Origin of the sequence: Deinococcus sp. LM3, assembly GCF_002017875.1 — a bacterium.
In the GTDB taxonomy this organism is placed as follows: Bacteria; Deinococcota; Deinococci; order Deinococcales; family Deinococcaceae; genus Deinococcus.
The window spans coordinates 173,014-288,356 of the sequence record NZ_MUFV01000002.1 but is presented as its reverse complement, the minus strand read 5'-3'; the positions used below and the strand labels follow the sequence as shown (position 1 = coordinate 288,356).

Annotated in this window: 86 protein-coding genes (2 of these 86 only partly in view); 49 read left to right on the top strand and 37 right to left on the bottom strand. The window is 71.4% G+C overall.

What is annotated here, in order from left to right:
* Window positions 1-181, top strand: partial view of a helicase-associated domain-containing protein gene (locus BXU09_RS15430; protein ID WP_078305231.1) — the 3' end only. It extends 2,237 nt beyond the left edge of the window; the window shows 181 of its 2,418 coding nt (coding positions 2,238-2,418); the start codon falls outside the window, past its left edge; the stop codon is at window positions 179-181.
* A 187-nt stretch (window positions 182-368) separates the two neighbouring features.
* On the opposite strand, the gene BXU09_RS15425 is transcribed toward BXU09_RS15430, so the two are convergent.
* A complete protein-coding gene (locus BXU09_RS15425) occupies window positions 369-1,778 on the bottom strand; it encodes a phosphohexose mutase (RefSeq protein WP_078305230.1) in 1,410 nt (469 codons plus the stop codon).
* A 122-nt stretch (window positions 1,779-1,900) separates the two neighbouring features.
* On the opposite strand from BXU09_RS15425, the gene BXU09_RS15420 reads away from it, so the two are divergent.
* Window positions 1,901-2,965, top strand: a complete 1,065-nt coding sequence (locus BXU09_RS15420; RefSeq protein WP_078305229.1) for a mannose-1-phosphate guanylyltransferase — start codon at window positions 1,901-1,903, stop codon at window positions 2,963-2,965.
* A gap of 6 nt (window positions 2,966-2,971) precedes the next feature.
* Here BXU09_RS15420 and BXU09_RS15415 read toward each other — a convergent pair whose 3' ends face one another.
* A complete protein-coding gene (locus BXU09_RS15415) occupies window positions 2,972-4,387 on the bottom strand; it encodes a PAS domain-containing protein (protein WP_276205850.1) in 1,416 nt (471 codons plus the stop codon).
* A gap of 695 nt (window positions 4,388-5,082) precedes the next feature.
* Here BXU09_RS15415 and BXU09_RS15410 point away from each other — a divergent pair.
* From BXU09_RS15410 to BXU09_RS15400, 3 genes are read left to right on the top strand one after another with little or no spacing between them, the layout of a single operon-like run.
* Window positions 5,083-7,398: a glycosyltransferase family 4 protein gene (locus BXU09_RS15410; protein WP_078305227.1), complete on the top strand. Its 2,316-nt coding sequence runs from the start codon at window positions 5,083-5,085 to the stop codon at window positions 7,396-7,398.
* Window positions 7,395-8,516 (top strand): glycosyltransferase family 4 protein, encoded by a 1,122-nt coding sequence (locus BXU09_RS15405; RefSeq protein ID WP_205684167.1) that lies wholly within the window; start codon window positions 7,395-7,397, stop codon window positions 8,514-8,516. The genes BXU09_RS15410 and BXU09_RS15405 overlap by 4 nt, the downstream gene beginning before the upstream one ends.
* A complete protein-coding gene (locus tag BXU09_RS15400) occupies window positions 8,513-9,493 on the top strand; it encodes a glycosidase (protein WP_078305226.1) in 981 nt (326 codons plus the stop codon). Before BXU09_RS15405 ends, BXU09_RS15400 begins: the two co-directional genes overlap by 4 nt.
* A gap of 16 nt (window positions 9,494-9,509) precedes the next feature.
* Here the strand turns inward: BXU09_RS15400 and BXU09_RS15395 are convergent, their stop codons facing one another.
* From BXU09_RS15395 to pucL, 5 genes are all read right to left on the bottom strand, one after another.
* Window positions 9,510-12,623, bottom strand: a complete 3,114-nt coding sequence (locus BXU09_RS15395) for a GAF domain-containing protein (protein ID WP_078305225.1) — start codon at window positions 12,621-12,623, stop codon at window positions 9,510-9,512.
* Window positions 12,624-12,775: 152 nt separating this feature from the next.
* On the bottom strand, window positions 12,776-13,087 hold the full coding sequence (locus BXU09_RS15390; RefSeq protein ID WP_240501439.1) for a metalloregulator ArsR/SmtB family transcription factor: 312 nt from the start codon (window positions 13,085-13,087) through the stop codon (window positions 12,776-12,778).
* A 92-nt stretch (window positions 13,088-13,179) separates the two neighbouring features.
* On the bottom strand, window positions 13,180-15,417 hold the full coding sequence (locus BXU09_RS15385; protein WP_078305223.1) for a heavy metal translocating P-type ATPase: 2,238 nt from the start codon (window positions 15,415-15,417) through the stop codon (window positions 13,180-13,182).
* Window positions 15,418-15,660: 243 nt separating this feature from the next.
* Window positions 15,661-16,026, bottom strand: coding sequence for a hydroxyisourate hydrolase (uraH, locus tag BXU09_RS15380; protein WP_078305222.1), 366 nt, complete (start codon window positions 16,024-16,026; stop codon window positions 15,661-15,663).
* Window positions 16,027-16,159: 133 nt separating this feature from the next.
* Window positions 16,160-17,599, bottom strand: a complete 1,440-nt coding sequence (gene pucL / locus BXU09_RS15375) for a factor-independent urate hydroxylase (protein WP_240501392.1) — start codon at window positions 17,597-17,599, stop codon at window positions 16,160-16,162.
* 576 nt (window positions 17,600-18,175) lie between these two features.
* Here pucL and BXU09_RS15370 point away from each other — a divergent pair.
* The gene (locus tag BXU09_RS15370; protein ID WP_168174633.1) at window positions 18,176-19,204 is read left to right on the top strand and encodes a sensor domain-containing diguanylate cyclase; all 1,029 of its coding nucleotides are present in this window, start codon (window positions 18,176-18,178) and stop codon (window positions 19,202-19,204) included.
* A gap of 124 nt (window positions 19,205-19,328) precedes the next feature.
* Entirely contained in the window at window positions 19,329-19,760 is a 432-nt protein-coding gene (locus BXU09_RS15365) for a response regulator (protein WP_055362612.1), read from the top strand.
* A 260-nt stretch (window positions 19,761-20,020) separates the two neighbouring features.
* Here the strand turns inward: BXU09_RS15365 and BXU09_RS15360 are convergent, their stop codons facing one another.
* The 3 genes from BXU09_RS15360 to BXU09_RS21615 all read right to left on the bottom strand — a co-directional run bounded on the left by BXU09_RS15360 (window position 20,021) and on the right by BXU09_RS21615 (window position 24,497).
* The gene (locus tag BXU09_RS15360; protein WP_078305219.1) at window positions 20,021-20,878 is read right to left on the bottom strand and encodes a DNA repair protein; all 858 of its coding nucleotides are present in this window, start codon (window positions 20,876-20,878) and stop codon (window positions 20,021-20,023) included.
* Window positions 20,879-21,043: 165 nt separating this feature from the next.
* Window positions 21,044-23,938, bottom strand: a complete 2,895-nt coding sequence (locus BXU09_RS15355) for an EAL domain-containing protein (RefSeq protein WP_078305218.1) — start codon at window positions 23,936-23,938, stop codon at window positions 21,044-21,046.
* 49 nt (window positions 23,939-23,987) lie between these two features.
* Window positions 23,988-24,497: an aldehyde dehydrogenase family protein gene (locus tag BXU09_RS21615; protein WP_078305217.1), complete on the bottom strand. Its 510-nt coding sequence runs from the start codon at window positions 24,495-24,497 to the stop codon at window positions 23,988-23,990.
* Here BXU09_RS21615 and BXU09_RS21610 point away from each other — a divergent pair.
* Both BXU09_RS21610 and BXU09_RS15345 read left to right on the top strand, forming a co-directional pair.
* Window positions 24,411-24,665 carry a hypothetical protein gene (locus BXU09_RS21610; protein ID WP_240501437.1) on the top strand — a complete coding sequence of 85 codons (255 nt, stop codon included), beginning with the start codon at window positions 24,411-24,413 and terminating at the stop codon, window positions 24,663-24,665. The genes BXU09_RS21615 and BXU09_RS21610 overlap by 87 nt on opposite strands.
* Before the next feature lie 23 nt (window positions 24,666-24,688).
* On the top strand, window positions 24,689-27,655 hold the full coding sequence (locus BXU09_RS15345) for a bifunctional diguanylate cyclase/phosphodiesterase (RefSeq protein WP_078305216.1): 2,967 nt from the start codon (window positions 24,689-24,691) through the stop codon (window positions 27,653-27,655).
* A gap of 25 nt (window positions 27,656-27,680) precedes the next feature.
* On the opposite strand, the gene BXU09_RS15340 is transcribed toward BXU09_RS15345, so the two are convergent.
* The gene (locus BXU09_RS15340; protein WP_078305215.1) at window positions 27,681-28,532 is read right to left on the bottom strand and encodes a MurR/RpiR family transcriptional regulator; all 852 of its coding nucleotides are present in this window, start codon (window positions 28,530-28,532) and stop codon (window positions 27,681-27,683) included.
* A 469-nt stretch (window positions 28,533-29,001) separates the two neighbouring features.
* On the opposite strand from BXU09_RS15340, the gene ptsG reads away from it, so the two are divergent.
* The 6 genes from ptsG to BXU09_RS15310 all read left to right on the top strand — a co-directional run bounded on the left by ptsG (window position 29,002) and on the right by BXU09_RS15310 (window position 37,259).
* Window positions 29,002-31,134, top strand: coding sequence for a glucose-specific PTS transporter subunit IIBC (gene ptsG, locus BXU09_RS15335; protein ID WP_078305214.1), 2,133 nt, complete (start codon window positions 29,002-29,004; stop codon window positions 31,132-31,134).
* 79 nt (window positions 31,135-31,213) lie between these two features.
* Window positions 31,214-31,483, top strand: a complete 270-nt coding sequence (locus BXU09_RS15330; RefSeq protein WP_078305338.1) for an HPr family phosphocarrier protein — start codon at window positions 31,214-31,216, stop codon at window positions 31,481-31,483.
* Window positions 31,484-31,502: 19 nt separating this feature from the next.
* Window positions 31,503-33,275 carry a phosphoenolpyruvate--protein phosphotransferase gene (gene ptsP / locus BXU09_RS15325; RefSeq protein WP_078305213.1) on the top strand — a complete coding sequence of 591 codons (1,773 nt, stop codon included), beginning with the start codon at window positions 31,503-31,505 and terminating at the stop codon, window positions 33,273-33,275.
* 4 nt (window positions 33,276-33,279) lie between these two features.
* Window positions 33,280-34,458 carry an N-acetylglucosamine-6-phosphate deacetylase gene (nagA, locus tag BXU09_RS15320; protein WP_240501390.1) on the top strand — a complete coding sequence of 393 codons (1,179 nt, stop codon included), beginning with the start codon at window positions 33,280-33,282 and terminating at the stop codon, window positions 34,456-34,458.
* The gene (locus BXU09_RS15315; RefSeq protein ID WP_078305211.1) at window positions 34,455-35,480 is read left to right on the top strand and encodes an SIS domain-containing protein; all 1,026 of its coding nucleotides are present in this window, start codon (window positions 34,455-34,457) and stop codon (window positions 35,478-35,480) included. Before nagA ends, BXU09_RS15315 begins: the two co-directional genes overlap by 4 nt.
* A 153-nt stretch (window positions 35,481-35,633) precedes the next feature.
* Window positions 35,634-37,259 (top strand): GGDEF domain-containing protein, encoded by a 1,626-nt coding sequence (locus BXU09_RS15310; RefSeq protein WP_078305210.1) that lies wholly within the window; start codon window positions 35,634-35,636, stop codon window positions 37,257-37,259.
* A 323-nt stretch (window positions 37,260-37,582) separates the two neighbouring features.
* Here BXU09_RS15310 and BXU09_RS15305 read toward each other — a convergent pair whose 3' ends face one another.
* The 4 genes from BXU09_RS15305 to BXU09_RS15290 all read right to left on the bottom strand — a co-directional run bounded on the left by BXU09_RS15305 (window position 37,583) and on the right by BXU09_RS15290 (window position 41,042).
* Complete coding sequence (locus BXU09_RS15305; protein ID WP_055362848.1) at window positions 37,583-38,041, bottom strand: response regulator; 459 nt, start codon at window positions 38,039-38,041, stop codon at window positions 37,583-37,585.
* A 73-nt stretch (window positions 38,042-38,114) separates the two neighbouring features.
* On the bottom strand, window positions 38,115-38,540 hold the full coding sequence (locus BXU09_RS15300; protein ID WP_055362841.1) for a response regulator: 426 nt from the start codon (window positions 38,538-38,540) through the stop codon (window positions 38,115-38,117).
* 74 nt (window positions 38,541-38,614) lie between these two features.
* Window positions 38,615-39,046, bottom strand: coding sequence for a response regulator (locus BXU09_RS15295; protein ID WP_158235772.1), 432 nt, complete (start codon window positions 39,044-39,046; stop codon window positions 38,615-38,617).
* A 103-nt stretch (window positions 39,047-39,149) separates the two neighbouring features.
* On the bottom strand, window positions 39,150-41,042 hold the full coding sequence (locus BXU09_RS15290; protein WP_168174632.1) for an ATP-binding protein: 1,893 nt from the start codon (window positions 41,040-41,042) through the stop codon (window positions 39,150-39,152).
* 103 nt (window positions 41,043-41,145) lie between these two features.
* On the opposite strand from BXU09_RS15290, the gene BXU09_RS15285 reads away from it, so the two are divergent.
* The gene (locus tag BXU09_RS15285) at window positions 41,146-43,992 is read left to right on the top strand and encodes a bifunctional diguanylate cyclase/phosphodiesterase (RefSeq protein WP_144012276.1); all 2,847 of its coding nucleotides are present in this window, start codon (window positions 41,146-41,148) and stop codon (window positions 43,990-43,992) included.
* A gap of 50 nt (window positions 43,993-44,042) precedes the next feature.
* Here the strand turns inward: BXU09_RS15285 and BXU09_RS15280 are convergent, their stop codons facing one another.
* A complete protein-coding gene (locus BXU09_RS15280; protein ID WP_078305207.1) occupies window positions 44,043-44,705 on the bottom strand; it encodes a response regulator transcription factor in 663 nt (220 codons plus the stop codon).
* A complete protein-coding gene (locus tag BXU09_RS15275) occupies window positions 44,698-46,251 on the bottom strand; it encodes a HAMP domain-containing sensor histidine kinase (protein WP_078305206.1) in 1,554 nt (517 codons plus the stop codon). The genes BXU09_RS15280 and BXU09_RS15275 overlap by 8 nt, the downstream gene beginning before the upstream one ends.
* Window positions 46,252-46,498: 247 nt before the next feature.
* Between BXU09_RS15275 and kdpB the strand changes: the two genes are divergently transcribed.
* The 4 genes from kdpB to BXU09_RS15250 all read left to right on the top strand — a co-directional run bounded on the left by kdpB (window position 46,499) and on the right by BXU09_RS15250 (window position 52,215).
* Window positions 46,499-48,505 (top strand): potassium-transporting ATPase subunit KdpB, encoded by a 2,007-nt coding sequence (gene kdpB, locus BXU09_RS15270; protein WP_144012290.1) that lies wholly within the window; start codon window positions 46,499-46,501, stop codon window positions 48,503-48,505.
* A 197-nt stretch (window positions 48,506-48,702) separates the two neighbouring features.
* On the top strand, window positions 48,703-50,427 hold the full coding sequence (gene kdpA, locus BXU09_RS15260) for a potassium-transporting ATPase subunit KdpA (RefSeq protein ID WP_078305203.1): 1,725 nt from the start codon (window positions 48,703-48,705) through the stop codon (window positions 50,425-50,427).
* Complete coding sequence (gene kdpC / locus BXU09_RS15255) at window positions 50,424-51,119, top strand: potassium-transporting ATPase subunit KdpC (RefSeq protein ID WP_240501388.1); 696 nt, start codon at window positions 50,424-50,426, stop codon at window positions 51,117-51,119. Before kdpA ends, kdpC begins: the two co-directional genes overlap by 4 nt.
* Before the next feature lie 4 nt (window positions 51,120-51,123).
* A complete protein-coding gene (locus BXU09_RS15250) occupies window positions 51,124-52,215 on the top strand; it encodes a universal stress protein (RefSeq protein WP_078305201.1) in 1,092 nt (363 codons plus the stop codon).
* Between the two features lie 37 nt (window positions 52,216-52,252).
* Here the strand turns inward: BXU09_RS15250 and BXU09_RS15245 are convergent, their stop codons facing one another.
* Both BXU09_RS15245 and BXU09_RS15240 read right to left on the bottom strand, forming a co-directional pair.
* Entirely contained in the window at window positions 52,253-52,738 is a 486-nt protein-coding gene (locus tag BXU09_RS15245) for a winged helix-turn-helix domain-containing protein (RefSeq protein ID WP_078305200.1), read from the bottom strand.
* 26 nt (window positions 52,739-52,764) lie between these two features.
* Entirely contained in the window at window positions 52,765-53,484 is a 720-nt protein-coding gene (locus BXU09_RS15240; protein ID WP_078305199.1) for a hypothetical protein, read from the bottom strand.
* Window positions 53,485-53,636: 152 nt separating this feature from the next.
* On the opposite strand from BXU09_RS15240, the gene BXU09_RS21000 reads away from it, so the two are divergent.
* Both BXU09_RS21000 and BXU09_RS15235 read left to right on the top strand, forming a co-directional pair.
* Window positions 53,637-53,798: a hypothetical protein gene (locus BXU09_RS21000; protein WP_168174631.1), complete on the top strand. Its 162-nt coding sequence runs from the start codon at window positions 53,637-53,639 to the stop codon at window positions 53,796-53,798.
* A 310-nt stretch (window positions 53,799-54,108) separates the two neighbouring features.
* Window positions 54,109-55,041 (top strand): hypothetical protein, encoded by a 933-nt coding sequence (locus tag BXU09_RS15235; RefSeq protein WP_078305198.1) that lies wholly within the window; start codon window positions 54,109-54,111, stop codon window positions 55,039-55,041.
* 237 nt (window positions 55,042-55,278) lie between these two features.
* On the opposite strand, the gene BXU09_RS15230 is transcribed toward BXU09_RS15235, so the two are convergent.
* On the bottom strand, window positions 55,279-56,850 hold the full coding sequence (locus BXU09_RS15230; protein WP_078305197.1) for a choice-of-anchor I family protein: 1,572 nt from the start codon (window positions 56,848-56,850) through the stop codon (window positions 55,279-55,281).
* Between the two features lie 35 nt (window positions 56,851-56,885).
* Window positions 56,886-57,953 carry a GGDEF domain-containing protein gene (locus tag BXU09_RS15225; RefSeq protein WP_078305196.1) on the bottom strand — a complete coding sequence of 356 codons (1,068 nt, stop codon included), beginning with the start codon at window positions 57,951-57,953 and terminating at the stop codon, window positions 56,886-56,888.
* Window positions 57,954-58,240: 287 nt separating this feature from the next.
* On the opposite strand from BXU09_RS15225, the gene BXU09_RS21605 reads away from it, so the two are divergent.
* From BXU09_RS21605 to BXU09_RS15210, 3 genes are read left to right on the top strand one after another with little or no spacing between them, the layout of a single operon-like run.
* On the top strand, window positions 58,241-58,645 hold the full coding sequence (locus BXU09_RS21605; protein ID WP_240501387.1) for a hypothetical protein: 405 nt from the start codon (window positions 58,241-58,243) through the stop codon (window positions 58,643-58,645).
* Window positions 58,642-63,612, top strand: a complete 4,971-nt coding sequence (locus BXU09_RS20995; RefSeq protein ID WP_078305195.1) for a DUF4132 domain-containing protein — start codon at window positions 58,642-58,644, stop codon at window positions 63,610-63,612. The genes BXU09_RS21605 and BXU09_RS20995 overlap by 4 nt, the downstream gene beginning before the upstream one ends.
* Before the next feature lie 49 nt (window positions 63,613-63,661).
* A complete protein-coding gene (locus BXU09_RS15210; protein ID WP_055364377.1) occupies window positions 63,662-64,189 on the top strand; it encodes a hypothetical protein in 528 nt (175 codons plus the stop codon).
* A gap of 14 nt (window positions 64,190-64,203) precedes the next feature.
* Here the strand turns inward: BXU09_RS15210 and BXU09_RS15205 are convergent, their stop codons facing one another.
* The gene (locus BXU09_RS15205; RefSeq protein ID WP_240501385.1) at window positions 64,204-65,175 is read right to left on the bottom strand and encodes an ABC transporter substrate-binding protein; all 972 of its coding nucleotides are present in this window, start codon (window positions 65,173-65,175) and stop codon (window positions 64,204-64,206) included.
* Window positions 65,176-65,280: 105 nt separating this feature from the next.
* Between BXU09_RS15205 and BXU09_RS15200 the strand changes: the two genes are divergently transcribed.
* Complete coding sequence (locus BXU09_RS15200) at window positions 65,281-65,748, top strand: MgtC/SapB family protein (RefSeq protein WP_078305194.1); 468 nt, start codon at window positions 65,281-65,283, stop codon at window positions 65,746-65,748.
* A gap of 175 nt (window positions 65,749-65,923) precedes the next feature.
* Entirely contained in the window at window positions 65,924-66,907 is a 984-nt protein-coding gene (locus tag BXU09_RS15195) for a GGDEF domain-containing protein (protein WP_078305193.1), read from the top strand.
* Between the two features lie 34 nt (window positions 66,908-66,941).
* Here the strand turns inward: BXU09_RS15195 and BXU09_RS15190 are convergent, their stop codons facing one another.
* Both BXU09_RS15190 and BXU09_RS15185 read right to left on the bottom strand, forming a co-directional pair.
* Window positions 66,942-69,011 carry a S8 family serine peptidase gene (locus BXU09_RS15190; RefSeq protein ID WP_078305192.1) on the bottom strand — a complete coding sequence of 690 codons (2,070 nt, stop codon included), beginning with the start codon at window positions 69,009-69,011 and terminating at the stop codon, window positions 66,942-66,944.
* Window positions 69,012-69,078: 67 nt separating this feature from the next.
* A complete protein-coding gene (locus BXU09_RS15185) occupies window positions 69,079-71,097 on the bottom strand; it encodes an Ig-like domain-containing protein (RefSeq protein ID WP_078305191.1) in 2,019 nt (672 codons plus the stop codon).
* A 548-nt stretch (window positions 71,098-71,645) separates the two neighbouring features.
* On the opposite strand from BXU09_RS15185, the gene BXU09_RS15180 reads away from it, so the two are divergent.
* The gene (locus tag BXU09_RS15180) at window positions 71,646-73,778 is read left to right on the top strand and encodes a molybdopterin-dependent oxidoreductase (protein ID WP_078305190.1); all 2,133 of its coding nucleotides are present in this window, start codon (window positions 71,646-71,648) and stop codon (window positions 73,776-73,778) included.
* Between the two features lie 143 nt (window positions 73,779-73,921).
* Here BXU09_RS15180 and BXU09_RS15175 read toward each other — a convergent pair whose 3' ends face one another.
* The 3 genes from BXU09_RS15175 to BXU09_RS15165 all read right to left on the bottom strand — a co-directional run bounded on the left by BXU09_RS15175 (window position 73,922) and on the right by BXU09_RS15165 (window position 77,751).
* A complete protein-coding gene (locus BXU09_RS15175) occupies window positions 73,922-74,908 on the bottom strand; it encodes a type I phosphomannose isomerase catalytic subunit (RefSeq protein ID WP_078305189.1) in 987 nt (328 codons plus the stop codon).
* A gap of 68 nt (window positions 74,909-74,976) precedes the next feature.
* Window positions 74,977-75,981, bottom strand: a complete 1,005-nt coding sequence (locus tag BXU09_RS15170; RefSeq protein WP_078305188.1) for an aldo/keto reductase — start codon at window positions 75,979-75,981, stop codon at window positions 74,977-74,979.
* 120 nt (window positions 75,982-76,101) lie between these two features.
* Window positions 76,102-77,751, bottom strand: a complete 1,650-nt coding sequence (locus BXU09_RS15165) for a long-chain-fatty-acid--CoA ligase (RefSeq protein WP_078305187.1) — start codon at window positions 77,749-77,751, stop codon at window positions 76,102-76,104.
* Window positions 77,752-78,063: 312 nt separating this feature from the next.
* On the opposite strand from BXU09_RS15165, the gene BXU09_RS15160 reads away from it, so the two are divergent.
* Window positions 78,064-78,438 (top strand): HU family DNA-binding protein, encoded by a 375-nt coding sequence (locus tag BXU09_RS15160; protein ID WP_078305186.1) that lies wholly within the window; start codon window positions 78,064-78,066, stop codon window positions 78,436-78,438.
* Window positions 78,439-78,658: 220 nt separating this feature from the next.
* On the opposite strand, the gene BXU09_RS15155 is transcribed toward BXU09_RS15160, so the two are convergent.
* Window positions 78,659-80,317 carry an FAD-binding dehydrogenase gene (locus BXU09_RS15155; protein WP_078305185.1) on the bottom strand — a complete coding sequence of 553 codons (1,659 nt, stop codon included), beginning with the start codon at window positions 80,315-80,317 and terminating at the stop codon, window positions 78,659-78,661.
* A 351-nt stretch (window positions 80,318-80,668) separates the two neighbouring features.
* On the opposite strand from BXU09_RS15155, the gene BXU09_RS15150 reads away from it, so the two are divergent.
* The 4 genes from BXU09_RS15150 to guaD are packed head-to-tail and all read left to right on the top strand — an operon-like array spanning window position 80,669 to window position 86,636.
* On the top strand, window positions 80,669-82,105 hold the full coding sequence (locus BXU09_RS15150) for an FAD binding domain-containing protein (protein WP_078305184.1): 1,437 nt from the start codon (window positions 80,669-80,671) through the stop codon (window positions 82,103-82,105).
* Complete coding sequence (gene xdhB / locus BXU09_RS15145; RefSeq protein ID WP_078305183.1) at window positions 82,102-84,453, top strand: xanthine dehydrogenase molybdopterin binding subunit; 2,352 nt, start codon at window positions 82,102-82,104, stop codon at window positions 84,451-84,453. The genes BXU09_RS15150 and xdhB overlap by 4 nt, the downstream gene beginning before the upstream one ends.
* Before the next feature lie 24 nt (window positions 84,454-84,477).
* Window positions 84,478-85,332 (top strand): xanthine dehydrogenase accessory protein XdhC, encoded by an 855-nt coding sequence (gene xdhC, locus BXU09_RS15140; protein WP_078305182.1) that lies wholly within the window; start codon window positions 84,478-84,480, stop codon window positions 85,330-85,332.
* The gene (gene guaD / locus BXU09_RS15135; RefSeq protein WP_078305181.1) at window positions 85,329-86,636 is read left to right on the top strand and encodes a guanine deaminase; all 1,308 of its coding nucleotides are present in this window, start codon (window positions 85,329-85,331) and stop codon (window positions 86,634-86,636) included. The genes xdhC and guaD overlap by 4 nt, the downstream gene beginning before the upstream one ends.
* 61 nt (window positions 86,637-86,697) lie before the next feature.
* Here guaD and BXU09_RS15130 read toward each other — a convergent pair whose 3' ends face one another.
* From BXU09_RS15130 to BXU09_RS15120, 3 genes are read right to left on the bottom strand one after another with little or no spacing between them, the layout of a single operon-like run.
* Window positions 86,698-87,573, bottom strand: coding sequence for a metal ABC transporter permease (locus BXU09_RS15130; RefSeq protein ID WP_078305180.1), 876 nt, complete (start codon window positions 87,571-87,573; stop codon window positions 86,698-86,700).
* A complete protein-coding gene (locus tag BXU09_RS15125; RefSeq protein WP_078305179.1) occupies window positions 87,573-88,349 on the bottom strand; it encodes a metal ABC transporter ATP-binding protein in 777 nt (258 codons plus the stop codon). Before BXU09_RS15125 ends, BXU09_RS15130 begins: the two co-directional genes overlap by 1 nt.
* Window positions 88,346-89,287: a metal ABC transporter substrate-binding protein gene (locus BXU09_RS15120; RefSeq protein ID WP_276205848.1), complete on the bottom strand. Its 942-nt coding sequence runs from the start codon at window positions 89,285-89,287 to the stop codon at window positions 88,346-88,348. The genes BXU09_RS15125 and BXU09_RS15120 overlap by 4 nt, the downstream gene beginning before the upstream one ends.
* Window positions 89,288-89,386: 99 nt before the next feature.
* Between BXU09_RS15120 and BXU09_RS15115 the strand changes: the two genes are divergently transcribed.
* Genes BXU09_RS15115 through BXU09_RS15090 form a run of 6 tightly spaced genes read left to right on the top strand, consistent with a single transcriptional unit; the run spans window position 89,387 to window position 95,158 of the window.
* Window positions 89,387-90,337 (top strand): iron-siderophore ABC transporter substrate-binding protein, encoded by a 951-nt coding sequence (locus BXU09_RS15115; RefSeq protein ID WP_078305335.1) that lies wholly within the window; start codon window positions 89,387-89,389, stop codon window positions 90,335-90,337.
* Between the two features lies 1 nt (window position 90,338).
* The gene (locus BXU09_RS15110) at window positions 90,339-91,310 is read left to right on the top strand and encodes a sucrase ferredoxin (RefSeq protein WP_078305177.1); all 972 of its coding nucleotides are present in this window, start codon (window positions 90,339-90,341) and stop codon (window positions 91,308-91,310) included.
* The gene (locus BXU09_RS15105; RefSeq protein WP_078305176.1) at window positions 91,307-92,293 is read left to right on the top strand and encodes an iron ABC transporter permease; all 987 of its coding nucleotides are present in this window, start codon (window positions 91,307-91,309) and stop codon (window positions 92,291-92,293) included. Before BXU09_RS15110 ends, BXU09_RS15105 begins: the two co-directional genes overlap by 4 nt.
* A 56-nt stretch (window positions 92,294-92,349) precedes the next feature.
* Window positions 92,350-93,306 carry an ABC transporter substrate-binding protein gene (locus BXU09_RS15100; protein ID WP_205684166.1) on the top strand — a complete coding sequence of 319 codons (957 nt, stop codon included), beginning with the start codon at window positions 92,350-92,352 and terminating at the stop codon, window positions 93,304-93,306.
* Entirely contained in the window at window positions 93,303-94,319 is a 1,017-nt protein-coding gene (locus BXU09_RS15095; protein WP_144012272.1) for an iron ABC transporter permease, read from the top strand. The genes BXU09_RS15100 and BXU09_RS15095 overlap by 4 nt, the downstream gene beginning before the upstream one ends.
* A complete protein-coding gene (locus tag BXU09_RS15090; protein WP_078305175.1) occupies window positions 94,316-95,158 on the top strand; it encodes an ABC transporter ATP-binding protein in 843 nt (280 codons plus the stop codon). Before BXU09_RS15095 ends, BXU09_RS15090 begins: the two co-directional genes overlap by 4 nt.
* Before the next feature lie 92 nt (window positions 95,159-95,250).
* Here BXU09_RS15090 and BXU09_RS15085 read toward each other — a convergent pair whose 3' ends face one another.
* On the bottom strand, window positions 95,251-96,198 hold the full coding sequence (locus tag BXU09_RS15085) for an iron-siderophore ABC transporter substrate-binding protein (protein ID WP_078305174.1): 948 nt from the start codon (window positions 96,196-96,198) through the stop codon (window positions 95,251-95,253).
* Window positions 96,199-96,462: 264 nt separating this feature from the next.
* On the opposite strand from BXU09_RS15085, the gene BXU09_RS15080 reads away from it, so the two are divergent.
* Window positions 96,463-96,861 (top strand): PAS domain S-box protein, encoded by a 399-nt coding sequence (locus tag BXU09_RS15080; RefSeq protein ID WP_168174630.1) that lies wholly within the window; start codon window positions 96,463-96,465, stop codon window positions 96,859-96,861.
* A 243-nt stretch (window positions 96,862-97,104) separates the two neighbouring features.
* On the opposite strand, the gene BXU09_RS15075 is transcribed toward BXU09_RS15080, so the two are convergent.
* The 3 genes from BXU09_RS15075 to nirB form a co-directional block, all read right to left on the bottom strand.
* Window positions 97,105-97,938 carry a uroporphyrinogen-III synthase gene (locus tag BXU09_RS15075; RefSeq protein WP_078305172.1) on the bottom strand — a complete coding sequence of 278 codons (834 nt, stop codon included), beginning with the start codon at window positions 97,936-97,938 and terminating at the stop codon, window positions 97,105-97,107.
* On the bottom strand, window positions 97,917-98,285 hold the full coding sequence (gene nirD, locus BXU09_RS15070; protein WP_078305171.1) for a nitrite reductase small subunit NirD: 369 nt from the start codon (window positions 98,283-98,285) through the stop codon (window positions 97,917-97,919). The genes BXU09_RS15075 and nirD overlap by 22 nt, the downstream gene beginning before the upstream one ends.
* Window positions 98,286-98,391: 106 nt before the next feature.
* Window positions 98,392-100,941 (bottom strand): nitrite reductase large subunit NirB, encoded by a 2,550-nt coding sequence (nirB, locus tag BXU09_RS15065; RefSeq protein ID WP_144012271.1) that lies wholly within the window; start codon window positions 100,939-100,941, stop codon window positions 98,392-98,394.
* A 229-nt stretch (window positions 100,942-101,170) separates the two neighbouring features.
* Here nirB and BXU09_RS15060 point away from each other — a divergent pair, with 229 nt between their 5' ends.
* The 4 genes from BXU09_RS15060 (at window position 101,171) to BXU09_RS15045 (ending at window position 106,355) form a co-directional block, all read left to right on the top strand.
* Window positions 101,171-103,288 (top strand): molybdopterin oxidoreductase family protein, encoded by a 2,118-nt coding sequence (locus BXU09_RS15060; protein ID WP_078305170.1) that lies wholly within the window; start codon window positions 101,171-101,173, stop codon window positions 103,286-103,288.
* 75 nt (window positions 103,289-103,363) lie between these two features.
* Complete coding sequence (locus BXU09_RS15055) at window positions 103,364-104,590, top strand: CmpA/NrtA family ABC transporter substrate-binding protein (protein WP_078305169.1); 1,227 nt, start codon at window positions 103,364-103,366, stop codon at window positions 104,588-104,590.
* Between the two features lie 117 nt (window positions 104,591-104,707).
* Window positions 104,708-105,526: a nitrate ABC transporter permease gene (gene ntrB, locus BXU09_RS15050; protein ID WP_230284386.1), complete on the top strand. Its 819-nt coding sequence runs from the start codon at window positions 104,708-104,710 to the stop codon at window positions 105,524-105,526.
* The gene (locus BXU09_RS15045; RefSeq protein WP_078305167.1) at window positions 105,519-106,355 is read left to right on the top strand and encodes an ABC transporter ATP-binding protein; all 837 of its coding nucleotides are present in this window, start codon (window positions 105,519-105,521) and stop codon (window positions 106,353-106,355) included. The genes ntrB and BXU09_RS15045 overlap by 8 nt, the downstream gene beginning before the upstream one ends.
* A 23-nt stretch (window positions 106,356-106,378) precedes the next feature.
* Here the strand turns inward: BXU09_RS15045 and BXU09_RS15040 are convergent, their stop codons facing one another.
* Window positions 106,379-106,681: a hypothetical protein gene (locus BXU09_RS15040; protein WP_078305166.1), complete on the bottom strand. Its 303-nt coding sequence runs from the start codon at window positions 106,679-106,681 to the stop codon at window positions 106,379-106,381.
* A 14-nt stretch (window positions 106,682-106,695) separates the two neighbouring features.
* A complete protein-coding gene (locus BXU09_RS15035; protein ID WP_078305165.1) occupies window positions 106,696-107,565 on the bottom strand; it encodes a hypothetical protein in 870 nt (289 codons plus the stop codon).
* A 392-nt stretch (window positions 107,566-107,957) separates the two neighbouring features.
* Here BXU09_RS15035 and BXU09_RS15030 point away from each other — a divergent pair, with 392 nt between their 5' ends.
* The 5 genes from BXU09_RS15030 to BXU09_RS15010 form a co-directional block, all read left to right on the top strand.
* Window positions 107,958-109,463: a DEAD/DEAH box helicase gene (locus BXU09_RS15030; RefSeq protein ID WP_078305164.1), complete on the top strand. Its 1,506-nt coding sequence runs from the start codon at window positions 107,958-107,960 to the stop codon at window positions 109,461-109,463.
* A gap of 434 nt (window positions 109,464-109,897) precedes the next feature.
* Entirely contained in the window at window positions 109,898-111,880 is a 1,983-nt protein-coding gene (locus BXU09_RS15025; protein WP_078305163.1) for an HD domain-containing phosphohydrolase, read from the top strand.
* Window positions 111,873-113,465, top strand: coding sequence for a GGDEF domain-containing protein (locus BXU09_RS21975; protein WP_078305162.1), 1,593 nt, complete (start codon window positions 111,873-111,875; stop codon window positions 113,463-113,465). Before BXU09_RS15025 ends, BXU09_RS21975 begins: the two co-directional genes overlap by 8 nt.
* Window positions 113,466-113,520: 55 nt before the next feature.
* Entirely contained in the window at window positions 113,521-114,735 is a 1,215-nt protein-coding gene (locus BXU09_RS15015; protein ID WP_168174629.1) for an ATP-binding protein, read from the top strand.
* 191 nt (window positions 114,736-114,926) lie between these two features.
* On the top strand, window positions 114,927-115,343 hold the beginning of the coding sequence (locus tag BXU09_RS15010) for a transposase (protein ID WP_078305160.1). It continues 630 nt past the right edge of the window; 417 of the gene's 1,047 nt are visible here — the first part of the coding sequence; it begins with the start codon at window positions 114,927-114,929; its stop codon lies off the right edge, out of view.

The window sequence follows — 115,343 nt, the reverse complement described above, 5'->3', positions numbered from 1 at the left end:
GCCCAGCGCCGGGCGCAGCGTCCTGGAGGAACTCGAACCCCTCAGCATCGAGCGCGGCAGCGGGAACACACCGTACCTGAACGCCCGTCTGGTCGGCGAGCCCGGCAAGGGCCGGGGCGCGCAGACCTCCAGGGAGCGGCACATCCGCATCCAGTACGTGACCGGCATGGCGCTGCGCTGAGACGGACTCCGATTGAATGGGTTGCAAAACCCGTTCAATCCGAGCGGAGCGAGTAGGAGCAAAACGGGTTCCGGGCGTGGAGCTGGCGACCCGGCGATGTTCCGGGTTGTCGGCGAAACAAACGGAATCCGCATGATACGCGCTTCTGATGGCCGGGACGGTTCCTGCTGTCCCGGCCCGCGCCGTTTCAGCCCGGCAGGTGCCGCAGCGTGCGCTCGCGCAGTTCAGTCAGGATGCCCTGCACCTCGGCGTCGCTGGGGGCTTCCACGTACAGGCGCACGACCGGCTCGGTCCCGGACGCCCGGACCATGCCGTACCCGCCGCTGAACACCAGTTTCACGCCGTCCATCGTGACGACCTCCTGCACGGCGTGACCGCCCAGCGCGCCCAGGCCCGCCACGTCGTCCATCAGGGCCGCCCGGTCGATGGGGCGCGGCAGGTGCAGGTCCACCCGGTCGTAGTGGTGCCGGAAGTCCACCAGCGCCTCGATCTGCGCGAACTGCTCGTCCAGGCCCAGCCCGGTCGCCGCGACCGCTTCCTGAAGCAGCAGGCCGTTCAGCAGCCCGTCGCGCTCGGGCACATGCCCCTGCACGCCGATCCCGCCGGACTCCTCACCGCCGATCAGCACGGCGTCCTCCGGGTGCGCCTCGCCATGCAGGAACGCCTCGGTGATGTACTTGAAGCCCACCGGCGTCTGCAGGACCCGCAGCCTGTGATGCTGCGCGAGCCGCTCGATGATGCCGCTGGTCGACACGGTCCGCACCACGATTCCCCTTTTGCCCTGCGACGCGAGGTGATGCAGCAGCACCGCGAAGATCTGGTGACTGTTGAAGAACCGCCCGCCCGACAGCACCGCCCCGATGCGGTCGGCGTCGCCGTCCGTGACCATCGCGAACGCCGGGCCGCTGACGTCCCGCATGGCCTGCATGGTGGCCTGCAGGTTCTGCGTGATCGGCTCCGGGTTCACGCCCCCGAACAGCGGGTCCGGCGTGGCCCGCATTCCGTGGAACGGCACGCCCAGGTACTCGCGCGTGAACGCCTCGATCCAGCCTCCGGCCGCGCCGTGCATGGCGTCGTGGTACACCGGCAGGCCCGCCCGGCGGATCACGCCGGTGTCCACCAGTGTTGCCAGTGCGCCCAGGTACTCGCTGCGCACGTCCGCCTCGTTCAGCCCTCCGGCGGCGCGGGGCGTGGCCGGGCCGTCCAGCCGAGCCTCGACCTCGGCGACCAGTGCGGGCGTGGCACTCCCGCCGTACGAACCCTTGAGTTTGTACCCCTGGTACTGCCCGGGGTTGTGGCTGGCCGTGATCATCACGCCGCCCGCGTGCCCCCCGGCCCGCACCGCGTACGACAGCGCGGGCGTGGGCGTGGCGCCCTTCAGGACCGTCACGTCCAGGCCCGCCGCCTGCAAGGTCTCACCGGCCGAGCGGGCGAACGCGCCCCCCAGGAAGCGGGTGTCGTGCGCCACGACCGCCGAACGGCCCCCGGCGTCCAGCAGCGCCTGCGCGTGCGCGCGGGCCACGCGCCCCACGTTGGCGAAGGTGAACTCGTCGGCGATCACGCCGCGCCAGCCGTCAGTGCCGAAAGTGAGCTTCATGAGGCACAGCCTACTCTGACACGCCACGCCCTGCGTTCATTTTTCATGTCCCGGCGCTCCCCCTGCGTGTGGAGGCACACAGTAGGGGCGTGGCGCGCACACGCCGGGGATAAGATGCGGGCATGACTTTCTACCCGGTGATCCTGGCAGGTGGGAGCGGTGAGCGCTTCTGGCCGCTGTCTCGCAAGAGCAAGCCCAAGCAGTTCCTGACCCTGGAATCCAGCGGCCGCAGCCTGCTGCAGACCACCGCCGAGCGCCTCACGGCCGGACTGCCCGGCGGCCTGGAACGCCTGATGGTCGTCACCGCCAACGAGCACCGCTCGCACGTGCTCGAGCACCTGCCCGAGTTGCCGCTGGAGAACCTGCTGGTCGAGCCCGTGCCGCGCGACACGGCCGCCGCGATCCTGTACGGCGCGCTCACCGTGCACCGCGACGACCCGGACGCCGTGATGGGTGTGTTCCCCGCCGATCACCGCGTGGACGACCCGGCCGCCTTCGCCGCGACCCTGGAACGCGCCGTGGCGTACGCGCAGGCCAACGACGTGCTCGTCACGCTGGGCATGCAGCCCCAGTACCCCGCCACCGGCTACGGGTACATCGAGAAGGGTGAACAGGACGCGCAGACCGGCGTGTACCGCGTGCAGCGCTTTGCGGAGAAACCCGACGCGCCGACCGCGCAGGCCTTCCTGGACACCGGCAACTACCTGTGGAACTCCGGGATGTTCATCTGGAAGGTCAGCACCATCCTCGCCGCCTTCGAGGAACTCGTGCCGGACCTGTATGGCCCCATGGCCGAGGCCGCGAAGGTGCGCGGCGGGCTGCGGCAGGTGTACCCGGACCTGCCCAAGATCAGCGTGGACTACGCCATCCTGGAACGCGCCCGGAACGTCGCCGTGATTCCCGCCAGTTTCGGCTGGGATGACCTGGGTGACTGGAACGCCCTGGAACGGCTGCTCAAGGGGGACGGCTCGAACGTCGCCGTGGGCCGCCACGTCAGCCTCGATACCGGCGGCGCGATCATGTACACCACCGGCGGGGACGACCTGATCGCCACCATCGGCCTCGAGGACGTGGTCGTCGTGCGCGCCGGGGACGTGACCCTGGTCGTCCGCAAGGACCGCACGCAGGACATCAAGAAGGTCGTGCAGCAACTCAAGGCCAACCCGGACCTCGCGCGCTTCGCCTGAAGTGGTTCAGTCGGTGTCCGCCTCGTTCCGGCCGGCGGGTGGGGGCACCGCGTTCCAGTTTTCGCGCAGGTGGGTGGCCAGGACACTGGCCTGCCGTTTCTCGATGGGGGACAGGACGCGTTCGAGGGCCACGGCGACGCGCGTGTGGGTTTCCAGGTGCGTGCGGATCTGACGGGTGATGGCGGCGTCCAGGTGGTTGGTGGCCAGCAGGGACTCGCACAGGATGGAGATGGCCCAGCTCGCGACCCGGCGCACACTCAGGTCATGCACGTAATTGTGGTCGGTCAGGGCCAGCAGGTGCTCACGGCTGGAGAACGACCGGATGACCTGCAGGTCCCCGCGTCCCTGCATGACCGCGCTGACCTTGGAGACGGCGACCTTGCTGACGTTCAGGACGCTGGCCGCCTCGCCCAGGGAGACGGGCTGGGCACGCAGCAGTAGCAGCGCGATCAGGCGGCCCTCCAGCGACGGGAAGCCCAGCTGCCCGTGCAGTTCGCCCATCAGGATCAGGAACCGTCCCGGTGTGACCGGTTCGCCGTGCAGCGTCACGGCTTCCTGGGCGCGCCGCAGGTCGCTGCTCAGCGGCCCGTCCGCACCGGCGCCGGGCGCGACGACCTCTTCGAGGGTCATGACGGCGGCGCTGGCCGGTCCTTGCGCGCCAGGAACCGGCGAAGCCCGCAGGCGCAGCTGCGCGCGGCTGCCGTCCGGGCGTTGCAGGTCCAGTTCCTCGGGGCCGGCGTGCTGCCCGCCCAGGGCGCGGCGAAGCGGCAGGCGGTCCACGCTGAGCGGGCTTCCCCCGGCCCCGACTCGGACGTCCGACAGGCCTGCCAGGGTCATGCCGGGGGCCAGGATCACGCCCAGCAGCCGCTGCGCCTGCGGATTCACGAACATGACCCGGTGGGTCTGGGCATCGACGATCAGTGCGCCGACGGGCAGGTGCGTCAGCGCGTCACGGAGTCCCTGCAGGTTCAGGGCCAGCCGCTCCAGCGTCGCTTCCCGACTGGCGGCCTCCCGCCGGGCCGGTGCGTCCGGGACGGGCTCGCCGGTGCACACCCGGCCGGTGCACAGCCAGCCGGTGACGGCGCCCCCTTCCCGCAGCGGCTCATGGTGCCACTGGACTGTCAGGTCAGCGGCGGGCAGGGCGTAGGTGGCGCTGAACGGCTGACCGTCCTGCCGCGCCCGCTGCCAGGCGTGTGCGGCGCGCGGGCCGTCTTCCGGAGCCTGAATGGCCAGCCAGCCGGGGCCGGTGGCATCGGCGCGCTGCTGACCGCTGAGGGTCAGCCAGCGCCCGTTGACCTGCCGCGCGCGGCCCAGCCGGTCCGTGAGAATGACAGGCTGCGGCATGGCCTCGATTAGCGTGGACGCCAGGAGAGGCCCTGCTCTGCGGTCCGGTCTTCGCCGGCGTGCGGGGTTGTTGGTCATGCTGCTCCCGGTGGTGACTGGTGCGGACGGCCGCCCTGCCCCGGAGCCGCAATCCACAGGCGTCCGGACCTTCTGGAAGCCCAGACCTTCTGGCAGGACAGACCTGCTGGAAGGACAGCCACGGCCGGTGCAGGTGAGCGGTGTCCGCGTGGTGGGGGGAATGGCCGGTCCACCCATGGTACGGCAGGCCGGCCCCGCGAACAGGTCGCGCCAACCGCGAGGTTGGTTTCACGGCCCCTCCTTCATGAGGGAGGCCGTGGCCGGAGCGCCGGGCGGGGCGCCCCTGTTGCTGCTGAAGGCCGTGCCAGACGGGCTGCGCGGGCAGCGCGAGCGGCGTGGGTGTCGGGTGCAGGGCACGGCAACGCCGGGGTTGGTCATGTGGCCGCCTGCCCGCGCGGGCGCCTAGCATCGAAGCGAGACTCTTTGCGACTGAAGCCTGCGTGACGACTGCCCGCCGGGCTTCGCTGACCACGGCGCCGGGTTCGTTCACTCCTGGCCGCCGTGGCGGACGACTCATCCGGAGTCCGTCCGTCTCCACCTTCACCCGGCACGGCACCGGGCCGCTCAACCCGCGCCCGGAGGGTCGCCGACCCTGTTCCCGCCGCGCCGCTTCCCGAATCGTCCTGACCGTGAAAGCACCCTGCTCCCTGGATCTGTTTCCCGGAGCGGGGGCGGCCGGTCAGGCAGGAGTCCCCATGAATAAACCTTCCGAACGACAGCCCCCCGCGCCGCGCGCATCAGTCGCGCGGTCCGCCCCTGCGGCCCTGGACGGGCATCTGGTCATGATCGGCAACTACGCGCCCCGGCAGTGCGGGATCGCCACGTTCACGCAGGACCTCGTGCAGGCGGTCGGGAACTGGCAGGTCAGCGTGGTCGCCATGAACGACGCTCAGGCCTACGACTACCCGCCCGAGGTGGTCCTGGGGATCGAGCAGGACGACCTGAACGCCTACGTGACGGCGGCCGCCGCGATCAACGACCTGAAACCGGACGTGGTGTGCGTGCAGCACGAGTACGGCATCTACGGCGGCCCGGTCGGCGCGTACCTGCTGACCCTGCTGCGCGCCCTGGACGCGCCCCTGGTCACGACGCTGCACACCGTTCTCGAAGCCCCGGACGACGCGCAGCGGGCGGCGCTGGAGGAACTGTGCGCGCTGTCGCGCACGGTGGTGGTCATGAGTGAACGGGCCGTGAGTATCCTGCGCGCCCAGGGCGTGCCGGCCGGAAAACTGCAACTCATTCCGCACGGGATTCCCAGTTTCGACCTCGACAGTGCCGAGCAGAAGCGTCTGCTGGGGCTGGGGGCGGGGCCGCTGCTGCTGACCTTCGGGCTGCTGGGTCCCGGCAAGGGCCTGGAAAGTGCGATCCGTGCCCTGCCGGACCTGCTGGCGCGGCAGCCGGACGTGACGTACCTGATTCTGGGCGCCACGCACCCGCACGTGCGGCGCGGCCAGGGAGAACAGTACCGCGAGTCGCTGTGGGCACTGGCGCGTGAACTGGGCGTGCAGGACGCTGTGCGGATGGAGAACCGCTTCGTGTCCCTGCCCGAGCTGATGCAGTACCTCGCGGCGGCGGACGTGTACCTCTCGCCGTACCAGAATCCGGCGCAGATCACCTCGGGGACGCTGGCATACGCGCTCGGGAACGGGAAGGCCGTGATCAGCACGCCGTACTGGTACGCCGAGGAACTCCTGGCGAACGGGCGGGGCGTCCTCACGCCCTTCGCCGATCCGGCCGCCATGGCCCGCGCCGCCGCCGACCTGCTGGCCGATCCGGCGCGCCGCGCCGCGATGGGTCACCGGGCCGCGCAGTACGGTCAGGACATGAAGTGGCCGGCGGTGGGCGCCGCGTACCAGTGGCTGTTCGCGGTGTGCAGCCGCCAGCCCGCCTGGACGGCCGGGTGGCGCGCCGAGGAAGCGCCCGGCCCGGTCAGCCTGGAGCACCTGGAGGTCATGACCGACTCCACGGGCCTGTTCCAGCACGCGACGGGCGTCACGCCCAACCCGCACGAGGGCTACACCACCGACGACAACGCCCGCCTGCTGGGCCTGCTGTGCCGCCTGCCGCCCCGGGAGCCGGCCCTGAGGCTCGCCCGCCGCGCCCTGGCTTTCCTGCATTACGCCCTGGAACCCGGGCGGGGCGTGTTCCGGAACTTCCTGGGGTACGACCGGCAGTGGCTGGAACAGGTCGGCAGCGAGAACGCGCAGGCGCGGGCCGTCCGGGCGCTGGTGGCCGCCGCGACCGGACCTCACGCCGGTCTGGCCGCCTCCGCGACCGAACTGCTGGACCGCGCGCCGGAAGCGGCCGCGCACCTGCGGTCCCCGCGTCCGCAGGCGGTGGCGCTGCTCGCGGCCGCGCAGGTGCAGGGACACCCGGCCCTGCACGGCCCCGGGCGCGCGCTGCTTCAGGCGGCGGCCGGGTACGCCGCGAACCTCACGGCGCTGCACGCCGCGTCCGCCCGGCCCGGCTGGGACTGGTTCGAGGAGTACCTCAGTTACGCCAACGCGGAACTCAGTCACGGCCTGATCGCCTGGGGCGAGGCGACCGGCGACCTGGCCTGCACGGAACTGGGCGTCCGGACCCTGGAGTGGCTGAGCGGGCAGCAGCAAGGCCCGCCCCGGCCCGGCGGCGCGGCGTTCTGGCCGGTCGGATGCGAGCGGGTGTACTGGCGCGGCGAGGCCCGGCCCCTGTGGGACGGCCAGCCGATCGAGGCGGCCGTGTCCGCCGCGGCGTACGTGGCCGCGTGGCACGCGACCGGCGACCCGGTCTGGACCGTGCGGGCCGAACGGGCGCTGGGCTGGCTGCTGGGCGACAACCTGCGCGGCGAGGCGCTGCTGGACGCCGCCGGCGGCTGCCGCGACGGCCTGCACCGCCAGGGCGTCAGCCTGAACCAGGGCGCGGAATCCACGGTCCTGGCCCTGGAAGCCACGCTGGACGTGACGCTGATGCAGCGCGCCCTGATTCCCCCGCTGCCGGCGGAGCGCACGCCCGTCACGGCAGGCCGCGCGTGACCCTGCCCGGCCGTCCGCTGCGGGTGGCGATGCTCGCCCCGATCGCGTGGCGCGTGCCGCCCCGGCACTACGGTCCCTGGGAGCGGGTGGTGAGCCTGCTGACCGAGGAACTCGTGCGGCAGGGAGCGCAGGTCACGCTGTTCGCCACGGCCGACTCGCTCACGGCCGCCGCCCTGAGCGCCACCGCCCCCCACGGGTACGAGGAACGCCCGGACGCCGGCGGCGCAGGCCCGGACGGCGCGGCGCTGGACGTGAAGGTCGAGGAGGCCCTGCACCTGGGCAGCCTGTTCCGGCAGGCCGGGCAGTTCGACGTGATTCACAACCACGCCGACTTCCTGCCGCTCAGTTACGCCGCCCTGGTGGGCACGCCCATGCTGACCACCATTCACGGGTTCTCCGGGCCGGGCATCCTGCCGGCGTACCGCGCCGCCGGGGGCGGGACCTTCGTGTCCATCAGCGACTCGGACCGCCACCCGGACCTCACGTACGCCGCGACCATCCATCACGGCCTGGACCTGAGCGAACTGACCTTCAACCCGCGCGGCGGCCCGGACCTGATCTTCTTCGGGCGGATGCACCCGGACAAGGGCGCCGCCGACGCCATCCGCATCGCGCGGGGGGCCGGACGCCGCCTGCTGCTGGCCGGCATCGTTCAGGACCACGCGTACTTCGAGCGGGAAGTCCGGCCGCACCTGGGCGCGGGCGTGCAGTACCTCGGGTCGGTCGGCCCGGCCGAACGCGACCGGCTGCTGGGCGGCGCGCTGGCCCTGCTGCATCCCATTCACTTCGACGAGCCGTTCGGCCTGAGCATGGCCGAGGCCATGGCCTGCGGCACGCCCGTCATCGCGTACCGGCGCGGCAGTGTTCCCGAGGTGGTCGGCGTGGACGGCGGGTACGTGATCCCCGAGGGGGACGAGGCGGCGGCCGTGCGGGCCGTGCACGCCGCCGTGACCTTCGACCGCCGCGCGGCGCGCGCGCGGGTCGAGCGGCTGTTCACGGCGCCGCGCATGGCCCGGCAGTACCTGCGCGAATACCACCGCCTGCTGGAACGCCCCCCGGCCGTCCCGGAGTCGGGCCGCGCGGCGCGCCCGTTCACGCCCCTTGCGGTGCCCTCATGACCCGCCTGCCCACCCGGCGTTCCACGTTGTTCACGCGCAGCGACCTCAACCCGTTGCTGTCCGCTGCCGACTGGCCGTACCCGGCTAACTCGGTGTTCAATGCCGGGGCGACCCTGCTGCGCGACGGCACCACGCTGCTGCTGTGCCGCGTCGAGGATTTCCGGGGCCTGTCGCACCTGACCGCCGCCCGCAGCGCCGACGGCCTCACCGACTGGCAGATCGACCCGGCCCCCACCCTGCAGCCCAGCCCCGACCACCCGGACGAGGTCTGGGGCATCGAGGATCCCCGCATCACGTACCTGCCGGAAGAGGACCAGTACGCCGTGCTGTACACCGCGTACAGTCCTGCTGGACCCGGCGTGGCCCTGGCCCTGACCCGCGACTTCGTGACCTTCGAGCGCCGGGGCCTGATCTTCCCGCCCGAGGACAAGGACGCCGCGATCTTCCCCACCCGGTTCGGGGAGAACTGGGCGGCCCTGCACCGCCCCGTCACGAGTTCCAGCGCGAACATCCACCTGAGTTTCAGCGAGAACCTCCGGCACTTCGGGGACAGCCGCTCGGTCCTCGAAGCCCGGCGCGGCCCCTGGTGGGACGCCCGCAAGGTCGGCCTGTCGGCGCCGCCCATCCGTACCGACGAGGGCTGGCTGGTCATCTACCACGGCGTGAAGGTCACGGGCGGCGGCGTCCTGTACCGCAACGGGCTGGCCCTGCTGGACCTGCACAATCCCAGCGTGTGCCTGCGCCGCAGCGACCCCTGGATCCTCGGGCCGCACGACCTGTCCGAACGGGTCGGAGACGTGGCGAACGTCGTGTTTCCCTGCGGGACCGTGTTGCAGCCGGACGGCGACACCCTGCGCGTGTACTACGGGCAGGCGGATACCAGCATCGGGCTGGCCACCGCCAGCCTCAGCGAACTGCTGCGCTGGCTGCGGGACAGCAGCAGCGTGCCCGGCAGTACGGACACCGGGCTCGACTGATACGGTGGGCGGGCCGTCAGGCGGGCTGGGCGGGCAGCGTGAAGGTGAACGCGCTGCCCTGTCCGGGTGTGGACTCGGCCCAGATGCGCCCGCCGTGGTGTTCGGTGATCTTGCGGACGATGGCGAGGCCCATGCCGGTGCCCTCGTACTGATCACGCAGGTGCAGGCGCTGGAACAGCTGGAAGACCCGCTCGGCGTACTGCGCCTCGAAGCCGATGCCGTTGTCCTGCACGCGCACCTCCCACTGCCCGCCGCGCCGCGTGGCGCTGACGTGCACGCGCGGCGCGGCGTCCGGACGGCGGAACTTCACGGCGTTCCCGATCAGGTTCTGCAGCAGCTGCGTCAACTCGCCGGGGATGCCCATCACGTCCGGCAGGGCGTCCCAGGTGACCTGCGCGCCGGCGTCGTCCACGGCGGCCTGCAACTGCGACAGGGCGTCCTGTAACGGCCCGCTCAGGTTCAGGGGTTGCAGCGGTTCGCGCACGGCGTTCAGGCGGGAGAAGACCAGCAGGTCGTCGATCAGGCCTTTCATGCGCCGCGCGCCCTGCGTCACGATGCCCAGGTAGCGCTGACCCTGCGGGTCGAGGTGCGGGCCGTACCGCCGGTCGATCAGTTCCGTGAAACTGGTGATGGTGCGCAGGGGTTCTTGCAGGTCGTGACTGGCCGCGAAGGCGAAGCGTTCCAGTTCGCCGTTGCTGCGTTCGAGTTCCTGCGTGCGTTCCTGCAGCGCGCGGGCCTTCTGCGCGCCTTCCAGCGTCAGGCTGAGGCTGCGGGTGACGGTGTCGAGCAGCGCGCGGTCCGTGTCGTTCCAGCGCCGCTGTCCGAACAGGCCCACCACGATCACGCCCTGCACGGTGCCGTCCACCTGCACCGGCAGTGAGGCGGTGGTGCTGATGTGCTCGACGATGCCCTGCAGGCCGTCGTGCCCGCGGTCGTACTCGTCCTGGTACAGCGGCTCCCCGGACTCGAAGGGCCGCCGGACCGTCAGGGTCGTCCGGTAGGGCAGTCCGGCGTCCAGCTGGCGTTGCAGGTCGTCGCTTCCGACCTGCCCGACCTGCGTGCGGACGTGCAGGTGCTCGCCCTCGCGCTCCCAGTACAGGGCGTACCCGTCGGGCAGCAGCGAGAGGATGATCTCCTGTGCGCGGCGGATCAGGGCGTGCGGGTCGGCTTCCAGCGTCAGGTCACGCGTGAGTTCCGCGAAGGCCTCGAGCGCCTGCGTGCGGGCCTGCAGGGTGTCGCGCTGCGTCTGAAGCTGCGAGGCGACCTCCGCGCGTTCCAGTGACAGGTTCATGCTGCGCCCGGCCGCGCGGACCACCGCCCGGTCGCGTTCGGTCCACACGCGCGTATCGAGCAGGCCCACGGCCAGCATCCCGACGATCTCGCCCGCCACCAGCATGGGGTACAGCGCGACCGTGCCGTAATCCTCGGTCGCGGCCACCTGCTGCTCCCCGGCCTCCCAGCCGTCCACGAACACCGGGGCGTGCGTGCGCGCCGCTTCCAGGAAGGCCGGCGCGTCGGCGGGCACGCCGGCCGTGATGCTCTGCACGACGTGCGGGGCGATGTCCTCGGTCCAGACCTGCGCGTACCAGTGGTCGCCGCTGCGTTCGTAGTACGCCGCGCTGCACTGCGCGAAGAAGCGGCGGAACACGGTCAGTGCCTGCCGCGCCAGGGTACGGACGTCGGTGCTGGTCCCGGCCGCCTCGGTGAAGCGGGCGAAGGCTTCGAGCGCGACCGTCTGCTCGGCCAGTTCGCGGGTGCGGGCGTCCACCCGCGTTTCGAGCAGCGCGTGGCTGTCCTGAAGCTGCTGGTACAGGCGGGCGTTGTCCAGCGCGGCGGCCGTCTGCGACGCCAGCCCCACCGCCAGCTGCTCGGAGCGGTCCGTGAACACGTCCGGGTCGGGATGCCCGAACAGCAGCGCGCCCAGCACCTCGCCGGAACGGGACGTGACCGGCACCGCGAGGTAACTGCGGACCGGCAGGTGACCGGGCGGCATCCCGCCGAGCTGCCCGTACCGGCCGTCGCGGGTGATGTCACCGGCCCGGACGACCCCCCGCCCCGCGAAGGTCGGGCCGAACACGCCGGTCATGCGCGGCATGGGGAACTCCGCGAAGGCCTCGTGCGGCGCGCCGGACAGCACGTGCAGGCGGTACCCGTCCGGGTCGCGGTCAGTCAGGTTGTAGAAGAACGCCCCGAACTGCGCGCCGGTGAGGGTCACGCCGGCGTCCGTGACGCCCTGCACCAGCTTGCGCAGGTCCAGTTCGGCCGCCAGGGTCTGCCCGACGCGGTTGAGGGTGGTGAGGTTCTCGGCCTGCTCTTCCAGGTGACGGCGCGCCTCGAGTTGCGTCAGTGCCTGCGTGCACTGCTGCGTCAGGGTCAGCAGGAACTGACGCTCGGCCGGCGGGAACGGCCGGGCCGCGCCGAACGTCAGCAGCAGCGCTCCCCAGGGGCGTCCGTCCACGTTCAGCGGCAGGGCCGCCACGCGCCCGTGCGGTCCGTCCGGCGCGAAGATCGCCTGCCCGGCGCGCACCGCCTCGCAGGCCGGATGATCCTGCCCGAGCGGCAACGGGTCCGGAACCTGACCGGCCGGCAGGCGGACCGGACTGTCCGCGCAGGGCGGCGTGGCGCAGGTCAGGGCGTCGCCGCCCGGCGTGAGCCGCAGCGCCACGCCGCCGGTCGCGGCCGTGACCGGCACCGCGCCGGTCAGGGCGGCCGTCAGGACCGCCGGAACGCTGCTGGCCCTGACGAGGTCGGCGGTGATCTGCTGCAACGCCGCCTTGCGTTTCATGGAGGACACGTCGCGCAGGTGAACGGCGAGCGAGCCCACGTGTGGGGTCAGGCTGACCCGCACCCAGCCGCCCACGGCCGGACTGAACGCGTCGTAGGCTCCCGCGCGCCCCGTGGCCCGCACGTGGCGGCTCTCGGTGTACCACTGCTCGCTCAGCAGGTGCGGGAAGTCGCGTTCCAGGGGCCGCCCGAGCGCCTCGTGCGCCTCGAGGTGCAGCAGGGCGGCGGCCGCGCCGTTGAGGTACTCGAACTCGCCGTCGCCGTTCAGGACGAACATCACGTCCTCGCTGGCCAGCAGCAGGGACACCAGGGCCGGGGGAAGGGGCAGGGGATCGAGGCGCGTCATGCGGTCGGGAAGGTCGTCACAGCAGGGGAGCCTCGGGCATCAGGGCGAAGGGCGTCAGGGTATCGGGTCGGACAGGGAGGGGCGTGCCGCCAGGGGCGGACGTGACGCGGGTCGGGCCTGATCGTAGCGCACCCGGCGCCGTGCCGGGCCGTTCACCCGGATTCGGAGGCGTGCTCCAGGGCGCTGCCGATCAGGACGGTCAGGTGCGCGTCGAGCAGGCGGTAGTACACCACGCGGCCCGCGCGGCGCGCCTGGACGGCCCGCACCTGCCGCAGCAGCCGCAGCTGATGACTGACGGCGCTCTCGCTCAGGCCGATCACGGCTGCCAGGTCGCACACGCACAGCTCCCCGCCGGGACCGGCAGCGTTCAGGGCGCTCAGCAGCCGCAGCCGGGTGGGATCCGCCACGACCTTGAGCAGCGCGGCCGCCCGCTCGACCTGCTCCGGGGTCGGCTGGGCCGCCAGGGCCTGCGCGACGGCCTGCGGGTGAAGTTCGTGGGCGCTGCAGGCGTCCGTGGCGGCCGTGCGGGCGGGCGTGGCGGCGGTGCGGGCGGGAGTCACGGGCGCTCCGGGGTCCAGCGCAGCAGACGCAGGGCGTTCGCGGTGACCAGCGCGGTCGCGCCGGTATCGGCCAGGACGGCCATCCACAGGGTGGTCGCGCCGGTCAGGGTGGTGATCAGGAACAGCCCCTTGAGGCCCAGCGCCAGCGCGATGTTCCAGTGGATGTTGCGCATGGTGGCCCGCGCCAGCTGCACCATGTCCGGCACGCCCCGCAGCGACGACCCCAGCAGCGCGGCGTCGGCCGTGTCGAGCGCGACGTCGGTGCCGCCGCCCATGGCGATTCCCACGTCCGCGCGGGCCAGGGCGGGCGCGTCGTTGATGCCGTCCCCGACCATCACGACCGGGCCGGGCAGCGCCTCCAGGTGCCGGAGTTTCTCCCCGGGCCGCAGCGAGGCGTGCACGTCGATGGTGGGCAGGTCACGGGCGGCCGCCTGCGCGGCGCGTTCGTGATCCCCGGTGAGCATCACGGCGCCCACGCCCAGGCGGCGCAGGTCCGCCAGGGCCGGCGCGGCGTCCGGGCGCAGGTCGTCCTGGAAGGCCAGCAGCGCCAGCGGGGCGTGATCGTCGTGCAGCACGCTGACCGACAGGCCACGCGCCTCCAGCGCCTCCAGCTTCCCGAGTTCGGCGGTCATGGCGCCGCCCAGCCGCCCGGCGGCGCTGGGAGCGGAACTCAGGTGCAGCGCGCGGCCGTTCAGGGTGGCGCTGGCGCCCTCGCCGGGCCGCGCGTGGGCGTCCGTGACGGCCGGGACGCTCAGGCCGCGCGCGCGCGCCGCGTCGGTCACGGCGCGGGAGAGCGGGTGGCTGCTCGCGCCGGCCACGGCGGCCGCCAGCCCCAGCGTCACGCGGTCCGGGTCGGCGTGGCCGCCATCCGGGTTGGTGGGGCCGCAGTCCGGCCCGGCCGGCAGGCACTCGCTCAGGCGGGGGTGCCCGGCGGTCAGGGTGCCGGTCTTGTCGAACGCGACGGTCCGGACGCGGGCCAGCGTCTCCAGGGCCGCGCCGCCCTTGATGAGCAGGCCGCGGCGCGCGCCGGCGCTCAGGCCGCTGGTGACGGCCGCCGGGACGCTCAGGACCAGCGCGCAGGGGCAGCCGATCAGCAGCAGGCTCAGGCCCTTGTACAGCCACGGCGAGAGCGGCTCGCCCAGCAGCGGAGGCCCGAACGCCACGAGCGCCGACACGAGCACCACGCCCGGCGTGTACACCCGGCTGAAACGGTCGATGAAGCGCGCGGTGGGCGCGCGGCTCTCCTCGGCCTGCTCGATCAGGTGCAGGATGCGCGCCAGGGTCGTGTCGTTCGCCTCGCGGGTCACGCGGACCGTCAGGGTGCCGTCGGTGCTGACGCTGCCGCCGAACACCTCGTCACCGGCCGCGCGGCGCACCGGGACGCTCTCGCCGGTCACGGCGCTGTCGTCCAGGCCCGAGACACCCTCCTCGATCACGCCGTCCGCCGGGACGCGCGTGCCGGGCGTGACCAGCACCCGCTGCCCGGGCCGCAGCGACGCCGCCGGCACCTCCTGCACACCCTGCGGGGTCAGCAGCTGCGCGGTGGACGGCGTGAGGGCCGCGAGCGCCTGCACGCCCGAGCGGGCGCGGCCGGCCGCGACGCCCTCAAGCAGCTCCCCGACCGCGAACAGGAACACCACGGCCGCTCCCTCGGCGGCCTCACCGATCAGCAGGGCGCCCAGCGCGGCCAGCGTGACCAGCAGGTTGATGGAGAACACCTCACCCAGGCGGGCGCTGATCACCGCCCGGCGGGCCAGGGGCGCGCCGGCCAGCAGCGTGACGGCCACGAAGCCCAGCTCGGCGGCCTGCGGCGCGGCGAGCGACAGCAGCCACGCGGCGGCCAGCAGCGTGCCGGACAGCAGCACGAGCCGGCCCTGCGCGCTGCGGTACCAAGCGGTCGCGCCGGCTGCGTGCCGGGCCGTACCCGCCTGTGGTTCGTGGGGCGGCGTGTCCAGCGGGGTCGCCGGCGGCTTCGCTGCGCCCGGCCCGGATTGCAGCGCCGGGACGTACCCCAGGGCGCGCAGGTGCCGTTCGAGGGTCTGGCGGGGCGTGAGGGCCTCGTCCAGTTCCAGGCGCAGCGTCTGCCGCGTGAAGCTGGTGCTGACGGCGGCCGTGCCGGGCAGGGTGCCCACCAGCCGCTCGACCTTCTGCACGCAGTGGGCGCAGTCCATGCCCTCGACGCGGTAGGTCAGGACCGGCGCCGCGGGAAGTTCGGGGAGGGGCCGGGTGGTCATGCCCCAGTATACCTGAGTGATTGCTCAGATGTTCAGGTGATACGGACTCCGATTGAACGGTTTGCAGAGCCGTTTAATCCGAGCGGAGCGAGCAGGAGAGAAACGGGTTCCGGACGTGGAGTTGATAGATCGGTGGTGTTCCGATCTGTTAACGAAACAAACGGAACCCGTATGAGGTGAGCAGGGCCGCAGCGGGACGGTCGCCACGGACTGACGGCCCCACTCAGCAGCCCTGTCCGGCGTTCAGCTGCCCCGGTAAGTGCTGTACGACCACGGACTCACCAGCAGCGGCACGTGGTAGTGCGCGGCGGCGTCCGCCACCGTGAACCGCAGCGTGATCTCGTCCAGGAACGGCGCCGCTCCCTCCACGCCGGCCATGTCCGCGAAGTACGCCGCGACGTGAAAGGTCAGCTCGAAGGTGCCGGGCCGCAACTCGCCGCGCGCGATCAGCGGCGCGTCGGTCCGGCCGTCCGCGTTCGTGACCGCCCCGGCCAGCAGCGTGCGCGTCTGCCCCTGCACGGCGCGTAGCTCGACGCGGATCCCGGCGGCCGGGCGGCCACGCGCCGTGTCCAGCACGTGTGTACTCAGGCCCGCTCCGTGGGTGCTCATACGGACTCCGATTGAATGGGTTGCAAAACCCGTTCAATCCGAGCGGATGCGAGTGGGAGAAAAACGGGTTCCGGACGTGGAGCTGGCAACCCGGCGATGTTCCGGGTTGTCGGCGAAACAAACGGAACCCGTATCATTCCCGCTCCACCCAGCCCTCGATCACGCCGTACGGCTCGGCGTCCGCGTGGAAGATCACGCCCGGATTCTCCAGCCCGAAGCGGCCCAGGTCGTACGGAATGTGATGCCGGTTCGGGAACGAGAAGTGAATCCGCTCGATCTCCGGGCAGCGGGTCAGGACCGCCTCGCCCAGCCGGTACAGCGTGTGCTGCATGGAATGCGAGTAGTGATCCGGGAAGACCTCCAGCAGCGTGCCGTACACCCGCGCCCACACGGCGTCGTAGTCGGGTGCGTCCTCGCGGTACGTCCAGCGGGCCGTGACGGTCGTCGCCAGGATCCGGTCGGTCGTTTCGGGCAGCGTCGTGAACCGGTCACGGTGAAAGCCGGCCCAGCCGCTCTGCGTGGTCTTCAGGATGAACAGCTCGTCGATGCCGCTCTCGACCGTGAAGGTCTGCCCGTCCCCCTCCACGCGGGCGGTGCGTTTGGGCATCTGCCGCGCGAAGGCGTGATCGTGCCCGCCGTCCTGACCGGGCACCGGCAGGCGGTCCCACAGGTGCTGCGTGAACGTCGCGTACGCCCCGCCCACGCGCGGCCCGGCCTGCACGAAATGCCGCACGAGGTCCTTGCCGAACTCTTCCACGCTGCCGGTCAGGTGATCGCGGGCCAGCGCGTAGATGGTGTTGCGGACCGTGTCAGTCGCCACGAGGTCCGTGTTGTCCCCGACCTCGTGCGCTGCGTCGAACTCACCGCGCATGCCCACGCGCACCCACACGTCCCGGATCTCGTGACGGGGCGAGTCGCGGAACACCTTGAACAGCCGCACGTCGGCCTTGCCGTAATTGTTGTCGCCCAGTCGCACACGGACGGGCGTCGCGGCGGGGGCGCCAGGGGCGGAGACGGACGGGTCGGGTACGGTCATGGTGGCTCCGGTAGGGGAAGAGGCTTCGGTCAGGTCCAGCACCCGCAGGCGCGCGATGCGGCCGATCTCGTGCAGCGCCGCCCGGCGCTCCTGCTCGGGCGTGTGCGACAGGCGCTCGCGGGCCGCCGCGAAGATGCTGGCCTTGTCATGCTCGCGCACGCACACCACGAACGGCAGGCCGAACCGGTCGTGGTACGCGGCGTTCAGCCGGTGAAACTCCTCGTACTCGGCGGCGCTCAGGCGGTCCAGACCCGCGCTGGCCTGCTCGCGCGCACTCTCGGGCGTCAGGTCGCCGGCCAGCGCGGCCTTCCCGGCCAGGTCCGGGTGCGCGCGGATCAGCGCGAGCTGCTCGGCCTCGCTGCCGCCCTGCGCGGCCTGCGCGAAGGCCTGCGCCAGCGCCCCGGCGTCCCGGTAGGGCCGGCCGGCCGCGACCTGCGCGGCGTACTGCGGCGAGTGCTCCAGCACGCCCGCGAAGTACGCCGTGAACGCCCCGTCGCTCAGGGTATTCAGCTCCTCCAGCGTCAGGCGCGGCGTCACGCGGCCAGCCGGGAGGTGATACGGACTCCGATTGAATGGCTTATAAAGCCATTCAATCCGAGCGGAGCGAGTAGGAGCAGCGCGGGTTCCGGACGTGGAGTTAGCAACTCGGTGCCCTTCTGAGTTGTTAACGAAACAGACGGAACCCGTATGAGAGAACGGCTGGCACAGGACACCGGGAATAGAGTGGCCGGAAAACGGGACAAGGGAAAACCTCCGGATCAGGAATGAGGCGCTCTGACATGTGGGCGCGGGCGGCGTGCGGAACTCATCCGGACCGTTCACCGCGCCCGGCATGGGCGGGTAGGGAAGACTGCGGGCATGCTAGGCGGGCGGCCCATCAGTGTCAAACCACCCGTACAGACCGCCGCGCCGCTCCTGACCGGCCTTCAAGCAAGTGATGGCAGCCACCTGATAGAATGGGTCCGCCCACAGCCGAGCCGACCTTCCCCCCTGCGGGAGTCACGGCGCTTACCTCACTACGTCACCTCCGCTGCGTCCAGTGCCTGTCCGGATCAGCTGCTCGTCGCGATCCGATCAGGGCCACCGGGAGGTGGAATGCCAGTGTCTGAACCCATGCCCACCCTGCCTGATGCCGCGTCACCCGCGCCGGACTCGCCCGCTGCCGGGCTGGAGCGCCTGAGCGCCCTGCATTCCCTGGGCATTCTCGACACGCCCCCCGAACCGCAGTTCGACCGGATCATGGCGCTCGTCTCGCGGTACTTCCGGGTGCCGTTCGGGTCTGTGACCTTCGTGGACGACCACCGGCAGTGGTTCAAGGCCAGCGTGGGCTTCACGCACCGCGCCGACCCGCGCGGGCAGTCCATCTGCGCGCTGACCGTGGACGCCGGATGTCCACTGGTCATCCCGGATCTGCGCGCCGACCCGCGCACGGCCCCTCTGGACGCCGTGCAGGGCGGCCACCAGCTCCGCTTCTACGCGGGTATTCCGTTGCGCGCCGATGGGCACGCCGTGGGCACCCTGTGCGTCCTGGACACCTGTCCGCGTGACTTCAGCGCCGAGGATCTCGAGGTCCTCGCGCAGTTCGCGGAACTCGCGCAGTCCGAACTGCGGCTGCGGCTGGCGTTGCGGGACCTCGAGGCACTCGCGCTGACCGACCCGCTGACCGAACTGCCCAACCGCCGCGCGTTCCAGCGGGAACTGGCCTCGGCGTGCGGCGCTGCCCGGTCTGGGCAGACGCGGGTGGTTGGCCTGCTGGACCTCGACCGCTTCAAGCCCATCAACGACACGCTGGGTCACGCGGTCGGCGACGCCGTGCTGCGCTTCGTCGCGCAGCGGCTCCTGGCCCTGCTGCGTCCCGGTGAGATTCTCGCCCGTTACGGCGGGGACGAGTTTACGCTGCTGCTGACTGGCCCGGACGCCGACGCCCGCGCCCGCGAGATCGCCCTGGAACTCCCGCACCGGCTGCACATGCCCTCGGGCCTGCGGGTCGGCGTGAGCCTCGGCCTGGTCAGCGTCTCCGGGCCTGCCGACCCGAAGGCGCTACTGGAACTGGCCGACCAGACCATGTACCGCGCCAAGGCCGCCGGGACGATCGCCGCGCACAGCCGCTTCCCGGACGACCTGAACCCGGCCCGCCCGTGACGCTCGCCGCGCGCCCCGGTGCTGCCCGGCGGGTCATCCGATATGATGTGTGTATGTCACGTTCTGTCCCTGCCCTCCGTCGCTGCGGCGCCCCCACCGCGCCCACCGGTCCCAGGGGAGACTGTTGACGCGCCCCTTCCAGGTTCTGCTCGTCGATGACAACCCGGCCGATCTGCTGCTCGCGCAGGAGGTCTTTCACGAGCACGGCGACGCCCTGAACGTGACCACCTGCTCCAGCGGGAAGGAAGCCCTGGAGTACCTGCGCGCGCCCGGCACCCGCCCGGACGTCGTGATCCTCGACGTGAACATGCCGGTCATGAGCGGATTCGAGGTGCTTGAGGCCATCAAGGACGACCCGGCGCTGGTGTGGATTCCGGTCGTGATGCTCTCCACGTCCTCGCATCCGGGCGACGTGGCGCGCGCGTACACCCTGCACGCCAGCTCGTACATGGTCAAGAGCGATTCCTTCCAGGCGTTCATGGATCAGGTGGACGCCTTCGTGGCCTTCTGGCGCGAGAGTCGTACCCCCAGCTGGCCGGAACGCGCCGTCCACTGATACGGACTGCCGTCTGTTTCGCCCTCAACCCGGAAGGGCGCCGGGTTGCCAACTCCACGCCCGGTACCCGTGTGGCTCCGACTCGCTTCGCTCGGATTGAATGGCTTGCAAAAACCATTCAATCCGAGCCCGTATGACCCTGCGGCTGAGGGTTCAGGGCGAGCCGATTGACGGTTGACCGGTGGAGGTCGGTGGCGGCGGGATCGCCGCCTGTATCCGCCTTCACCGGTTTTCAGGTTCGCCCCGGTGCCGGTTGGCCGTCAGTTGTTCTTCAGGCCGTGTCGCAGCACCTCGGCGAGTTGCCGGGTGGTGTGGGACTGCAGTTCGTCGAGTTCGGCGCTCGCGGCGCGCAGCAGCGCGCGGTGCGTGTCGGCGTTGCGGGCGTCGGGGCCGGTGACGGTGTGCACGGCGGCCTGCACGGTGAAGTGCGCGTCGGGCAGCAGCGACAGGTTGCTGCGCGCGCCGGCGTGACGGGCGCCGAGCAGCGCGCCCAGCATGCCGACCTCCTCGCTGCGGCGCATCAGTTCGCGCTGGAACACGCGGTCCTTGATGCTGGTGATGACGTCCCAGGCGGCGTCGGACAGGGCGGCCTCGGCGCTGGCGGGGCGGGCGACCTCGGCGTGCAGGGTCTCGCCGCTGCGCCAGGTGCGGTAGAACTGCTCGCCGCGCCCGGAGGTCCAGTGGGTTTCGAAGTCGCGGGCGTCCTCGATCAGGACTTTCAGGCGCGCGGCGGGGGCGTCGCCGGGCACGCGGTGGCCCTCGCCGAGTGCGCCCCAGAGGCTCAGGCCGCGTTCGTCGGTGGCGCGCATATCCTCGTAGGCGCGCGCGAGTGCCTCGACGCCCTGTGACAGCGTGGCGGTGGGGCGCTCGTCGGTCAGGAAGACGATGTCGTCGCCGTCCATGCGGGCGGCGTGTTTCAGGTGGTGCAGGCCCAGGCCCCAGCGGCGCTGCGCGGCCTGGGTGGCCTCGGTCAGGGCGGCGTCCAGGGTCAGGGTGTCGGCTCCGCTGTCCGCGAGGGCCTGGATCTGGCTGTCCACGGCGGCGGTGGCCATCAGCGCGTCGAAGGCGGTGAAGGGGGAGGCGGTGGTGGGTTCGGTTTTCGTTTTAGCTCGTGCCATAGTTCCTTTATTCTGCCCTGAACAGAGCGGAAGATGTGTTCGCCGGACACGTTATCACGCGTGCGTCCAGTTCGGGCCGATCGTGAGAGCGCCAGGTCACACCACTCCCGCTGATCCGAGTTCGCGCAGCACGTAACGCTGCCGGGGGCGGGACGGTGCGGGCGTTCAGGCCCGGACGGTCAGGAACTGCTCGCGGAAGTTCCGGGCGTCCAGGCCCGGCGCGATCAGATAGCCCTGCATGACCGGGCAGCCCAGGTCGGCCAGCAGGTCGGCCTGCTCCGGCGTTTCCACGCCCTCGGCGACCACCTGTAGCCCCAGCGCCTGCGCGAGCCCCAGGGTCGCCTGCACGATCGCGCGGTTCTGCCGACCCTCGCGGCCCGGCGTGCACAGGTCGCGTACGAAGGCCCGGTCGATCTTCAGTTCGTGCGCCAGCAGGTCGCGCAGGGTCATCAGCGTGGAGTACCCGGTGCCGAAGTCGTCCACCGCGACTTTCACCTGCAGGGACCGCAGTTGCCTCACGGCGCCCGTCACGGCGCTCAGGTCGTTGATGAACGCCGTTTCCGTCACTTCCAGCGTCAGCCGCGTCGGGTCGAAGGCGACCTCGTCCAGCAGCGCCGCGAGCCGCGCCGTGAACTGCGGGTGACGCAGTTGCACCGGCGACACGTTCACGCTCAGGCGCAGCGGCGCGGGCCACGTGACCGCCTCGCGCAGCGCCTCCCGCAGCACGAACGCGCCGATCCCGTCGATCAGGCCGGTCGCCTCGGCGAGCGGAATGAACTCGGCCGGCGAGATCACGCCCAGTTCCGGGTGGGTCCAGCGGATCAGGACCTCCGCGCCGATCAGTTCACGGGTCTTGACCTGCACCTGCGGCTGGAACACCAGCGTGAACTGACCGGCGCGCAGCGCCTCGTACAGCGCCGTTTCCAGCGTCAGGTGCGCGATACGCGGCTGCGCGGCCGGCCTGAACACCTGAAAACCCAGCCCGGCGCGCTTGGCGAGGTACATGGCCGTGTCCGCCTGCCGCAGCAGCCCCGCCGTATCCGGCGCGGTGTCCGGGTAGACGCTCCAGCCGACCGCGATCCCGACCCGCAGGGGCCGGCCCGCCACGTCGAACGGCTGCGCCATGGCCACCCGGATCGCCTCGCTGACCGGCTCGATCAGCGCCGGATCGTCCAGCAGCAGCGCGAACTCGTCGCCACCCATGCGGGCCAGCGTGGACACCGGCCACGCGCGCAGCACCTCCTCCAGCCGGGCGCTGATGGCGCGCAGCAACTCGTCGCCCACGTCATGCCCGAGCGTGTCGTTCACGATCTTGAAGCGGTTGAGGTCCATCAGCGCCAGCGCCAGCGGCGCCCCGCCCGACAGCTGCTGGGCCGCGCGGCGCGCGAACCCGCCCCGGTTGGTCAGGCCGGTCAGCGCGTCCGTGAACGCCAGCCGCTCGAGCTGCTCCAGGGTGCGCTGCCGGTCGATGAACAGCGCGATGTGCCCGGCCATGTTTTCCGCGAGCCGGAGCAGGTCCGCACCCACCTCCAGCCGCTTGGGGTGGGTCAGGGCCAGCACGCCCAGCAGTTCGCGGTTGCGGTCGTACATGGGCACCTCCACGCTGGTCCGCACGGCCGGCACCCACTCGCCCCGCACGGCCTGCCCGACCGGATGCCGTTCCCACTGCTCGTGGATCACGACGGCCCGGCTGAGCTTGTGCGGGTCGCGGCGGCCCCACAGGGCGCGGGCGTACTCGCTGGGATAGGTGACGAGCGCCTGCCGCAGCGGGGCGGACACCTGACCCAGCAGCTGGATCAGCTCATGGTCCAGGGTGACCACGCCGGCACTCCAGCTGCCCAGCACCTCGCGCAGCCCACCGAACAGGACACCCAGCACCTGTTCCAGCGGGGCGTCCATCAAAGAGGCCACGTTCGCGTCCGCCAGGCTGCGCAGGAACAGGTCCGCGCGGCGCTGTTCGCCCACGTCCCGCAGGAACAGTGCCCAGTGACTGCCGCTGCCGGCCAGGTCCTGCCCGACGCGCGTGGCGGTCACCTCCCACCACTCGTTCCGGGCGGGCAGGTTCACGTCCCGCGTGAACGAGGCGGCGCCGGTCGCGTTCAGTTCCGTCAGCAGCGCCCGGATCACCTGCCGGTCCGCCGGCGCCCACGGCCACTCCAGCGGGTGCGTGCCCAGCGCGACCGGCAGCGGCGAGAGCAGCGTCTGGAACGCCGCGTTCGTGTACGCCACCCGCCCGTGCTGATGGTTACGGCGGGCGTCCAGGACGCACATGGGCACCACGGCCGCCTGCATGCTGCCTTCCAGCAGCGTGAGCCGCTCGGACTGCCGCAGCCGCTCGGGCAGGTCCGTGGCGTAGGTCAGCATCAGGTTCAGGCTGCCGCGTTCGTTCAGGATCGGCACCAGCGTCCGCTCCTGCAACTGCCCCGCCTGCATTTCCGTCCAGCGCAGCCGCGCCGGGTCACGCTGCGCGCGGGTCACGGCCGCCTCCCGCGCCGGCAGGTCCGAGTCGGGCAGGTTCAGCAGGGCCGCCGCTTCCCGCGCGGTCAGGCCGGTCAGGGCCGTGCGGACCGCCGGGTCGGGCGCCGCCGCCGGGTTCACGTACAGGTACCGGCCGTCCGGGTCCAGCACCGAGAGTTCCAGCGGCAGTTCCTCCAGGATCTGCCGGTAGAACAGCGCGGCGGGCAGCAGTTCCGTCGCGGGGCGGATCGCCAGCAGGCCCACGCGCCGCCCCCCGGCGAGCGTGAACCGCAGCCCGCGCACCTGCGCCGGCAGCGGCTGCCCGTTCGCCCCCTGGAACATGAAGTCCCGCCGCGCGGACGGCATGTCCCCGTCCAGGAACACCTGCAGGCTCAGGCGGAACCCCTCGCGGTCCTGCGATGCCAGCAGCGCCCCCGTCTCTGAGTCCCGTAACTGCTCACGCGGGTACCCGCTCCACTGCGCGAACGCCTCCGACACCATCAGCACCCGGCCCGACGCGCTGTCCACGACCAGCAGCGGGTCGACCGTGTCGGTCAGGGCCGACAGGACCGCCAGGTCGGTGGGAGTCAGGTCGGGTTCCATCCCCCGCAGTATGACCCGTTGGTCTGTCACGCAGGTCTTAACGCCGGGTTCAGCGCCGGGGCCGGTCCTGCCCGCGCAGTCGGTCGCCGAGGCGGCGGGCCGCCCAGAGCGCCTGCACGCCGGGCCGCGCGTAGGGCGGGCGGAACAGGTCGGCGGGACTCCAGCTCCGCTGTGTCAGGACCGCCCGCTCGTGTGAGAGGGTCCGGAAGCCCGCCTCGCCGTGGTACTGGCCGCGGCCGCTCCCGCCGACCCCGCCGAACGGCAGGCCCGGATGAATCATGTTCAGGAACCCGTGATTCACGACCGTGTTCCCGGCGCTGGTCTGCGCGATCACGTCGCGGGCCGCCGCGCCGGAGCGGCTGAACACGTACAGCGCGAGCGGTTTGGGCCGCGCGCGGATCCAGTCGAGCGCCTCGCCGGGCTGCACCTCGGCGGCACCCAAACCCCCGCCAGCCTCGCCCGCACCGCTCCGCTGCTCGAAACCGCGCTGCCGGACCTGCCGCCCGGCGGCGGCGCGCGCCTGCTCACCTACACCCAGGCGCTGATCGCCGGCCTGCAACCCATGAGCGACCCCAGCCCCGCCGTGCGCGCCGCCCTGGACGGCACCGACCTCGCCGCGCTGCACCTGCGCCTCGACGAGGTCCTGCCCGACGCCCTGCACGCCCTGATCACCGGCCTGACCGTCCCGACTGGCCGGAACGTGCAGAACGAATCAAGACGCAGGTAAGAACCATTAGTGGATACTGAGTTATGCAGGATGGTGGTCAATCGGAACAGTCAGGTGCGGTCACGCCAGGAAGCACCACACCATACAGCCCCGCGCTGGGCCGGGCCACGCTGGACCTCCTGAACCACAGCGCCGCCCCACTGCTGATCGCGGCTCCGGACGGACGGATCCTGGGCGTCACGCCCGCCCTGCTGACCCTGCTGGAGCGCACCGCGCCGACCGTGACCGGGCAGCGGGCCGCCGCGCTCGTCACGCCCACCCATCACGCCCAGCTGGCCGCGCTCCTGAACGGCCCGCTCCTGCCGGAACCCGCGCCACTGGAACTGCTGCGCGGCGACGGTCAGCCGCTGAGCGTGCGGGTACGGGCCCTGCCGCTGCCCGCCCCCCACCACGCGACCCTGCTGGTGGTCACGTCCGCGGCCACGCCACTGCACCTGCCCGGCGAGCAGCTGTACCGCGAACTGCTCGATCACCTGCCGATCGACGTGGCGCTGTTCGACCCGCAGGGCCGCTACCTGTACTGCAATCCGGCCGCGATCCGCGATCCGGGGATCCGCGCGGCCGTGATCGGCCTGACCAACCCGGAATACGCCGCGTGGCGCGGGCATCCACCGGAACTGGCCTCCGGGCGGGTGGAGCGTTTCCGGGAAGCGGCTGCCCGCCGCCGCGCCGTGCAGTGGGAGGAGACCATGCAGGCCGGCGGCGAGGCGCGCGTGTACCGGCGGGCGTACTGGCCGGTGTTTCAGGCGGACGGCTCGCTACAGTTCATGATCGGACACGGCGCGGACGTCACCAGCAGCGTCGAGCAGGGTCAGCGCATGACGCTGCTCGAGACCATGGTCGCCACGTCCGTGGACCCGCTGCTGCTGCTCGACGCGCGGCCCGGCCCGACGTACCTGACCGTCGTGTACGGGAACCCGGCCCTGCACGAACTGCTGCGCGACCAGGGACTGGACGACCTGCCGGCCGCGCCGCTGCCCGAGTGGCCGCTGGGCAGCGGCAACCGCGTGACCATCACCGCCATGATCGGGCAGCTGCACCCGAGCGAACCGCGCCGCGAGGTGCTGTATCTGCCGGACGCGCACCAGTGGCTGGAACTGCACGCCAGTCCCATCCTCGCGCCGGACGGGCAGTGCACCCACTGGGCAGTGAACCTGCGCGACGTGAGCGACGCGCAGCGCGCCACGCAGGTCCAGACGCACGTCGCGGCCGCCAACCGGCTGGCGCTGGGCGGGGCGCCCCTCCAGGACAGCGTGGACGCCCTGCTGGGCGGCATCGAGTCGCTGAACCCCGGCTGGAAGGCCGCGCTGGTCCTGGCGGACCCGGACGGGACGCTGCAGGTGGTCGGGGAGATCAACCGCACCTTCCAGCAGGCCGTGAACGGCACGCCGTCCCGGCACCTGCAGGACATGTGGGGCCAAGTGGACCCGGACCGCACCGGCCTGAGCATGGACATCCCGGACCTGCTGGATTTCGATTCGCCGCTGCTGGCCGCGCGGGAGATCGCGCCCAGGCTGGGCGTGCGGACGCTCACGCAGTTGCCGCTGTACGGCCGTGACGGGCAGCTGCTGGGCGTGCTGGCCGCCGCGCACGGTCAGGCGCACCAGTGGGCGGCGCCCCTGACCGACACCCTGCGGCGGCGTGTGCCGGCCGCGTCCATGCTGGTCGAGCAGCACCTGCAGCAGCGGCGACTGTCCGCCCTGGCCTTCACGGACGCCCTGACCGGCCTGATGAACCGCGTGACCCTCGGCGAGCGGCTCGATCAGCTGCTGATCGACGCGCAGATCGGCGGTGAACGCCTCGCGTTCGGCCTGATGGACCTCGACCGGTTCAAGTTCCTGAACGACGGGTACGGGCACGTCGCCGGCGACCGACTGCTGCAGCAGCTCGCCCGCCGCCTCGAGCAGGTCTGCGCTGCGTACGCCGTGCCGGCCCTGGCCCGCATGGGCGGCGACGAGTTCGCGGTGATCGTCCCGGCCGGACGCCTGCCGGAAGTGACGGCCGGCCTGAACGCTGTGTTCGATCAGCCGTTCGAGACGGGCAGCGGCGCGGTCCTGATGCAGGCGTCGCTGGGCTGGAGCGTGTACCCGGACACCGCCCGCGACGCCAGCGAACTGCACCAGCAGGCCGACGCCGCCATGTACGCTGCCAAACGCCGCCAGCTGTTCTCGCAGGTGTTCGAGGCGACCACCCGCACGGGCCGGCAGACCCTGACCCTGGAAACGGCGCTGCGCGAGAGCCTGCGCGACGGGGACTTCCACCTGGTGTTCCAGCCGCAGATCGGCGTGCGCCGGGGCAGCCTGGTCGGCGCGGAGGCGCTGCTGCGCTGGACCCACCCGGTCCTGGGTTCCGTGCCGCCGGACCAGTTCATTCCGGTCGCCGAGATGGGCGGCCTGATGGGGCAGCTGGGGGACTGGGTGCTGCGGGTCGCGTGCCAGGAAGCCACCCGCTGGACCGGCGTGTGCCTGAGCGTGAACGTGTCCAGCGTCCAGCTGAACGCCCCGGACTTCGCCGATCAGGTCCGCGCGGCCCTGGCCGGCAGCGGCCTGAGCGCCCGGCGGCTGGTGCTGGAAGTCACGGAAACCGGCCTGCTCGACAATCCGGCCCGTACCCGCCAGACCCTCCAGGCGCTGCGGGACGAGGGCGTGCGGATCAGCATCGACGATTTCGGCACCGGGTACTCGTCGCTGGTCAGCGTGCGGACTCTGCCGGTCGACGAGTTGAAGATCGACCGGTCCTTCGTGAACGACCTCGGTCAGGATTCCCAGGAGGGCCGCGAGAGCCGCGCGATCATCGGGGCCAGCGTCCTGATGGCGCACGCCATGGGCATCGACGTGGTCGCCGAGGGCGTCGAGACGCCCGAACAGGCCGCGCAACTTGCGGAACTCGGCTGCGACCTGATGCAGGGCTGGCTGTACGCGCCGGGCCTGAGCGCCGAGCAGTTCCTGGACTGGCAGGCGCGGTGGCGTCAGGAGAAGACCACGCCCTGAGCGCCTCAGGGCACCCGCTCCGCGCTCAGGCTTTCTTCTCGCCGACGCTGTTGGCGGTGACGCGCAGCATGGCGTCCGCCTCGGGGCGGCGGGTCAGCAGGGCGGCGTACAGTGCCTCGAGCAGCAGCAGCTGGCTGGTCAGGGTGTCCAGCACGCCGTCGGTCAGGGGGTCTTCCTGGCTGGCGGTGAACAGCACGGCGCTGGCGTGGCGGGTGATGGGACTGGCGGCGCGGTGCGTGACGGCGACCGTGTACAGCCCGCACTGCTGCGCGAGTTTCAGGTGCCCGATGGTGTCGAGGGTGCTGCCGGTGCCGCTCAGGCCGATGACGACGCTGCCGCGCGGCAGCGTCGAGATGCTGACGGCCGCGAGGTGCGGGTCGGGGTACGTGGCGGCGGGCACGCCGATGCGCAGCAGGCGGTGCGCGAAGAACTGCGCGGTGAGGCTGCTGTTGCCCTGCCCGGTCAGGTCCACGCGCGGGGCGCGGGCGAGGCGGTCGGCGACGTCCTCGGTGACCTGCGGGTCGAGCATGCGGGCGGTGCCTTCGAGGCTGCGGACGGCCTGCTGCGTCAGGCGCTGCATCTGGCTGGGGGCGTCCCCGGCTTCGTCCGGGCGGGGGCGGCGGCCGCCGAGGTCGCTGGCGAGCGCGATCTTGAAGGCGTGAAACCCGGCGTAGTTCAGTTTGTGGCACAGCCGCGTGATGGTGGCCTCGCTGACGCCGACGCTGGCGGCGACCTCGGTGATGGTCTGGTGGACGGTGGTGTCGGCGTGCGCGACGACGTGATCCGCGACGCGGCGCAGGCTGGGGGAGAGCGAGTCGGCGTGCAGGCGGATGCGCCCGATGGCGCCGCCCGCGCCCGGTGTGACGGCGGTGGTCATGCGGCGGTCCTCCTGCGGAACCTGACTGGGATGGAGACTGGGACGGGTGTGGTCGCGTGAGCTGATAGGGGTACGGTAGCGCCTGAAAAGAATTTTTGTCAACGCACCTGACCGCTGACAGCGGTTTTCAGGGACGTGGTGGCGCGGGTGAGGCGCGCGGTTGGCCCGCCGCGCGGCAGGCGGGGCGGTTCCCAGGACGCCGGCCTGCGCCGCCTCAGGGCACATTGTCTGAAAATTAATTTTGGGATCAGTAAATTGACAAGAATAATTTTCACTTCTAGAGTGAAGCGAGCCGCGTTCCGACTTCCCCCGCCTGCCAGACCGTGGAGGCCCCAGCGCATCACCGATCCCCGGCCCGTGACTGCCCCGCGCAGCCCACGCGCCCCGGCCGATGCGCCCTCCCGTCCACTGACAGGGCCGCTCCTGCCTGAACGCGAACATCCATCCTCTCCCAGGAGTTCACTGTCTGATGACCACACCCACCTCCACCGCCCCTGGCTCCGTGCCGGGCAAGCCGCCCCGCAAGACCGTCTTCGCCGCCCTCCAGGAGATCGGCAAGGCCCTGATGCTCCCGGTCGCGGTGCTGCCCGCCGCCGGACTGCTGCTGGGCTTCGGCTCGGCCTTCAACGACCCCAGTTACTCCTGGCACGCCAGCATTCCCGAGTGGCTGCAGTTCACCGGCCGCATGATGGTCGGCGCGTCCGACGTGATCTTCGGGAACCTCCCGGTCATCTTCGCGCTGGGCGTGGCCATCGGCCTCGCGTCCGGCGCGGGTGTCGCGGCGCTCGCCGCGCTGGTCGGTTTCCTGGTCATGCACGCCACCATCAGCGCCTACCTGGGCCTCGGTGACGCCGCGAAATTCGACGCGCTGAGCGCCGCCAGCAAGGGCGCGTACGCCAAGGTGCTGGGTATCAACTCGCTGCAGACCGGCGTGTTCGGCGGCATCCTGATGGGCCTGCTCTCCGCGTTCCTGTACAACCGCTACAAGGACATCCGCCTGCCCGCCTTCCTGGGCTTCTTCGCGGGACGGCGCTTCGTGCCGATCGTCACGGCCGCCTCGGCCATCGTGGTCGGCATCCTGCTGACCTACCTGTGGCCGCCGGTGCAGCAGGGCCTGAACGCCTTCTCGAACGTCGCCACCGAGGGCGCGCCCGTCGCGGCCAGCGGCATCTTCGGCTTCGTGAACCGCCTGCTGATCCCGTTCGGGCTGCACCACATCTGGTACCAGCCGTTCTGGTTCATCGCCGGGGAGTACACCACGCCCGCCGGTGAGGTCGTGCGCGGCGACCTGACCCGCTACATCGCCGGGGACCGCAGCGCCGGGATCTTCATGACCGGCTTCTTCCCGATCATGCTGTTCGCCCTGCCCGCCGCCGCGCTGGCGATCGTGCACGAAGCCCGCCCGGAGCGCCGCAAGGTCATCGCCGGGATCATGGGCAGCGCCGCCCTGACCTCCTTCCTGACCGGCATCACCGAACCCATCGAGTTCGCGTTCATGTTCGTCGCGCCGCTGCTGTACGTGTTCCACGCCGCCATGACCGGCCTGAGCTTCATGGTCATGAACGTCCTCGGGTCGCGCAGCGGCTTCACCTTCAGCGGCGGGGCCATCGACTACTTCCTGCTGATGCCCAAGAGCACCCGCGCGTGGCTGGTGCCGGTCGTGGGCCTCGTGTTCGCCGCCGTGTACTATGTGGTGTTCCGCGCCGTCATCCGCCGCTTCAACATCATGACCCCCGGCCGTGAGGAGGTCAGCAGCGAGGACACCGCCGCCGCCACCGTCCGCGCCGCCGGCGGGGACCGCGAACTGGCCGTGGACATCCTGCGCGCCCTGGGCGGCCCCAGCAACATCAGCAACCTCGACGCCTGCATCACCCGCCTGCGCGTCAGCGTGAACGACAAGAGCCGCGTCAGCAAGAGCCAGCTCCAGATGCTCGGCGCCGCCGGCGTGCTGGAAGTCGGCAACAGCGTGCAGGCCGTGTACGGCACCCGCAGCGACCAGCTGAAAGAGGAGATGCGCCGCGTGATCGAGGAAGGCGCGTACACCGAGGCCAACCCCGCCGCGACCCGCCCCGCCGACGCCGCGCCCGCCCAGGTTCACGTCGGCCCGGCCGCGCCCGCCATCACCACCCAGCCCAACCCCATCCCGCAGACCGCCGGCGGCGCGCCCGCCCTGCCTGCCGACTTCACGCTGCCCATGCCGGGGCGCGTGCTGCCCATCACGGACGTGCCCGACCCCGTCTTCAGCGGCCGGGTCATGGGTGACGGCTTCGCCATCGAACCCACCGGCGGCCGCGTCGTCGCCCCCGTCAGCGGCGAGGTCGTCACGCTGTTCCCCACCGGTCACGCCATCGGCCTGCGCGCCGACAGCGGCCTGGAAGTCCTCGTGCACGTCGGCATCGACACGGTCAGCCTGAACGGCGAGGGCTTCACCGCCCGCGTCGCGCAGGGCGACCGCGTGACCGCCGGGCAGACCCTGGTGGACGTGGACCTGGACGCCGTGCGCCCCCGCGTGCCCAGCCTGATCACGCCCGTGATCTTCACGAACCTCGCCCCGGACCAGAGCGTGCAGATCGACGGTCAGACCGTCACGCTGAAGTCCTGATCCCCTGCGCCTGACCCTCAAGCCCGCGCGGGCGGCCATGACGTTCGCCCGCGCCCCCATTCCTCAAGGAGACATCATCATGGAACAGAACTTCACCGTCACCGCCGAACACGGCCTGCACGCCCGCCCCGCCGCCCAGCTCGTGCAGGTGGCCGCGCCGTTCGCCAGCGCCATCGAACTCGTCACCGCCGACAAGGCCGTGAACCTCAAGAGCATGATGTCCGTCATGGGCGTCGGTCTCGCCAGCGGCGCCAGCTTCAGCGTCCGCGCGACCGGTGACGACGCGCAGGCCGCCGTCGAGGCCATCGCCGCCCGCCTGGAAGAACAGGGCCTCGCCCGCCGTGCCTGACCCGACCACTGTCCCCGCCGTGCCTGACCCGGCCCTCACGCCCGCCGCTGGTCCGGTCACGCTGAGCGGCGTGGCCGCCTCCCCCGGCACCGGCATCGGCCCGGCCTTCGTCCTGATCCCCCCGAACCTGAGCTTCGAGACCCTGACCGGACAGGACCCGGCCGCCGAGCGCGCCCGCCTGGACGCCGCGCTCTCGGAGAGCCGCACGGACCTGCACGGGGTGCGCGAGGGCGCCCGCGCTCGCCTGGGTGACGACGCCGCCGCGATCTTCGACGCGCACCTGCTGCTGCTCGATGACCCGGAACTCGGCGCGGCCATCCAGGAAACCCTGACCGGGGGCGCGAATGCCGAGGCGGCCGTGCACGGCGCGTTCGGGGCGTTCATCGGGATGTTCGAGAGCCTGGACGACCCGTACCTGCGCGAGCGGGCCGCCGACCTGCGCGACCTGCGCGCCCGCGTGCTCTCTCACCTGCTGGGCCGACCCCTGGCCAGCCTGGGTGAACTGCGCGAACCGGCCATCGTGGTCGCGCACGACCTGACGCCCAGCGACACCGCCGGACTGGACCCCGCCCTGGTGCGGGGCGTCGTCACGGCCGTGGGTGGGCGCACCAGCCACAGCGCGATCATGGCGCGCGGCCTGGGCCTGCCCGCCGTGGTCGGCGTGGGCGAGGCCGCCCTGGCGGGCCTGACGCGCGGCACGCCGCTGATCGTGAATGGCGACGCGGGCACCGTGACCGTCCACCCGGACGCGGCCGCCCTGAGCGCCGCGCAGGCCGCGCAGGCCGCCGCGCAGGCCGAACGGGACCGCCTGGACGCCCTGAAGGACCGCGAGGGCCGCACCGCCGACGGCCTGCGCGTGGAACTCGCCGCGAACATCGGCGCGCCCGCCGAGGTGCCGGGTGCCCTGAGCGCCGGAGCCGAGGGCGTGGGCCTGTACCGCACCGAGTTCCTGTTCCTGGGCCGAGGCGACCTGCCCGGCGAGGACGAACAGTACCGCGCCTACCGCGCCGTCCTCGAAGGCATGGGGGGCCGCCCCGTGATCATCCGCACGCTGGACATCGGCGGAGACAAGGCCCTGCCCGCCCTGGGCCTCCCGCACGAGGAGAACCCCTTCCTGGGCTTCCGCGCCATCCGCCTGTGCCTCGCGCGGCCGGACCTGTTCCGCGTGCAACTGCGCGCCCTGCTGCGCGCCAGCGTGCACGGCCAGCTGCGCGTGATGTTCCCCATGATCGCCACCGTGCAGGAATTCCTGGAAGCCCGCGCCCACCTCGACGCCGCGCGCGCCGAACTGACCGCCGAGGGCGTGCCGGTCGCCACCGACATTCCAGTCGGGATGATGGTCGAGATTCCGGCCGCCGCCGCCCTGAGCGAGCAGTTCGCGCGGCACGCGGACTTCTTCAGCGTGGGCAGCAACGACCTGATCGGGTACGCCATGGCTGCCGACCGCATGAACGAACGCGTGGCGAACCTGTACCAGCCGCTGAATCCGGCCGTGCTGACCCTGATCGCCCTGACCTGCCAGGGCGCCGCCCGCCACGGGAAATGGGTGGGCGTGTGCGGCGAGATGGCCGGTGATCCCCTGGCGCTGCCGCTGCTGGTCGGACTGGGCGTCACGGAACTCTCCATGAGCGCGCCCGCGCTGCTGCCGCGCCGCGAGCAGGTGCTGAACCTGAACGCCGCGCAGGCCCGCGAACTGGCCGCGCACGCCCTGACCCTCAGCCACGCCGCCGAGGTCGAGGCCGCCGTGCGCGCCGCCTACCCCGACCTGACCCCGACTCCCACGGATGGCTGAGCCGATGCCTGACGGAGCGGGCGTGACGGTCCTGCGCGGCCTGCTGCTGATGCCCGGCCCGCAGGGGCAGCTCGCGCCGGGCCGCCTGACCCTTCAGGGCGGCCTGATCCGCGCCGTAGAACCTGACCCGCACGCCCCGCGTGACCGGGTGATCCTGCCCGGCTTCGTGGACACCCACGTTCATGGCGGCGGCGGCGGGGACACCATGGACGGCCCGGACGGCGTTCGCACCCTGGCCCGCCTGCACGCCCGGCACGGCACGACCACGCTGCTGCCCACCACCATCACCCACCCCTGGGAGGCGGTGCTGGAGGCGCTGCGCGGCGTGGCGGAAGTGATGCGCGCGGGTGTGCCCGGCGGCGCCGCCATCGCGGGCGCGCATCTGGAAGGGCCGTTCATCAGCCCCGGCCGGCTGGGTGCGCAACCGCCCTGCGCGGTGGACCCCGCCGAGGCGCTGGTGACCCAGGTCATTGCCACGGGCGTCCTGCGGGCCGTGACCCTGGCCCCGGAACTGCCGGGCGCGCGGGAAGCGGCCCTGGCCTTTGCCCGCGCGGGCGTGCGCGTCGGCATCGGACACAGCCGCGCCGACGCCGATACCGTGACCGGCCTGCTCGCCCTGCTGAGTGCGGCGGGCGCGCAGACCTGCGCCACGCACCTGTTCAACGCCATGGGCGGCGTCGAGGGCCGCAACCCCGGCGTGCCCGGCGCGCTGATGGCCGACCCGCACGCCACGCTGGAAGTCATTCTGGACGGCATTCACCTGCACGACACGGCCGTGCGCCTCGCGCGGGCCGCCGCGCCGGAACGCGTGATCCTGATCACGGACGCCATGCGCGCCGCCGGACTGGGTGACGGCCCCAGCGAACTCGGCGGGCAGCCCGTCACGGTACGCGGCGGGAAGGCTACCCTCCCGGACGGCACCATCGCCGGGAGCGTCCTGACCATGGACGCCGCCCTGCGCCGCGCCGTCGCCGCGGGCATTCCCCTGCCGGAAGCGGCCCGCATGGCCAGCCTGACCCCCGCCCGCTCGATTGGCCTGCACGACCGGGGCAAACTCAGGCCCGGCCTGCGCGCCGACCTCGTCACCCTCGACCCGGACCTGACCGTGCAGGCCGTGCATGTCGCCGGAGTGCCCATCGCCGGCACACCCGTCGCCGGAACCCCCACCCTGGAGAACCCATGACCGATCCCCTGATGTTGCAGGAAGCCCGGCAGTCCCCGGACGTCACCCGCCGCCAGCTCGCTGAAAACGCCGACGTCAGCCGCGCCCTGGCCGCCGCCATCCGCGCGCTGAAACCCGCGTACGCCGTCACCATCGCGCGCGGCAGCAGCGACCACGCCTGCACGGTCCTCAAGTACGCCCTGGAAACGCAGCTGGGCCTGCCGGTCGCCAGCCTCGGCCCCAGCGTTCACACCCTGTACGGCGCGCGCTTGGACCTGCGCGGCGCCCTGGTGATCGCCGTGTCCCAGAGCGGCGCCAGTCCCGACGTGGTCGAGAACGTCCGCGCGGCCCGCGAGTGCGGCGCGCTGACCGTCGCGCTCGTGAACGTGGAGGACAGCGACCTCGCGCGCGCCGCCGAGTTCGTCCTGCCGCTGCGCGGCGGTGAGGAACGCGCTGTGGCCGCCACCAAGAGCTACCTCGCCAGCCTGACCGCGCTGCTGCCCGTCATCGCTGACCTCAGCGGCGACGACGCCCTGCTGCGCGGCCTGCACGCCCTGCCCGCCGCGCTGGAAGCCACCCTGGCCCTCGAAGGTCAGGCCCGCGATCTGGCCGACCGCTACCGTTTCGCGGAGAACCTGATCGTCCTCACGCGCGGCCTGCACTACGGCGTGGCGCAGGAAGCCGCCCTGAAACTCAAGGAAACCAGCGGCATCCACGCCGAGGCGTACTCCGCCGCCGAGTTCAGCCACGGCCCCAAACGCCTGCTCGCCGAGGGCCTCCCGGTCCTGGCCTTCACGCCCGCCGATCAGGCCGGGGCCGCCACCCGCGCCGCGCTGGACGCCCTGCAGGGGGACGGCGCGGACCTTCGCACCATCGGCCCCGCCAGCGGCAGCACCCTCACCACGCCCGGCACCGGGCACGGCCTGACCGACACGGTCCCCAGCGCCCTGGCGTTCTACCTGTTCGCCGCGCACCTCTCACTGGCGCGTGGGCTGAACCCCGACCAGCCGCCGCTGCTCAGCAAGGTCACGAAAACCCGCTGAAGCCGGACGCCGCCCCAGCGGATACGGGCTCCGGGCGAATGGCTGTGCAGGCCATCTGCCCGGAGTCTGTATGAGAAACCGCCCGGCGCTGCATGAAGACCGTGACGCTCCATATTTGTTACGAATGAGGAACTGATGTGACACGCTGGGAGTGTGCCGCGCCATGCGTTTCACCGGGCCGACCCCGCCTTCAGCCTGGGGGCCGGTCTGCTGGCCGCCGTGGTCGTCGCGGCCCTGCCGCCCGTCGCCCAGAACCTGAATCTGACCATGTTCAGCGCCGGTCTGGTCCGGGCCGCGTGCCTGATCATGGTCCTGAACGCCGCCGTCTGCGTGCCGCGCCCGCGTGCGTCGGCGTTCCGCTGGTTGCTGGCCGCCCTGACCGCGTACTGCGCCGGGGAGATCCTGTTCTTTCATGTCGAAGCCCCCGGTCCCCGCGCCGGATGGGTGCCGCGCGCCTCGGACCTGTGTTTCCTGCTGCTGTACCCGCTGACGCTGCGCGCCCTGCTGGATCTCAGCGGTGCGCGCGCCTCACCACCCGCCCTTCAGATCGATGTGGCCGCCGTGACCCTGACCCTCACGCTGCCGCTGCTGCTGCCGCTCTCACGCGCCGGGCACGCTACCGCCTGGATTCAGGCGATCTTCCCGGTGCTGGACCTGTGGCTGCTGCTGATCACCGGCTGGCTCCTGCTGGCCCGCACCCGGCAGCTGCGCCTCCATCAGCTGCTGCTGGCCACCGCCGTGCTGCTGATCGGCCTGGGTGACCTGTGGTACGTCGGGCGGGTCGCCGCCGGGGACTACCTGAACCTGCGGCCGGTCCTGCACCTGTGGAACGCCACCTTCGCCCTGATCGCCCTGTCGGCCCTGCTGGCCCTGGACCCGGACGACCGCGTGCTGCTGCGCGCCCGGCCCCTCCCGCCCGGCCTGCGGTCCCTGCTGAGCTTCTGGCCGTTCCTCGCGCTCCTCGGAGCCTTCGTGAGCGGCTGGACGCTGCGCGGCACGTCACAGGGCGGCGCGGTCCACATGACCGTCACGCTGCTGATCGCCGGACTGCTCACGGCGCGTTACCGGCTGCTCGTCACGCGGCAGCTGCGCCTGCTCGAACGCCTGCGGGAAACCTCCCGCGCGCTGGGCCGCAGCCGCGCGGACCTGCACCGGCAACTGCACACCGACGACCTGACCGGCCTGCCCAACCGGCGCGCCCTGATGGACACCCTGGCCCGCTGGGCCGACCCGGCCCCCGCAGGAGCCCGTAACGGCGCGGCCCGTGAGCCAGGCGCGGCGACTGGCGGCGCGGCAGACAGGGGGGCGGCGGACAGGGGCGCAGCAGATGAGGGCGTCGGCGTGATCTTCCTCGACCTGAACGGATTCAAGGCCGTGAACGACCACCACGGTCACGCGGCGGGCGATCTGGTGCTGCGCGAGGTCGCCCGCCGCCTGCGCGGCGCCCTGCTCCGCCCGGACGACCTCGCGGCCCGCCTGAGTGGTGACGAGTTCGCCGTCGCCTTCCGCGGCCCCCCCGACCACGGCGAGGCGCTGCTGCGGGCCGTCGGCGCCGCCATCACCCATACCCCCGTCAGCGGCCCGGGCCTCCCGCCGGACCTGCGGGTGGGCGTGTCGGCCGGACTGGCGCACTCCATCACCGGACCGCGCACTCTCTCACCGCTGCTCTCGAGCGCCGACCACCGCATGTACCTCGCCAAGCGGGGCGGCTCGGGCCTGTTCCGCAGCTGGCCCACGACCGACGAACCGCCCCTGCCCGGCTCCGACTCCGGCCGGTAGAAAGCCGTTCGGCGCGGACCGCGCAGGCCGGCGCTGCTCCGGTGGGACGGCGCCGCGTCTCTGGACGACCGGCTGGCGTGGTGAGCGGCTGCTAAAGCCCAGTTCATGATGGGCCCTAACTTCCGGCAGTGGGCGACTGTTGACCCGTTCCCCATACTCTTCTGCTGCGGATTCCGTCTGTTTCGTTGACAACCCGGAAGGGCGCCGGGTTCCCAACTCCACGTCAGGAGGGGCGTTCTGCTCCTACTCGTTCTGCGGCGCAGCTCTACGAGTCCGCTTGGACCCAGCGGCTTTGCAGGCCATTCAATCGGAGGCTGTCTGCTTCAGGAGGGCAGCGGCGCGTCGGCCGGGAACACGCAGGTCGTCCAGAAGCTCACGAAACCCCGCACCTGTTCCTCGAAGGCGGCGAAGTCACGCTGCTTGACCATGTAGGAACTGGCCAGCAGGTCGTAGGCGCGCGTGACGTCGCGCGCCTCGCCGGACGTACTGAGAATCACGACCGGCAGGTGCCGCAGCCCTTCGTCCCGGCGGATGCTGTCGAGCACCTCGAAGCCGTTCATCTGCGGCATGTTCAGGTCCAGCACGATCACGTGCGGCAGGGACGGCGCGGCGCGCAGGTGGGCGAGGGCTTCGGCGCCGCCCGCGCAGGTGTGGACGTCGAGTTGATGCTCACCGAAGACGATGGCAGCCAGTTCGAGATCCGTGGAGTCGTCGTCCACCAGCAGGACCGAGAGGGGAAGGTCGGGCCGGCTGGTCGGGACGACGGATTCGGCGGCGTACATGCCCGTCACGATAGCCGACGCTGCGGCGGGTAACTGTGGTGTCCGTCCAGGGACTGTGCGGCGGGTGCGGCGTTCAGGCGCGGCGGGGCCGTTTGAACTGGCAGCCGGTCCAGAATTTCACGAACTGGTCGATCTGCCCGACGAACTCGGTGAAGCTGGCGTTCTTGAGCATGTACGAACTGGCGATCAGGTCGTAAGCCTGTCCGATGTCGGCCTCGCTGCCGGAGGTGCTGAGCATCACGACCGGCAGGTGCCGGAGTTCCTCGTCGTCACGGATGATGCGCAGCACGTCGAAGCCGCTCATGACCGGCATGTTCACGTCGAGGACGATCACGTCCGGCAGGGCGCGGCTGCTGTCCTTGAGGAGGCCGATGGCCCTGGCGCCGTCGTTGCAGGTGATCAGGGTGACGTGGTCGCTGTGGTCCTCGAACGCCTCCTGCGCCAGCGTCAGGTCCGCCGGGTTGTCGTCGATGAGCAGGACGGTGATGACTTGAGGCATACGGCCCTTAACCTATCTTCATTTTCAGCATGCAACGAGAAAAAATGCCCATTGTTTGCCCAGAACGCCCTGAATTAAGACTCGGTGAACTCCAGCCCACCGGAACTGGCGGTCCGGGCTCCGTCACGCCACGACTGCACCTCACCGATCAGCCCCTCCACCGACGCCATCAGCCCCTCCAGCGACGCCTGCTTGATCAGGCACGCCGCCGTGCCCGGCACCTCCAGCGGGTGCCCCGAGAGCACCATCACCGGCAGCGACTGCAGGTGCGGCTCGGCACGCAGGGACTCCAGCACCTCCTGACCATTCATGGCCGGCATGGACCAGTCCAGCAGCAGCACGTCCGGCAGCTGACAGGAAGGGTCACGCAGGTAACTGAGTACGTCTGGGCCACTGCGGAACGTCACGAGGTCCACCGCTTCGGCGTGATCCCCGAACACCTCCTCCAGCAGCAGGATGTCCGCCAGATTGTCATCTACTACCAGTACAGTCAAACGGTCGGACATCAGCAGTGGCATGATGTCAGATCATTCAGCCTCAGGCAATGCCCCCGGCCATCACCGACACTTCATGAGGCGCGCCGGGCCGCTCCACACGCCCCGCCCCCCCCTACGGCGCTGCCGGCAGGGTCAGGTGGAACGTGCTGCCACTGACCCCGTCCGACGACACCCACAGCTGCCCGCCGTGACGTTCCACGATCCGCCGCGCGATCGTCAGGCCCACACCCGTCCCGCCGTACTGATCGCGCGCATGCAACCGCTGAAACACCGTGAAGATCCGCTCGTGGTACTCGGGGGCAATGCCAAGGCCGTTGTCGTGCACGTCGATCTGCACCCACGGTCCACGCTGCTCGCCGGTCACGGTCACCACCGGGGCGCGGTCGGCGTGACGGTACTTCACGGCGTTCCCGATCAGGTTCTGCATCAGCTGACGCAACTGCGTGCTGTCCGCCACCACCGGCGGCAGGTCGAACACCGTCACCGCCGCGCCAGCCGCGTTCAGGGACGCCCGCAGGTCCTGCACGGCGGCGGCCGTCACCGCGTTCGTGTCCTGCCGCGTGGCGGGCCGCGTCTCGGCGGTCACGCGGGCGTAGTTCAGCAGCTCCTGAATCAGCTCCTGCATGCGCTGGGTGCCGCCCTGAATATGCTTCAGGTACTGCTCGGCGCGCGGGTCGTCCTGATGCGCCCCGAACCGTTTCACGAGCAGCTGTGCGAAACTGGTCACGCTGCGCAGCGGCTCCTGCAGGTCATGACCGGCCACGAACGCGAAGCGCTCCAGTTCCGCGTTGCTGCGCTCCAGCGCCAGCGTCCGCCGCTGCAACTCCCCGGACTGCTCAGCCCGCTCCAGCGCCAGCTGCAGGTTGAACACCACCGTCTCCAGCAGCGTTTGCTCCGCTGTCGTCCAGGCCCGCTGGTCATGTCGCCCCACGACCAGCACACCGCGCGGCTGCGCGCCGGTCCGCACCGGGAACGAAGCGGACGTCCGGATGACCGAGATGCTGCTCCCCGCACTCTGCACGGTCGCCGGATCGAAGGCGTCCTGGTAGTACGGCGTGAGCGTCTCGAACGGCCGGTCGACGTTCAGGGTCTCGCCGCGCGGCAACCCCAGCCGCAACCGCGCCAGCAGTTCCGGACGGCGGAACTCTCCCCGGTGCGACCGCAACGACCACAGCCGCCCCTGCGGCTCGTAGTACGTACATACGCTGCCCGGCATGAGCGACACCGCGATCTCCTGCGCCCGCCCCACCAGCACCAGCGGATCACGCTCCAGCGCCAGATCCCGCGACAGCTCCGCGAAGCGTTCCAGCGCCTCGCTGCGGGCCGTCAGCTCGGCGTTCAGGCGTTCGAGTTCCTCACCGCGCGCCCGTAACTCCAGCGCGTGCCCCAGCGCCGCCGCCCGCTCCGGCCGCAGGTCCCGCACGTACGCCACACCCACCGCCTCCGACCCCTCCCAGTGCGGCAGCAACGTCACCTCCTGCGCGATCCGCTCGCCTGAGCGGTGCCGCATCTCCTTCTCGTACCGCACCGCCCGCCCTTCCCCGATGGCGCGGCGCAGCGCGTCCCGGTCGACCTCCGCGAACTCCGGCGGTGTCAGGACCACCCAGTTCACCGCTCCCGCCTGGAATTCCTCCCGCGTGAACCCCAGCAGATGCAGGTACGCGTCGTTCGCGCGGACCAGCGTGCCGTTCCGCCGGCCCGCCGCGATTCCGACCGGCGCGGCATTGAACAGCGCGTCGAACCGCTCCTGGAGACGCGCGGCGTTCTCCCGCAGCGGTTCCAGCTGCAAGCGCACCTCCCGTGCCTCCTGCTGCGCCTCGATCCGCGCCAGGGCCGCACCCACCAGCGCCGCCGCGACCTCCAGCGCCTCCCGCTGCCCCGCAGGGGCGTCCGGGAGGGACAGACCGTCCGGGAAGGCCGCGTCGAGGGCAGACTGAACCTGCTCGCCGCTCGCCGCTTCCGCCAGGGCCGCCGCCAGGGTCGACAGGGAAGAGGGGGAACTCACGGGGCACAGCATAGCGGGCAGGGTATGCCCACACCGCGCCCGCCCCCCTGCCCCCGGTGGGCCTGTGGCGTGCAGATTGGTGTGCGCCTGCTACGCTGTGCGCATGCTTCAACCTGGGCTCACGTTCGTGAGTGCTTTTGCGCAGTTCAGTGACGGTGTGGCCCTGATTGACCTGGACCTGCGGTTCCGGGATGCAAACCGGGCGCTGTGGCGCTGGCTGTCGCACGTGAGTGTTCCGGAAGCGGGAGCGGGCACGCTGCCGGACCTGCTGCACCCGGAGGACCTGCCGGGGCAGTTGCGGGCGGTGTCGGACGTGCTGGGCGGCGCGCGGCAGGAGGCGGCGTTCGTGGCCCGGCTGCATCCGGGGCAGGGGAGCGGGTGGGTGTCGGTGACGGTCTCGGCGGTGCCGGGCGCGCCGGGTGTGGCGTTGATCGTGGTGCGGCGGGATGCGCAGCGTCAGGCGCTGCTGGACGTGCAGGCGGAACTCGCGGCCGTCACGGCCGAGGCGGAACGCCTGCGGCTGGCCCTGAACGGCAGTCATGACGGCGTGTGGGACTGGTACCCGCAGCGGGAAACGATCTACGTGTCGCCCGGCTGGAAACGCATCCTGGGGTACCACCGCAGCGCGCTGGACGTGACGGTGGACGTGTGGCTGAACCTGATTCACCCGGACGACCGGCCGGGGCTGATGCCGCGGTACCAGCAGCACGTGGCGCTGGAAACGGCGTCGTACGAGTTCGAGCACCGCATGCGTCACCGCAACGGGCAGTGGGTGTGGGTGCTGCTGCGCGGGCAGGTGAGCGTCTGGAATGCCGACGGCACGCCGGAACGCGTGACCGGCACGCTGCGGGACGTGACCGAGCAGGTGGGCGCCCGTCACGAACTGCAGCGCACGCAGGCGCACCTTCAGGCGATCATGAACGCCGTGCCGGGACTGATCGGGTACAAGGACCGGGAATTACGTCACCAGTACGGGAACGTCGCGTACCAGGAGTGGTACGGGCGGCCGCACTCGGAACTGCGGGGCCTGCACGTCCGTGAGGTGATCGGCGAGGAGATGTACCGCCTGAACGAACCGTTCATGCGCGCCGCCCTGGCCGGGGCCGAGCAGCACTTCGAGCGGTCCCTGACCGACGCGCACGGACAGGAGCGGCACGTGATGGTGTCGTACGTGCCGGACCTGCACGGCGGCGAGGTGCATGGCCTGTTCGTGCTGGCCGTGGACATCACCAGCCGCTACCGCGCCGAGCAGGCGCTCATGGAGGAGCGCGAGTGGGCCAGGACCACCCTGCAGTCCATCGGGGACGGCGTGATCACCACCGACCCCCAGGGGCGCGTGACGTTCATGAACCCGGTCGCGGAGAAGCTGACCGGCTGGAGCGCCGCCGAGGGCAGCGGCCAGCCCATCGAGGGGATCATGCACCTGAGCACCGAACGCGACGAGCAGCGCGTCCACAATCCCCTGCTCGTGGCCTTGCAGGAGCAGCGGGTGGTGGGCATGGCGTTCGACACGACCCTGCGCAGCCGGGCGGGTACGGCGCGGACCATCGCGGATTCCGCCGCGCCGATCCGTCGGCCCGACGGCACGACGCTGGGCGGCGTGATCGTCTTCCATGACGTCAGCGAGACGCGGGCCATGGCGGTCCGCATGAGTCACCTCGCGCAGCACGACGCCCTGACGGACCTTCCGAACCGCGTGCTGCTACAGGACCGCATCCAGCAGGCCCTGGCCCGCCACCGCCGGGGCGGGCGGCCCTTCGCGCTGGTGTTCATGGACCTCGACCACTTCAAGTACGTGAACGACTCGCTCGGGCATCAGGTGGGCGACGAACTGCTGCGCGCCGTGTCGCGCCGCCTGGGCGAACTGGTGCGCGAAACCGACACCGTGAGCCGGCAGGGTGGGGACGAGTTCGTGCTGCTGCTCACGGAACTGCGGACCGTGATGGACGTCCGGGCCTTCGCGGACCGCCTCGAGGAGTACCTGCGGCAGCCGTACGAGGTCGGCGAACACGTGCTGAACATCTCGTTCAGTCTGGGCATCGCCCTGTGCCCCACCGACGGCGAGGACGTCGGCACGCTCCTGCGGCACGCGGACGTCGCCATGTACCAGGCCAAGGCCGCCGGTCGGGGCCGGACGCAGTTCTTCTCGCGGGACCTGCTGGCGTCCGTCGAGCAACGCCACCGCCTGATCACGCAGCTGCGCGGCGCCGTGACCGACGGCGCGTTCACCCTGCACTACCAGCCGAAGGTGAACGCCGTGACCGGAGCCGTGACGGGCGTGGAGGCGCTGCTGCGCTGGACACTGCCGGACGGCACGCCCGTCTCCCCGGCCGACTTCATTCCCGCCGCCGAGGAGAGCGGCCTGATCCTCCCGCTCGGCCGCTGGGTGCTGGAGCAGGCGTGCGCGCAGGCCCGCCAGTGGGAACGGACGCTGCCCGAACCGCTGCCTGTCGCGGTGAACATCTCCGCGTTGCAGTTCTCGCAACCGGACTTCGTCGAGCAGGTGCGCGGCACCCTGCACGCCAGCGGCCTCACGCCGGGCCTGCTGGAACTGGAAATCACCGAGAGTCTCCTCGCGCCGGACCCCGAGGAGGCCCGCGAGCGGCTGGTGGTGCTACGGGACCTCGGCGTGCGCCTGTCCATCGACGATTTCGGCACGGGATTCTCCAGCCTCAGTTACCTGAAACTGTTCCCGGTCCACACCCTGAAGATCGACCGGGCGTTCGTGCGGGACGTCGCGACCGACCGCAACGACGTGGCCATCGTGGAAGCCGTCATCGGCATCGGGCAGGCCATGAACCTCGACGTGCTGGCCGAAGGCGTCGAAACGCCCCGCCAGGTCGAGGTACTCGCCCGCCTGGGCTGCGCGGCCATGCAGGGCTACCACTTCGCGCGCCCCATGCCCGCCGCCGAGATGACCGCCTGGATCGGCGCGCGCCGCAACCCCTGACCCGGACGGCCCCGGACCTGACCACAGGCCTGACGGTTCCTGGGCAGCGTTCACAGCAGGCCGGCGCGCAGGGCCTTGACGGCCGCCTGCGTGCGGTCGGAGGCCTGCAGTTTGCGCAGGATCTCCTGCACGTGCAGTTTCACGGTGCTGACCGACAGGGTCAGGGCGGCGGCGATCTCGCGGTTGCCGTTCCCGTCGGCCATCAGGCGCAGCACCTCGGTTTCGCGGGGCGTGAGCGGGGAGTGGGTGCCGGGCGCGCGGACCGCGCCGAGCACGTGCCGCGCCACCTGCGGGTCCAGGTACGCGCTGCCGGCGGCGGCGGCGCGGATGGCGAGCAGCAGCAGTTCCGGCTGCGCGCTCTTGAGGCAGTAGGCGTCCGCGCCGCTGGCGAGCGCCGCGAACACCTCGGCCTGCAGGTCGTGCGCGGTGAGCATCACGATCCGCACGGGCGGCCAGCGGCGGCGGATCTCGGCGGCCGTCTGGATGCCGTCCATGCCGGGCAGGCCGATGTCGATCACGGCCACGTCCACTGGCGGGTCCTGTCCGGCGGCGTGCAGGCGTTCCAGGGCTTCCTCGCCGCTGCGGGCCTCGGCGGTGACGCGCAGGTCCGGTTCGAGGTTCAGGGTGGCGCGCAGGCCGTCGCGGGTGAAGGCGTGGTCTTCCACCAGCAGCAGGCGACGCGGGATGGCGGGCGTGGGGTCGGGGTCAGGCACGGGGTCCTCCGGGCGCGGCGGGCAGGGTCAGGGTGAACACGCTGCGGCCCGCGCCGGTGCGGGCGTACGTGACGTTCCCGCCGTGCGCCTGCGCGACGCGCCGCGTCAGGTACAGGCCCAGGCCGGTGCCGCCGCCCGCCCCGCCGCCCCGGAAGCGCTGGAACAGCCGCGCCGCCCGCGCGGGTGGCACGCCCGGCCCCTCGTCCTGCACGGTCAGGCGCACCTCTCCGTCGGCGGCGCTGAGGGTGACGTGCACCTCGCCGCCGGGCGGGCTGAACTTCACGGCGTTCTCGACGAGGTTCTGCGCGGCGCGGCGCAGGTCGTGCCGCTGACCGAGGACCCGCGCGCCTTCCAGGTGCGGTTCGAGCGTGACGTGGCGTTCGGCGGCGCGGCCTCCCAGGTCCCGCAGGACGCCCAGCAGCACCTCGCGCAGCGGGACGACCTGAGGTTCGGCGTCCGGTTCGTCCGCCTCGTACTTGGCGAGCAGCAGCAGCTGATCGGCGAGGTCCAGCAGGGCCTCGTTCGCCTGCAGGCCATTTTCCAGGGTGGCGAGGTACTCGGCGGGCAGCGGGCCGAAGCCGCCGCGCAGCGCGGCGCGCAGGTTCATGGCGTTCGCCAGCAGCGGCGTGCGCAGGTCGTGCGAGAAGGCGTACACGAGGTCGCGCAGCACCTCGCCCCGTTCGGCCAGCTGCGCGCCCTGCACGCGCAGGTCGTCGAGCAGCGCCGTGCGGTCCAGGATGGGTTGCAGGGCGCGGACCGCCTCGGCCGTCAGGTTCGGGGGCGTCTGCGGGCCGCCGATCACGATCAGCAGGTCGGCCTCCTCGGTGCTGCTGCCGGGGCCAGTGCCAGTGCCGCTGCGGCGCAGCCGCGCGAGTTGCACGCGTCCGCCGTCCACGGCCCACACGTCGGACGCGCCGACCGGGTGGGTCAGCAGGTCCAGCGGCAGCCGGGTGTCCAGCCGGCCGGGCGCGGTGCCGGCCAGGGCGTGGGGGGCGCGCAGGTAGGCCCGCTCGACCGCGCCGATCTCGACGTGGTCCGCGCCGGTCAGGGTGCGCAGGGCGTGCGCGGCGCGGTCCACGAATTCCGCCTGCCCGAGCGGGCCGCCCATCGCCTCGGCCAGGGCGCGCAGCGCGCGTTCCCGCTCGAGTTGCCGCGCGTCCTCCTCGATGCGGGCGGCGCGGGCCCTGGCCTCGCGGGCGCGCAGGCTCAGGAACCCGACCAGCAGCACTGCCAGGATGCTCACGGCCCGGTTGGCGAGGGCGGTGGCGTCCAGGCCGTCACGGTCGGCATTCAGCGCGCCGGCCAGCAGGTTCGCGCCGACGCACAGGCCCGTCAGGATCAGCGTGATTCGCCGGGACGCGCCGAGCGCCGCGAACGCCACGCACGCGCACAGCAGCGTCCCCACGGCCAGTGAGGCGGGCGTGAGCAGGTCCAGCAGCAGCACACCCAGCAGCAGCGGCAGCGACAGGCCCCACAGCAGGCTGTCCCGGATGGGCGCGGTGTGGGAAGCGGCGGTGTGGGGAGCGGCGGGGGGGAGGGTCGTCATGATCGCTCTCCCGACACTAGCGTCCGCCTGGGCGGGTCGCCCACTGGCCACCTGACCAGGGGCGCGCGTCAGGCGGCCAGTGGGCGGCCCGTGACCGGCGGCGCAGCATGCCCGGCATGAGAACCAGACCCAGCGTCATCCCCGGTCCGGCCGGGAGTGCCCCGTGAGTGCCGGCGTCCGCTCCGTCCCCCTTCCGCCCGCTTCGCGGCCGCCCGAACCGCCCGCCAGCGGCGACCGGAAGCCCGGCATCTTCGCCGTGCCGCTGCTGCGCGCCGCCCTGAGAGCCAGCGTCCGGAAGCTCTCCCCGCGCGCCCAGGCCCGCAATCCCGTGATGTTCGTCGTGTACGTCGGAACGGTCGTCACGCTGATCCTGACGGTGCAGGCCGCCGTGCAGGGCCGCCCGTGGGCGTACGAGCTGACGGTCACGGCGCTGCTGGCGCTGACGGTGCTGCTCGCGAACCTCGCCGAGGGGCTGGCCGAGGCGCGCGGGAAGGCGCAGGCGGCGTCGCTGCGCTCGGCGCGGGAGGACGTGACCGCCCGCCGCCTCACGGACGGACGCGAGGAGACCGTGCCGGGCGGCCTGCTGCGGCGCGGGGACCTGATCGTCGCCGAGAGCGGCGACCTGATTCCCGCCGACGGCGAGATCGTCGAGGGACTGGCCAGCGTGGACGAGAGCGCCATCACCGGCGAGAGCGCCCCCGTCATCCGCGAGGCCGGCACCGATCACAGTGGCGTGACGGGCGGCACCCGCGTCCTGAGCGACCGGATCGTGGTGCGCGTCACCAGCGGCCCCGGCGAGAGTTTCCTGGACCGCATGATCGCCCTGGTCGAGGGCGCCAGCCGCCAGAAAACCCCGAACGAGATCGCGCTGGGCATCCTGCTCAGCGGGCTGACGCTGGTGTTCCTGCTGGCCACCGTGACGCTCTACCCGTTCACGGTGTACGCCGGGGCGCCCGCCGCGCCGGTCACGCTGGTCGCGCTGCTCGTGTGCCTGATCCCCACGACCATCGGGGGTCTGCTGCCGGCCATCGGGATCGCGGGCATGGACCGCGCCCTGCAGGCGAACGTGATCGCGGGCAGCGGCAAGGCCGTCGAGGTGGCCGGGGACGTGGACGTGCTGCTGCTCGACAAGACCGGCACGATCACGGTCGGGAACCGCCTCGCCACCGACTTCCGCGCGCTGCCCGGCGTGGACCCGGCCGACCTGATGCGCGCCGCGCTGCTGTGCAGCCTGCAGGACCCCACGCCGGAGGGCCGCAGCATCGTCGCCCTGGCCCGCGAGCGGGGCGTGAACCTGCCCGAACCGGCCGGCGCCGAATTAGTGGAGTTCAGCGCGCAGACCCGCATGAGTGGCGTGGATTTCCCCGCTCCGGGCGGGCCGGTCAGCATCCGCAAGGGCGCGGGCAGCCGCGTGGCGGACCTCGCGCGGGAACGCGGCGCGGCCGTCCCGCCGGAACTGACCGGCATCACCGACGCGATCGCGCGCAGCGGCGCGACCCCGCTGGTCGTGATCGAGAACAGCCGCCTGCTCGGCGCGGTGGCCCTGTCGGACATCATCAAGCCGGGCATCCGTGACCGTTTCGCGCAGCTGCGCCGCATGGGCCTGCGGACCGTCATGATCACCGGCGACAACCCCCTGACCGCCGCCGCCATCGCCCGCGAGGCCGGCGTGGACTCCTTCCTGGCGGAGGCGACCCCCGAGGACAAGCTCGCCATGATCCGCGAGGAGCAGCGCGGCGGGCGGCTCGTCGCGATGATGGGCGACGGCACGAACGACGCCCCGGCGCTCGCGCAGGCGGACGTGGGGCTCGCCATGAATTCCGGCACGCAGGCGGCGCGGGAGGCGGGGAACATGGTCGACCTGGACAGCGACCCCACCAAACTGCTCGAGATCATCGAGATCGGCAAGGGCCTGCTGATCACGCGCGGCGCGCTGACGACCTTCTCGGTTGCGAACGACGTCGCCAAGTACTTCGCGATCCTGCCGGCGCTGTTCGTCACGGCTTACCCGGAACTGGGCGTCCTGAACGTCATGCAGCTGCACAGTCCGGCGAGCGCCGTGCTGAGCGCCGTGATCTTCAACGCGCTGATCATCCCGGCGCTCGTGCCGCTCGCCCTGCGCGGCGTGCCGTACCGCCCGATGAGCGCGTCGTCGCTGCTGAGCCGCAACCTGCTGGTGTACGGCCTGGGCGGGCTGCTGCTGCCGTTCGTGGCGATCAAGGTCACGGACCTGCTGATCACGCCGCTGTTCTGACCGTCATTCCCCCTCTGCTCTGTGCTCAAGGAGTCACTCCATGGACCTGCTGATCGTTCTTCTGACCCTGGCCTGCTTCGGCCTGATCGCGCTCGCCCTGCGCGCCCTGGAGCGCCTGTGATCCTCTTCCTGGCGGTCGTGGCCGCCCTCGTCGCCGCGTACCTCGTGTACGCCCTGCTGCGCCCGGAGGACTTCTGATGGACTTCCTGACCCTGCCCGGCCTGGGTGCCGGCGCGCAACTCCTCGCCGTGCTGGCCGTGGGCGGCCTGCTGATCGTGCCGGTCGGCCGACTGCTGCACGGCGTCTTCACCGGGGCGCGGCACACCGCCCCCGAACGCCTCACGTACCGCCTGCTGCGCGTGAATCCCGCCGAGCGTATGGACTGGCGCCGCTACGGCCTGACGCTGGTGCTGTGTAACCTCGTCATGCTGCTCGTGTCGTACGCGCTGATCCGCCTGCAGCCCTGGCTGCCGTGGAACCCGGCGGGTCTCGCGGCGCAGGCGCCGGAACTCGCGTGGAACACGGCCGTGTCGTTCATGACGAACACCAACTGGCAGGCGTACAGCGGCGAGCAGAGCTTGTCGTACTTCTCGCAGATGGCGGTCCTGACGACGTTCATGTTCACGTCCGCCGCGACCGGCTTCGCGGCGGCCGCCGCGTTCATGCGCGGCCTCGCCGGGACGACCGGAGCGCAGCTGGGCAACTTCTGGGTGGACCTGACCCGCATCATCTACCGGGTGTTCCTGCCGCTGAGCTTCGCGGTGGCCCTGATCCTGATCTGGCAGGGCGTCCCGCAGACCCTGAACGCGACCGTCACCGCGCAGACCCTGCAGGGCGACACGCAACGCATCGCGCTGGGACCCGTGGCGAGCCTGGAAAGCATCAAGCACCTCGGCACGAACGGCGGCGGGTTCTTCGGCATGAACGCCGCGCATCCCTTCGAGAACCCCACGCCCCTCACGAACGCGCTGCACGTGCTGTGCATGCTGCTGCTCCCGACCTCGCTGACGTACGCGTTCGGGCGGCTCCTCGCCAACCGCCGGCAGGGCTGGGTGATCTTCGGGGGCATGTTCACGCTGTTCGCGGTGTTCCTGGGCGTGCTGCTGCTGTCCGAGCAGCGCGGCAACCCGATCCTGACGGCCGCCGGTGCCGATCAGACCGTCACGGCCACGCAGGCGGGCGGAAACATGGAAGGCAAGGAAGTCCGCTTCGGCATCACCCAGACGGCGCTGTTCGCCGCGACGACCACCGCCGCCACGACCGGCAGCGTGAACGCCATGCACGACTCGCTGACGCCGCTGGGCGGCCTCGTGACCACCCTGCAGATGATGCTCAACAGCGTGTTCGGCGGCAAGGGCGTCGGCCTGATCAACTTCACGCAGTACCTGATTCTCAGCGTGTTCCTGGCGGGCCTGATGGTGGGCCGCACGCCGCAGTTCCTGGGCAAGAAGATCGAGGCGCGCGAGGTGAAACTCGTCATGCTGGCCGTCCTGGCCCACCCGCTGAGCATCCTGGGCTTCACGGCGCTGGCCGTGACGCTTCCCGCCGCGCTGGGCAGCCTGAACAACCCCGGCGCGCACGGCTTCACCGAGGTGCTGTACGCGTACACGTCCGCCACCGCCAACAACGGCTCGGCCTTCGCGGGCCTGAACGCCAACACGCCGTTCTACAACCTGACGACCGGACTGGCCATGCTGACCGGCCGGTACCTGACGCTGCTGCCCATGCTGGCCGTCGCGGGCCTGCTCGCCGCGAAGATGCGCGTCCCGGCCGGGAGCGGCACGCTGCGCACCGACACCGCCCTGTTCGGCGGCCTGACCGTCACCGTCCTGCTGATCGTCGGCGCCCTGACCTTCCTGCCGGCCCTGACCCTCGGGCCGGTCACCGATCACCTGCAGATGATGAAAGGAGCCGTGCAATGACCCTCCCGACCAACCCTGAACCTGCCGTCCCCGAGCCTGTCATGCCCGGACCTGTCACGCCTGAACCGCTCATGCCTGCCGCGCCCCTGACGCACCTGCTGCGCTCCGCCGCGCTCGCCGCGCTGCTGTTCACCGCCGTGTGCGGCCTCGCGTACCCGCTCCTGACCACCCTCGCCGGGAACGCCCTGTTCCCCGCGCAGGCGACCGGCAGCCTGCTCTCCCGCGACGGTCAGGTCATCGGGTCCGCGCTGATCGGGCAGGACTTCACCGCTCCCGGCTACCTGCGCGGCCGCCCCAGTCAGACCAACCGCACCGACGGCAGCGGCCCGCAACCCTACAACGCCGAGAACAGCGGCGCCAGCAACTGGGGCCCCACCAACGCCAGACTCCGGGACGCCGCGCAGGACCGCGCCGAGAGCTTCCGCGCCGCGAACGGCCTGGGCGCCTCGGCGCCCGTGCCGGTGGACATGGTCACCGCGTCCGGCAGCGGCCTCGACCCGGACGTCAGCGTGGCCGCCGCCCTCGCCCAGGCCGGCCGGATCGCCCGTGAACGCGCCGTTGCGCCCGCGCAGGTGCAGGCCGTCATCCGCGCGAACGTCACGCCGCGCAGCCTCGGCGTGCTCGGCGAGGAACGCGTGAACGTCCTGCGCGTCAACCTCGCCCTGGACGACCTGACGGCCGGCCGGCGCTGACCCCGTGCCGAACCCTGTGCGCCTGACCCGCCCCGCGCCGGACCTCCCCGCCCGGCGCGGTCGGCACCGGGTGTTCCTGGGCATGGCCGCCGGGGTCGGCAAGACCGTCCGCGCCCTGAACGACCTGCGCGACCGTCACGCCCTCGGCGAGGACGTCGTGATCGGCGTGCTCGAAACGCACGGCCGCGCCGGCACGGTCGCCGCCGCCGCGGGCCTGCCGGTGTTCCCGCCGCTGGAACTGCCGCGCGGCGCGGCCCTGCTGCGCGAACCGGACATCGCCGGCCTGATCGCCCGGCAGCCGGACGCGGTCCTGATCGACGAACTCGCCCACACGAACGCGCCCGGCAGCGCCCGCGCCCGCCGCTGGGAGGACGCCGAGGCCCTGCTCGCGGCGGGCATCGACGTGTACAGCACCCTGAACGTGCAGCACCTGGAATCCCTGAACGACGTGGTCGCCCGCCTGACCGGCGTCCGCGTCCGCGAGCGCGTCCCGGATCACGTCCTGGCCGACGCCGACGAGGTCGTCCTGATCGACCTGCCACCCGAGGACCTCCGCCGCCGCCTGCGGGGCGGGCAGGTGTACGCCCCGCAGAAGGTCGAGCAGGCCCTGACGCACTTCTTCACCACGCCGAACCTGACTGCGCTGCGGGAACTGGCGCTGCGGCACGTGACGCAGACCGTCGAGGCCGACGCGCCCCCCGGTCCGCCGGGCGCGCACGAGGTCGTGGTGGTCGCCGTCGCCGCCGAGAGCACCGCCCTGCGCCTGATCCGCCGGGGCGGGCAGATCGCGGGCCGGCTGCACGCGCCGCTGCACGTGATCACCGTCAGCGGCCCGCGCCTGAGCGCGGATCAGGCCCGGCTGCTCGAAACCGCCCGCGAGATCACGCACGCCCTCGGCGGCACCTTCGCCGTGCTGCCCGCGCAGGGCCGCGTGGCCGACACGCTCGTCCGGCACGCCACCGAAGTGAACGCCACGCAGATCGTGCTGGGTGAGACGAGCCGCTCCCGCTGGCTGGAATTCCTGCGCGGCGACATCATCCGCCACGTGCTGCGCGCCACCCGTGACGTGGACGTGCACGTGATCAGCCGCGACTGATACGGATGCGCGGCGTCCGGGTGAACTGCGCGGCCGTTCAGTCGGTGTGGCCCGGCGCGGGCGTGGCCGGGTCGGCGGCGTCCGGCCGGGTACGCGCGCCGCGTGGCGTGAGTCCGGCGTCACGCAGGAACTCGTACGTGCGGCCGAGATGCACGGTCAGACCGTACTGCTCCCGGAGCCACGTCTGCACGTCCCGGCCCGACCACAGGACGCCGCGCCCGGCGTCGGCCTGGAGGCGGTCGTGCAGCGCCCGCCGCTGCCCGTCGTTCAGGAGGCGGGGAGCGCCCCGGTTGTCCTGCCGTCCGTCGCGCAGCGCCCCGAGTCCCCGTTCCCGGTAACGCCGGATCAGCGCGTACGCGGTGACGCGGCTGTAGCCGGTCGTCTGAAGAACCTCGCCCATGGGGCGGCCCTCGGCGAGCAGGGCGAAGAACTGCGCGCGGCGACGCTCCACCGGGTCGGCCGTGGCATGGAACTGCTGCCAGAAGGTCGCGGCGCTGTGCTCCAGCGGAGTGGTCAGGTTCATGGGCCCACGGTACTGCCTTTAAGGCTTCAACCGGATTCCGGGCGGGCCGCTTGACAGCAAGGAACCGGTCCGGCCGCCTGCGGGTGGAGGCCCTGAAAGACGTCCCGCAGCGTCAGGGAGCGCGTGCAGACCTGTGCATGCGGATCCAGGGTGCGCAGGGCCGCCGCAACGCCCGCGTGCGCGTCGGCCGTCACGTGCAGCTCATGGCCGAGGCGGCGGACGGACCGCACACCCGGAACGGCCAGCACCTGCGCGCACCGCAGCGTGTCGCTGCGCGCCGTGACGCGCTGCGCATTCAACCTCGCCTGCAGTTCCGCCCGGCTGGCGCGCGCCAGTACCCGGCCGCCGCGCACCACCAGCGTCCGCTGCGCGGGAGCGTCCGCCGGGGCGAGGGTGCGCGCGACCACGACCACCGGCAGCCCCGCCTGCGCCGCCGCCGTCACGTCCGACCAGAACGCGTTCCGCACGGCCAGGCCGGACCCGGCCGGCGGTTCGTGCCGGAACACGCCCGGCCAGCCGGACCCGGTCAGCCCGCCGCGCCCGGTCAGGAAGCCCTGCGGCGGTCGCGGGCAGGTCGCCCCGGCGGTGGCAGGCGCCGGGGCGCCGCCCAGGTCCAGCAGCGTCAGGATGGTCCCCGCCCGGACCGTCCACACCAGGGCCGGTCGGCGGTTCCGAACCTGGGTGCGCGGCAGGGCGGGCCACGGAGGGCCGGTGAGCAGCGGCATGATGGGAAGGTCGGGCGTCATCCGGGTCTCCTGCCGGGGCAGACGCACGGAACGTCCGCTCCCTGACCGGCAGTGTCCGCGGCAACCGGAGACACGGTGGGGACACCGCCAGAGACACGGGGCGGGTGGCGCGTGTCCCTCCCATGTCCCTCCCATCAGCGCAGACTGCCGCCATGACCCTCACCCGCATCCTGCGCACCCTGCTCCGCACCGTGTTCACCGCCGCCGCCCTGACCGGACTGGCCGCCGCTCACACCCTCCCGACCGGCGACCCGAGCGTGGGACCGGTCCAGCTGGGCGATCCGAGCGTGGGACCGGTGCAGCTTGGAAAATGACACCAGTTGCCAGTTCTATCCAGGGTGCAGGAGCACATCCCAGAGCGACCGATACGGACTGCCGTCTGTTTCGCCTTCCACCTGCCCACGCCCTGGTAGCCGACTCCAGGTCCGGAGGGAGGTTTCGCTTCCGCTCTGCCGGGCAGCTCTGCGCGTCGCATCCGCTCGGACTGATTGGTCTGCAACAACCGTTTAGGCGGGCCTGAGGGGATCCTCGCCGGAGTCGGCTTCTTGGCAGACGCTTCATCGCGCCTTCCACCAGTCTTGTGGAACGGCCTTGTGGTTCTCACCTTCTCCTACCATGCCGCTCATGACATTGAACGCAGACCGTCTCTCCCACCGCCTCTCCTGGCGCGGTGTCTTCGCCGGCATGGTGATGGGCCTCGTCACGACCTTCACCATCATCGCGCTGGGCACCGTCATCACGGCCCTGACCGGCCTGACCCTCTCCGGCGTGGGCATCGCCGCCGCCATCTGGTCCGGCATCGCCGCGCTGGTCGGCGCGTACGTCGCCGGCCTGACGGCCGTGCGCGCCGCCGCCCCCGCCACCCGCAACGATGACGGCATCGCCGCCATGACGCATGACGACGCCACCCTGACCGGGCTGGTCACGGCCGGCATGATCATCCTGCTGAGCACCATCTTCGCCTTCAACAGCGCCAGCCGCGTGCTCGGCACGGCCACCACCGCCGCCGGGAACGTTCTGGGCGCCGGTACGGCCGCCACGGCTGCCGCCGGAACGGCCACCGCGCAGAACGGCGGCGTGCAGGACTTCGTGAGTGGTATCAGCGAGGACGACATCGTGGACCTGATCGCCGGGAACAGCGAGGAGCTGAACGAGCAGCAGGTGCAGGCCACCAGCAACGTCGTGAGCGGCATCTTCCGCCGCGCGCAGTACGACCTGGGCCAGCAGGACCTGAGCAACGTCACCGACTTCGCCGGGGCGCGCGTGACGGCGATCCGCAACGCCCTGACCGGCGAGCAGTTCGTCACGCGTCTGGAGCGGCAGGGACTGAGTACCGCGCAGGCCGAGGAAGTCCGCACCGTCGTCACGACCGAAGTGGACCGCCTGGAGAAGCAGGCGCAGCAGGTGGCCGAAGCGACGGAACGTACCGCCCGCACGGCAGCCAGCACGACCGGCTGGGCCTGGCTGCTCGCCGCCGGCCTGACCATCGCCGCCAGCGTGTTCGGTGCCCGCAGCGCCGCCACCAGCCGCACCGTCAGTCCCGCTGCTCGCCGCTGAACTCAGCTTCTGAGCGGAACCGGACGCGAGGGCGTCCGGTTCTTTGGTTTCGCACGGTCACGCGAATTCAGTCGGACTGCGGTTGAACGGCTGGCAAAGCCGCTGGGTTCGAGCGGACGCGACGCGTAGAGCTGATCTGCAGACGAAGAGCAGAACGGACTTCGGGAGTGGAGTTGGCAACCCGGTGCATGGGCGGCTTGTCAACGAAACGGACGGAGTCCGTATCAGGAGTGCGTGTTACTTCGCGGCGAGCGCCTTGCTGACCGAGATGATGCTGACGCTGCCGGCCGGGTCGGTGCTGTAGTCGGCGCTGGGTTCGCCTTCGTTGGCGACCACGACGAACTGCCCGTCGGGCGTGAAGGTCAGCATGTCCGGGAGCGCTCCGACAGTCACGGGGGGGGCGCGCAGGGTGCCGTCGGCGTTCAGGAACACGACCCGGCCGGGGTCGGTCTTGACGGTCGCCTCGACGGCCACGGCGATCACGCCGCCGCGCGCGGTGACGGAGTTCGCGGCGCGTCCGTGGGTGCTCAGGTCCACGCGGCCGCTCAGGGTGGGCTGGGTGGGCTGGGAGAGGTCGAGGATGTCGAGGCCGCCGGTCTGGCCGTTCACGACGAACAGGCGTCGGCTGGCGGGGTCGTAGGCGCTGATCTCGGCGACGCCCTTGTCGTACGCGAACGGGGTCGCCTGGTAGCGGCCGGTGAGGGTGAGGCGGCCGCTGTCCTCGACGGCGTACAGGGTGACGCTGCCGCTGACCTCGTGGCTGACGACGACGAGGGGTTTGCCGGCGGGGCTGTCGGCGGCGGGGATGAACAGCACGCCTTCGGGGGCGAGGTCGCCGGCGTCACCGCTGTCAGGACGGGCGGCGGGCGTGTTCAGGTGCGCGTAGTCGACGAAGGTGGGGGTTGCCGGTGTGGTCACGTCGAGGACCATGACGCCGCCCATGCGTTCGAGGCCGACGAAGGCGAAGGTGCGGCCGGCGACGACGCCGGTGGTGACACCCTCGGGTTCCGGGCCTTTGTTGTCGCTGCGGGTGTCGAAGGTGCTGGTGGTGCCCTCGCTGTTGAAGGTGGTGGGGCGCAGGGTGGCCATCTGGCGTTCGATGAGGTCGCCAGTGTCGGCAACGAGGTTCAGGTCGGCGTCCCAGATGCTGACGCTGCGCGCGCCGAACGCGACGAGCCGGTCGGCGTCCCCGTCTCTGTCGGTGTCGGCGTCGGCGGTGCTGACGGTCAGGCGGCCGAGGGCGCTGTCCGCCTGGAGGGCCGCGGCGTCCGGGAAGGCGGTGGGGTCGAGTTTGAGGGTTTTCACGCGCGCCTCGTCCTGGTACGCGGCGCCGTAGTCGCGGCTGTCACCCTCGTTGGCGGTGATGAGGTACGTGCGGCCCTGCGCGGTGAAGGTGGCGGCGGCGTCGGGCATGAACGCTCCCAGGACCGGCCAGGACTGCAGGTTGATGCGGCCGTCGCGGTCACTGGCGTCCAGGGTGTTGCCGGCGGCGCGGTGGTCTTTCAGGCCGAGGCTGCGCACGGCCGTGACGGTGGCGGTGTTCAGGTCGATGGTGGCGACGGCGTTGCTTTCCTGCAGGGTGACGTACGCGCGGCGGCTGTCCGCGCTGACGGCCACGTACTCGGGCTCGGCGTCCAGGGACAGGACGCCGCTGCGGCCGGGGCGGAGTTTGAGGGTGCCCTGCTGCGCGTCGAAGGCCCTGAGGTCGAGGGTGGTGACGAGCGGCAGGTTCGCGCCGGGCGCCGTGGATTGCGGGCAGGCGGTCAGGAGCGCGCTGAGGATCAGGGCGGCCGGCAGGAGGGGGCGCATGCATGGCAGTGTGCGGGGGGTTGTTCAGGTGAACGTCACGTGAGCGGCGCCGGGCTGGGGGCCGGGTGGCTGTCCAGGTGAATCCGGTTCTTGCCGGCAGCCTTGGCGGCGTACAGGGCGCGGTCGGCGCGGGCGAGGGCGTCCTGCCAGGGCTGTCCGGGCGCGACGTGGACCGCGCCGACGCTGAGGGTGACGGGGCGGGTCAGGGCGGGGCCGCCCTGGGTGCGCAGGCGTTCGTGGGTGTGGCGGATCAGGTCCCGCAGTTCAGTCTCGGCGGCGGGGCCGGTCTGTTCAGTGATGATCAGGAATTCCTCGCCGCCCCAGCGTACCGCGGTGTCGGCCCGCTGGAGGCCGCCGGCGAGGAGGCGCAGGACGTGGTCGCCGGCGGCGTGTCCGTGCCCGTCGTTCAGGCGTTTGAAGTCGTCCACGTCGGCGACGGCCAGCAGGTAGGGGCGCTGTTCGGCGGTCAGGGCGTTCAGGGCGCGTTCCCCGCCCCGGCGGTTGAGCAGGCCGGTCAGTGGGTCGGTGACGGCCAGGGTGTGCAGGGCGTCGCGGTCGTGGCTGGCCTGCACGTACCCGATGCGGAAATGGAACAGCGCGGCGAGCAGCGTCAGGAGGGTGCCCAGGGCGAGTTGCGTGCCGAGTGTGGTCATCCAGGGGCCGCCGCTGCGCAGTTCGTGCTGGACGATCAGAGTGGCGTGCAGGGCGTACAGGACCATGACGAAGGTGGTGGCGCTGCGCAGGCCCATGGTGAGGAAGCCGAGCACGGCGGACATCAGCAGGCCGATGATCATCTGCGCTTCCGCGCCGGGGGCGGGCCGTCCGAGCAGGATCAGGTCGAAAGGCAGGCGGCTCGTGGTGGCGAAGGTGACGACGATCAGGGCGAGGCGTTCGAGCCGGACGAGGTGCCCGGCGCGCAGGAAGACCGTGAGGAGTGCCCCGGCACAGAACAGCGCGATGAGCGGCTGCGTGACCAGGAAGTACAGGCGTTCCGGGTCGCGGCTGGTGGCGGCCTGCACCGTCAGGACGGTGGTGGTCAGCAGTCCGGCAGCGCAGGCCCACAGGTAGTAGATGCGCCGGGTGTCGTCTGCCGTTCCCTCCATGGTGTTCATGATGCCGTTTGCTGCCATACACGGCTGTCACGGGGCGGATGGGTCCGGGGCCAGTCAGGTTTGGGGGGCGGTGGTGGCGCGGTGGGTGGCCTTCTGGTAGGGGAGAGGCTGCGTGGGGCGCGTCACAGCCGCGTGTGGGTGGGTTCCGGTAGTGGAAATCGGCATGGGCCGGGCACCGAATCGGCCTTCATATTACGCTATTTACATAGCGTGACGTTTCGGTTAGGCTGAAACGTGAACAGCGTTCCATTCCACCCTTCCCCCACCTGAGGTTCCCCATGATCGTCGAAACGAAACTGATCGGCCGCCGCACTCCCTTTGAACGTCGCCCCATCGACCTCCCGGACGGCCCCCACACCCTGGCGGGCCTCCTCACCCACCTCGTCGAGCACGAGGTCGCGGCGTACCGGGAACGTCAGGACAGCGTGGGCGTGCTGCGCGTCCTCACCGAACGCGAACTGCAGGACGCCGCCGCTGCGGGCCGCGTCACGGTCGCCCCGCAGGAACGCGGCGGCGACGTGCACACGCCCGACGCGGTCCGCACCGCCCTGACCGCCTTCCGGGACGGCCTGTACTACGTGTTCATCGACGAGCAGCAGGTCACGGACCTCGACGCGCCCGTTACCATCCGCCCCGACAGTACCCTGCTGATCGTGCGCCTGACCGCGCTGGCGGGCGGATGAGCGGGGACGTGCAGGACCTGCTGCGCGCCGGTCAGCAGCCCTGGAAGGCGGCATTCGAGGCGCGGCTGGCCTCCCTGCCCACGGAACTGGCCGGGCCGCTCGGCGCACTCCACCGGGGAAGCAGCGACCCGCAGGTGCGCGAGCGCCACCAGCAGGCCGTCACGGACCTCCTGCACACCAGCACGCCCGAGATCCGGCACATCATCGCGGCCGTGTTCTTCCCGCAGTTCCCGGACGTGGCGGCCCGCACGCTGGACGCCCTGCTCACCCGCCACCCGTACCCGCAGGGGTACGCCCGCCGCGCCTTCCGCGCCCCCGGTCACCGGCTGGCCGCCGCGCACGCGCAGGCGTGGCTGTGGCAGACCTGGCACACCACCCGCGAGTACCCGCAACCCATCGAATGGTTCGCGGTGCACGCGGGCCTGCTGAACGCCTGGCAGTCGCACGGCCTGGGACTGCTGCTCGGGCAGGCGATCAGCGACGGCAACGAGGAGGTCTACCAGATTCTGCGTGACACGGCGGGCACGCAGCACCCGGTGGCGCGCATGGGCCGCCACGTGCCCGGCGCCCTGCTGAGCAGCACCAGAGAGGACGCCTGGACACTCGCCGAGGGCCTGCTGCTCGCCGCGCAGCGCCAGGAGGGCCTGCGGCAGGTGATCCTCGAGACGGTGGACGAGGCCAGCCCGGACGCCTTCACCCGCCTGCTGCGCCTGATCCTGAAAGAGGACCTGCTGCGCTTCGCCGCGACCCTGCGCGCCGCGTGCGTGTGGTTCGGCCTGAACTACGACGTGACCGACGTCAGGACGGTGCGCGCCCACCTCACGCAGGCACTCGCCTTCCTGGACGACCCGGCTGCCGCCCGCGACGCCGTGACGACCGGGGCGGGCGTAGACACGTACCTCGCGCTGTTCACGCTCGCCATGCGCGACGCCGTGCACGCCGCCGACCTCGCCCGCCCGCTGCTGGGGGACGCCGACGCCGCCAGACGCATGGCCGCCGCGCAGTACCTGACGGCCGCCGAACTCCTCACGGACGACGACCGCCGGACCCTGCTGCGCGACCCGGACCTGCGCCTCGCCGCGCTGGCGGGCAGCGCCGTGAACCGCTGGGCGGGCAGCGACCTCTTCACCTTCGAGGCATTCGAGACCTACGCCCTGCGCCTGCCGGACGCTGCGCGGCACGACCCGATCCTGTTCCCGTGGCTGGGGCAGATTCCGGCCCGCGAGTCCGCCCTGGACGCCCTGCCCACCCTGCGCGGCGACCGGCCCTTCACGGTCCTCGCCCCGCACCTGAACGGCATGAGCGTGTACGGCAAGACGGCCGTGCTGCGCGCCCTGGGCGAACAGGCCGGGAAGGCGCTCCTGGACGCCCCCACCCGCGCCCTGCTGCTGACCCTGCTTCAGGACCGCAACAGCAGCGTCTCGCAGGAAGCCGTGACCGTCATGGCGCACTTCACGCCCGATCCCGCCGAGCTCGGCGCCGTGCACACCCTCCTGAAACGCAAGAGTGCCGACCTGAGGCGCGGCCTGATCCGCCTGCTCGCCAGCGACCCCGCCCAGGCGCAGGCCAGCGCCCACACCCTGCTCGGCGGGAACACCGACCAGCGGCAGGCGGCCCTGCAACTCCTGATCGAGACGGGCGGCACCCTGCCCGGCGACTTCCGCCCGAAGAACGTCACCGAGCAGACCCTGCTCGCCCGCCTGACGGACCCCGGCTCGCAGGTCAGCCTGCGCGACGGGCTGGGCCTGTTCGACCCGGCCCGCCTGACCCGCCCCGCGCCCCTGCAGGCGCGCACGCGGGACTACCCGGCGGACCTGCAGCGCGGCGCGGCCCTGCTGCGCAGCCTGGACGCCCTGATCACCGGGCACCGCGAGACGCCCCTGACCGGCGTCGGCTGGGACGGCCGCGAGACCGTGCTGCTCGGCAACGTCAGCCCCTGGTACCTGCGGCCCGGCCGGGACGGGCAACCCATGCCGCTCAATGACCTGTGGCAGGCGTGGTGGAACGCCCGCCCGGACGCGCAGGACGGCGACCTGACCCGCCTGCGCTGGACGCTGGCGCACTTCGTCGCCCGCAACGACACCACCGAAAGCGAACTACAGAGCGAACTGGACGGCACCGACACCGCCAGCCCTGAAGCCACCAGTTCCGACGCCACCAGTTCCGACGCCACCACGACCGACGCCACCGAACTGGAGGCCGAGTTGCTGGACCTGCTGGGCCTCAACCCGGAAGGCCTTCAGGACCTGCTGGAGGACGCCGACGAGGACGAACTGGCCGAGCACCGCTCGACCGTGAACGCCGCCGAGGTGCGCCAGGACCTGCGCCGCCGCACCCTGCACCGCACGCTGGGGCCACTCGTCGCGCTGCGGCTGGAGCACCCGGACCTCGCACGCGTGATCGTGGACGCCCTGCACGATCAGCACGCCACACCCACCGACACCGAGATGGCGCTGGACGCCTGGGAGACGGCCCTGTCGTACCTGCCGGTGGACGTGCAGGTGCACGTGGACCCGCAGTACACTTGGCGGCGCGAGGACCCCCGCGACCTGCTCGATCCGCTGCGCCCGCATGGCGCCTGGGCCACCTGGACGGCGGAGCAGGTGCAGCGCCTGTGGAACGTGATCCTGCACCTGGGGCAGGCGTTCCCGAAGCTGCCGCGTCAACGGCCGGACACGGCGCTGCTGCTGCGCGCGTACGAGCACGGCTGGGCGAACCGCGACGACCTGCTCGACCAGCTGATCGGGGTACGCCCGGAAGAGGGGGGCTACTATTCCGGCAGCGACTTCCGTGAGCTGGGCGCCTACACGCGCCGGACCGTCCGGGCGGACCTGCCCACCCACCCGGACTGGCTGAGCGCCGTGAACGCCGTGCGCGAGCGGGTGCTGGAGGTGGAACTGGCGCGCGGTGATCTGGAGACGCCCGCCACGCGGCCCGCGCTGGCCCTGCAGGGTGCGCACGGCGCGGACCTGCCGCTGCGCCTGCTGGCCGCCCTGGGCAAGAATCCCCTGAAGCGCGGGTATCAGGGCCGCAACGAGAGCCGCGATGTGACGTTCAGCCACCTGATCCGGGTGTCGTTCCCGCTGCCCGGCGACACGCCCGCCGGGTTCCGCGCGCCGGCGCAGGCGCTGAAACTGACGGACGCGCGCCTGCTGGACCTCGCGATGTTTGCGCCGCAGTGGGCGCCGCTGGTGTCCGGCGCGCTCGGCTGGCGGGGGTTGCAGGACGGCGTGTACTGGCTGCACGCGCACACCCGCGACAGCAACTGGAGCGTCCCGCAGGACGTCCGTGACGCCTGGGAGGCCGAGATCACCGAACGCACGCCCCTGAGCGCCGCCGACCTGACCGAGGGCGCCGTGGACGTCGAGTGGTTCCGGCGCACCCACGGGGCGCTGGGCGCGCCGCGGTTCGCGGCGCTGCTGGACGCCGCGAAGTACGCCAGCAGCAGCGGCGGGCATAAACGCGCCGAGCTGTACGCCCGCGCGGTCCTCGGTGAGCTGGACGGGGCGGACCTGCGCGTCCGCATCGACGAGAAGCGCAACCAGGACGCCGTGCGCGCCCTGGGTCTGCTGCCCCTGCCCCGCGCGAAGGCGGCGGCGCGGGCACTGACGGACCGCTACCGCGTGATCAGCGACTTCCGGCGCGGCGCGCGGCAGTTCGGAGCGCAGCGGCAGGCCAGTGAACGCCGCGCGGCCGACATCGGCCTGCACAACCTCGCCCGCACGGCCGGGTACACGGACCCGCAGCGGCTCGTGTGGGCCATGGAGGCCCGCACCGCACCCGACTGGACGAGGACCGTCAGCGTGGACGGCGTGACGCTCGGCATCGCCCTGACGGACGCCGGGGAGGCCAGCCTGACCGTCCGGCGCGGCGAGAAGGCCCTCAAAACCCTGCCGCCCGCCCTGAAGAAGGTGCCGGACGTGATCGCCCTGCGCGAGAGCGTGACGGAACTGAACGCCACGCGTCTGCGCATGCGCGCCGCCCTGGAGGACGCCATGGTCCGGGGCGACCACCTGCAACCGCAGGAACTGGCCGACCTGGCCGCGCATCCGGTGATCGCGCCCATGCTGCGCAGCCTCGTGTGGATCCTGAACGAGGAGCACGCCGGGTGGTGGCAGGGCGACACCCTGGACACGCCCGGCGGCCCACGGGTGATCGGGCGTCAGGCGCTGCGGCTGGCGCACCCGCACGACCTGTTCACGCTGGGGCAGTGGCCAGTCTTCCAGGCGCAGGTCATGGACCGCCGGATCACGCAGCCGTTCAGGCAGGTGTTCCGCGAGTACTACCCGCCCACGCCCGCCGAGGTGGACGCGCGGCGCAGCACCCGCTTCGACGGGCATCAGGTGCAGCCCGGCAAGGCCGCCGCCCTTCTCAAGGCGCGCGGCTGGGTGCCGGTACCCGAGGAAGGCGTCCGCAAGACCTGGCACGCCGAGGGCCTGAACGTCTGGATCGACACCAGCCTCGGGTACGGCACGCCGAACGAGGTGGAGGGCACGCCGCTGAACGCCGCGTACTTCCTGCGGCGCGGCGAGACCGAACCGCTCCCCCTGTCGCAGGTGCCGCCGCGCGTGTTCAGCGAGACCATGCGTGACCTCGATCTGGTCGTGTCGGTCGCGCACGTGGGCGGCGTGGACCCCGAAGCGACGCAGAGCACCACCGCCATGCGCTCGGCGCTGCTGCGCGAGACGCTGCGCCTCCTGAACCTCGGCAACGTCCGCCTGGAGAACGACCACGCGCTGATCGACGGGCATCACGCGCGCTACACCGTGCACCTGGGCAGCGGCACCGTGCACCGCCAGCCGGGCGGGTACCTGTGCATCATTCCCGTGCACAACGCGCACCAGGGCCGCGTGTTCCTGCCGTTCGCGGACCCCGACCCGCGCACCGCCGAGGTCGTCAGCCGGGTGCTGCTGCTCGCTGAGGACCGCAGGATCCAGGACCCCACCATCCTCGAACAGCTGCGCTGAGGGCCGCCGGGCCGGGTGGGGGCGTGCGGGCGGGTAGACTGGCCCGCGTATGGCCATGACCCTGACCCGACTGCGGCAGGCCCTCGCGGGACTGAGCGAGTCTGAACTGCACGTTCTCGTGGAGGAACTGCACGGCCTGAACGCCGACAACCGCCGGTACCTGACGGCCCGACTGGACGGGGACACGGGCGCCCTGCTGGACGCGTACGTGCGCGCGCTGGAGCAGGCGTTCAACCCGAAGAAACGGACCTTCCGGGTCGCGGAGGTCAGCAAGGCGCTGCGCGAGTACCTGCGGTTCGCGTCGCCGCTCGAGGCGCTGGAGGCCCGCATGCGGTTCGTGCGGGCCTCGCTGGAGTACTGGAAGGTGCTGCCGGACTGGCCGGAAGAGCAGTACGGGTACCTGGAGGACATGTTCCGGGAGGTGACGGTCGGGGCGCTGGCCTTCCCGGACCGCCCGGATCTGCTGGCGGGGGTCGAGGAGATAGGTGAGGAGTTCGTGCGGCAGGAGGAGGCGTTCGGGTACTTCGACGGGCACGTGCGGGTGTTCAGTGAGTTCCGCCGCCAGCTGAACCGCTGATCGCCCTGCCCGGCTCAGCGCAGGCGGTCGAGGATCAGGTTGGTGAGTTTGTTGCTGTGGTACACGCTCATGAGCGGACCGGTGTAGGGGTTGAAGTCGTCCGGGACGTACAGCACCGACTGGTCTTTCAGGCGCTGTCCGACGGCGGTTTTCAGGAAGGCGTCCGCGCCGTTGTAGCGCCCGCCGGGCGGGAACAGGATGACCAGGGTGTCCTTGCCCAGGCCCAGCAGCGCCTCGTCGCTGATGGCGGTGCCCACGCCGGCGGTCTTCGGGACGCTCAGGCCGTTCCTGAAGCCCAGCGCCTGCACTTCCGGGACGAGGCGCACGTCGGTGTACAGCCAGTTGCTGCCGCCGGTGAACGGCGCCAGGACGATGGCTTTCGGGTAGCGCTTCAGGATGCCGGCGGCGTTCAGTTTCTGTGCGTTGGTGCGGCCGGTCTGGGCGGCGGTGCGGATGGCGGTTTCGGCCTGCGCTTCCCGCCCGAACAGGCGGCCGAGGTCGCGGATGCCCTTCTGCCAGAAGCCCTCGCCGCCTTCCTTGTACGCGATGACCGGCGCGACGCGGCTGAGGCGGTCGTAGTTCTGGTTGCCGTCCCAGGTGAGGCGGACGATCAGGTCCGGTTTCAGCGCGGTGATGGTCTCCAGGTTGGGGGTCTGCCAGTCGCCGACGAAGGTGGGGTTTTTCAGGTTGACTCGGCCGTAGAAGCCACGTTCGAGCACCTCGGGTTTGATGCGGGTGCCGCTGAGGTCGGTGGGCGTGAAGTACGTGCTGCCGATGCCGACGACGCGGCTCTGCAGGCCGAGCGCGGCGAGCCAGCCGAGGGATTCCTCGTCCATGGCGATGATGCGCTGCGGGTTCTTCCTGAGGGTGGCGGTGCCCTCGTCGTGTTTGATGGTGACAGTGGCGGCGCTCTGCGCGAGGACGTGGCCCTGGGCGGTGAGGTACGCGCCGACGGTGAGCAGGAGGGGCAGGGGGAGTTTCTTCACGCCGTAATCCTGACTAAAAAGTCGGATTAGTCAAGTAATGGTGGATCTGTTCACTGTTCCGTCATATCCGGCGGCGCCCACTGCCGCTCCTTCCATACTCGGCGGATGGCGGACCCCCTGACCGACTTCTACCTGCTGCTGCGCGTCCTCGGAGCCTGCCTGCTGTGCGGCCTGATCGGCTGGGAACGCGAACTGTCGCAGAAAAGCGCCGGCATCCGCACCCAGATGCTCGTCGGCGGCAGCTCCGCCCTGTTCGTCGTTCTCGCCGAAGGGCTGATCCTGCAGTTCAGCGGCGACAGCGACTCCGTCCGCTTCGACCTCGTCGGCGTTCTCGGCGCCGTCGTCAGCGGCGTCGCCTTCCTCGGGGCCGGCACGATCTTCTCGTCCGGCAAGGAGCAGCGGCGCGGCCTGACCACCGCCGCCAGCCTGCTCGCCTCCGCCGGCATCGGCGTCGCCTGCGGCCTCACCCACTACGTCCTGGCGGTCGGTTCCACCCTGATCTTCCTGTTCGTCCTGAACACCGTCGGCCGCCTCAAGACCGACATGCTGCGCCAGGAGAAACCCGGCCCCTGATCCCCGCCCGGCCCCGCACCCGCACGTTGCATTCAGCGGCCGGACAGGCGACCATGGAGAGCACACGCACAGGAGGTGAACACCCGTCCGGTCCGCCGACCCCCACGCCCCGACCGCCGCCCGCCTCAGCGAACGCCGCCAGCGGCAGGCCCTGCAACTGCTGGCCGCGCTCGGCATGGCCGTGAACGGCGTGATCCTGCTGTACCTGTGGAGTCAGGCCGACCCCCAGCGGCAGGCCGGCCGCGCCCTCCCCGCCCTGCTGGTCTCCCTGACCCTGCTGACCCTGACCCTCTGGCCCCGCGTGACCCTGCACACCCTGCACCGCGTGAGTGTCCTGATCCTGCTCGCGTGGTTCGCCGCGAACATCCACAACCTCCTGCTCACCGCGCGGCCGGTCACGTCCGGTCTGCTGATCCACCTGATCCTGATCGCGCTGTTCTCGTTCACGTGGCTGACCGTGCGTCCCGCCGCGCTGCTCGTGGCCGGCGCGTACGCCCTGCTGATCGTGGCCGCCCTCGCCAGCCGCCAGCCGGACGTGCCGGGCGTCATCCTGACAGCCCTCACCCTGCCCGTCATCTGGTACCTCACCCAGCACGGCCTGACCGTCAACCGCGAACGCATCCGCAGCGATGCCCTGAGAACCCTGGCCACCACCGACCCCCTGACCGGCATCCTCAACCGCCGCGCCGGACAGACCGCCCTCGACACGGCCGTCACCGTCCACGCCCATCACCCGGACCAGCTGTGGGCGGCGCTGATCGACATCGACCACTTCAAACGCGTGAACGACGACCTCGGCCACCAGACCGGCGACACGGTCCTCATCGCCGTTGCCGGCCTCCTCCAGGCCGACCTGCCGCCGGGCGGCGCCGCCATCCGCTGGGGCGGCGAGGAATTCCTGCTGCTGCTGCCCGACCAGACCGGCGAACAGGCCCACACGCGCGTGCAGGACATGCTCGGTCACGTACGGGACCTGCGCCTGCCCGGCGTGCCGCCCGTCACGATCAGCGCCGGACTCGCCACCCTGCGTGAAGCGCCGACCACCCTCGCGCTGATCGACCTCGCCGACCGCCGCCTGTACGAGGCGAAAGCCGCCGGCCGCGACCGCCTGAGCGGCCCCCCCATCGCCGGTCACACCAGCGATACGGACTCGGATTGAACGGGCTTTGCAGCTCATTCAATCCGAGTCCGTATCAGTTGGTCTTGCTGAGTTTCAGGCGGTACTTGTTGAAGGGGCTGTCGTCGTCCTGCCCCTCGCTGATGTCGTAGCTGGTGACGGCCAGGAAGTAGTTGCCGTCGGCCGGCAGCGTGAAGTTCAGTTCGGAATCCGAATCCCCGGCGCCGCGGTCGTCATTGACTTCCAGGACCTTGCCGGTCGGGTCGAGCAGGTACACGAACGAGTCGAGCTGACCGCCGAACTGGATGCGCGCCTGCACCTCGGCGCGGATGGCGTCGCCGCTCTTGCCGCTGAAGGTGAACACGTCGAAGTCCTGGGGTTTGCCGTAGATGTACGCGGTCTGGGTGGTCTGTCCGTACGCGATGGGCGCGGCAGTCCCGAGGTCGTCGTTGGGTTCGTAGGGGTCGGTGGGGTTGGTGTCCACGAACGCGGCGGGCAGCAGCAGGCGCTTGTGGTCGGGCGCGGCGTAGGTGCTGCCGCTCGTGGCGGTCAGGGTGCCCACGAAGGTGCCGCGCTCGTCGGTCTTGCCGCCGGTGGTGCTCAGGTCGGGGCCGGCGATGTACAGGTCGTACGTGCCGGGCGCGATCTCGCTGAAGCGCACGTCGCCGTTCTCGTCGGTGGGGCTCAGGTACAGCGGGGTGGGGTCGTCGGTGGCGCCGGCGCGCATGCCCTGGCCGCGCAGGATCACGTCGCCCAGGATGCCTTTCTGGGTGCCGCTGCCGTTCACGTACGAGAGGTTCACGTGGACGTTCGCGCCGCGGGCGGGCAGGGCGGCGCAGTCGGTGAGGGTCTGCGCGATCTTCCCGGCGTCCAGCGCGCCCCAGCCGGTGTCACGGTCGAAGCCGGTGGGGTTGCTGCCGATGGCGCCGTTGGCGTTCAGTTCCATCACGCGGCGCACCTGGTAGGGCGTGGCGGCCGGGCATTTCTGCAGGATCAGCGCGGCCACGGCGGCCGTGTACGGCGACGAGAAGCTCGTGCCGGAGATCAGGGCGTACCCGCCGCCCTGCCAGGTGGGCCGGGCAAGCATGGTGTCCTGGCCGGGGGCGCTGCTGGAGATGTGACGGCCGGTGGTGCTGAACGTCACCTTGCGGTTGCTGCCGTCCAGCGCGCCGGACGCGATGATGCCGGGCAGGGCCGCCGGGTACTGGAATTCGTCGTGGTAGGAGTTGCCCATGCTGGCCACGACGGTCGTGCCGTTCGCCATGGCGTAGTCGAAGGCGTCCTTGACCGGCCCGAAGCTCACGCCGCCGCCCCAGGAGTTGTTGATGACCCGCGCGCCGTTGTTCGTGGCCCACACGGCCCCGAGCGCGATGTTGAAGCTGGAGTACCCGTCGGGGTTGAACATCACGACCGGCATCCACTTGGCTTCGTAGGCGAGGCCGACGATGCCCTCGCCGTTCTTCGCGGCGATGATGCTGGACGCCACGTACGTGCCGTGGTCGTTCTCGGGTTTCTGGAAGTACTTGGCCCATTCCGCCCCGTTGGTGTACGTCTTGGCCTGCGCGGGATCGAAGGCCTTCCCGGCCCAGTTGGGCGCGAGGTCCGGGTGGGTCACGTCGCCCGGATCGTCGATGACGGCCACCAGGACGCCCTTACCGGTCAGACCCTTGTCCCAGGCGGCCTTGGCGTTCAGGTGGCGGGGGTCGAGCGCGTACTGCGGCAGTTTGTCGAAGATCTGGTCGGCGCTGGCGGCCTGCGCGTTCAGGCCCGCCTCGGCAACGGGCGTGGGGTCGCCGCGCTGCGGCGTGACGACCACGTTCGCGCGGGCGTAGCGGACGCCGCTGACTTTCGAGCCGGTCCCGGCGACTTTCAGGGCGTCGCCCGGCACGCGGATCAGCGCGGTGCGGATCTCCGGGATGGTCCGGACGACCGTGCCGTTCATGGCGGCGGCGGCGGCGTTCAGGCCGGCCTGGGTGTCGTACCCGACGACGACCTCGTTGCGCACGTACTGCGTGGTGCCGGCGGTGGCGAGGTCGGTGTCGGCGGGTGCCGGCGCGGCGACGGGAGCGGCGGTCTGGGTGGAGCACGCGGCGAGCAGGGCGGTCAGGCCCAGCACTCCGAGGGTCAGTGGGAGGTTCTTACGCATCAGGGGGTTCCTCGCAGGGCAAAGTACGGTCGGGGCAGGTCGGAAGGGAGCAGAGAGCGCGCGGGCGTCACTTCTCGCCGGTGATGAAGTCCCAGTTGAGGTTCACGGGGCGCGTCTGGTTGATGGGCGCTTCCAGCGAGGACGGCCAGGTGAACACCGAGTACGCCGAGATGCGGTTGCCCTCGTCCGGGGCGTAGCGGTACGCGAAGCCGGAGTACATCTCCCACTTGTAGGGACGCAGGGGTTGCAGCGGCGTCGTCACGAACGAGTTCAGCGGGAGGCTGACGGTGTGCGCCGCCGTGTCCACGCTGGCGCGGCCGGGGTTGGTGGGCAGGTACCGGCCGCCGGTGTCGGCCAGGATGGACGCGGCCGTGGTGGGCGCCCCCAGGACCGGGCCGGTGCTCGTGAACACCAGGGACTGGCCGGGCGTGACGCCGTTCCCGCCGCTGCCGGTGCCTTCCTCGACGCGGATCAGGGCGTTCGAGGCCGTGCCGGGCAGGTTGTAGCCGCCCAGGGTCATCAGGTCGCGCAGGCGCAGGTTGAAGGCCGCGCCGTCCGCGCCGATGGCCGCCTGGTTGTGGCCCAGGACGAAGGTGGGGGTCAGGCTCACGCCGGTGGATTCGTCGGCGGGACCCTGGAAGGTCGGCGTGAACTGCGCCAGGGGCGTGGTCTTGCTGACGGTGCCCGGCACGCTGTTCGCGCCGCGCGCCACGACCCGGTACGTGAAGGTCTTGCCGACGCTCAGGTCGCTGCTGGTGTCCCGGAAGTTGTACGGGCGGGCCGCCTGGTTGGTGCTGCACGAGGTGCTGGCCGCGCCGCCGACCGTGCCGATCTTCTGGAAGGTCGTGCCGTCACCGGAACGCTCGATGTCGAACGCGAAGGGTTTGGCGGCCACGTTGGTGTAGCACCAGCGGACGTCCACGAACACGCCGCTGCCGTTCGGGGCGGCGTCCGGGGTGGGCGCGTCGTAGGGGGTGGTCCACGAGCCTTCCTGTTTCAGGGTGAAGGCAGTGGCGGCCACGCCGGTCGGGGCGGTGACGGTGTTCGCGGCGGCCGCGCCCGTGTTGATCAGGTTGATCGGCACGATGTAGCGCGAGTAGTTGTAGTTGTAGTCCACCGTCATGATTTCCAGGTAGACGCGCTCGCCCGCAGCGCTGCCGAACCCGGCGGTGAAGTTGCCGCTGGTGGTCACCTTGTCCGTGTCGATCACGCCGGTCTGATCCTGGGGCGGCGAGTAGTTCCAGTTGCTGGCGGTGGTCGAGCTGGTCACGCCGCCGCTGCCGGGCGTACGGCCCAGCTGCGCGTACATGATGCGGATCGGGCCGACGTGGTCGCTGGTGGGGGCGGTCTTGATGCGGAAGTCCACGTTGTCCGTGAAGGTCGCGCCCGCGATGGGGCTGCCGTCGGCGCGGGTGATGACCAGCGTGGCGGGGTTGGTGGTGGCGCTCGTCTCGAAGGCGGGGCGCTGCACGAGGCTCACGCTGGGCGTCTCGGTGCCCACCACGACGCCGTACAGGTCCGAGCCGGCCATGCCGGTCTTGCGGGCCCGGAGGTCGTAGGTGCCGGCGCTCAGGCCGCTGAGGGTGAAGGTGCCGTCCGCTCCGGTCGTGACGGTGCCCAGCACCGTGCCCGCGCGCGAGACAGTGATGGTGCTGCCCGCGACGGGCGCGCCGATGTTCTGGTCCACGACCGTGCCCCTGAGCGGGGCGGTGTTGGCGGTGATGGCGACCGTGACCTCGGTGCTGCCGCTGGCTTTATTCCCGGCGGCGTCGTACGCGGTGGCGGTGTAGGTGCGTTTGCCGTTGTTCACGGCGGTGACGCTGGTGGTGAACTCGAAGGGCGCGGTGGTGTCCTCGCTGATCTTGGTGCTGCCCTCGAAGAACTCGACGCGGGTCACGCCGGTGGCGTCCCTGGCGTCGGCTTTCAGGGTGAGGTTGTTGGCTGCCTCGGTCGTGACGGGGTTGGGCGTGGCGGTCAGGGTCACGGTGGGGGCGGTGGTGTCGCTGGGCGTGCTGGTGGTGCCGCAGCCGATCAGGAGGGTGCCGAGCAGAAGGGCAGAACCGACGGAGCTTGGTTTCAGGGCCATGGGGTGGGGTGACTCCTTGATGAGGGCGCGTGACGAAGGACAGGGAATGGCCGTGCCGGTCCAGGTCCGGGCGCGCGGACTGAACACGGGGTATAGACGGCCAGTTTTCAGAACAGGGAGGTCCGTGTGGGACTCCTGAGAACACAGGCCGAATCATGTATGACTCGTGAGGTTGAGCCTACGGGGGTGGGGGGGGGTGGGTCAAGCCGAACTGTCAATGTGTCAGATGCGTGTCGGCTGGCCTGCCTAGACCGGGGGCCTGCCCTCAGAACGCCGGATTCGTGTGGTCACTACCAGAGGTGAGGGGAGATTCACCGTGACAGGGCATGTTTCTTTTCTGAGTGGCCTGGTCCGGCACTCCCGGTCCCACCGCACATGAAGAGTTCCTAAATCCCATGCCCCAGCGGGCTGTCCCACATGCCGGGCCGACTGGGGGTGGCATACTGAACCCAGTCCACAATTCAGCGCCCAGGCAGCCCCGGCCCCCACCGCCGACCCTCTCCTGCCCTCAGCCGGTCCCCGCGACCGGACCCCACGGAGGCTCCCTCATGCTCGCAACCGATCCCACCCACCCGTACCCCAGCCCCCCCGCCCCCGACGGCATCCACTACCGCGCCTGCAACCTCTGCGAGGCCATCTGCGGCCTGAAGATCACCGTGCAGGGCGGCCGCGTCACCGACGTGCGCGGCGACCCCGACGACCCCCTGAGCCGCGGCCACATCTGCCCCAAGGGCACGGCGCTACCCGACCTGCACGCCGACCCCGACCGCCTGAAAACCCCCATGCGCCGCGTCGGGGACCGCTGGGAATCCATGGAATGGGACGCAGCCCTCGATTACGTCGCCGCGCAACTCCGGGCCGTGCGGGAGCAGCACGGCGCCGACGCCGTCGCCACCTTCCAGGGTAACCCCAGCGTGCACAACAGCGGCACGCTGCTGTCCGCCGGGGCGTTCCTGAAGGCCCTGGGCAGCCGCAGCCGCTACACCGCCACCAGCATCGACCAGCTGCCCCACCACTTCGCCGGGGCCGAGATGTTCGGGCACCCGCTCATGCTGCCCATCCCCGACGTCGACCGCACCGACTTCTTCCTGATGATGGGCGCCAACCCGCTGGCCAGCAACGGCAGCATCATGACCGCGCCCGGCATCCGCGACCGCCTGAAAGCCATCCGCGCGCGCGGCGGCCGCGTCGTGCTGCTCGACCCGCGCCGCACCGAGAGCGCCGAGTACGCCACGGACTTCCACCACATCCGCCCCGGCACCGACGCCCTGTTCCTGCTGGCCCTGCTGAACGAGGTCTTCGCCAGCGGCCTGGAACGCACCGCGCACCTGGGCGGCGTCATGACCGGCCTGGATGCCCTGAAAACGGCCGCCGCGCCCTTCACGCCCGAGGCCGTGGAGGCCCGCACGGGCGTCAGCGCGGGCGTGACCCGCGAACTCGCCCGCGCCTTCGCCACCGCGCCCCGCGCCGCCGCGTACGGCCGCATCGGCCTGAGCATCCAGGAATTCGGCGGACTGTGCCAGTGGCTCGTGAACGCCCTGAACGCCGTCACCGGCCACCTGGACACCGAGGGCGGCGCGATGTTCCCCGCGCCCGCCTTCGACCTGCTCGCCGGCGCGAAAGCTGGCGCGACCCACCACGGCCGCCACCACACCCGCGTGCGCGGCCTGCCGGAATTCGACGGTGAACTCCCGAACGTCGCCCTGGCCGAGGAGATCCTGACGCCCGGCGAAGGCCAGATCCGCGCGCTGATCACGGTCGCCGGGAACCCCGTCCTGTCCGTTCCGGACGGCGCCGCCCTGGACCGCGCCCTGTCAGGCCTGGACTTCATGGTCAGCATCGACCCGTACCTGAACGAAACCACCCGCCACGCGCACGTGATCCTGCCGCCCGCCTTCGGGCTGGAAGTCCCGCACTACGACGTGATCTTCCACCACTTCGCCGTGCGCAACACCGCCCGCTACTCCCAGCCGGTCTTCCCGATCCGCCCCGACCAGCGCTTCGACTACCAGATCTTCGACGGCCTCGTGCAGCGCCTGACCGGCAAGGCCCTCGCCACGCCCGAACAGCGCCTGGGCGCCGGCCTCGCGCACGGCCGCAGCGGCCTGACCCTGGACGACCTGAAAGCCAATCCGCACGGCGTGGACCTCGGCCCGCTGCAACCCTGCCTGCCCGGCCGCCTCCTGACCGCCACCGGCGAGCTGCACCTCGCGCCCGCCCCCATGCTCGCCGACCTGCCCCGCCTGCAGGCCACCCTCGACCAGACGCCCGAACCCCTGGTCCTGATCGGCCGCCGGCAGCTGCGCAGCAACAACTCCTGGATGCACAACACGCCCCGCCTGATGCGCGGCCCCGACCGCTGCACCGTGCAGCTCAACCCCGCCGACGCCCAGGGCCTCGAACACGGCCAGACCATCCTGATCCGCTCCCGCGTCGGCGAGATCACCGCGCCACTGGAAATCACGGACACCGTCATGCCCGGCGTCGCCTGCCTCCCCCACGGGTTCGGCCACGCCCGCGGCGGCACCCGCCTGAGCACCGCCGCCCAGCACGCCGGAGCCAGCCTGAACGACCTGACCGACCCCACGCGCATCGACGCCCTGACCGGCAACGCCGCCGTGAACGGCACACCCATCACCGTCCATGCCACCGAGCAGGTGGGGGAGAGCGCCGCCGACTGACGGACCGGGCGCAGGAAGTAGGAAGTGGATGGGCGGCGGACCTCCGCCCCGGTCACTCCCTACCGCAACCCCCCCCGGGAACGATGCGGAGGCCCCTGGCAGATCACGCCGGGGGCCTCCGCTCAGGCTTGAGGTCGGTTCGTTCAGCCCCGTGAGGAGCCGTTGCCCCCGCTCTCCGCTGTCCCCTGGCCCGGCTGCGCGACAAGCGCCCGCCCGTGCCCGTCGAGGCGGTACGGGCCGGTCGCGGCGGGAATCAGGGCGGTCTGGTGCGTGCCGAGGGTCAGGGTCTCGCTGCCGGCGCGAAGGGTCAGGGTGCCGCTCACGACCGTCACCAGAGCGAAGCGGCCCCCGGTGTTCTGCTCGATCCCGCCCGTGATGCCGGTCAGCGTGAACTGCTCGCAGCGGACCAGTTCACCGAGTCCGCCGGTCTGCGCGGCGGTCCGCAGCTGCCCCTGCCGGGCCGGGTCGGTCACGGCGACGCTCTCCTCGAGGTGCAGGGCGCGGCCGGCGCTGGCGGGGCGGTCCCAGTCGAACACGCGGTACGTGGTGTCACTGGCCTGCTGCACCTCGTACAGCAGCAGCCCTGGCCCCAGGGCGTGCAGGGTGCCCGCCGGGATGAACAGCGTGTCCCCCTCGTGCGGCTGGTGGCGCTGGCTGAGGTCCAGGATGCCGCCCCCCCGGATGGCGTCCGCCAGGGCCTGCGGGGTCGTGCCGGGCTGCACGCCGGCCAGCAGCTCCGCGCCGGGCTCGACGTGCAGGAAGTGCCACGCCTCGGTCTTGCCGCGTTCGCCGGGGCCGACCATCTCGCGGGCCTGTGCGTCGTTCGGGTGAACCTGCACGCTCAGCCAGTCGCGGCAGTCGAGCAGCTTGATCAGCAGCGGAAAGCCGTCCTGCGCGGTCTGCCCGGCACCCAGCAGCGCGGCCGGGTGCGCGGCCAGCAGGTCGGCGACCGTCTGACCGGCCAGGGGGCCGCCGCTCACGACGCTCTGCCTGTCGGCCATCCAGGCCTCCCCGATGGGCGTGCCGTCCGGGGCGGGCGGGGCGAGGCGGTCCCCGCCCCACACCCGCGCCTGGTAGCGGGGCGTGAGCGGCAGGAAGGCGGGCAGGTCGGCGCTGGTCGGGTGGGTCATGGCAGGGTCCTTTCAGGAGCGGGAAGGGCAGAGGGGCGGGTGAGGATGCTGACGATTCTACCCGGCCCTTACGCGGGCGCGCCGCTCAGGATCGCCTCGATGGCGTTCAGTTCCGCGTCGGTCAGGGGCGGGGCGTTCAGGGCTCCGGCGGCGTCGGTGATCTGCTCGGGGCGGCTCGCGCCGATCAGGGCGCTCGTCACCTGCGGCCAGCGCAGCACCCACGCCAGCGCCAGTTGCACCAGCGTCTGCCCGCGCGCGGCGGCCACGTCGTTCAGCGCGCGGACCTGCGCGACCCGCTCCGGGGTCACGGCGTCTGTTTTCAGGAACCCGGTGGCGCTCGCGGCGCGGGAATCGTCGGGAATGCCGTTCAGGTAACGGGTGCTCAGCAGGCCCTGCGCCAGCGGACTGAACACGATCGCGCCCACGCCCTCGTCCTCCAGCGCGCCGGGCAGACCGTCGGGTTCCAGCCAGCGGTTGAACATCGAGTAACTCGGCTGGTTCAGCACGAACGGCGTGCCCAGCTCCCGCAGGATGGCGGCCGCCTCACGCAGCCGCGCCGCCGGGTAGTTGCTGACGCCCACGTACAGCGCCCGCCCGCTGCGCACGATCTGGTCGAGCGCCCCCATGGTCTCCGCCAGCGGCGTGTTCGGGTCCGGGCGGTGGTGGTAGAACACGTCCACGTACTCCAGGCCCAGCCGCCTGAGGCTCGCGTCGCACGACGCCAGCAGGTACTTGCGGCTGCCCCAGTCGCCGTACGGGCCGGGCCACATGGTGTACCCGGCCTTGCTGGACACGATCAGCTCGTCCCGGAACGGCGCGAGGTCGCCGCGCAGCAGCCGCCCGAAGGTCTCCTCGGCGCTGCCGGGCGGCGGCCCGTAATTGTTCGCCAGATCGAAGTGCGTGATCCCGGCGTCGAAGGCCGTGCGGACCATCGCGCGGGCGTTCTCGAAGCGGTCCACGCCGCCGAAGTTATGCCATAGGCCCAGCGACACGGCCGGCAGCAGCAGGCCGCTGCGGCCCGCGCGGCGGTAGGGAAGGGCCTCGTAACGCTGCGGATTCGGTTGGTAGGTCATGCAGGGCACCTCGCGAGGGTGGGGAAGTGGAGCCGGACGGACGCCCATTCTGACAGCGGAGGAGCGCGTCCCGGTGGTCGTGACCGGGACGCGCTCTTCACCTGCTCTGGCTGTGGGTGTTCAGGAGGCCGTTGGGGCGCGCGCGGCCTCCTGCAACTGCCGCCACGCGACCTTCCCGGTGGGGCTGCGCGGCAGGCTGTCCACGAACTGCCAGTCACGCGGGACCTTGTAGGTGGCCATCTGCTCGCGCGCCCAGGCTTCCAGTTCAGCGGGCGTGGCGCTCATGCCGGGGCGCAGCACGACCAGCGCGCGGGCGCGTTCGCCGCTGCGTTCGTCCGGCACGCTGATCACGCAGGCTTCCTGAATGGCGGCGTGGCCGTGCAGCAGGTTCTCGACCTCGGCCGGCCAGACCTTCATGCCGGACACGTTCACCATGCGCTTCAGGCGGTCCGCGAAGTAGAAGTACCCCTCGTCGTCCATGTACCCCAGGTCGCCCGTGCGGAAGAACTGCTGCCCGCCGATGTCCATGAACGCCTCGGTGGTCGCGTCGGGGCGGTTCCAGTAGCCCTGCATGACCTGCGGCCCCCGGATCACGATCTCGCCCGTCTGCCCGGCCGGGAGTTCCTGCCCGGTCTCGATGTCCACGATGCGGGAATCCACGTTGAACAGCGGAATGCCCAGGCACTGCAGTTTCTGCCGGCCCTTGGGGTTGCTGTGCGACTGCGCCATCGTCTCGGACAGGCCGTACCCTTCAAGGAACATGATGCCGGTCAGGTCCAGCAGCCGCTGGCCGACCGACGCGGGCAGGCTGGCGCCGCCGCCCGTGACGCTGCGCAGCGACCCCAGGTCCGCCGGGTCGAAGTTCGGGGAGGCCATCAGGTCGATGACCATGGTGGGCGTGTTCGTCCAGAGCGTCACGCCCTGCTCGCGGATCAGCGTGCGGGCCGCGTCGCGGTCCCAGCGGGACATGATCACGACCCGCGCGCCGCTGCTCACGGCGCCCATCAGCGAGTTGATGAAGCCGGTCACGTGGAAGAACGGCAGGGCCGCCAGGAACACGTCCTCGACGCTGCTGTCCACCCACACGCCCGCGCCGAACACGTTCGCCTGCACGCTGCGGTGCGTGTGCATGCAGCCCTTGGGCAGCCCGGTCGTGCCGGACGTGTACGGCATGATGCACAGGTCGTCGGCACTCACGTCCGCCATCGGGACCGGCGCGGCCTGGAGCGCGGTTTCCAGCGTCACGTCGCCGCCCTGCACCTCCGGCTCCAGGTCCAGGCCGTCCGGCAGCGCCACACCGGCCCGGGCGGCGTCCGTGCCGCGCATGACGTTCGCCACGACCGCGTGCGCCAGTCCGCCCTGCTTGGCCCGCTCGTACAGTTCCGCGCCGACCACGCCCACGCGGATCCCGGCGTCCTGCAGGAAGAACCCGAACTCGCGGGCCTGCAGCATGGGGGCCAGCGGCACCACGACCGCGCCCAGGTGCCACGCGGCGAAGGCACTGATCACCCAGGCGGGGCTGTTCTGCATCCACACGGCCACGCGGTCGCCCTTGCCGACGCCCTGCGCGGCGAGATGCCCGGCGAGATGTTCGGCCTGCTCACGCAACTCGCGGTACGTGATCTCGCGGCCGTAGTGCCACAGCGCCACCTTGTCCGGGTAACGGTCGGCGGACACGTGCAGGCTGTGCATCAGGCCGGTGGCGGGCAGCGTCAGGGACCGGGGTTTCCCGGCGGGCCAGTAGCGGGTAGGAGCAGGAGCAGTCGTCATAGGAGCCTCCGTGGCAGTGAGACGGCGGCCCCCTGGGTCCAGGTAACGCGGGTGGACCGCCGAAAACAGGTTGTGGGTGAACCGAGTGTAGCGCAGCGCGGCGCCCCGGCAAGCCCGGTTCGTCTGCCCAGGTGGCCGGACCGGGCGTGAGGCGACCTTCATACACTGGAAGTGACGTGCCACACGCCCGAATTCCGCAGATCGGAAAAAGCGCGTGTGGCAGGGCGTTTTCGCCTTACGTGACTGCGGAAGGGCGTGCTGGCGGGCATTCCTGGCCCCACTCCCCCCTTCCCAAGGGCGCGGCGGTATGTCATGCTGCTCACCATGACGAAAAAGTCTGCTAAAGCCCCCGCCAAGAAGCCCGCTGCCAAGGCCGCTCCCGCCGCCAAGGCCGCCCCCAAGGCCGAGAGCACCAAGGTCGCCAAGACCCAGCTCGTGGAAATGGTCGCCGACAAGACCGGCCTGACCAAGAAGCAGAGCGAGGAAGCCGTCAGCGCCATGCTGGACGTCATCGTGGGCGCCATCAAGGGCGGCCAGAGCGTCGGCCTGCCCGGTCTGGGCACCCTGAGCGTCAAGGCCACCGCCGCCCGCACCGGCGTCAAGCCCGGCACCAGCGAGAAGATCCAGATTCCCGCCGGCAAGAAAGTGGCCTTCAAGGTCGCCAGCACCCTCAAGGGCAACCTGTAAGAAACGGCCTGACCGTTTGAAGGGAGGCGCGGCCACTGCGGCCGCGCCTCCCTTTTTGTGGGTTTCATACGGATTCCGTTTGTTTCGCCAACAATCCGGAACTTCACCGGATTGCCGGCTCCACGTCCGGAACCCGTTTCTCTCTTACTCGCATCCGCTCGGATTGAATGGGCTGCAAAGACCATTCAATCGGAGTCCATATCAGCTGATGGGAGTGGCGCTACACGGCCCCGGCGGCGGCGCGGCCCGCGATCCGGCCGCTGAACAGGCAGCCGCCCAGGAAGGTGCCTTCCAGCGCGCGGTAGCCGTGCAGGCCGCCGCCGCCGAAGCCCGCGACCTCGCCCGCCGCGTACAGGCCGGGAATGGGCTGCCCGCCGTGCCCCAGCACGCGCGCGCTCAGGTCGGTTTCCAGGCCGCCGAGGGTCTTGCGGGTCAGGATGTTCAGTTTCACGGCGATCAGCGGGCCGCTCTGCGGGTCCAGCAGCGGGCCCGGTTTCACGACGCGCACCAGTCGGTCGCCCAGGTAGGCGCGGGCGCCGCGCAGCGCGGTGATCTGCGGGTCCTTCCCGAAGGGGTTGGCCAGGGCCGCGTCGCGCGCGTGAATCTCGCGGCGGACCTGTTCGGGGTCCAGCAGGCCGTCGCCGGTCAGGTCGGCCATGCCGCGCAGCAGCTCGTCCAGAGTGTCGCGGACCACGAAGTCCTCGCCCCGGTCCATGAAGGCCTGCACGCTGGGTGACACGCGGCTGCCCACGCGGCCCAGCGTGGCGCGGATGTCCCGTTCGGTCAGATCGAGGTTCTGCTCTGAGCCGCTGAGCGTGAATTCCTTCTTGATAACCGCGCGGTTCAGCACGAACCACGTGTACGGCCAGCCCTGCGTGGTGATGTGCGTCAGGGTGCCCAGCGTGTCGAAGCCCGGCGCGTGCGGGTACGGCAGCCGCTCGCCGCCCGGGGAGAGCCACAGGCTGCTCGGCCCCGGCAGCACGCGGATGCCGTGCCCCTTCCAGATGGGGTTCCAGTTACGCAGGCCCTCGGTGTAGTGCCACATGCGGTCCGGGTTGATCAGGTTCGCGCCCTGCGCGTGCACCGTCTGCTGCAACTGCCCGTCCACGTGCGCCGGCACGCCCGCCACCATGAACGCCGGGGGTTCACCCAGCCGCTCGCGCGGCCAGTTGCGGCGCACCAGCTCATGGTTCCCGCCGATCCCGCCGGACGTCACGATGACCGCCCCGGCCCGCAGGTCGAAGTCCCCGACGATCACGCGGGAACTCGCCTCGCCGCGCGCGACCGCCGAGGGCTCCAGCACGTCGCCGCGCACGCCTGCCACGGCCGGACCGTCGAACACCAGTTCCCGTACCCGGTGCCGGAAGTGCGCGCGGATGCGCCCGGACTGCAGGTGGGCACGCACGCGCCGCTCGAACGGCTCGACCACGCCCGGCCCGGTCCCCCAGGTGATGTGGAAGCGCGGGACGCTGTTGCCCGGTCCCAGCGCGCCCTGCCCGCCCCGCTCGGCCCAGCCGACCACCGGGAACAGTTTCAGGCCCTGCGCGGCCAGCCACGAGCGTTTCTCGCCCGCCGCGAAGTCCACGTACGCCTGCGCCCACTGCCGGGGCCAGTGATCCTCGGGCCGGTCGAAACCGGCGGTGGTCATCCAGTCGCTCAGGGCCAGTTCACGGCTGTCGCGGATGCCCAGGCGGCGCTGCTCGGGGCTGTCCACCAGGAACAGGCCCCCGAACGACCAGAAGGCCTGCCCACCCAGGTTCTGCTCGCCCTCCTGATCCAGCAGCAGCACGCGCTTTCCGGCGTCGGCGGCCTCGGCGGCGGCGACCAGTCCGGCCAGTCCGGCTCCCACCACGATGATGTCTGCGTTCGGTTCGCTCATAGGTTCTCCCTGGGTTCAGGGCGGGCCTTCCTGCGCCCGCCGGGTGTGTGGTGCCGCGTGGCGCGGCCGGATTCGGAACGCCGCCATTGTGCCGCAATTCGCGCTGTTCTGTACCGGGTTCACTGGACGACCCGGCCCCTTTCCTGCCCAGACGAGCGGCGTGCGCCACTGCGGCCCTTGCCTTATGCTGGGTGGGTACCCAATCAGGCCGTTGTTCTGCATGGATAACCAGCGGCCCGCCCCCGACTCCGCGTCCGGCGTGAACCATGCGTCCGCCCCTGAAGGCCTTCAGGCTGGTGGGCGCTGTCCGCCGGGTGTTTCCCACCGCACGAAGGGTGGTCAAGGAGCGACATGCAGACAGTGAACCTGACCGTGAACGGCCAGCCGCGCGAGGTGCCCGCCGGAGCGCACACGAATCTCCTGAACACCCTGCGGTCCCAGGGCCTGACCGGCTGCAAGGAAGGCTGCGCCGAGGGCGAGTGCGGCGCGTGCGCGGTCCTGATCGCCCGCGATGACGGGCAGGGCGGCACCCGCTGGGACAGCGTGAACGCCTGCCTGGTGACGCTGGCCGCCGTGGACGGCGCGCAGGTCGTGACCGCCGAGGGCCTGGGCTCGCCCGCCGCGCTGCACCCGGCGCAGCGGGAACTGGCGGTGCGGGGCGGCTCGCAGTGCGGGTACTGCACGCCGGGCTTCGTGGTCAGCATGGCCGCCGAGTACCTGCGCCCGGACCGCGTGGACGGCCAGCACGGCGCAGCTAACGGCTTCGACCTGCACGCGCTGAGCGGGAACCTGTGCCGCTGCACCGGCTACCGCCCCATCGCGGACGCCGCGTACGCGCTGGGCACGCCGGACGCCGCTGACCCCCTGGCTGCGCGCCGCGCCGGGCCCGCCCCGGCCCCGCGCCCCACGGCCCTGAACGCCCCGGACGGCGCGTTCCACCGCCCCGCGACCCTGGCTGAAGCCCTGAACCTGCTCGCCGCGCACCCGGACGCGAAGGTACTGTCTGGCGGCACCGACTGGGGCGTGGAGGTGAACCTGCGCCACGCGCGGGCCGCCGTGACCGTCGCCGTGGATCACCTGCCGGAACTGCGGGTGTTCGAGGAGCGCGCGGACTCGCTGCTGCTGGGCGCAGGCCACAGCCTCAGCGAGCTGGAACGCCGCCTGGACGGGCGCGTGCCGCTGCTGGCCGGGTGGTTCCCGCAGTTCGCTAGCCGCCTGATCCGCAACTCTGCCACGCTGGGCGGCAACCTGGGCACCGCGTCGCCCATCGGGGACAGCCCGCCCGCGCTGCTGGCGCTGGACGCCTCGGTGCAACTCGTCGGCCCCGGCGGCGTGCGCGAGGTCGCGCTGGCCGACTACTTCACCGGCTACCGCCAGACGGTGCGGCAGCCGGGCGAACTGATCGCCGCCGTGCGGATTCCGCTGCCGCTCTCGCCCCTGACCGCCTTCCACAAGATCGCCAAGCGCCGCTTCGACGACATCTCCAGCGTGGCGGTGGGGTACGCGCTGGACGTGCAGGGCGGCGTGGTCACGCGCGCCCGCATCGGCCTGGGCGGCGTGGCCGCCACGCCCCTGCGCGCCCATGAAACCGAGGCGGCGCTGGAGGGGCAGCCCTGGACGGAAGCGACCGTCCGGACAGCTGCGCGCCTGCTGGGGCAGACCGGCACGCCTCTGAGCGACCACCGCGCCAGCGCCGCCTACCGCGCCGCGATGCTGGAACAGAGCCTGCTGAAATTCTGGTTCGAATCGCAGGACACCGCCATGCAGGCACAGGAGGTGGGCGCATGAGCCTGCACGAACGCCCGGACGCCGCGCCCGTGGGCGAGGCCATTCCGCATGAGAGCGCCGCGTTGCACGTCACCGGGCACGCGCTGTACACCGACGACCTGGGCGTGCGGCTCCAGAACCTGTTGCACGCGTGGCCGGTCGGGTCGCCGCACGCGCACGCCCGCGTGACGGGCCTGGACACGCAGGCCGCACTGGCCGTGCCGGGCGTCGTGCGCGTACTGACCGCCGCCGACGTGCCCGGCGTGAACGACGCGGGCGTCAAGGGCGACGAACCGCTGTTCCCCACGGTCGCCATGTACCACGGCCACCCGGTCGCGTGGGTGCTGGCCGACTCCGAGGACGCCGCCCGTCTGGGGGCCGCCGCCGTGCAGGTCAGTTACGAGCCGCTGCCGTCGGTCATCACGGTCCGCGAGGCCATCACCGCCGGGGCCTTCCAGGGCGCGCAGTCCACCCTGGCGCGCGGCGACGTGGCGGTCGGCTTCGCGCAGGCCGCGCACGTGTTCACGGGCGAGTTCGACATCGGCGGGCAGGAGCACTTCTACCTCGAAACGAACGCCGCGCTCGCGCACGTGGACGAGGCCGGGCAGGTCTTCATCCAGTCCAGCACGCAGCACCCGACCGAGACGCAGGAAATTACCGCGCACGTCCTGGGCCTGCCGTCCAGCCATGTGACCGTGCAGTGCCTGCGCATGGGCGGCGGCTTCGGCGGCAAGGAGATGCAGCCGCACGGCTACGCGGCGGTCGCGGCGCTGGGTGCGACCCTGACCGGGCGGCCCGTCCGGCTGCGCCTGAACCGCACGCTGGACATGACCCAGACCGGCAAACGCCACCCGTTCCACGCGGCGTGGAAGGCCGGGTTCGACGCCGACGGCCGCTTCACGGCGCTGGAGGTCACCCTGACCAGCGACGGCGGCTGGAGCCTCGACCTGTCCGAACCGGTCATGGCGCGCGCCCTGTGCCACCTGGACAACGCGTACTTCATCCCGCACGTCCACGCGCGCGGCCGGATCGCCCGGACGAACAAGACCTCGCAGACGGCCTTCCGGGGGTTCGGCGGGCCGCAGGGCATGCTGGTCACCGAGGACATCCTGGGCCGCGTGGCCCCGCTGCTGGGCCTGGACGCCCACGAGCTGCGGGCGCGCAACTTCTACCAGCCGGGCGAGGCGACCCCCTACGGCCAGCCGGTGCGGCACGCCGAGCGGATGCATGACCTGTGGGCGCAATTGCTGTCCCGCAGCGACTTCCGGGAACGGCAGGCGGAGGTCGCCGCGTTCAATGCCGCGCACCCGCACCGCAAGCGCGGCCTGAGCGTCACGCCGGTCAAGTTCGGAATCTCGTTCAACTTCACGGCGTACAACCAGGCGGGCGCCCTCGTGCACGTGTACAAGGACGGCTCGGTGCTGATCAACCACGGCGGCACCGAGATGGGCCAGGGCCTGCACACCAAGATGATGCAGGTGGCCGCCACCGCGCTGGGCGTGCCACTGTCCTCGGTGCGCCTCGCGCCGACCCGCACGGACAAGGTGCCGAACACCAGCGCCACCGCCGCCAGCAGCGGCGCGGACCTGAACGGCGGGGCGGTCAAGGACGCCTGCGACCAGATTCGCGCGAACCTCGCTGCCGTGGCCGCCGGAGCGCTGGGCGTGCACCCGGACGACGTGCGTTTCGAGGCCGGGCGCGTGTTCCCCATCGGGCATCCGGACCGCAGTCTGGACTGGAAGACCCTGGTGCACGACGCGTACCACCTGCGCACGCAGCTGTGGGCGGCGGGTTTCTACCGCACGCCGGGCCTGCACTGGGATCGCGTGGCGATGCAGGGCGAGCCGTTCAAGTACTTCAGTTACGGCGCCAGCGTCACCGAGGTCGAGGTGGACGGCTTCACCGGCGCGTACCGCGTGCGCCGCGCCGACCTGCTGCACGACGTCGGGGACAGCCTCTCGCCGCTGATCGACCTGGGGCAGGTCGAGGGCGGGTACGTGCAGGGCCTGGGCTGGCTGACCCTGGAGGAACTCCGCTGGGACGAGTCCGACGGCCCGAACCGGGGTCGCCTCCAGACCCAGTCGGCCAGCACGTACAAGTTGCCCAGTTTCAGCGAACTGCCCGAACAGTTCAACGTGGGCCTGCTGGAACGAGCCACGGAATCCGGCGTGGTGTACGGCAGCAAGGCCGTGGGCGAGCCGCCGCTGATGCTGGCGATCTCGGCCCGCGAGGCGCTGCGTGAGGCCTGCGCCGCCTTTGGCCCGCCCGGACGGACCACACCGCTGAACAGCCCCGCCACACCCGAGGCCGTGTACTGGGCGCTGCATGAGGCCCGCACCGCTCGGCATGAAGAGGTGCCCGGTGACTGACGCCTGCGCGCGCGGCGGTGGCGCGTGAACTGGCGCGAGGCCCTGAACGCCCTGCACGCGCGGGGCGAGGCGGGTGTGCTGGTCACGGTCGCCGCCGCGCGCGGGCACACGCCCCGCGAGGCCGGCGCGAAGATGCTCGTCACTGCCGAACACACCTGGGACAGCGTGGGCGGCGGGAACCTCGAGGCGACCGCCGTGGACCGCGCCCGCGCCCTGCTGGCGACCGGCGCGACCACACCGGACCTGCTGACGCTGCGCCTGACCGACCGCGCCGCCAATGACCACGGCCGCCAGTGCTGCGGCGGCGAGGTCACCCTACTCCTGGAACCCATGCAGGCCGCCCGCGCGCACGTCGCGGTGTTCGGCGTGGGGCACGTGGGCCTGGAACTCGCGCGGATCCTGTCGCGGCTGCCGCTGCACCTGCACCTCGTGGACTCGCGCGCCGCGCAGCTGACCCCGGAACGCCTGTCGGTCCTCTCGGGCGCCGCCGCGACCCTGCACGTCCATCACTCGCCCATTCCCGAAATGACCCTGCACGACCTGCCCGCCGGAACGCACCTGCTGGTCATGACGCACGATCACGCCGAGGACGCCGCCCTGATCGACGCCGCGCTGCGCAGGTCTGACCTGGGCTTCGTGGGCCTGATCGGCTCGGCCGCCAAGTGGATCCGCTTTCAGGCGCAACTGCGCGACCTGGGCCACCCGCCCGCCGCGCTGGCGCGCGTCACCACGCCCATCGGCCTGCCGGACCTGATCCGGGGGCCGCAGCGCAAGCACCCGGCGGTGATCGCACTGGCGGTCGCCGCGCAACTCCTCCCGCTCATTCAGGCGGCGCCTGCCCTCCCGACGCTGCCCGCCGCCCCAGAAAGGACCCCATGACCTCCCCCTCCACCGCCCCCACCCTGTACCGCGCCACCTACCTGCACACGCCCCGCAATCCCTTCACGCACCCGGACGCGCTGGACGCCCAGTCGGACGGCGGCCTGCTCGTCCAGGACGGCGTGATCCGCGCCGCCGGGTCCTTCGCGGACATCCGGGCCGCGCACCCGGACGCACCCGTCACCGACCTGCGCGGCGGCCTGCTGCTGCCGGGCTTCATCGACACGCACGTCCACTACCCGCAGGTGCGCGTGATCGGCGGGCTGGGCCTGCCGCTCCTCGACTGGCTCGACCAGTGCGCCCTGCCGGAGGAGGCCCGCATGGCCGACCTCGCCTACGCGCGCGGCGTGGCCCGCGACTTCATCGGCGGCCTGATCGGCGCCGGAACGACCACCGCGCTGGTGTTCGGCTCGCACTTCGCGGGCGCCGTGGACGCCTTCTTCGAGGAGGCCACCCGCACCGGCCTGCGCGCCGTGACCGGACTGGTCGTCAGTGACCGCCTGCTGCGTGACGAACTGCACACCACGCCCCAGCGCGCCTACGACGAGAGCCGCGCCCTGATCGAACGCTGGCACGGCGTGGGCCGCACCCTGTACGCCGTGACGCCCCGCTTCAGCCTGTCGGCCAGCGAGGGCATCCTGGACGCCTGCGCCGCCCTGATGCGCGACTTCCCCGGCGTGCGCTTCACCAGCCACATCAACGAGAACACCCGCGAGATCCAGACCGTGCGCGACCTGTTCCCCGGCGCCCGCGACTACCTCGACACCTACGAACGCGCCGGACTGGTCGGCCGTCACTCGGTCCTGGCGCACAACGTCCACCCGACCGACCGCGAACTGGGCGTCATGGCCGCGCACCGCTGCACCGCCGCGCACTGCCCGTGCAGCAACTCCGCGCTCGGCAGCGGCTTCTTCCCGCTGCGCCGCCACCTGGACGCCGGCGTGCACGTCTCACTGGGCAGCGACGTGGGCGGCGGCACCGGCTTCAGCCTGCTGAAAGAGGGATTGCAGGCGCACTTCATGCAGAACCTGATGCCCGGCGGCGTCCCCCTGAGCCCCGCCCACCTGCTGTACCTCGCCACGCTCGCCGGGGCCGAGGCGCTGGACCTGCCGCACACCGGGTCCTTCCAGCCGGGCCGCGCCTTCGACGCCGTGCACCTGAACCCCGCGCCCGGCACGCCCCTGGACGCCGTGTTCCGCCACGCCGCCAGCCCCGAACGCGCCCTGGCCGCCGCCTTCGCCACCGGCACGCCCGCCGACGTCGCCCGCGTCTGGATCGGCGGGGACACCGTCCTGGGCGGCTGAATCCAGAAGAGAGGCGCGCCCCCGGTCACTCCAGGGACGCGCTTTCTGTGTGATCGGATGTTCAGCTCTGCAACTCCGCCTCGCGTTCCAGGCGTTGCTGGCGGCGGCGGGCGAGCTGGCCGTGTTTCGGGGCGAACAGGAACGCCAGTCCGAACAGCACGCTCTGCGTCAGGACGATGCACGCGCCGGTCGCGCCGTCCAGGAAGTAACTGACGTACGTGCCGAGCAGGCTGGACAGCACGCCGGTCGCCACGGCCAGCCACATCATGCGGCTGAAGCGGTCCGTGAGCAGGTACGCGGTCGCGCCGGGCGTGATCAGCATGGCGACGACCAGGATCACGCCGACCGTCTGGAGGGCGCTGACGATGGTCAGGGCCAGGATGACCAGCAGCGCGGCGTACAGGAAGCCGGTGTTCAGGCCGATGGAGCGGGCGTGCGTGGCGTCGAACACGTACAGCAGCAGGTCGCGGCGCAGGATCAGGATGGCGCCCAGCGCGACGGCGCCCGCGATGACGGTCTGCCACAGTTCGTCCTGGCTGATGCCCAGCACGTCCCCGAACAGGATGTGCGACAGGTGCACGTCGCTGGACACGCGCGAGATCATCACGAGGCCCAGCGAGAACAGCGCCGTGAAGACCACGCCGATCACGGTGTCCTCCTTGACGCGCGAGCGGGACTGGATGAAGCCGATGGCGCTGACGCTGATCAGGCCGAACACGAACGCGCCGATCACGAACGGCAGGTTCAGCAGGTACGCCAGGACCACGCCGGGCAGCACGGCGTGCGATACGGCGTCGCCCATCAGGGACCAGCCCTTGAGGGTGATGAAGCACGACAGGACCGCGCAGACCGCGCCGACCAGCGAGGAGACCAGCAGGGCGCGCAGCATGAAGTCGTACCCGAGGGGGGCCAGCAGTGGGGTGAGCAGGGCGTCCATCAGCGGACCTCCGGGGCGCGCGCGGGAATGCGGGCCGGGTCGTGCAGCGGCGAGCGGCCCCCGAAGGTGAGGGCGAGGTTCTCGGCAGTGAGGATCTGCGCGGTCGGCCCGACCGTCAGGACGGTGCGGTCGGCGATCAGGGCCACGTCGTCGCAGAAGGTTTCCAGGGTGCCCAGGTCATGGGTGCTGACCAGGACGCTGCGGCCACTGCCCGCGAGGTCACGCAGCAGGCCCGTGATGGCCTCGCTGGTGCCGACGTCCACGCCGCCGAAGGGCTCGTCGAGCAGCAGCAGGCGGGCGTCCTGCGCCAGCGCGCGGGCAAGGAAGGCGCGTTTGCGCTGCCCGCCCGACAGTTCCCCGATCTGCCGTTCGGCGAAGTCGGTCATGGAGACGCGCGCCAGGGCGGCCTGCACGGCCTCGCGGTCGGTGGCGGACGGGCGGCGCAGCAGGCCCATGCGGCCCTGGCGGCCCATGGTGACCACGTCACGCACGCTGACCGGGAAGTCCCAGTCGACGTCCTCGGCCTGCGGGACGTAGGCGATCACGCCGGCCTTCTGCGCCTGCCGGACGGGCTGCCCGAACACCTGCACCTGCCCGCGCAGCGGCGGCAGGAAGCCCATGATCGTCTTGAACAGTGTGCTCTTGCCGGCGCCGTTCATGCCGACCAGACCGCAGATCCGGCCGGGTTGCAGGGTCAGCGTGGCGCTTCTCAGGGCGAGGCGGCCGCCGCCGTACGCGACGCTCACGCCCTGCACGTCCAGCGCGGGGGCGCTCAAGGCTGCCCCTGCGTGAGGCCCGCGAGGATGGTGTCGGCGTCCTTGCGTAGCAGGTCGAGGTAGGTGGGGACCTCGTCGGACAGCGAGTCCACGTGCAGGTCCCCGCCGTAGCGGGCGCCGGCCTCGGCGGCGACCTGCCGCATGCCCTTGTCGGGGACGGTGCTCTCGCAGAACACGGCGGGGATGCCCTGGGCGCGCACGCCGTCGATCACGGCGCGGATCTGGCGGGGTGTGCCCTGGCCTTCCTCGGCGTTGACGGGCCACAGGTACAGTTCCTTCAGGCCGTAGTCGCGGGCGAGGTAACTGAAGGCCCCCTCGCAGGTGACCAGCGCGCGGCGGTTCGGGGGCAGCTGGCCCAGCTGCGTGGAGAGCTGCTGGTCGACCTCGCGGATCTGCGCGGCGTAGGCGTCTGCGTTGGTCTGGAAGGTGTCGGCCCCGTCCGGGTCGAGGTCGGTCAGCGCCCGGCGGATGTTCTCGACGTAGATCAGGGCGTTTTTCGGGGACATCCAGGCGTGCGGGTTGGGTTTGCCGGCGTAGGCGTCGGCCGAGATGTTCACGGGTTCGATGCCCTCGGTCAGCGTGATGGTGGGGGCCTCGCTGTCCTGGGTGAAACGGGTGAACCAGCGTTCGAGGTTCAGGCCGTTGTTCAGGATCAGGTCGGCGTCCTGCGCGCGGATCAGGTCGCTGGGCGTGGGCTGGTACCCGTGGATTTCCGCGCCGGGCTTGGTGATGGACACGACCTCAATGCGGTCGCCGGCGACGTTGCGGGTCATGTCAGCCAGGATGGTGAAGGTGGTCAGGACGCGGGGGCGGTCGCCGGTGTCGGAACCGGTGTCGGTGCCCTGCGGGGTGGTCTGGTTGGTCTGTCCGGCCGGGCCGCAGGCGGACAGTGTGCCGGCCACGCACAGCAGAGCGGCGGAAAGCAGCAGCATCTTCATTTTTTTAGTCTTGCCTAAAAATTTCTGGAGGTCAAGCTGGGGCGGCATTTATCATTGATATACTTGACTAATCCGCTCGGATTACCTAGGGTGCAGTCCGTGAATCGCCTCCCGTCCCTCCTGGCCGCCCTGCTCGCCGCCGCCCTGACCGGCGCGGCCAGTGCCCAGACCAGTCCACAGACCAGCGCCTGCACCACCGTCACGCACGCCCTCGGGCAGACCTGCGTGCCGAAACTGCCCAAACGCATCGTCACCCTCGAATGGACCCACACCGAGAACCTGCTGGCCCTCGGCGTGCAGCCCGTCGGGGCCGCCGACCTGAGCGGCTACGCCCAGTGGGTCCGCGTGCCTGCCGCCCTGGGCGCCTCCGTGCAGGACGTCGGCACCCGCCAGCAACCCAGCCTGGAACGCATCCGCGCCCTGAAACCGGACCTGATCATCACCACCCGCCTGCGCGCCACGCAGAACTACGCGGCGCTGTCCGCCATTGCCCCCACCATCGCCTTCGACCCCTACGCCGGCGGCTCGCAGCTGGCCGAGATGCGCGCCACCTTCCAGACCACCGCCCGCCTGCTCGGCCGTGAACGCACCGCGCAGCAGGTCCTGAGCAACCTCGACGCCCGCCTCGACCGGGTCCGGCAGGACCTCAAACGCAGCGGCCGCGCCGGGCAGAGTTTCGTGTTCGCGCAGGCCTTCACCGCGCGCGGCGGCGCACCCACCCTGCGGCTGTTCACCGGCAACTCCATGCTCAGCGAACTCCTGACCCGCGTGGGCCTCGTGAACGCCTGGAAGGCCCCCGCGCAGCCGTACGGGTTCAGCGAGGTCAGCCTCGAGGCGCTCGCCGGCCTGAACACCACGCACTTCCTGTACGTCGCGCAGTCCGAGGACGACGTGTTCGGCGCGCCCAGCGTGCGCCCGCTGTGGCAGGCGCTGCCGTTCGTGAAGGCCGGCCGCGCCCACGCCCTGAACGAACGCACCTGGACCTTCGGCGGCCCCCTGAGCGCCCTGACCCTGACCGGCGAGATCAGCCGCGCCCTCAGCGGCCGCTGACGTGCCCCGCCTGAAGCTGTGCGCGGACGACTCCCGCGCCGCCGGAGAGGACCCCATCGGCACCGCCCCCCACTGGGCCGAGGTGACGGTCCTGGAACTCGACGTGCCCATGTGGGCCCGCCTGCGCGACGTGAACGCCTGGACAGCCGAACAGCAGGACGTGTTCGCCGCGCTGCGGGGCAAGGTCGAGGCCAGCGGCGCCGGCTTCGGCCTGCTCATGAGCGCCCCCACCACGCCCGGCCGCGCCCTGCGCGTGCGGCACTACACGCTGGCCGATACCCTGCACGGCAGCCCGCTAGGCGGGTACGTCCGGCGCGACTACGCCAGCGACCTGCCCCAGAGCGACTGGGCGCGCGGCCTGCACGACACCCTGCTCGACCCGTCCGCGCTGACCGGCGGCGACTGGACCGCCGTACCCGCCCCGGACGGCCCGGACCTGCACGTCTGCACGCACGGCACCGTGGACGCCGCCTGCGGCCGCTACGGTGTGCCGGTCTATCAGGCGCTGGGCGCAGCGGGCGTGCGCGCGTGGCGAACCGGGCACTTCGGCGGGCACCGTTTCGCCGCGACCGCCGTGGACCTGCCCTCGGGGCTGCTGTGGGCGCACCTGACCCCGGAACTGGCCGCGCAGGTCGCGCGGCGCGAGGTCACGCCCGCCCAGGTCGCCGGGCACCTGCGCGGCTTCGCGGGCCTGCCCCCGCTGGCGCAGCTGCTCGACCGGCACCTGCTCGTCCAGCACGGCTGGGACTGGCTGAACCGCGCCCGCCGCGCGACCGTCGAGACCCACCCGGACGGTAACCACACCGTCACCCTGACCGCCAGCGGCCCGCACGGCCCCGAGACGTACCGCGCCCCGGTCCTGCCCGCCGCATCCCTGCACCTGCGCGGTTCCAGTCACTCGCACGACGCCGCCCCGGTCCGGCAGTTCACGCTGGGCCCGGTCACGGCCCTCACGCCGGTGGGGGGCGGGTGAAGCTCCGGCCCGCCGCGCTGCTGCCCCTGGCCGCGCTGACGCTGCTGCTGAGTGTCCTGCTGTCCCTGGCACTCGGCGCGACCGACATTCCCCTGCCAGACGCCGCCCGGCTGCTGCTGCGCCCGGATGACAGCACGGACAGCCTCGTCATTCACACGCTGCGGCTGCCGCGCACGCTGGTCGCCGCGCTGGCCGGGGCGGCGCTGGGCGTCTCGGGCCTGCTGCTCCAGGGCGTGACCCGCAACCCGCTGGCCGACCCCGGCATCCTGGGCGTGGAGGCGGGCGGCGCGCTCGCCATCCTGATCATGGTCGTGTTCTTCCCGGCCGCGCCCGCCGCGCTGTTCGTCCCGGCGGCCTTCCTGGGCGGCCTGCTGGCCGCCGCCGCCGCGTACGGCGCGGCCCGCACGGCCGGCGTGACCCCGCTGCGGCTGGCGCTGGCGGGCGTGGCGGTCGCGTCCCTGGCGGCCGCCGCCACCCGCGCCGTGCAGATCCTGTTCGAGGAACGCGCCCAGGGCGCGCTGTTCGCGCTGTCCGGCTCGCTGGCCGGGCGCACCTGGGAGCAGCTCGCCCAGATCGCGCCGTGGCTGGCCGGGGGGCTGCTGCTGTCGCTGCTGGCCGCGCCGCGCGTGAACGTCCTGACCCTCGGCGAGGACGTCGCCCGCAGCCTCGGCGCGCGCACGGAACGCGACCGCGTGATCGTCACGGGCCTGGGCGTGCTGCTCGCGGCCGGGTCGGTCAGCGTGTCCGGCCCCATCGGCTTCGTCGGGCTGATCGTTCCGCACGCCGCGCGCGCCCTGATCGGCCCCGACCACCGCCTGAGCCTGCCGCTCGCGGCGCTGCTGGGCGCCGGGTTCCTGACCCTGGCCGACACCGCCGCCCGCCTGATCGACCGGCCCGCCGAGACCCCGGTCGGGATTCTGGTCGCGGCGGTCGGCGCGCCGTTCTTCGTGCTGATCGCCCGCCGCGCCGGACGACGCGACTGACCCCCACACCTCACCCTGACCCGCATACCGAACGAACTGCCCCGAAAGGATCCATCATGCCCGACCGAATCTCCCGTTCTGCCCTCCTGACCGCCCTCCTCCCGGCCCTGCTGCTCGCTCCCGGAGCGTCCGCCGCGCCGGTCAGCGTGCCCACCGACCGTGGCACCCTGAGCCTCCCCGCACCCGCCCGGCGGGTCGTGGCGCTCGAATACTCCTTCGTGGACACCCTGCTGGCGCTGGGCGTGCGGCCGGTCGGCGCGGCGCTCGGCACGCAGGGCGGCGACCGGGGCGCGCCCCCCTACCTGCGCCCGAAGGTGGGCGGCATCACCCACACCGGCAGCCGCGCGCAGCCCAGCCTGGAGGCCATGGCCGCCGCCCGCCCGGACCTGATCCTCGCGGACGCCCTGGTTCACAAGGACAGCGCCGCCGGGTTCGCGCGCCTCGCGCCGACCGCCGTGTTCCCCAGCCGCCGCGCCGACCTGGACGAACTGAACAACCAGACCCTCCAGATCGGCCGGCTGGTGGGCCGCGAGGCCGCCGCGCGGCAACTCCTGGCCGACCAGAAGACCCTGATCGCCAAGGCCCGCGCCTTCACGAAAAAGAACGCCCCGACCTTCGTGGCGGGCGTGGTCACGCCCACGTCGTTCACGGTGCACACGCAGGGCAGCTTCGCCGGCAGCTTCCTGGAGGCGGTGGGGCGCCGCAACGCCGTGCCGGTCCGTGACGGGCAGACGCAGTTCGAGACCAGCCTCGAGGGTCTGGTCGCCCTGAACCCGCAGACGCTGGTGCTGTTCACCGCCCCCGACGAGAAGCCCGTCACGGACACCTGGGCGAAAAACCCGCTGTGGCAGAAACTCAGCGCCGTGAAACGCGGCCGGGTGTACACCTTCGACCGGGACGACTGGACCCGTGGGCGCGGCCCGACCGCCCTGAAACTCATGACCGCGCAGGCCATCGAGAGCCGCTTCCTGCAGGACGCCGCGCCCGCACGGGGCTACCAGTACCAGCCGTGACCGCCCTTCCCGGAGGCGCGCCGCGCTTCACGACCGCCCGCGCCGTCACGGTCGCCGTGATCCTGGCCGCCCTGTGCGCCGTGCTGGGCATCCTGGCGCTGGGGCTGGGCGCCGTCCCGACCCCGGCCCGCTCGGTGCTGGCGGCCCTGCTGGGCGGCGGGGACGACCTGACCCGTCAACTCGTGCTGGAGCTGCGCGCCCCGCGCGTGGCTGTGGCGCTGCTGTGCGGCGCGATGTTCGCCGCGTCCGGCACGGTCATGCAGGGCGTGATCCGCAACCCGCTCGCCTCGCCGGACCTGATCGGCGTGGGGGCCGGGGCGGGACTGGCCGCAACCGTGTTCCTGCTCGCGTGGCCCGCCGCGCCTCCCGGCGGCCTGCCGTGGGCGGCGCTGGCCGGCGCGTGGGGCGGCTTCGGGCTGGTGCTGCTGCTCGCGCAGGAACGCGGCGGGCGGCTGCACCCGGTACGACTGGCGCTGGTGGGCGTGGCCGTGGCCGCCGCGCTGGGGGCCGCGCAGCAACTCGTCCTCGTCCGCGCGCCCGACGGCCTGGGCAGCGCCCTGACCTTCCTGACCGGCACCGTGTACGGCGCCGACAGCGTCCGCGCCGCGCGCCTGCTCCCGTGGGCGCTGGTGCTGCTGCCCGCCGCGTGGGTGCTGCACCGCACGCTGGACATCCTGAACCTCGGCGAGGACCTCGCCACCAGCCTCGGGACGCGCGTGAACCCCTCGCGGCTGCTGGCGCTGGGCGTGGGCGTGGCCCTGGCGGGCGCCGCCGTGACCGGCGCGGGTATCCTGGGCTTCGTGGGCCTGCTCGCCCCGCACGTGGCGCGGCTGCTGGTCGGCGCGCGGCACGCCCGCGCCCTGCCGGTCTCGATGCTGCTGGGCGCGGCGCTGGTCCTGGCGGCCGACACGCTGGGCCGCACGCTGCTGCCCCCCCTGGAAGTCCCGGCCGGACTGCTGACCACCCTGGTCGGCGCGCCGTACTTCCTGTACCTGCTGAGGAAAACTCCATGACCGACCCCTCCACTGCCGGCCCCCTCACTGCCGACCGGCCCACTGCTGAACGGCCTGCGCCGCTCTCCACCCGCGACCTGCGCCTCGGGTACGGCCAGAACGTCATCATCCCGGACCTGAACCTGAGCATTCCGGCCGGGCAGGTCACGTCCATCATCGGCCCGAACGGCTGCGGCAAGAGCACCCTGCTGCGCGCCCTGGCCCGGTTGCTCCCACCGGGACGCGGGCAGGTGCTGCTGGACGGTCAGGCGCTGCACACCCTGACGGGCCGCGACATCGCCCGCCGCCTCGCCATCCTCCCGCAGGGCCCCACCGCGCCCGAGGGCCTGAGCGTCGAGGAACTCGTGTGGTTCGGCCGGCACCCGCACCAGGGCCGCTTTCCCGTCCGCCGCCCCGGCGACCGCGAGGCCGTCGAGTGGGCGCTCGACCAGACCGGCATGCGCGTCTTCGCCGGCCGCGCCCTCGACGACCTCAGTGGCGGGCAGCGGCAACGCGCCTGGATCGCCATGAGCCTCGCGCAGCAGACCGACATCCTGCTGCTGGACGAACCCACCACCTACCTCGACCCCGCCCACCAGCTCGAGGTCCTGCACCTCGCGCAGCGCCTGAACCGCGAGCAGGGCAAGACGGTCGTGATGGTCCTGCACGACCTGAACCAGGCCGCCCGCTACAGCGACCACCTGATCGCCCTGCGGGGCGGCGAGATCTACGCGCACGGCCCGGCCGCCAGGGTCCTGACGCACGACATGCTGCGCGACGTGTTCGGCCTGAAAGCGCACCTGCTGACCGACCCGGACACCGGCTGCCCGCACGTCATCCCCTACGCCCTGACCCGCTGAACCGGATTCCGGTTACTCCAGCCGAACGCGCGCCCCTGCACAGGTCGGGGGCACGCGTTCTGTCTGGTCTGTCGGTCAGCTGGAGGGTGCAGTCAGGGCTTCCACTGCCGCTGGAGTTCGCGGACCATCAGTTCCTCGGCGATGGAGCCGCGCAGGCGGCTGAACAGTTGCGCGTCCAGGACGTACACGCGGCCGCTGCGGCTGGCGTTCAGGCGCTGCGCGAGCGGGTTGGCCTGCCAGTCGCGGCGGGCCTGCGCGGTGGTGTTGCGGCTCGACGCGATCAGGAAGACCACGTCGGCGTCCAGGCTGGCCAGGGCCTCGCTGCTGACCTTGCGGTAGCCCTCGCCGAGGGCGGGGTCGGCGCTGCCGGGCAGGGTCAGCCGGAAGCCCAGGCTCTGGAAGAACCCGCCGGTCCAGTCGCGTGGCCCGAGGACCGTGAACACGTCCCGTTGCGGGCCTCCGGCGTTCCAGACGACCAGGGCGCGGGCGCCGCGCAGCGGGGCGGGCACGTCCTGCGCGGCGCGGCGGATGAAGGTCGCGTGGCGGTTCAGGACCGCTCTGGCCTGCGGTTCGCGGTTCAAGGCGCGGCCCAGCGTCACGATGCTCTTCTGCCAGTCGCCGCTGTGGATGCCGTGAAACAGCAGGGTGGGGGCCAGCCGGGTCAGGGCCGGGTAGTTCGCGGCGGCGTAGTTCTCGCCGACGATCAGGTCGGGTTTCATGGACAGCAGCACTTCCTGGTTGGGGTTGAAGCGGTCCCCGACGTTGATGGGTGCGCCGGTCACGCGGCTGCCCAGGTAGCGGATCTGGCGGATGGGGGAGCCGTAGTCGCGCGTGGCGATGTGCGAGGCCTCGCCGTACCCGACGGGTTGCACGCCGAGAGAGAGCAGCAGGTCCAGGGCGTGCGGGCCGAGCGCGACGACCCGGCGGGGTTCGGCGCGCAGGGTCGTCTGCCCGGAGGTGTGGGTGACGGTCACGGGGTAGCCCGCAGCCCCAGCGGCGCCGGTCAGGAGGGTCAGGGTGAGGGGAAGCAGGACACGCATCTATTGAGAATAGCAAATCATTATCATGCGGACTCCGATTGAATGGGCTGCAAAGCCCGTTCAATCCGAGCGAAGCGAGTGGGAGCGGGGCGGGTTCCGGACGTGGAGCCGGCAATCCGGTGAAGTTCCGGATTGTTGGCGAAACAAACGGAATCCGTATCAGTGATCGGCAGAGCGGTGGGTGCCTTGCCCTGCGCCGCCACCATGGCGGGAACCGGCCGCCGGATGTCCTACAATGGGTCATGTTCCTCACGAGGCCGCCGTATGTCCGACCTTGAAACGCAGCTGTTCGTCGCGATGTTCAAGAAGTCGCCCATCGGCATGGCGCTGGTCTCCCCGCTGGGGCGATTCATGACCGTGAACGACGCCCTGTGCGCCCTGCTGGGCTACCCGCGCGAGCGTCTGCTGACCCTGACCTTTCAGGACATCACCCACCCAGACGACCTCGACGCGGACCTGACCCTGCTGCGCCAGCTGATGGACGGCGACATCACCCAGTACGAGATGCGCAAACGCTACCGGCACGCGAACGGTGAACTGCTGTGGGCGCAGCTGAACGTCTCCATGATCCTCGGAGACGACGGCGGCCCCGCCTTCTTCGTCTCGCAGATCCAGGGTCTGCCCGTCCCGGCACCCACCCAGCCCGCCCCCGTCAGCGGCTGAGCGGCGGCGGGCCCTCCTGGAGGCAGCACCCGGCAGCACACGGAAACAGCAGCAGGAAGGAGCGCCGGTCCGGACAGCGCTCCTCCCTGCTTCCGCCGCTGCGCCCGTCATACGGATTCCGTTTGTTTCGCCGACAACCCGGAACATCGCCGGCTTGTCAGCTTCACGTCCGGAACCCGTTTCTCTCCCACTCGCTTCGCTCGGACCCAGCGGGCTTTGCAGCCCATTCAATCGGAGTCCGTATCAGCCGGTGCGGCCCAGACGCGCGGCCAGGATCGCCGGGCCGTGCTCGGCGGCCGTGCGGACCAGGATGCCCATCTTGTGCGGGTTGGCTTCCAGGTCGATGCGCAGGCCCAGGTCGGCGGCGGCCTCACTGCACGCCGGGCCGATGGACACCACGACCATGCGGTGCAGGCCGGCGCGGGCCTCTTCGAGCAGGTTCAGTTTCTCGGCGTACTTCAGGAAGTGCAGGATCTGCGTGCCGCTCGACAGCAGCAGGATGTCCGGGCCGCCCAGGATCACGTCCCGCACGGCCCTGGCCAGCGGGGCGGTGTCCTGCGGGAACGCGCAGCGGTACACCGGCACGCTCGTCACGCGGATCCCGGCGTACCCGAGTTCGCGCAGCATGGCGGTCGGGACGGCCTCGCCGTACTCGAGGATCACGGCGTGCTGCCCGCGTTCCAGCGTGGCGATCAGGTGCTCCTGCACCTCATGCCAGGTGCTGGGTTTGGGGACGATGGTGCTGCTCAGCCCGAAGGTCTTGAGGGCCTGGGCGGGTTTGCTGCCGCGCGACACGAACGGCACGCCGCGCAGGGTCTCGAGGTGCTGCGGGTCACGGGCCGCGAGTTCTTTCAGGAACATGCGGGTGCCGACGCCGGTCAGGCAGGCGACCGCGTGAATGTCCCCGGCGTTCAGGTCGCGTTCGAACTGCGCGAGCGGTGCGCTCAGGTCCAGTTTCATCTCGCGCATGCTGGGGGCGACCTGGGGCACGCCACCATACTTGCGGATCAGGGTGTCCATCTCTTCACTGCGGCGGGATTCCAGACTCAGTACGTTCAGGCCAGCGAACCAGTCCATACGTCACCTCCTTCGGTGCGGGTGGCGTACACGGGAACGCGCACGCCGGGGGTTTCCAGGCTCTCGCCGGTTTCGAGGTCAAAGGTGTGTTTCAGCAGGGGCGAGGCGACCTTCAGGCGGGTCTGACCGTCGCGGGTGTAACTGCCGGTCAGGCCGCGCGAGAGCACGCCCACACCGGTGAACGGGTCGAGGTTGCCCAGGGCGAACACGCGCCCAGCGACGCGGAACACCGCGACCTGCTGCCCCGCGATCAGGGCGCACACGCCCGTGCCGGGCAGGATGTCGCTGACGGCGCACACGCGCGTCCAGGGCAGGGCAGGTGGGATGGGGGAGACGGTGAGGGTCATGCAGGCTCCTTGCAGGTGCGGCCAGCGAGGGCGCGTGGAGTGGGCGTCGCGGTCAGGGTGGGGGGCGGGGGTCAGGGAGAGGTCAGCGAAACAGACGGAATCCGTATCAGTCGCCGCCCAGGGGCAGCGGGTACAGGTGCGGGTTGTCGGCGGGGCGGATCTGGCCGCGTTCATCCACCCACTGGATGCCGTCGTCACGGGCGTCGGAGTTCACGAAGGTGCGGAAGCGGGCGCGGATGGCCGGGTCCTGCACGGCGGCCGCCCACTCGTCGCGGTAACTGCCGACGTGGCGGGCCATCGCGGCGTCCAGTTCGGCGCAGATGCCCAGGCGGTCGTCGACGATCACGCTCCGCAGGTACTCCAGGCCGCCGTCCAGGTTCTCCAACCACGTGCTCGTGCGCTGGAGGCGGTCGGCGGTCCGCACGTAGAACATCAGGTAGCGGTCGAGCAGCGTGATGACCCCGTCCTCGCTCAGGTCACTGGCGAGCAGCACGGCGTGCTTGGGTGTCACGCCGCCGTTCCCGCCGACGTACACGTTCCAGCCGCGCTCGGTGGCGATGATCCCGAAGTCCTTGCTGCGGGCCTCGGCGCACTCGCGGGTGCAGCCGGACACGCCGCTCTTCAGTTTGTGCGGGCTGCGCAGGCCCCGGTAGCGCAGTTCCAGGCGCACGGCGAGACTGGTGGAGTCCTGCACGCCGTAGCGGCACCATGTGCTGCCGACGCAGCTCTTGACGGTGCGCAGGCTCTTGCCGTACGCGTGCCCGCTCTCGAAACCGGCGGCGATGAGTTCCTCCCAGATGGCGGGCAGGTCGTCCACGTGCGCGCCGAGCAGGTCGATGCGCTGCCCGCCCGTGATCTTGCAGTACAGCCCGAAGCGTTTGGCGACCGCGCCGATGGCGATCAGTCCGTCGGCGGTGATCTCGCCGCCCGGCACGCGCGGCATGACCGAGTACGTGCCGTTCTTCTGGATGTTCGCCAGGAACGCGTCGTTCGTGTCCTGCAATGGCGCGTGCTGCGGCGCGACCACCAGGTCGTTATGCAGGCTGGCCAGGATGCTGCCCACGGCGGGTTTGCAGATCTCGCAGCCCAGGCCACTGCCGTGCGCGGCGAGCACCTTGTCCCAGGTCGCATGGCCCCGGACGCGGATCAGATCGAACAGTTCCTGGCGGGAGTGCGCGTAGTGCTCGCACAGGTGGTTAGTGACCGCCACGCCCAGGCGGCGCAGTTCAGTCTGCAGCAGGCCGTGCATGTTCGGCACGCAGCCGCCGCAGCCGGTGCCGGCGCCCGTGCACTTCTTCAGGCTGGTCACGTCGCGCGCGCCGTCCTGCACGGCGGCGCACAGGGCGCTGGCGCGCACGTTCTCGCACGAGCAGATCAGCGTGTCGCCCGTGGCGGCCAGTCCGGTGCCGGGCAGGGGCGGCACGATCAGCGTCTCGGGTGGCACGGTCAGCGGCGTGCCGGACAGCGTCAGGTCCAGCAGATCCGCGTAGCGGGCGGTGTCGCCGACCAGCAGGCCGCCCAGTACGCGGCTGCCGTCGGCGCTGACGACCAGCTTGGAGTACGTGCCGCGCACGTTGTCGCTCAGAGACACGGTGCGGCAGCCTTCGGTGGTGCCTTTGGCGTCCCCGAACGAGGCGACCTCCACGCCCAGCAGTTTCAGCTTGGTGCTCAGGTCCGCGCCCCGGAACAGCGGGGGCTCGCCGGTCAGCAGGCCCAGGTCCGTCAGGACGCTGGCCGCCACGACCCTGGCCATCTGGTAGCCGGGCGCCACCAGTCCGTAGATGCGGCCGTCGTGCAGGGCGCACTCGCCGGCGGCGTACACGTGCGGGTCGCTCGTGCGGCCCGTGTCGTCGATCCGGATGCCGCCGCGCTCCCCGACCGTCAGGCCCGTCTGCCGGGCCAGATCGTCGCGCGGGCGAATCCCGGCGCTGAACACCAGCAGCTCCGTCTCCAGGCGGGTGCCGTCCGTGAAGTCCAGGCCGGTCACGCGGCCCTGCTCGCCGCTGGTGATCGCTGCCGTGGATTTCCCGGTGTGCACGCCGATGCCCAGGCCCTCGATGGTGCGCCTCAATGTGGCCCCGCCCTCGGCGTCCAGCTGGGCGGGCATCAGGTGCGGCGCGAACTCCACGACGTGGGTGTCCAGACCCAGTTTGCGCAGCGCGCCCGCCGCTTCCAGGCCCAGCAGGCCGCCGCCGATCACAACGCCGGTGCGGGCGCTGCGGGCGGCCTCACGGATGGCGTCCAGGTCGTCCAGAGTGCGGTACACGAAGCACCCGCCGGCTTCCCGGCCCGGCACGGGCGGCACGAACGGTACGGAGCCGGTGGCGAACACCAGCGCGCCGTACGTCAGGGTGCGCCCGGCGACCGTCACCTCGCGCGTGTGCAGGTTCACGTCCGTGGCGCGGCCGTACACGACGTTCACGCCCTGAGCGGCGTACTCGGCGTCGGTGGCCAGTGACAGGTCGGGCTGCGGGTCGTCGAGGTGGCTGCTGAGGTGCACCCGGTCGTAGGCCAGGCGGCCCTCCTCGCTGATGACCGTGATGTTCAGTGCCCCGGCGTCTGCCTGGTCGCGCAGCTTCTGGACCAGGCGGTGGCCGACCATGCCGCTGCCGATGATCACGACGTGCGCGGGGCGGGGGGGATGGGTTGGGGTCATGGGTCCTCCGGGCACGTCGCGGCCAGCGGGCGGCTGGCGGGTGCGGTGGCGACTGCTGCGGACATTGAGCCGGATTCTGAACGGTTTGTCAAGTTTTTATGGCCAGATTGAACAAATGACCGGACATCAACCACATTTTTCTGGTCGGTTCGACAAATTGTAACGAAAAAGTTTAACAGCTTGCAAAATTGGCCTTGACTTTTCTCACGCTGGCCGTCAGGCTCCCCCCATGAACGCGGCCTCTTCCCGCACCGTCCGCACCACCTGCCCGTACTGCGCGGTGCAGTGCAACTTCGACCTGCACCTCGAACAGGGCCTGGTCACGCGTGCCACGCCCACCCGCGAGTGCCCGGTCGCGCACGGCACCGTCTGCAAGAAAGGCCTGGCTGCCCTGAACGACCTGCGCCACCCGGACCGCCTGACCACGCCGCTGCTGCGCCGCGACGGCCAGCTGGTCCCCGTCGGCTGGCCCGAGGCGCTGGCCTACGTCCGCGAGGCCCTGGGCCCCCTGGTGCACAGCGCCCCGCAGCGCGTGGGCGTGTTCGGCAGCGGCAGCCTCACCAACGAGAAGACGTACCTGCTGGGCAAATTCGCCCGCGTGGCCCTCCGCACGCCGCACATCGACTACAACGGCCGTTACTGCATGGCCTCGGCCAGCGCCGCCCTGAACCGCACCTTCGGCCTCGACCGGGGCCTGGGCTTCCCGCTGGACGACCTGCCCCGCAGCGACCTGATCGTGCTGGTCGGCGCGAACATCGCCGAGACGCTCCCGCCCGTCATGCAGTACCTCAAGGCCGCCAGGGACCGCGGCGGGGCCGTGTACGCCATCGACCCGCGCGTCACGCCCACCGTCAAGGTCGCCGGGCGGCACCTCGCGCCGCGCCCCGGCACGGACGGCGTGCTCGCCCTGGGCCTGCTGCACCTCATGAAACAGTGGGGCCGCATCCGCCCCACCGCACCCGCCCACGGCCTGAGCGACGTCCTGTGGCACGCCGACGACTACCCCCCGGCCCGCGTGGCCCACGAGTGCGGCGTCCCCGAAGCCGAGCTGATCGCCCTGGCCCGCGCCTACGCCGACGCCCGCACGCCACTGATCCTCACCGGACGCGGCCCGGAACAGCACACCCACGGCACCGACACCGTGCAGGCCTGGATCAACCTCGCCTTCCTGACCGGCCACGTCGGCAAGCAGGGCGGCGGCTTCGGCACCCTGACCGGCCAGGGCAACGGCCAGGGCGGACGCGAACACGGCCAGAAGAACGACCAGCTGCCCGGCGCCCGCAGCCTGCGCGACCCCCGCCACCGCGCCCAGATGGCCGCCCACTGGGGCGTCCCGGAACACCACCTGCCCCAGCCCGGCCACAGCGCCCAGGAACTCCTGAACGCCTGTGGCGAGAGCGGCGAGGGCGGCCTCGACGCGCTGATCGTGCTGGGCAGCAACCCGGTCGTCAGCGCCGCCGGAGCCGGGCAGATCACCGAGAAACTGCGCGCCCTGAAACATCTGATCGTCATCGACTTCCTGCCCAGCGAGACCGCGCAGCTCGCCACGCTGGTCCTGCCGGGCAGCATGTGGTGCGAGGAGGAAGGCACCACCACCAACCTCGAAGGCCGCGTGCAGCGCCGCCGCCGCGCCATGACCGCCCCCGGCGCCGCCCGCGAGGACTGGCGGATCCTGTGCGACCTCGCGCACGCCGTCGGCCGGCCCCACGGCTTCACGTACCCCACCTTCCGCGACCTGCAGGACGACTTCTTTCTCGCCACGCGCGGTGCCAAAGCCGACTACAGCGGCCTGAGCGCCGAACGCCTCGACCGCGCCAGCGCCCAGTGGCCCGTCCCGCGCGCCGACGGCCCCGACACGCCCCTGGCCTACGCCCCCACCTACCCCACGCCCGACGGTCTGGCCACCCTGCACGTGCCGCGCCTGCCCGCCCCGGACCTCGCGCCGCGCGCCCTGCACCTGACCACCGGCCGCCTGAGCGGGCAGTACCAGAGCGGCACCCAGACCCGCCGCAACCCCGCCCTGAAAGGCGAGAACGCCGTGCAGATCCACCCGGACACCGCCCACGCCCACGGCCTGCGCGCCGGCCAGAGCGTCACCCTGGTCACCGCGCACGGACAGGCGACCCTGCCCGTCACCCTGACGCCCGGCATCCGCCCCGACACGCTGTTCGTGCCGTTCCACTGGCCCGGCGCGGCCAACCTGCTGACCGACCCCACCGCCCTCGACCCGCACTCGCGCATGCCGGGTTTCAAGATCACGCCCGTCACGCTGCGGCCCGCCCCGACCCCGGCGCTGCACCCGGCCCAGACAGTCCCGCCCCCCACGCCCCTGATTCCCAGGCCCTGAATCCCGCCCACAGGAGACCCGCCCACCCACTGACCGCCCCGCCCGCAGCCCCTTTCCCCCTGATCTGGAGACCTGATGACTGACCGACGTTCCTTCCTGAAACTCGCCGCGAAGACCGCCGCCGTCACTGCCGCCAGCACCACCCTGCCCCGCGTGAACATCGCGTCGGCCCAGGGCAAACCCATCAACATCGGGTTCATTCCGCTGACCGACTGCGCCAGCGTCGTCATGGCCCAGGAACTCGGGTACTTCAAGAAGTACGGCGTGAACGTGAACGTCATCAAGCAGGCGTCCTGGGCCGCCACCCGCGATGGCCTGCTCAGCGGCGACCTGCACGCCGCGCACTGCCTGTTCAGCCTGCCCCTGAGTGTCTACGCGGGCATCGGCGGCCCCGCCGGGCGGGAACTGCCGATCGCCATGGTCCTCAACAACAACGGTCAGGCCATCACGCTGGAAAACACCTTCAAGGCGGCCGCCGGCGACCCGAAAGCGGCCGGGGAGATCATCCGCCGGCTCATCGCGCAGGGCAAGGCCCCCACCTTCGCCATGACCTTCCCCGGCGGCACGCACGACATCTGGCTGCGCTCCTGGCTCGCGCAGGCCGGCGTGCCGCAGGGCAAGGTGGGCATCATCACCGTGCCGCCCCCGCAGATGGTCGCCAACATGAAAGTCGGGAACATGGACGGCTTCTGCGTCGGGGAACCCTGGGGCGGCGTGGCCGTCGCGCAGGGCATCGGCTTCACGCACCTGACCACCCAGCAGATCTGGCGCAACCATCCGGAAAAGGCGCTGGTGCTGAACAAGGACTTCAGCGCCCGCAAGGACGAACTCAAGGCCGTCATGCGCGCCATTCTGGACGCCAGCGCGTGGCTGGACTCCATCGCCAACCGCCGTCAGGCCGCCAGGGTCATCAGCGCGAGCCGGTACGTGAACGCGCCCGCCGAGGTCATCCAGGGCCGACTGGAAGGCAAGTACGACATGGGCGGCGCGATCGGCAACCGGCAGTTCCTGGGCGACCAGATGATGTTCTCCCGCGCCGCGCAGACGAACCTGCCCCGCCACGCGCACGCCATCTGGTTCCTGGCGCAGTTCGTGCGCTTCGGCCTGATCAAGTCCGCCCCGGACTACCAGGCAGTCGCGCAGAAACTCATCCTGGACGACCTGTACCGCGAGGTCGCCAGGGAAGCCGGCGTCAAGGTTCCCACCGACGACATGGCCAAGATCAAGACCACCATCGACGGCCTGACCTTCGATCCCAGACGCCCGGCTGAGTTCATCAAGGCCAACCCCATCCCGGTCTGATCCCGGTGGCATGGTCGGCTACGACTGTTCCACCCGACCAGAGCAGGAAAGTCAACAGAAGCCCCCTCAACCGCCCCTCCGCGCCCGAACCGGGGCTACGCCCGACAGGAGATGTCCATGACCGTCACCCACACGCCCCCGGCCCCCCCCGTTCCCCGCGCCCGCCCGAACCTGAAAGTCCCGCTGCAGTCCCTGGGCTTCTTCCTGCTGGGTCTGGGCCTGCTGACACTGGTGTACGTGCTGCTCAGCGCGCTGCGCAGCGACCTGCCGAAACTCGCCGAGATCGGCTCGGCGCTGGGCACCCTGCTGAAAGACCCCTGGTACAACCGCGGCCCGAACGACCAGGGCATCCTGAACCTGCTGCTCTCCAGCCTGAAACGGGTGTTCTCCGGCTTCGCGCTCGGCGCTCTGGTCGCCATTCCTCTGGGCGTCGTGATGGGCAGCGTTCCGGGCGTGCGCCGCGCCCTCGACCCGGTCGTGCAGCTGCTGCGCCCCGTGTCGCCGCTGGCGTGGTTCCCGATCGGGCTGGTGCTGTTCAAGTCCGCCGAGCCCGCCACGGTCTTCATCATCTTCATCACGGCGCTGTGGCCCACCGTGATCAACACGGCCTTCGGGGTCAGCGGCGTGCCGCAGGACTTCAAGAACGTCGCCCGCGTGTTCCAGTTCACGCCCACGCAGTACGTGCTGCGCGTGCTGATGCCGTACGCGCTGCCGCACATCGTGACGGGCCTGCGCATCTCGTTCGGCATCGCGTGGATGGTCATCGTGGCCGCCGAGATGCTCAGCGGCAAGAGCGGCATCGGCTTCTTCGTCTGGGACGCCTGGAACGCCCTGAACCTCCCGAACGTCGTGAGTGCCATCCTGATCATCGGCGTGACCGGCTTCATCTTCGACCGCCTGTTCAACGTCCTGGAGAAGAAGGTGTCGTATGTCTGAACCCCACACCCTGCCGCAGAAAGCCTCCGCCATCGCCTCGCCCCTGACCCCGGCCCTGGCCATCCAGGGCGTGCACCGCCGCTACGGCCACTTCGTGGCCCTGGAGGACGTGAACCTCGACATCTGGCCCGGCGAGTTCGTGAGCATCATCGGGCACTCCGGCTGCGGCAAGAGCACCCTGCTGAACCTCATCGCGGGCCTCGACCACCCGACCGAGGGGCAATTGCAGATCCTGGGACGCACCATCACCGGCCCCGGCCCGGACCGCTCCATGGTCTTCCAGAACTATTCGCTGCTGCCGTGGCTGAGCGTCCGGCAGAACGTCACCGAGGCCCTCAGGGCCGCCCGCCCCGACATGAACGGCACCGAGCGCGAGCAGAGCGCCGACCACGCCCTGAAGACCGTGGGCCTGTGGCCCCACCAGCACAAGCGCCCCAGCGCCCTGAGCGGCGGTCAGCGTCAGCGGGTCGCCATCGCCCGCGCGTTCGCGGTGCATCCGCGCGTGCTGCTGCTCGACGAACCCTTCGGGGCGCTCGACGCGATCACCAAGGGCAAGTTGCAGGACGAACTGCTGGGCCTGTGGAGCGCCGAGGGCGAGGGCGGCATCAGCAACGTCGTCATGGTCACGCACGACATCGACGAGGCCATCTACCTCAGCGACCGGATCGTCGTCATGAGCAACGGCCCGCGCGCCCACATCCACGAGGTCCTGACCGTGGACCTGCCCCGACCCCGCGACCGCGCCGCGCTCGTCAAGAGCGACACGTACCTGGACCTCAAGGCCCACATGCTGCACCTGCTCGGCACGGTCCTCGCCACCCACCACTAGTGACCTGGGTCAGCACGTATCGATCAGTTGCGGCTGATCTGTTGACGCACGCTCCACAATGCCAATTGAGCCCAGTAGCTTCTGATGTTGATCAACTCTGATATCCCCTCAATTGAAATCTGACGTTCAACCAGCAGCACAATGTCCCAGGCAAATGCGCCGTAGTCATCATGGTCATCATCATCAAAAATCCTGATCCATTCCAGCGCTTCTCGCTCATTCCAATCCGAATGACTCAAAAAGTATTCGAAATAGAGACTCTGGTTCTCGAATGTGATTACTCCAAGCTCTGCCCGGAGATGATCGATGGACTTATGATCACGCATAAGGTGGATTCTGCTCAGTCGTGACTTTCCCCGTCCGGGTCGCGGGTGCCGAGGCTGCGGGCGAGGGTCTGCGCCAGCTCGAACGAGCGCGGGTCGGCGTACCCGGCGTCCGTCTGTGCGAGCGGGAAGTCCCGCAGGCTGGCGCGGCGGATCTGCGACGGACCGATGAACGGCAGGTTGGCGCCCTGGCACACCCGGAAGATCGCGAGGCGCAGGTCGTCCTGCGTGCGGTACGGGAAGACGTGCGCGTCGTCGTGCGCGTGCATGGGGCCGCCCGCGCTGGCCAGCAGCGGTTCGAGCGCCTGGATGCTCAGCGGGTCGAGGGTGCTGACCGTGCGGCGGCGCAGCAGGCGGCCGCGCGCGTGGTCGTACATGCCCCAGCGCAGGGACAGGACTTCCGTGACCTGCAGGGCGTGGCGGTACATCAGGGTCAGCGCGGCGTGCAGGGTGGGTTCGGTGGCGTTCAGCAGCAGTCGGGTCAGGTCGTCGCGGTGGGGGAGGGCGTCGCGGGCGTGCTCGGCGGGCGGCGTCTGGAAGTCGGTCAGTGGGTCGGTGCTGATCAGGCCGGCGCGGCGCAGGGTGGTGTACAGGCCGCGCAGGGTGCTGGTGCGGGCGATGATGGTGTTGTTGCTGGCGACGCCGCCGCGCGCGTTGCTCAGCAGTGGCGTGCGCAGCCAGGCGTGAAAGTCGGCGGGGGGGCGCAGCAGGTTGATGTGGTCGGTGCGGGCCTGTTCGAGGATGGGTTTGAGGTTCGCGCGGGTCTGCGCGGGGGGTCGGGTGAGGTTCCCGCCGGCCTGGAGGGTGGCGACGAGTGCGTCGAGGTCGAGGTCCGTGAGGGCGCGGGTGAGTTTCAGGGCGAGTTCGTCGGGGTGCGGGGCGGCCATGCGTACCTCCGGGGAAAGGCCATTCAGAAAGTTGTAGGCTAGATATTTGCATGTATATGATAGCACGATCCGCAACATGAATTCACGCCGAATTCACTTCCACTCCCCCCGGCGTCCTTCACCCGCCCCGGTTGCCTTCCCGCCGGCTCCCGCTGCTGCCCTGGCGTGCTGACCGCGCGCCCAGCCGGGTGTTCCGTGGGGGGAGACTGTGTTTTTCGCGCCGGATGGGGCATGATGGGGGGATGACTGGTCGCCGAGGGTGACCGGCTCGTGTGCAGTTCTCGCCGGGATGTCTGGTTCTGTCCGCCTGGACGGACGTGTGACGGCGCCCCATTAGTTTCAAGCTGCGCTCCGGCGCGGCGCGCCCTGTGTGGGCGTCGACAGGATGTTTCATGACCCGAATTCAGGATAAACCCCGGCGTGCGCCGGTTGCTTCTTCGTCTGCCAGCCCGGCCCGTTCCTCTGACCACGCGGCCCCAGTCCGTGCGCCTGCCGACTGGCGCGCCCTGCTGGGTGACCGCACGCCCACGCCCGTGCAGGCCGGAGCGATTCCGGCGCTGCTGTCGGGCCGTGACGTGATCACGACCGCCCGCACCGGCAGCGGCAAGACGCTCGCGTTCCTCATTCCGGCGGCGGCGCGGGGCATCGGCATGAGCGCGGTGCGCGGCATGCGCCCGGAAGTGCTGGTCATCACGCCCACCCGCGAACTGGCCGTGCAGATCCGCGACGTGGCCCGCGAGCTCGGCATGACCGCCGGGCGCATCACGGGCGGCATCACGCCCGGACAGACGCGCAGCGAGGCGACCGGCAAGGGCCTGATCTCCGGCACGCCCGGCCGCCTCAAGGACCTGATCAACCGCAACGAACTGAGCCTCGCGGGGCTGCGGTACGTGGTGCTGGACGAGGCCGACGAACTGCTGTCCCTGGGCTTCCTGCGGGACGTGGGGGACATCCTGCGCGCCGCGCAGCAGCAGAGCGCCAACAACGGGCACCTGCAGGTCGCGATGGCGTCGGCGACCTTCCCGGCCGAGATCCGCGCGGTCGCCGAGCGGTTCATGGTGAACCCGGAACGCATCGACATCGCCCCGGCCCGCTCGGACGACGCGGGCGCGAACGCCGCCGACGTGCTGGGCGGCGCGACCGGCGCCACGCACCTGCTCGTGAACACCACCCGTGATCAGGTGCTGGACCTCGCCGCGGACCGCGCCCGCGAGGTGCTGCGCGAACCCGGCGGGTGCGTCGTGATCTTCAGCCGCACCAAGTCCCTCGTGAAACGCCGCGCGGAGAAACTGAACGAACTGCTGCCCGGCGAGATCGTCAGTCCGCTCGAGGGCAACATGGATCAGAAGAAGCGCGAGCGGACCATGGCGCTGCTGCGCGAAGGCAAGTCCCGCGTCCTGATCGCCACGGACATCGCCGGTCGCGGCATCGACCTGCCGGAGGTGCGCCTGGTGATTCACATGGACATCTCGTCCACTGCCGAGGATCACGTGCACCGTTCCGGCCGGACGGCCCGCGCGGGCCGTCCCGGCACGAACCTGGTGCTGCTGATTCCCGAGCAGCGTGCCCTGTGGCAGAACGTGCGCCGCAAACTGCCGGGCGCGCTGCACCCGCCCCTGACGCGCGAGGAAAGTCAGATCGACAAGGAGATTCAGGAGAAGCAGGGTCAGGGCCGTGGCCAGCAGGGTCCCGGCGGCGGCCGTCAGGGTCAGCCGCGCGCGCAGGGTCAGCAGCCCCGCACCCAGAGCGCCGGGCAGGGTGGCGGACATGGTGGTGCTCGCAGCGGTCAGGTGGAGCGTCCCCGCCAGGGCAGCCAGGGCCGTAGCGACAGCGCCGCCGGTACCGGCGCGGGCCGCGTGGGACCCCAGCGTCCCCGTGGACGCGGCGGCCGCCGCTGAGCGGAAGCTCCTGAGGCTGGAAGGGGGAGGCGCCGGCGCCTCCCCCTTTCCTTTATCGCGCCCGGAGCAGATGCTGCCGCCCAAGGCCGTGCTGGACGGCAGAAAACCGGTTGCTGCGCCCGATCGCCTGTGGGCGTGTCCGGCGACGCCCCGAGGGGTTCTGGACCCGGGTTTTATTCCCGGTCTTTTCACACTAATCTCTCTTAGCTTGAAAAACCGTTCGTGTCGGATCTGCCGATGCCGACGACTTCCACGCCCACCGGAAACCCGGTCGCGCGCCCGCAAACGCGGTGGCCTGTCGCACGGGCGTCCGGCGAGTCCCGGCCCGTGCTGGTCGGTCACGCACGCGTCCACTCTTGTGAGAATCGTCACTCTTCTGGGGGGCACGCGCGGCGGGTGGTGGACGCAGCAGGTAGGATGTCGGTCAGGACCTCATGACGACCTCCACTCCCGACAGTGAAACGCTCCTGCTGACGGTCACGCGGCAACTGCTCGCGCAGGGCAGCGAGACTGACCTGTGCCGCGAAGGTCTGTCGTTCCTGTCGGAGTTGCTGGGCGCGGACCTCGGGATGCTGCACCTGCGGGTGACGGAAAGGGAGTACGTCATGAACGCCGCGTGGGGCGAGCACCCGCTCCTGGACGTTCACCGCGTGCAGGTGATGGAGCCGGACTGGGTGACGCTCCTGACGGCCGGCACCTGGATCAGCGCGCCGGTGCCGTCACCGGACTGGCATGGGCCGGAGGAACGGAATTACGCGCGGCTGGGAGCGCGGCATCTCGTGAACTTCGGGTTGTTCAACGGGCCTGAACTGGTCGGGACCGTGAATCTGCTGTTCAACCGGCCCCGCCCGGACCTGAACGGGCTGGGCGTGCTGGGAACGATCGGGGCGCTGTGGGGAACGCTGCTGAGCCGCCTGCAGGCGGAGAGCGCGGTGCGGGCGCGTGAGGCGATGCTGCGGACCGTGACCGACCAGGGCACGGACCTCGTGACGGTCCTGGACGCCGGGGGCCGGGTGCTGTACCAGAGCGGGGGGGCGCGGCTGCTGCTGGGGCGCAGCGCGCGGGACGTGACGGGCCACGCCGCGCTGAATGTCGTCCACCCGGACGACATCGGGCGTGTGCAGGAGGCGTTCATGGCGATTCAGCGCGTTCCGGACGCCACCCTGAACCTGACGTTCCGGGCGTTGCATGTCGACGGGCGGGTGCTGTGGCTGGAGGCGCGCGGCCGCAACCTGCTGGAGGAACCCTCGGTGCGGGGGGTGGTGGTGCACTCGCGGGACGTGACGGCGCAGCACCTCTCGAAACGGGCGCTGGAACGCCGGGTGCAGGAGCTGACCCTGATGCACGCCACGAGCCTGCAACTGCAGGAGGCGCAGAGCGTGGACGAGATCGCGTCGCGGGTGGTGCGGCTGATCGAGGGGCGGCTGGGGCATCCGTTCGTGTGGGTGGCGGAGCGGGTCGGGGATCAGCTGCTGATGCGGGCCTGCGACGGGAACCGGGAGCCGCGGACGGTGCGGCACGCGCAGTCGCTGCCGGTCGACCAGGGACTGTGCGGCGCGGCGGTGCGCGGCGGCGTGACCCTGATGCTCGGGGACGTGCGCTGCGACCCCCGATACGTGCCGATCGGGCATGAGGTGCGCAGCGAACTGGTCACGCCGATCCGGGTGTCGGGGCGCGTGTGGGGCGTACTGAACGTGGAAAGCCCCCTCGTGGACGCCTTCGACGAGGACGACCGGCAGGCGCTGGAGACGGTCGCGGCGCAGATGGGCGCGGCGCTGGCGAACGTGATGCTGCTCGCGGACCTGCGCGGCAGCCGGGACGAGCTGAGCCGCGCGTACGATCAGACCATCGAGGGCTGGGCGCGGGCGCTGGATTTCCGGGACCGGGAGACCGAGGGGCACAGTCAGCGCGTGACGGAACTGGCCGTGGAACTGGCGCGCCGCATGGGCCTGAGCGGCGAGGCGCTGCTGCACCTGCGGCGCGGGGCGCTGCTGCACGACATCGGCAAGATGGGCATTCCGGACGCGGTGCTGCTCAAACCCGGCCCGCTGGACGATCAGGAGTGGGCGGTGATGCGCCGGCACCCGGACATGGCACTGGCACTGCTGGAACCCATCGAGTTCCTGCGCGAGGCGCTGGATATTCCGTCCGCGCATCACGAGAAGTGGAACGGGAGCGGTTACCCGGCGGGTCTGGCGGGCGAGGCGATTCCGCTGCCCGCGCGGATTTTCGCGGTGATCGACGTGTGGGACGCCCTGCGGCACGACCGGCCGTACCGGCCGGCCTGGGACGCCGAGCGGGCCCGCGCGCTGATCGAGCAGGAGGCCGGGCAGCACTTCGATCCGCAGGTGGTGCGGGCGTTCCTGGCGTGGCTGGACGGGGCGGGCGCGAGCGACGGGGGTGACGCCGATGCCTGAACCGATCCCGCCCGACCCGGAACAGACGGACCTGCGGGCCGTGGAACGGGAACTGCAGGACACGCTGGCCGCCATGGACGGCGTGAGCGACCTGCGCGAACTGGCGCTGCTGCGCAGGGACGCGACGTACCTCGCGCTGGACCTGGGGGACGTGCAGGCCGCGATGACGCACGCGGTCACCTGCCTGGATCTCGCGCGGGCGTCGGGGGACGCGGGCCTGACGGCCCGGGCGCACGTGGCGGTGGCGCTGGTGATGCTCGACGTGTATGACGACCTGGGTGCCGACGGGCACTTCCGGGAGGCGGACACGCTGGCCCGCGCGGCCGGTGAGGTGCGGGACGTGGCGCTCGTCGCGGTGAACGCCTCGCACTACGAACTGGAACGCGGGCGGAACGCGGCGGTCACGGCGCGGCTGCTGGAGCTGCTGCGTTCGCCGTTCCGGGTGGGTCTGGAGTCCGCCCAGCCGGGCGTGCCGCCCCTGTCGATCGCGTTTCACATCAATTTCGTGCGGGGCGCGGCGCTGGCCCTGCGGGCCGGTGAACTGCCCGGCGACCTGGCGGAGGAAGCCCGCACGCACCTGCCGACTTCCGTGTGGGAACTGCGGGCCATGCAGACCGGCCCGCAGGAGGTGGCGGTGCTGCGGCTGCAGCCGGAGATCCTGGAGTCGCTGGTCGCGTGGGAACTGCTGAGCGGGCGCGTTCCGGCCGCGCAGGCCCTCGCGACCCGGCGCGTGCGGGTGGCGCGCGCTTCGGGCAGTCAGCAGGCGCTCGGGCGGGCGCTGCTGGACCGGGCGCGGGTCCGTGCCGTGGCGGGCCGCTGGCCGGACATGGAACGCGACGCGGCGGCGGCGGTCAGCGCGTTCCAGCAGGCCAGTCTGGACCTGCTGGCCGCGCAGGCCCGGCAGGTCCAGGCGGACGCGCAGGCCCGGCAGGGGCGTTTCGAGCAGGCGTTCGAGGTGCAGCGGGACCTGACCCGTCACCTCGAACGCCTGTACCGCGAGTACTTCCAGCAGGGCGCGCTGCTGCGTCAGATCGAGCGGCAGGTCAGCGAGGCCGAGGTGCGCGCCGAGGCCTTCGCGGAAGCGGCGCTGCGCGACCCGCTGACCGGCGCGCCGAACCGCGCGGCCGCCATGACCCACCTGGACAACCTGCTGCTCCGCGCCGGGAACGGGCACCCGTCGGCGGCGGCGCTGCTGGACCTCGACCACTTCAAGGGCGTGAACGACCGGTACGGTCACGTGATCGGGGACGCGGTACTCGTGCGGGCCGTGCAGATCCTGACGCGGGAAATCCGGGATCACGACTGCCTGGCGCGCTTCGGCGGGGAGGAATTCCTGCTGCTCCTGTCCGGCGCGCCACTGCCGGTGGCCCGGCGCGTCTGCGAGCGCCTGCGCGCCGCGCTCGACACCCACGACTGGACGGACATCCACCCGGAGCTACGCGTCACGGCCAGTTTCGGCCTGACCTGCCTGAACCGCGGGGACGAACCGACCCGCGTCCTCCAGGCAGCCGATCAGGCGCTGTACGCCGCGAAGGCCGCCGGGCGCAACACCGTCCGCGAGTCCAGCCCACCGCAGGAGCCCTGAACGGCGTATCTTCCTTCACGGTGCCGGGCTGGCAGCGTGCCCTATCATGCGGAAGATGTCGGAATCTGGTCTGCGCCTGCCTGTCAGTGGTACCGCCCCGGACCTGCTGACCGGCGACGTCCCCGTTTCCGATCAGCAGTGGCGGGAACGGTACCTGACCGGCGTGCATAACCTCAGCGCCGACTGCATCAAGGTCGTCGACCGGGACGGCCGCCTGCAGTCCATGAACCTGCGCGGCCAGCACGCCATGCAGGTCGACGATTACAGCGTCTGCCACGGCGCGGACTGGCTGTCCTTCTGGGAAGGCGAGACGCGCGAAGTCATGCTGAAAGCCTTCGCGGTCGCGTCGGCCGGCACGCCCGCCGAGTTCACGGGATTCTGCCCCACCCTGCGCGGCGAACCCCGCTGGTGGGACGTGACGCTCGCGCCGCTCCCCGATCCCGCCCGGCCCGACGCGACCGCTCCCTACGACCTAATCGTCATCTCCCGCGACGTGACCGACCGCGTGAACGCCCAGCAGGCCCTCGAAGCCCTCAACGCCAGCCTCGCCGACGAGATCGCCCGGCAGACCGAAGCCCTGCGCAACGAGAAACGGTTGCTTCTGCAGACGAACGAGGAACTCGAGAACATCACCTACGCCATGTCTCACGACCTGCTCACACCCGTCCGGCACCTCCTGAGCTTCGCGCGGCTCGCCCGGCAGACCACCGACACCAGCAAACGCGACCGGTACCTCGGCATCATCGAGACGAGCGCCGTGAATCTCTCCGGCATGATCGACGGCGTCATGCGCTTCAGCCGCGCCGGACGCTGCGCCCTGCGCGTCCAGCCGGTCGACCTGAACGACCTGCACACCGAAGTGCAACGGGAACTTCACCCGGCCGCCCCCCAGGTTCAGTGGACCGTCTCTCCCCTGCCCACCGTGCCCGGCGACCCGCACGCCCTGCGGTCCATCCTGGCGATCCTCTGCCGGAACGCCCTCAAGTACACCCGGAACCGCCCGGACCCGCAACTGCACGTCAGCGCCCACCACGACCCGCAGGCCCGCACCTGGAGGATCGACGTGCAGGACAACGGCGCCGGATTCGACCCCGACTACGGACACAAACTGTTCCGCCTGTTCCAGAGACTCCACCACCAGAACGAATTCGAAGGCACCGGCACCGGCCTCGCGCTCGTCCGCCGCGTCGTCACCCGGCACGGCGGCACCGTCCACGCCACCGGCCGACCCGGACAGGGCGCGACCTTCTCGTTCACACTGCCGGAATAGTCCAGCAGGCGTTCCGTGCGGCCTGAATAGGCGGTGGGCAGGGCACAGTCGGGAAGGTTGATGCGGGAAGTCGGTTCGGTTGTTGTGTTGACCAAAAGTTTCCACAGGCGAGGGAATAGCGACCAGCACGAAGGCCCAGGAGGCAGGGGCTTGAAATTCCCCGGTCTCATGGGCCTTTATGCGAAGTGACTATGCCTCGCACACCCAGCCTACCGCAAAGCATCATCACCGCTCAGCTGAACCGAGTCACCAGCCTCAGCGGTCTCGTTCCCTACAGCACCTTGCGCAAAAGCGCCATCTCCCAGGAGATGGCGCGGAACTCCTTCGAATCGACAGAAGACCTCCAGCGCCGCGCCAGGAACGCGCCGTCCGGCGCGTTCCTGGCCATTGATTTCGTCATGGTGCCCCACGCTGGACGGACGATGGAAGGCGTCAACTACCACTACAGTGGTCAGGCCCAGACCCGTCTCGGTCATCAGTTCACCTCCGCTGCTCTGGTCAGGTTCGGTGAAGATCCAGTTCCACTCCTGGAGCGATTCAAAGTGTCACAGGCCCTGCATACAGAGCGCTATCCGTACCGTACAGCGACTCAGGAAATGATCCACGTC

What these genes read in the sequence shown, in the direction of transcription:
- BXU09_RS15425 (WP_078305230.1), bottom strand. Translation starts at nt 1,778, where the DNA reads ATGAAGCTCACTTTCGGCACTGACGGCTGGCGCGGCGTGATCGCCGAC.
- BXU09_RS15420 (WP_078305229.1), top strand. Translation starts at nt 1,901, where the DNA reads ATGACTTTCTACCCGGTGATCCTGGCAGGTGGGAGCGGTGAGCGCTTC.
- BXU09_RS15415 (WP_276205850.1), bottom strand. Translation starts at nt 4,387, where the DNA reads ATGACCAACAACCCCGCACGCCGGCGAAGACCGGACCGCAGAGCAGGG.
- BXU09_RS15410 (WP_078305227.1), top strand. Translation starts at nt 5,083, where the DNA reads ATGAATAAACCTTCCGAACGACAGCCCCCCGCGCCGCGCGCATCAGTC.
- BXU09_RS15400 (WP_078305226.1), top strand. Translation starts at nt 8,513, where the DNA reads ATGACCCGCCTGCCCACCCGGCGTTCCACGTTGTTCACGCGCAGCGAC.
- BXU09_RS15395 (WP_078305225.1), bottom strand. Translation starts at nt 12,623, where the DNA reads ATGACGCGCCTCGATCCCCTGCCCCTTCCCCCGGCCCTGGTGTCCCTG.
- BXU09_RS15385 (WP_078305223.1), bottom strand. Translation starts at nt 15,417, where the DNA reads ATGACCACCCGGCCCCTCCCCGAACTTCCCGCGGCGCCGGTCCTGACC.
- uraH (WP_078305222.1), bottom strand. Translation starts at nt 16,026, where the DNA reads ATGAGCACCCACGGAGCGGGCCTGAGTACACACGTGCTGGACACGGCG.
- BXU09_RS15370 (WP_168174633.1), top strand. Translation starts at nt 18,176, where the DNA reads ATGCCCACCCTGCCTGATGCCGCGTCACCCGCGCCGGACTCGCCCGCT.
- BXU09_RS15360 (WP_078305219.1), bottom strand. Translation starts at nt 20,878, where the DNA reads ATGGCACGAGCTAAAACGAAAACCGAACCCACCACCGCCTCCCCCTTC.
- BXU09_RS15355 (WP_078305218.1), bottom strand. Translation starts at nt 23,938, where the DNA reads ATGGAACCCGACCTGACTCCCACCGACCTGGCGGTCCTGTCGGCCCTG.
- BXU09_RS15345 (WP_078305216.1), top strand. Translation starts at nt 24,689, where the DNA reads ATGCAGGATGGTGGTCAATCGGAACAGTCAGGTGCGGTCACGCCAGGA.
- BXU09_RS15340 (WP_078305215.1), bottom strand. Translation starts at nt 28,532, where the DNA reads ATGACCACCGCCGTCACACCGGGCGCGGGCGGCGCCATCGGGCGCATC.
- ptsG (WP_078305214.1), top strand. Translation starts at nt 29,002, where the DNA reads ATGACCACACCCACCTCCACCGCCCCTGGCTCCGTGCCGGGCAAGCCG.
- BXU09_RS15330 (WP_078305338.1), top strand. Translation starts at nt 31,214, where the DNA reads ATGGAACAGAACTTCACCGTCACCGCCGAACACGGCCTGCACGCCCGC.
- nagA (WP_240501390.1), top strand. Translation starts at nt 33,280, where the DNA reads ATGCCTGACGGAGCGGGCGTGACGGTCCTGCGCGGCCTGCTGCTGATG.
- BXU09_RS15315 (WP_078305211.1), top strand. Translation starts at nt 34,455, where the DNA reads ATGACCGATCCCCTGATGTTGCAGGAAGCCCGGCAGTCCCCGGACGTC.
- BXU09_RS15305 (WP_055362848.1), bottom strand. Translation starts at nt 38,041, where the DNA reads ATGTACGCCGCCGAATCCGTCGTCCCGACCAGCCGGCCCGACCTTCCC.
- BXU09_RS15300 (WP_055362841.1), bottom strand. Translation starts at nt 38,540, where the DNA reads ATGCCTCAAGTCATCACCGTCCTGCTCATCGACGACAACCCGGCGGAC.
- BXU09_RS15295 (WP_158235772.1), bottom strand. Translation starts at nt 39,046, where the DNA reads ATGTCCGACCGTTTGACTGTACTGGTAGTAGATGACAATCTGGCGGAC.
- BXU09_RS15285 (WP_144012276.1), top strand. Translation starts at nt 41,146, where the DNA reads ATGCTTCAACCTGGGCTCACGTTCGTGAGTGCTTTTGCGCAGTTCAGT.
- BXU09_RS15275 (WP_078305206.1), bottom strand. Translation starts at nt 46,251, where the DNA reads ATGACGACCCTCCCCCCCGCCGCTCCCCACACCGCCGCTTCCCACACC.
- kdpA (WP_078305203.1), top strand. Translation starts at nt 48,703, where the DNA reads ATGGACTTCCTGACCCTGCCCGGCCTGGGTGCCGGCGCGCAACTCCTC.
- kdpC (WP_240501388.1), top strand. Translation starts at nt 50,424, where the DNA reads ATGACCCTCCCGACCAACCCTGAACCTGCCGTCCCCGAGCCTGTCATG.
- BXU09_RS15245 (WP_078305200.1), bottom strand. Translation starts at nt 52,738, where the DNA reads ATGAACCTGACCACTCCGCTGGAGCACAGCGCCGCGACCTTCTGGCAG.
- BXU09_RS15240 (WP_078305199.1), bottom strand. Translation starts at nt 53,484, where the DNA reads ATGACGCCCGACCTTCCCATCATGCCGCTGCTCACCGGCCCTCCGTGG.
- BXU09_RS21000 (WP_168174631.1), top strand. Translation starts at nt 53,637, where the DNA reads ATGACCCTCACCCGCATCCTGCGCACCCTGCTCCGCACCGTGTTCACC.
- BXU09_RS15235 (WP_078305198.1), top strand. Translation starts at nt 54,109, where the DNA reads ATGACATTGAACGCAGACCGTCTCTCCCACCGCCTCTCCTGGCGCGGT.
- BXU09_RS15230 (WP_078305197.1), bottom strand. Translation starts at nt 56,850, where the DNA reads ATGCGCCCCCTCCTGCCGGCCGCCCTGATCCTCAGCGCGCTCCTGACC.
- BXU09_RS15225 (WP_078305196.1), bottom strand. Translation starts at nt 57,953, where the DNA reads ATGGAGGGAACGGCAGACGACACCCGGCGCATCTACTACCTGTGGGCC.
- BXU09_RS21605 (WP_240501387.1), top strand. Translation starts at nt 58,241, where the DNA reads ATGATCGTCGAAACGAAACTGATCGGCCGCCGCACTCCCTTTGAACGT.
- BXU09_RS20995 (WP_078305195.1), top strand. Translation starts at nt 58,642, where the DNA reads ATGAGCGGGGACGTGCAGGACCTGCTGCGCGCCGGTCAGCAGCCCTGG.
- BXU09_RS15210 (WP_055364377.1), top strand. Translation starts at nt 63,662, where the DNA reads ATGGCCATGACCCTGACCCGACTGCGGCAGGCCCTCGCGGGACTGAGC.
- BXU09_RS15200 (WP_078305194.1), top strand. Translation starts at nt 65,281, where the DNA reads ATGGCGGACCCCCTGACCGACTTCTACCTGCTGCTGCGCGTCCTCGGA.
- BXU09_RS15195 (WP_078305193.1), top strand. Translation starts at nt 65,924, where the DNA reads ATGGCCGTGAACGGCGTGATCCTGCTGTACCTGTGGAGTCAGGCCGAC.
- BXU09_RS15190 (WP_078305192.1), bottom strand. Translation starts at nt 69,011, where the DNA reads ATGCGTAAGAACCTCCCACTGACCCTCGGAGTGCTGGGCCTGACCGCC.
- BXU09_RS15185 (WP_078305191.1), bottom strand. Translation starts at nt 71,097, where the DNA reads ATGGCCCTGAAACCAAGCTCCGTCGGTTCTGCCCTTCTGCTCGGCACC.
- BXU09_RS15180 (WP_078305190.1), top strand. Translation starts at nt 71,646, where the DNA reads ATGCTCGCAACCGATCCCACCCACCCGTACCCCAGCCCCCCCGCCCCC.
- BXU09_RS15175 (WP_078305189.1), bottom strand. Translation starts at nt 74,908, where the DNA reads ATGACCCACCCGACCAGCGCCGACCTGCCCGCCTTCCTGCCGCTCACG.
- BXU09_RS15170 (WP_078305188.1), bottom strand. Translation starts at nt 75,981, where the DNA reads ATGACCTACCAACCGAATCCGCAGCGTTACGAGGCCCTTCCCTACCGC.
- BXU09_RS15165 (WP_078305187.1), bottom strand. Translation starts at nt 77,751, where the DNA reads ATGACGACTGCTCCTGCTCCTACCCGCTACTGGCCCGCCGGGAAACCC.
- BXU09_RS15160 (WP_078305186.1), top strand. Translation starts at nt 78,064, where the DNA reads ATGCTGCTCACCATGACGAAAAAGTCTGCTAAAGCCCCCGCCAAGAAG.
- BXU09_RS15155 (WP_078305185.1), bottom strand. Translation starts at nt 80,317, where the DNA reads ATGAGCGAACCGAACGCAGACATCATCGTGGTGGGAGCCGGACTGGCC.
- BXU09_RS15150 (WP_078305184.1), top strand. Translation starts at nt 80,669, where the DNA reads ATGCAGACAGTGAACCTGACCGTGAACGGCCAGCCGCGCGAGGTGCCC.
- xdhB (WP_078305183.1), top strand. Translation starts at nt 82,102, where the DNA reads ATGAGCCTGCACGAACGCCCGGACGCCGCGCCCGTGGGCGAGGCCATT.
- guaD (WP_078305181.1), top strand. Translation starts at nt 85,329, where the DNA reads ATGACCTCCCCCTCCACCGCCCCCACCCTGTACCGCGCCACCTACCTG.
- BXU09_RS15130 (WP_078305180.1), bottom strand. Translation starts at nt 87,573, where the DNA reads ATGGACGCCCTGCTCACCCCACTGCTGGCCCCCCTCGGGTACGACTTC.
- BXU09_RS15120 (WP_276205848.1), bottom strand. Translation starts at nt 89,287, where the DNA reads ATGAAGATGCTGCTGCTTTCCGCCGCTCTGCTGTGCGTGGCCGGCACA.
- BXU09_RS15100 (WP_205684166.1), top strand. Translation starts at nt 92,350, where the DNA reads ATGCCCGACCGAATCTCCCGTTCTGCCCTCCTGACCGCCCTCCTCCCG.
- BXU09_RS15090 (WP_078305175.1), top strand. Translation starts at nt 94,316, where the DNA reads ATGACCGACCCCTCCACTGCCGGCCCCCTCACTGCCGACCGGCCCACT.
- BXU09_RS15085 (WP_078305174.1), bottom strand. Translation starts at nt 96,198, where the DNA reads ATGCGTGTCCTGCTTCCCCTCACCCTGACCCTCCTGACCGGCGCCGCT.
- BXU09_RS15080 (WP_168174630.1), top strand. Translation starts at nt 96,463, where the DNA reads ATGTCCGACCTTGAAACGCAGCTGTTCGTCGCGATGTTCAAGAAGTCG.
- BXU09_RS15075 (WP_078305172.1), bottom strand. Translation starts at nt 97,938, where the DNA reads ATGGACTGGTTCGCTGGCCTGAACGTACTGAGTCTGGAATCCCGCCGC.
- nirD (WP_078305171.1), bottom strand. Translation starts at nt 98,285, where the DNA reads ATGACCCTCACCGTCTCCCCCATCCCACCTGCCCTGCCCTGGACGCGC.
- nirB (WP_144012271.1), bottom strand. Translation starts at nt 100,941, where the DNA reads ATGACCCCAACCCATCCCCCCCGCCCCGCGCACGTCGTGATCATCGGC.
- BXU09_RS15060 (WP_078305170.1), top strand. Translation starts at nt 101,171, where the DNA reads ATGAACGCGGCCTCTTCCCGCACCGTCCGCACCACCTGCCCGTACTGC.
- BXU09_RS15055 (WP_078305169.1), top strand. Translation starts at nt 103,364, where the DNA reads ATGACTGACCGACGTTCCTTCCTGAAACTCGCCGCGAAGACCGCCGCC.
- ntrB (WP_230284386.1), top strand. Translation starts at nt 104,708, where the DNA reads ATGACCGTCACCCACACGCCCCCGGCCCCCCCCGTTCCCCGCGCCCGC.
- BXU09_RS15045 (WP_078305167.1), top strand. Translation starts at nt 105,519, where the DNA reads ATGTCTGAACCCCACACCCTGCCGCAGAAAGCCTCCGCCATCGCCTCG.
- BXU09_RS15040 (WP_078305166.1), bottom strand. Translation starts at nt 106,681, where the DNA reads ATGCGTGATCATAAGTCCATCGATCATCTCCGGGCAGAGCTTGGAGTA.
- BXU09_RS15035 (WP_078305165.1), bottom strand. Translation starts at nt 107,565, where the DNA reads ATGGCCGCCCCGCACCCCGACGAACTCGCCCTGAAACTCACCCGCGCC.
- BXU09_RS15030 (WP_078305164.1), top strand. Translation starts at nt 107,958, where the DNA reads ATGACCCGAATTCAGGATAAACCCCGGCGTGCGCCGGTTGCTTCTTCG.
- BXU09_RS15025 (WP_078305163.1), top strand. Translation starts at nt 109,898, where the DNA reads ATGACGACCTCCACTCCCGACAGTGAAACGCTCCTGCTGACGGTCACG.
- BXU09_RS21975 (WP_078305162.1), top strand. Translation starts at nt 111,873, where the DNA reads ATGCCTGAACCGATCCCGCCCGACCCGGAACAGACGGACCTGCGGGCC.
- BXU09_RS15015 (WP_168174629.1), top strand. Translation starts at nt 113,521, where the DNA reads ATGTCGGAATCTGGTCTGCGCCTGCCTGTCAGTGGTACCGCCCCGGAC.